The sequence below is a fragment of the Pseudaeromonas paramecii genome (assembly GCF_039540575.1).
In the GTDB taxonomy this organism is placed as follows: domain Bacteria; phylum Pseudomonadota; class Gammaproteobacteria; order Enterobacterales; family Aeromonadaceae; genus Pseudaeromonas; species Pseudaeromonas paramecii.
This window is the reverse complement of the sequence record NZ_BAABFC010000022.1, coordinates 1-87,139: the sequence shown is the minus strand read 5'-3', so window position 1 is coordinate 87,139 and position 87,139 is coordinate 1. Positions and strand designations below refer to the sequence as shown.

Genomic DNA, 87,139 nt, shown 5'->3' with positions numbered 1-87,139 from the left:
TTGAGTCCAGTAGAGTTTGAATCCCGCTATCGGGAACGGCTGGGAAGTGTCTAAATCACTGGTGGCGATTCAGATCGCAGAAGGCCGACAGGCCATCATGATCCTCGATAACTGTCCTTCAGCGTTGCACTCTTCGCTGGCCAGCAAGATGTCAGCCGCAGGTGGTAAGGTGAGCCTTATTACGGTTGAGTATGACATCCGAGACGACAAGCCTCAGACGACAGAGGTCATCCATATAGAAGCGGTTGGACCGGAAGTGGCGGAACAGCTTCTGCTCCGTCGTTTTCCCAATATTGGGCAGAATAACGCCCGCCGCATAGCGGCGTTTGCTGATGGAAATGCGAGGGTATCTCTGGCCATCGCCGAGCGGGTAGAGGAAGGTGAGAGCTTGGCTCAACTTTCTGATGCGCAGTTATTTGATCGTTTGTTTGAACAGCGCAACCATCCGGATGATGACCTGCGGGCGCAGGCTGAAATACTGTCCTTGGTCTATTCGTTCTCGGTAGCAGCCGTCGAGGATGGTCAAACTGAACTGGAAGTGTTGGGGTCGATCTCTGGGCATTCCGCCATCCAGTTGTCTCGGTCAGTCAACAGGTTGTTGGGGCGCCATGTTGTGCAGAAAAGGGCCCATTGGAGAGCGATCCTTCCTCATGCCATTGCCAACAAGTTGGCGTCAGCGGCACTTGATAGCATTCCGGCTGCTCAACTCAGGGCGACCTTTGAAGTGGCTGGGCGTCAGCGTTTACTCATGTCGTTTGCACACAGGCTTGGCCTATTGCATGACCACCCAGTAGCAAAAGAGATCGCTGAGAGCTGGCTTCAGCCTGATGGGCTGTTGGGGCGGATAACCGCGTTGGACGATATGTCGGCGCGAATGCTGGACTACATTGCCCCTGTCGCACAGGACGCTCTGCTCGACAGGATCGAGGCGGTGCTGACCGTAGATGACTTTAAAGGTATGAAGCAGGGTTACAACCCGCGGCGGACAACAATACTCAATCTGTTGCAATTGTTGGCGTATGAACCGAGCGCTTTCGAGCGGTGCATCCGCCTCCTCATCCATGTGGCTGACCATGAAGAGGAGAACAACAGCAACAATTCGGTGCGAAATCAGATCACGCCATTTTATCAAGCGTATCTATCGGGTACGCATGCCACGTTAGTGCAGCGAATTGCCGTCATGAATGAATGCCTTTCATCAATCGTTGCTGGTCGGAGGTCGCTGGGTTTTCAGATGCTCTCTACAGCCTTGGAGGATCGATGGACCAGGTTTGGCTGGAATGAGTTTGGTGCTCGTCCAAGAGACTATGGATTGCACCCCAATCATGATGAACTTGTTGAGTGGCGCAGCGCCTTTATCGACGTGACTGTGCAATTGGGAACTTCCGGCACTCCTGAGCTTGCAGAACCAGCAAGGCTGATCATGGCAAACACCTTTCGAGGGTTGTGGCGTCAGCCTGCAATAAGGGACAAGCTCGTTGAGGCTGCTTACACGTTGCATGCACACCACCCTTGGGGCGAAGGTTGGAAAGCCGTCCGCTCCACGATCTATTTTGACCATACCAAACGCAACGATGAGGATGATGTTGAGCCGCTGCCGGACACCCTTGCCGCACTGGAGAGGAAGCTGGAGCCGCATGACCTGATTCCTTCAATCATGACGTATGTGCTGAGCAAGGGGGCGTACTATTGGGATCTTGACGTTAATTTTGACCATAGCAACCCTAACAGTTATCACGAATCTGAGAGGCGTCTTGAATCCAAGGCATTTCGACTGGGTGAGGAGTTTGCGACATCAGACCATAAGCTCGAAGAACTCGGCACCAGCCTGTTTTCCAACGATTGGCTGCCCTATCGTGCTGCATTCGGGAGGGGGATGGCGAGAGGGGCGCATGATTTGCGGACTGTCTGGCTGCTACTCATTGAGCAGCTAGAACGGCAGCCTGAAGGGCATAATAATTTTTTAATTTTTAAAGGTTTTCTCGAAGAAACTGGCTCTATTGATCCAGCTCTAGCCCAGGAACTGCTCAATCAGTGTGCAAAAAATCCTCTACTTCGAAAGGATTTGGTCTATTTGCACCCCTGGGGAAAATTTACAGAAACAGATCTGAACCGTTGCTTGGCTCTTCTGGATGATCCAGATATTCATCCGGGAATGTATGAGCCAATTCTATGGCGGGATGAGTATGGGCATCTCCCCAGAGACCGTGTCCTCGATCTTGCTCGGCGACTACTGAGTAAACCGAATGGCGATAGTGTGGTTTTGGCTGCTCTCAGTATGAGGTTGCATGGCAAAGAGGGTGTAGTGGATACGCTGGGTCCAGAATTTCGAAGGGTCGGCCTAAGAGCGGCAATCCAGAGCCTTCCAAGAAAGCACAATGGCCCTGGCGGCTCCATGGATCATCAGATGGAGTGCGTTATCAACGCTGCGTTGCGTTTCGATGGCAATGAGGCCGAGAAGCAGGAGTGGTTGAACACTATCTTTTCCGTTGTTGATAAGCACAATGGCTATGTTCATTCATTTCCAAACGCCATTGGGACGACTGTCGCCTTGATGCCTGTGGCATTTCTCAATCGTGTTTTCGAAGGTAGTGAAGAGCAACAAAAACGACGAAAGTTCTTTATTGGCTATAGTGGTTATCGGCAGTCTACTCTCGCCAAAATCGATGCGGATGTGTTGATTGCATGGTGCAAGGCAAAAAATGATATCGGTGTGTGGGCGCCTATTGCGTCGGGCATTAACTTGTGGGAAGAGGGTGAAGAAGGGCTTACGATGTCAGAGCCTGCGCTTAGGCTGCTTGAGGCTGCTCCTGAGCCGGAAGCTATTCTGGAGGAGTACGCCGGGCGAGTGGCTCCTTTATCCTGGTCTGGTAGTCGAGCGAATGTGATGCAACCTAGAGCTGATGCGATCAAAAAATTGATTGGGCATGATAGAGCAGAAATCGCAGAGGCAGCTCGAACAGTGTCTGCAAAACTGGTTGATTGGATCGAACGCGAGAAAGCAAGTGAAAAGCGGGAGGATATGGAGCACGAGCAGCGGTTTGAGTGAAGACAACTGTACTCGAATTTCAACAATTCCAATCCAGAAATGGATTAATGTCAGCGATGAAACAAACACCGATACCATGGAAGGCATAAGAAATGCCGACATGGTATCGGTTTTTTTGTCTGTGGCGTCTGGCAAAGTTCGTCGGGGTGATGCCCCTTCGACTTACTCTCCAGCTAACGCAGCAACGCTAGGTTCTGGTCGATCCGGCTTTGGAGCAGGCGTAGTGTCGCGGGGCTAATCGCTTGCGGCAGCAGCCTCTCGGCGATGGTTGAAAACTGACTGGCCACCTCGCTGATGGCATCAATGGTGCGGTTAGCATTCTGTGCCGGGACTTCCGCCTCCTCGGCGAGCCGCAGCAGAGCGGCTCGATCGATGGCCAGTGCCTCACCCATCACATCCATCTGGTGATAGCCGCCAGGCCCTTCGCAGAAGGTCACGTCATAGGCCGGGGCTAGCTTCCACTGACCGGTAGATGACATCAGGTAGGCAAAATTCTTGGGATGGTCGTCCCGGTTATTGAATACCACATTGAAGACGGCACGCTCGAAGGCGAAGGCCATCTCCCGCACGTCATTGGTACAGAGTCGGGTCGCTCGCAGGAAATTAACGTAGTCCAAGGCCCCCGGTGCACGATAGTCGGCGCCGGTAAAGGTGGTCAGACATCGCACTGAGTGAGACAAAAAGCCCAAGGAAACATGGGCTTTTTTCGTTTGGCTGGTGGCTGAATCAAGTCGGGTTGGCGCCGCTGGCGCCAGCCCGGTTTGGGGAGACCGCGGGACTTACAAGAAGGGCGCCAGATCGATGCCGTAGTGTCGTGGGTCGGCGGCGGATTCGATGCGATCGGTCTCGCCGGGGCGGGACAGATCCAGCAGGCGCACCTCCAGGTAGGCACTGGACTTGGTGCTGTAGAGTATCTTCACCAGGGGTTGCAGCGGGGTCTTGTCGTTGCGCTCCATCACCAGGGCCAGGCGGCCGCTGTCGAGCTTCACCAGGCTGCCCACCGGGTAGATCCCCAGGCACTTGATAAACTGAGCCACCAGCTGGCTGTCAAACTGGCTGCCGGCGCCTTGCAGCAGGATGCGCAGGGCCTGGGAGGCGGGCATGCCGGGCTTGTAGCAACGATCGGCGGTGAGGGCGTCGTACACGTCCACCACACTGGCCATGCGAGCGTACTGATCCAGTGCCTCGGCGGTGAGTCCGGCCGGATACCCCTGGCCATCGAGCCGCTCATGGTGGCCGCTGAGCACGGAACGCATGATGGGGCTGAAGCCGGGGGAGGCGTCCAGGATCTGCTGCCCCAGGCGGACATGAGTCTGCATGATGGCAAACTCATCCTCGGTGAGCCGGCCGGGTTTGTGCAGCACGGCATCGGGGATCAAGATCTTGCCCGTGTCGTGCAGCATGCCGCCGATGGCCAGCTCCTTGAGCACCTGGCGCGGCAAGCCCAGGTGCCGGCCGAAGTTGGCCAGGTGGATGCCGACGTTCAGCGAGTGCTCCATCAGGTAGCTGTCTTTTTCCCGGATACGGCTCAAGCACATGAGGGCATCGTTGTGCTCGAAGATGCTGTCAACCAGCTCGTCGGCCATGGCCTCCAGCGGCGCCATGGCGATGGGCTCGCCGGCCTTGAGCTGGTCGAACAGCTTGCCTTGCAGCCCCTTGGCCTCCTGATAGAGGCGGCGCACCCGCTCCCTGTGTTGGGCCTTGGTGAGATTGGGCTTGTTGCGTGCCGGCGGCGTTGAGGGGGCGGGCTGGGCTTGTGCCTGGCTGACTTGCTTGCTGCGAGCCAGATCCACTTCCACCACCAGGACCCCCAGCTGCGCCATCTGGCGTATCTGCCCCTGATTGCCAACCAGGCCGCTTTGGCTCAAGCGGGTGTCACCCTGTTGCTGCAGTATGCGGGTGACAAACATGCCCGGCTGCAGTTGAGCCAGGGTCAGTCGTCGTAGGGTACTTTGTGTTGTTTCCATATGAGGCTCATGTTGATTCCGGACTCATTTTGCCTGTTGGTGGGGAGGCTGTCACCTGACCGAGCGCAAAGATGTGGCGGGTCTGTTGCTTTTTTGCACGCGATTGCAGGCGCAGCCATCCCGGCGCATAACAGGTGCCTTGCACCGGCACTGGCAGTACAATGCTGGCCTTTTGACGGCCCCTAGGAGTCACCATAGATGCGTTTGGATAAATTTCTTTCCCAGAGTCTGGGGATCACCCGCTCTCAGGCCAGCCGGCTGCTGCGTGGTGGCGAGGTGCTGCTCAATGGCGAGCCGGTCAAGCAAGGGGCTATCGCGCTGGGGGAGTCCGACGAGGTGGAGTTTGCCGGTCAGAGCCTGCGGCTGACCGGGCCGCGCTACTTCATGCTGCACAAGCCCGAGGGCTATGTCTGCTCCAATGAGGATCCCGATCATCCCAATGTCTTCTTCCTGTTGGAGGAGCCGGCGCTGGGCAAGTTGCACTGTGCCGGACGGCTGGATCTGGATACCACGGGCCTGGTGCTCATCACGGATGACGGTCAGTGGTCCCACCGTATCACCTCACCCCGCCACGAGTGCGCCAAGCGCTATCGGGTCTGGCTGGCGGATCCGGTGCCCGAGTCCGCCATCGCCCAATTTGCCGAAGGCATTCAGCTGCGCAGCGAGCGGGATCTGACCCGGCCTGCCCAGCTGGAACTCATCTCCGACACCGAGGCGCTGCTCACCATTCACGAGGGCAAGTACCATCAGGTCAAGCGCATGTTCGCCGCCATCGGCAACAAGGTGGTGAAGCTGCACCGGGAGCAGGTAGGCCCCCTGGCGCTGGATGCCGCGCTGGCGCCCGGTGAATACCGGCCGCTGACCGAAGAAGAGGTAGCGGCGTTTCGCTAAGCCGCGGCTTGCCGAATTCTACCGGCAAGCCAGCTGGGGCCTAGGCCTTCATCCCCAGGATCAGGGCGGTGCCGGCCACCACCAGGGCCGCCCCGGCCCAGGCCGAGGGGAGGGGCCTCTGGCGGGTGTAGCCCCACAGCAAGGGCAGCAGCATCACAGGGGTGGTGGCGGAGAGAATGGCCACCAGGCTCACCTCGCCGTGTTTTAACGCCAGCAGTATCAGGGTCATGCCCAGGGTCATGGCCAGGAAGCCGTTCAGCGCCACCACCCCCAGCACCCTAAGGTTGATGGCCTGCCTGGCCCGGGCGAAGGGGGCGCCGCTGGCCCGCAACAGCAGGTGGGCCAGCAGGGCGGCCGCCATCCGGGTGCAGGAGGCGGCCACTGGATCCACCCCGGCGCTCATCACCGGCTTGGCGATGAGACTGCCCAGGGATTGGCACAGGGCGGCCAGCAAGCCCAGCGCCACCCCCAGCCACAGCGGATGGCGGATCTGCTCCAGCGTCGCGCTGTGTTTGCGGCCAAAGGCGATGGCCAGCAGCACGCCGACAAAGATGAGCCCGCCGCCCAGCAGACGCCAACCCCCCAGCCGTTCATCAAACAGCCAGAGTCCCAACAGGGCGGTGAACAGGGCGTTGCAGGCAAACAGCAGGCCGGCGCGCCTCGGCCCCAGGCGATTGAGGCAGGCGTAGAGCGCCGTGTCCCCCACGAAGATGCCGATGAGGCCCGATAGGGCCATCCAGCCCAGCTGCGCCAGGCTCAGCCCGGCAAAGCCGCCGGTGACCAGACTGGCGGCGCCCAGCATGGCGGTGACGCAGGCCATGCGGTAACGACTAAAGGCGAAGGCACCCAGGTGGGCGGCAGGCAGGACGGAGAGCAGGCTGGCGATGGCCCACAGCAGGGCGGCGGCCAGGGCGAAGAGTTCGTAATGCATGGGGGCTCCACGACAACGGGCCCCGCAGGGCCCGAATGGGTAGCACGATACTGAGCGCCTGGGGCAAAGGCAAGCCTCAGGCGAACGGGTCCTCTTCATCGCTGGCGATGGGATCCAGACTCCAACTGGCGGAGTCGCCGGTGTTCTTCAACTGGCCCTCTTCCCGGTGCAGCTTGATCTTGAGCTTGAGGTTGTTGGGGGAGTCGGCGTTCTTCAGGGCCTCCTCTTCGCTGATCACCTCTTCTTCCACCACCAGCTTGAACAGGGAGCTGTCGAAGGTCTGCATCCCCAGGGCGGTGGACTTCTCCATGATCTCCTTCAAGGGGCCAAACTCGCCGCGCTTGATGAGGTCGCGGATGGTGTGGGTGCCCAGCATGATCTCGATGGCGGCGCGGCGCTTGCCGTCCAGGGTCTTCACCAGCCGTTGCGAGACGAAGGCCCGCAGGTTGTTGCCCAGGTCGTTGAGCAGCTGGGGCCGGCGCTCTTCGGGGAAGAAGTTGATGATGCGGTCCAGCGCCTGGTTGGCGTTGTTGGCGTGCAGGGTGGATATGGCCAGGTGACCGGTTTCGGAGAAGGCCAGGGCGTGCTCCATGGTCTCCCGGTCGCGGATTTCGCCGATCAGGATGACGTCCGGCGCCTGCCGCAGGGTGTTCTTCAGGGCGGCGTGGAAGCTGCGGGTATCCACCCCCACCTCACGCTGGTTGATGATGCTCTTCTTGTGGCGGTGCACATATTCCACCGGATCCTCGATGGTGATGATGTGGCCGCTGGTGTTGCGGTTGCGGTGATCGATGAGGGCCGCCAGCGAGGTGGACTTGCCCGAGCCGGTACCGCCGACAAACAGCACCAGGCCGCGCTTCTCCATCACCACGTCCAGCAGTATGGGGGGCAGCTTGAGATCCTCGAAGCGGGGAATGTCCAGCTTGATGTTCCGCGCCACGAGAGAGACCTCGTTGCGCTGCTTGAAGATGTTGACCCGAAAACGGCCCACCTGGGGCAGGGAGAGGGCCAGGTTCATCTCCAGCTCTTTTTCGAAGGCGATGCGCTGCTCGCTGTCCATGATGGCATCGGCGATGGCGGCCACTTCCCCCGGGGCCATGGGCTGATCCGTCAGGGTCTTGAGCACCCCCTGGAACTTGGCGCAAGGAGGCGCGCCGGTGGAGAGATAGAGATCGGAACCGTCCTGGGTGGCCAGGATTTTCAACATCTGGGGCAGATCCATGGCATTGCTCTCATCATTCATGTGGTTAGCCTCTATGGCCCGTGGCAAACCGGGCGGTAGGATTGTCCATGCAACGGGATCCCAGCTCAAGTGTGAGTCCCACGTTGCGGGGCAAATATTGGCGCTGCGTCGGGCTTTGCTCGCTCCCTGAGCATAATCCTAGCCCTTGGGCCAAAGAGTGGGATCCGGCGGACCGTTCTGGGTATACTGCGCGGCAATTGTGATCACGGGCCTGATGCCATCGTAAAAGAGGATACGACCTATGTTGCTTGCCGCCGCTGCCATGCTGGCTGGTTTGATTTTGCTTGTCTGGAGCGCCGACAAGTTTGTGGACGGGGCGGCCCTGACCGCCCGCTATGCCGGCATGCCGCCGCTGCTCATCGGCATGGTGATCATCGGCTTTGGCACCTCGGCCCCCGAGCTGACGGTGTCGGCCCTGGCCGCTTGGCAGGGCAATCCGGGACTGGCCCTGGGCAATGCCTTCGGCTCCAACATCGCCAACATAGGCCTGATCCTGGGGCTGACGGCCTTGCTCGGCACCCTGACCATCGCCTCCAACGTGGTGCGGCGGGAGTTTCCCATCCTGCTGGCCATCACCCTGCTGGCGGGCTGGCCGCTGCTGGATGGGGTAGTGAGCCGTTCCGAGTCCTGTCTGCTGCTGGGGGTGTTCGGCCTCATCATGGCCTGGAGCATCCGTGCCGGGCTCAAGGAGCGGGATGTGCTGGGGGATGAGGTGGAGGCGGAGTTGGGTGCCGACGCCCAGCAGACTTCCCTGGGTAAGGCCCTGTTCTGGCTGGTGCTGGGCCTGCTGCTGCTCATCGCCAGCTCCCGCCTGCTGGTGTGGGGCGCCGTCGCCATCGCCAGCAGCCTGGGGGTGAGCGATCTCATCATAGGCCTGACCATAGTGGCGGTGGGCACCTCCTTGCCGGAGCTGGCGTCGTCCATCATGGCCCTGCGCAAGGGCGAGCATGACATGGCCCTGGGCAACGTGCTGGGCTCCAACCTGTTCAACACCCTGGCGGTGGTGGGCATCGCCGGGGTCATCAACCCCATTGCGGTGCCGGCCGAGGTGCTGAGCCGGGATTGGGCCATCATGCTGGCGGTGACTGTGCTGCTCATCGTGCTGGGGCTCTTGCCCCGTCGCAAGCTGGGTCGGATGGCGGGGGGACTGCTGATGCTGAGCTTTATCGCCTACACGGCCCTGCTGGTCATCCAGCAGCTGGCTTAACTGCCGGCCATCAGCTTCTCGCGGAACACGAAGAAGACGGCCCCCAGGATGCACAGGCCGGCCCAGAGGTAATCGAGCTTGATCTGCTCCTTGAGGTAGAACACCGAGAAGGGCACGAAGACGGTCAGCGCTATGACCTCCTGCAGGATTTTAAGCTGGCCGACGCTCAGGCTCTGGTGGCCGATGCGATTGGCCGGCACCTGCAACAGGTACTCGAACAGGGCGATGCCCCAGGAGAGCAGGGCGGCCAGCACCCAGGGCTTGTGGCTCATCTCCTTGAGATGGGCATACCAAGCAAAGGTCATGAACACATTGCTGCACACCAGCAGCGAGGCACTGATAAACACCGGGGACATGATGACTCCAACAAGGACGGGGCGGCGCCGTTATAGCAGAAATTACCGACGCGGGGCAGAGACCCGGGCGGGAAAATTTCGCCCATGACGCCAGCTCCTCGCCCGGCCAGCCTGGCCCCCCTGATGCAGGCCCAGCAACGTCGCCAACGCTGGCTGTTGGGCCTGCTTACCCTGGCGGTGCTGGCGGCCCTGCTGCTGAACCTCTGCCTGGGCAGCCTGCCCATCAGCCTGGCCGATTGGTGGCAGGGGCTCAGCCCCTTGCAATCCCAGGTGATCTGGTCGTTGCGTCTGCCCCGGGCCCTGCTGGCCCTGCAGGTGGGGGCGGGGCTGGCGGTCTGCGGCGTGGTGCTGCAGATCCTGTTTCATAACCCGGTGGCCGAGCCGGGCCTGGTCGGCATCTCGGGCGGGGCCAGCCTGCTGGCGGTGACCTCCATCTTCGTCGCCTTGCAGTGGGGGGTGCCCTTGCCGCCCTGGGGCACCTCCCTGGCGGCGTTTCTCGGCGCCCTGCTGGTGACGGCGGGCCTGCTGTGGCTCAGCCGCCGGGCCGGCCTCATCGGTGCCCGCCTGCTGCTGCTGGGGGTGGCGGTGGGGATCCTCTCCGGCGCCCTGACCACCTGGCTGCTCTATTTTTCCGACGATCAATCCCTTCGGGCCATCATGTTCTGGATGATGGGCTCCCTGGCCTATGGTCAGGCTCAGCCCGGCTACTGGTGGCTGCCTTATCTGCTGTGCCTGGGCTGGCTCCTGAGCCAGCATCGTCAGCTGGCCCTGCTGCAGCTGGGGGAGTTGCAGGCCCAGTTGTTGGGCCTGGAGCTGGCGCCGGTGCGCCGGCGTTTCATCCTGGCGGTGGCGCTCTTGTCCGGCATGACGGTGGCCCTGGCGGGCCTCATCGGCTTCATCGGCCTGGTGGTGCCCCACCTGCTGCGCCTGCTGGGGCGCGGCGAGCCGGCCTTCTTGCTGCCGGCGGCGGCGTTGGGCGGCGGCAGCCTGCTGCTGCTGGCGGATCTGCTCAGCCGCAGCCTGCTGCCCAGCGGCGAGCTGCCGGTGGGGGTGGTGACCGCCACCCTGGGGGCGCCGCTGTTCATCTACCTGCTGGTGCGTCGTCATGCTGAGCCTGTCTGAGTTCGCCATCCCCGGTCGGTTGCAGCCCATGAGCCTGACGCTGCCCGCGGAGGGCATCACGGCCCTGCTGGGTCCCAATGGTAGCGGCAAGTCCAGCCTGCTGCTGGGGTTGGCCAACCTTCTGCCCTTCAGCGGCGAGGCGCGCTTCGCCGGCCAGGATCTGCGCCGCTGGTCCATGGCAGCGGCGGCGTGCCAGCGCACCCTGCTGCCCCAGCGGGGTGAGGCGCCCCTGGCCCTGGCCTGTCATCAGGTGATCGCCCTGGGGGCGGCCCCCCTGGGGGGCATGAGTCCGGCGCTGATCCGCGCCGCCGGGGAGCTCAGCGAGCGCCTGGAGGTGACGGGCCTGTTAGCCCGCAGCTTCGGCCAGCTCTCCGGCGGCGAGCAGCAGCGGGTGCTGCTGGTGAAAACCCTGCTGCAGATCTGGCCTGCCACCAATCCGGCGGCCCGCTGGCTGCTGCTGGACGAACCCCTCACCGGGCTGGATTGGCATCATCAGCTGCAACTGCTGACCTTGCTGGAGGAGCTGGCCGCCGGGGGCCTGGCTGTCTGGCTGTCCCTGCACGATGTGAACCTGGCGGTGCGCCACGCCCAGCAGATCCTGTGCCTGAAAAACGGCCGTCTGCTGGGCCGAGGTGGGGTGGAGTCGGTGGACGAGGGCCTGATCCAGGCCCTGTATGGCGTGAAGACGGAGCGGCTCCTGCATCAGGGCCGCCCCCTGTTTGTCAGCCGTTAGGCCAACTGTTCCCGGCGGGCGTGGGCGGCCTGTTGCAGCATGGCCAGGGCGGTCTGGGTCTGCTCCCAGCCCAGGCAGGCATCCGTGATGCTCTGGCCGTAGGTGAGCGGACAACCGGCCACCACATCCTGGCGACCCTCTTCAATAAAGCTCTCGATCATCACACCGGCGATGCCGGTACGACCGCGCTTCAACTGATCACAGATGTCCTTGGTCACGTCCAGCTGACGGCGGTGGTCCTTCTGGCTGTTGCCGTGGCTGAAGTCCACCACCAGGCGCTGGGGCAGCTCGGCCTTGGCCAGGGCCTGACAGGCTTCGTCTATGCTGACGCTGTCGTAGTTGGGGCGTCGGCCGCCACGCAAGATCACATGGCCATAGGGGTTGCCGGATGTGCGATAGATGGTCATGCGACCCTCCTTGTCCGGCGAGGTGAAGATGTGGCTGTGGCGGGCGGCCCGCACCGCATCGATGGCGATGCGGGTGTTGCCGTCGGTGCCGTTCTTGAAGCCCACCGGGCAGGAGAGGGCGGAGGCCATCTCGCGGTGCACCTGGGATTCGGTGGTGCGGGCACCGATGGCACCCCAGCTGATGAGATCGGCGATGTACTGGCCGGTCACCATGTCAAGGAATTCGGTGGCGGTGGGCAGCCCCAGGTGGTTGATCTCGATGAGCAGCTTGCGGGCCAGCTGCAGGCCTTCGTTGACGTTAAAGCTGCCATCCAGATGGGGGTCGTTGATGAGCCCCTTCCAGCCAACTATGGTTCTGGGCTTCTCGAAGTAGGCCCGCATGACGATGCACAGGTCGTCCCGGTATTGGATCCGCAGCGCGGCGAGGCGGCGGGCATAATCCACGGCGGCCTGAGGATCGTGCAGCGAGCAGGGGCCGACGATCACCAGCAACCGCTGATCCCGACCGGCCAGGATGGCTTCTATTTCCTCACGGGCGGTGAGGATCTCCTGGGCCAAGTCCGGCGTCAGCGGGGTGACTTCGGCCAGCTCCTTGGGGGTGATCAGGGCACACAGGCGCTGGGTGCGTAATTCGTCGGTGAAAATGGACATGACAACCTCTATCCGTAAGGGGGGCGGCGTGTGCCGCGATGGGCCAACACCTTAATGCAAATTGCCCCCCAAGGAAATGTTTGGCATCCCGGCTGCCTTTGCTAGGATCTGGGCTCTTTTTCCCCTCTGGAGGATCTTCTCTTGGCTAAGCCCGGCAATACCGGCCTTGTACGTATCATCAAGGCGACCTTTTACAGTATTCAGGGGCTGCGTTCGGCCTGGCGGCATGAGGCGGCGTTTCGGCAGGAGTTGATCCTGATGCTGGTGCTGACCCCCTTGGCCTTCGTGGTGGGGCAGGGGCTGACCCAGCAGTTGCTGCTCATCATGGTGGGCTGGCTGGTGGTGATCGTCGAGGTGCTCAATTCTGCGATCGAGGCGGTGGTGGATCGCATCGGCGCGGAGCATCATGAACTCTCCGGTCGTGCCAAGGATCTGGGATCCGCGGCTGTGTTTCTTGCCCTGGCCCTCAATCTGGTGCTCTGGGTCGGCATGGCCGGGCGCAACCTGCTACATCTTTGGTAACGCTATACCCTGAAGGAGATGACCTATGAACCAGATGGCGCAAGATTATCGGGTTTATGCCGTCGACGGTGAGGGACAACGTCAGCCCCTGTCTGTTCACGGTCTGGTGATTGAACTGGAGCCCGGCAAGGAGTTGGAGTTGGTGCTGCAGGCCCATCCCAACCACCCGGGTCAGCTGTTGGTGCGCACCGGCAGCGAGCTGGAGGCCGGCAGCGCCGGCGGCAGCCTGGCGGTGCTGGTGGTGCGGCCCGGAGGCTGCAACCAGCTGCACCTGGCGGTGGAGCACCATCCCTGGCGGGATCTGAGCTGATGACAAGGGGCGCAAGCCCCTTGCTTCTATCGGCAACGCAACGCAGCGGCTTCCAGGTTGCCCCTTTGTTAACATGCTGTTAGCTTGAGGGCAGACGCTTCCGGGTGTCTCTCAACCAAGGAGTCCTGTCGTGAGTCTCGTTTCAGCCGCCCAAACCACCCCTCTGACCGCCACCCTGTCCCTGACCGGCCAGGATGTCAGCGCCAAACGCCAGCAGATCCGGGATTACTTCCTGGAGACCTTCGACCGCTATGAATCGCTGTTTACCTGCCTGGCCTGTCCCGAGGCCTGGTACCAGAAGGCCATCCCCCTGCGCCACCCGCTGATCTTCTATTACGGCCACACGGCGGCCTTCTTCATCAACAAGCTGCTGGCCGGGCGCTTCATTGAGGCGCGGCTGGATCCCCAGATCGAGGCCATGGTGGCCATCGGCGTGGATGAGATGAGCTGGGACGATCTGGACGAGAGCCACTATGCCTGGCCCGAGGTGGCAGCATTGCAGGCCTATCGGCAAGGGGTGAAGGCCAGGGTGCTGGCCTTTATCGAGCAGATGCCCCTGACCCTGCCCATCGACTGGGAGAGCCCGGCCTGGGCCATCCTGATGGGCATAGAGCACGAGCGCATCCACCTGGAGACCTCCTCCGTCTTGATCCGCCAGCTCCCCCTGGCCTGGGTGCGGCCCAGCGCCGCTTGGCCCGTCTGCCCCCAGGCCCGGCACGAGCGCGGCGCCGTGCCGGACAATAGCCTCATTCAGGTGCCAGGGGGCACGGTGAGTCTGGGCAAGCCGGCCAAGGACGCCACCTACGGCTGGGACAACGAATACGGGCACAGGGAGCAGGCCCTGGCGCCTTTTGCCGCCAGTCGCCTGCTGGTGAGCAACGCCGAGTTCTTCGCGTTTGTCGCCGCTGGCGGTTATCAGGAGCCAACCTGGTGGAGCCAGGAGGGTTGGCGCTGGCGGGAGTATGCCCAGGCGCAGATGCCCACCTTCTGGGTCGGCTCGCCGGCGCAGGAGGCGGATCTCAAGCTGCGTTTGATGTGTGAGGAAGTGAGCATGCCCTGGGACTGGCCGGTGGAGGTCAACCAGCTCGAAGCCGAGGCCTTCTGCCGCTGGAAGGCGGCCCAGACCGGGTTGCCCATCCAGCTGCCCAGCGAGGCGGAGTGGGCGCTGCTGAGCGCCCAGCTCGAGGACGGCGCCGGTCACTGGCCGGCCGCACAGGCCAACCTCAACCTGGCCCATTGGGCCTCCTCCTGCCCGGTGGATCGCATGGCTCAGGGGGACTTTTATGATCTGGCGGGCAACGTCTGGCAGTGGACCAGCACCCCCATCGACGGCTACGACGGCTTCCGGGTGCATCCGTTGTACGACGACTTCTCCACCCCCACCTTCGATGGCCGGCATAACCTGATCAAGGGGGGCAGCTGGGTTTCTTCTGGCAACCTGGCCATCCGCCACAGCCGCTATGCCTTTCGCCGCCACTTCTTCCAGCATGCCGGGTTTCGCTATCTGGCCTCCCATCACCAGGAGCGGAGCCAGATAAACCCCTATGAGACGGATGCCGGGGTGGCGCAATACCTGCACTGCCACTACGGTGACAACCCCTTCGGGGTACCCAACTTCAGCGCCGCCCTGGCGGCCCTGGCAGCACACTATCAGCCCAAGGGCGGCAAGGCGCTGGACATGGGCTGCGCCGTGGGCCGGGCCAGCTTCGAGCTGGCGCGCCATTTTGCCCAGGTGGACGGGGTGGACTATTCGGCCCGCTTCATCGATGTGGCCCTCACTCTGGCAGCCCACGACCGATTCCGCTACGCCCTGGTGCAGGAGGGGGATCTCCCCGACTATGCCGAGGCGCGGCTCTCGTCACTGGGGATCACTCAGGCGCAGATCCAGCGGGTGCACTTTACCCAGGGGGATGCCTGCAACCTCAAGCCCGGCTACCAGGGCTACGATCTGGTGCTGGCGGCCAACCTGCTGGATCGCCTGCGGGAGCCCAAGCGCTTCCTGCTGGAGATAGTGCAGCGCATGAATCCTGGCGGCGTGCTGATCCTGGCCTCGCCCTACAGCTGGAGCCAGGAGTACACCCCCAAGGCCCAGTGGTTGGGCGGGGTGCGGGAGAACGGCGAGGCCCTGGGTACCTATCAGGCGCTGCAGCGGCTGCTGGCCGCCAGCTGTGACGAGCTGGCACCGCCCCGGGATCTGCCGTTTGTCATCCGCGAGACGGCCCGCAAGTACCAGCACACCCTGTCCCAGGTCACTGTGTGGCGGCGGCGCTGACGGCCGGGTAGAGCCGCTGGCGCAGCTGTTCCAGTTGCTGCTGGATGAGGGGAATGTCCGGATGCCGGGGAAAGGCGGCCAGCAGCGGGCTGGCGGCCTGGTCAAAGGCCGGCGGCACGTCACGGTCAAAGAACTGGGCATAACCGGCGGCCCCTCGCAGTATGGCTTGTGCCTCGGGGAAGACGTGGCTGCTGGCCCCCTTGAGGGGACTGAAGATGCTGAGTCCCTCTAACAACTGTTGCTGCACCTTGGCTTGTCCCAGAAAGCGTAACAACTGCTTGGCCTGCTCCTGCTGCGCGGTGGCACGTGCCGGGATGGCGAACAGATCCAGGGGCGCATCCTCGTAGCGCGGCATGTCAGCCTTGATGGTGGGGAAGGGCAACAGCCCTATGTCGGCGAACCGGCTGCGGGGCACGATAAAGCTGGCCATCAGCACCATGGCCGCCTTGCCATGGTAGAGATAGGGCAGGGTGTTCTTCCAGTCCAGCTCGTTCTGGTTGTCGTTGAAACAGTCCGCCGCCACCAACGCCTGCCAATGCTCAAACACGGCGGTGACCCTGGGATCCGTGTAGGGGATCTCGCCACGGGTCAGCTGCTGATGAAACGCCAGGCCATTGATCCGCAAGTCCAGATAGTCAAACCAGGCCAGAGCCGGCCAGCTCTCCTTGGTACCCAGCATGATGGGGATGATGCCCCGCTGCCGCAGCACAGGGCAGCTGGCCAGCAGTTGCTGCCAGTTGTCTGGCTGCGGCAGATCCGCCTCGGCCAGCCGGGGGCGGGAATAAAACAGTCCCCAAGGGTAATGGCTGAAGGGCAGGGCATAGGGATGGCCGTTCAGGCTCACCGAGGTGGCCATGGCAGAGCCAAAGGCGCCGTACCAGTCTTCGCTTCGCCACAGATCGTCCAAGGGGAGCAGGAGCCCTTGCCGGGCATAGCTCAGCAGGCGTTCGCCGCCTTGCCACAGGAGGAGATCCGGGGTGCGCTCGCCCTGCAGCCAGTGGGGCAGACGCTGCTTGAACAGCTTGTCCGGCAGCACCATCAGATTGATCGTCTGGCCAGTCTGGGCCTCGTACTGCTGGATGATGGTGGTGACATTTTGTCTGTGCTGGGGATTTGCATAGATGAGGGCCAGCTCTAGCGGTCTGGCCTGCAGTGTCAGCACAGGTATCAGCAGGGCAAGCCCGCATCCTAACCGGCGGGCGAGTCGGTTGGCGGGACGAAATGTCGAGTGTTGCCTCATCGGGGGAGCGCAGCCTTATTGCGATGCCTTGGGCTTGGGGGACCGATCATAACCCAAAGCCCGGCCAGGCGGCAGCCGGCTGGCTCCCACTCTGAGGCCTGGGTACGACTTCTATACTTGAGGTGCAGCCCCTGCCTTTTTGGAGGTAACCATGGACAGTCAAACATCCATCCGCCTGATCCAGGCCCATGGCGTCTTGCACGGTGACCACTACAGCTTCAACAGCGCCGAGTTCCTGCGTTGGTGCGAGCAGGAGCAGTTGCCGATGCCCAGCCTGGAGGAGGCCAATCATGAGCTGGCGCCCTTCTGCATTCGGGTGGGCTATTCGGAGCCGGTGCGGGCCTGGCGCTACTATCTCACCTGATGCCAAGCCCCCCGTCGCATCGTCCAAGGCGGCCCTGGCCGCCTGTTGTTTTTGCCGGCTCAGCCCTCAGAGGCGATCCAGACTGTCGCCCTGGCGCAGGCGATGGCGCAGCCCCTGCAGGCAGGCGTCCATCTGCTCCAGGGTCTGCAGGTTGGCCCGCTCTGCCGCCGAGGTCTGACGGATCTGCTGTATGCCGCCGTGACGTATGATGAGGCGCTGCTGGCCCATCAGCGCCAGCAGGGGATCGTGGGTGGCCATCAGCACGATCTTCTCCTGCCGCACCAGCAGCTGCAGCGCCTGCTTGCGGTCGATACCGGCGTTCTCCACCTCGTCGATTAGCACCACGGGGGAGGCGCTCAAAAACGCCGTGTCGGCGATCATCAGGGCGCGGGACTGACCGCCGGAAAGGGCGGTCACCGGCGTGCTGACGGCGAAGGGCTCGCCGGCCAGCTGGTTGGCCTGCTCTATGATCTGGCTGGTCACTTGGCTGGGATCCAGGCCGCGGCTCTCGGCATGCATGGCGATGAAGTCCCCGGCGCTGGCGTCCATCACGAAGTTCATGTTCTGGGAGAGCTGGGCCACCAACTTGTGCTCCAGGCTAAAGCGCAGCTCGGACGGCGGTACGGCGCCGTTGATCAGGATGCGCCGCCGGGTGGGGGTGTCCCCCTGGGCCATCCATTCGATGTCCGCCAGCAGCCGGCTCTTGCCCGAGCCCGTGGGGCCGACGATGCTGGTGATGGAGCCGGGCACCAGGGTCAGCTGCAGATCTTCGGCCCGGCCCTGCTTGTCCTGGCCGCCGATGAGGGTCAGGGAGTCGATGACAAAGCCGGTGGCCGGGCTGGCCTGCTGGGCCTGGGCCAGCAGGGCATCGAGCTGCTGGCGCAAGCCGGCGCGGTCGCAGCCAATATCCGCCAGCTGATCCTCGCTCAAGGCCGCCAGCCGTTGGGCGAGGCTGCCTTCGCCTGTGAGCTGATGGCGACGGACAAACTCCGCCAGGGCCGGCGCACCGGCCAGCAGGGGGGCGGGGTCCTGGTGCCACAGTGTGTCTGTACTCATGCCGATACCTTGATCTTCTTGAGGTTGCCGGTCTGAAAGTCCTCGCCGATGCGGGTCTCGCCCAGGCAGTAGGAGCACAGGGCCGCCGGCATGGAGAAGCGCAGGCGGCCGCCGTCCAGGGCTGCTATGTCCGGCGCCCCCTGGATCAGGCTGGCCAGCTCGAAGGCCCCCTGGCCGGTGATGCCGTTGACGTGCAGGATGCGGGCCTTGGGATTGGCCTGACGCACCTTGAAGGCGAACACCTCCCGCTCCGCCTGGGAGACTATGTCCCCCTTGGTGATCACCACTATGTCGGCGAGCTTCAACATGGGGCCCACCTTCTTGGGGGTGTTGAGGCCCATCAGGTTGTCGATGACACACACCGCCAGCACCCCCTTGATGTGGGGTGAGCAGCGATTGCACAGGCCGGCGCTCTCGGAGAGCAGCCAATGCAGCCCCTGCTGCTGGCCCCAGCGCAGGCAGGCCTCTATGTTGCTGACGAAGTAATGGTCCGGGCAGAGGTTGCCCGACAGACCCACCTGCACCGGCACCCCCATGGCGCGGTAGCGCTGGTCGTCATCGGTACTCAGGCAGTCGAACTTCACCACCCCCAGGGGGCGCTCGGCGCTCTGCAGCACCGGGATCAGGTGGCTGAGCAGGGCGGTCTTGCCCGACGAGGGCGGGCCGGAAACGGTCACCAGTTGCATGGGTGCTCCTTGTGGTGGTTCATGGCCTTAGACCGTCATGGTGCCGGGATCCAGGGCGTCCATGAAGGCCTGGTTCAGGGCCTCGGACTGGGTCTGATAGTCGGCGCTGGCCAGCTGATCCCAGTCCGGGAAGCTGTAGGGCTGGGACCAGTCCATGGTATCGGGCATGTGATAGTCGCCGGCTTGCAGCACGGCGCGGAAGGTCTCGCCCCAGAAGAAGTCCAGCAGCTCGGCCACCGCCGGGCTCTGCTGCCCCTCGGCCTTGACGAACAGAAACAGTGGCGACATCAAGGGGCCGTCCGCCAGCTGCACCTCCGCCACCCGCTTCTGGCTGGGGATCTGGTTGGCCGCGGCGCCGGGCATCAGGTTGAAGGGCACCCGGTTAGGGTCGGCGCTGTCCAGTCCCTTGATGAGCTGGGAGAAGTGGCGCACCGCGCTGACATTCTTGGCCAGGGCGGTCACCGCATCGGCCCCCTGGGTGTCTTTGATCATCTGCAGCAGGGTCAGGCCGCCCACGTGGCCGTCACAGCCGTGAATCGCCAGCTGCTTGTGGTAGGCGGGGCTGGCCAGGTCAGCCCAACGGGCCGGATAGGGCCCCTCGGGCAACAGGCTGAGATCGCACACCAGCTGCCAGAAGCCGAAGGCCAGCAGCCCCAGGTTATGCTTGGTGGCCATGGCCGCCAACGCTGGTGGCAGCAGCGGCAGCCACTCCGGCTTGGTCACCCCACGATAGACGCCCGAGTCGATGAAGTGCTGTTTGAAGGGGTGGGCGAAGGCGGTGTGCAGGCCTATGCTGACCCAGACATCCGGCAGCTCGGCGGGATCCGTGGTCTGCTGCATCAGCTCCTCCAGGCCGTGGGGAATGCCGTCCAGGATGGAGGGGCAATAGATAGGCTTGGGGTGGCGGCGGTTGAAGTCGGCAATCCAGGGTTCCAGGGCCTGCTTGAGGCGCACCTTGAGGGGGCAGGGCACGGAGACATGCAGGTTAAGCGCACCGGGTTGCCAGACATCGGTACCCAGGGCGGTCTTGCGGATGGCGTGAATGGTTGGGCTCATGGCGGCCTCGCTAACAGGGGTCTGCTGCCATGAAAGCAATATCGACGCCAGCCTGTCCGCCGGGACTGCCCATTTTATCTGACTGATTTACTGCTTGTTTTTAAACACAACCGCTGGCTGACTTGGTTGGGCTGTGTCGGGAAGGGCACACAAATGTACCCAATGCCACCGGGGGCGCCTATCGGGCAGACGCTGGGTATGGCTACTGCTCGACGATGGCCCGGGCCGGACAGTCGTTCTGGCAGGCGCCGCACTCGGCGCACAGTGACGTGATGAGATGGGGCAGGCCGGGGGCCTCGCCGGGGACGATGGCGCCCTCCACCGGGCAGACATCGAGGCACTGGCCGCAGCCATCGCACTCCTGGGTGATCACAAACATGCTGGGGACTCCTTTGGTCAAACGAGTAGGGTCAGTGCCATTGCAACTCCTGTTGCCAAGGCTGCTGCAAAAGCAGGGCCAACTGTCCGTCAGTCGGTTTGCCCCTTGTTGCGCTCCTGGTCACTTGTTAGACTTTTCGCCGTGAGCCATGCGGCCCACCCGTTCACTTTATCAATCTGACCCTGCCTGAGGAGGCACCATGCAAACGGTCCGTTTGCTTTACCTGACGCTGTACGAGAAGTACCTGCGTCTGTTACTGGCACCCCTAACACCCCCCTTCTTCTTCCCGGCTGCCCGTGTGTCGGCTGCCTTCGATGCCCATTTCATCATTCCCGTCCCGGTCGGCTGGCTCCCTCCCTCTTTGCATGTCCAAGGTCCCATTAACCGTCGCGGTTAAGGGGGCAGCATGTTTTCACTCTCTCGAGAGGCAGGCTTGTTGCGCTGTCTCGTGCTGGTTGACGGCAGCTTCGCCCTGCTGGGGATCCTGATTGCCTTGCAGGCAGACTCCCAGGCGGTATGGCTCGACGCGCTGTTTTCCCTCTTGTGTGCCTTGATGATCGCCACCGAGTCCGTGCTGGTGGACAGACTGCGTGAACCCGCCAGCGCCCGGTTGCCCAATGGGTGGGCCGCCTGTGAACCCCTGCTGGTGACCCTGAAGGGCCTGGTGCTGACCCTGATCTGCCTGCTGACCCTGGGCAAATCGGTGCTGAGTCTGCTCAATGGCGGCTATGAGACCCAGGACGGCCCGCTCATCGGCTACGGTCTAACCGGTGTCATCGTCTGTGGCGGCATCGCCCTCTGGCTGGGACGCAAGGCCAGGCAGCTGGGCTCGCCCATTTTGGCCACCGAGCAGCACTACTATCGCTTCGATGCCCTGCTGAGCATCGGCGTCATGCTGGCGTTCGGCCTCTCCTGGCTGATGCAGGGCACGGTGCTGCAGCCCTGGTCCCGCTACGTGGATCCCCTGCTGAGCCTGCTGATGGTGGCGGTGACCCTGCCCTCGGCGCTGCAGGTGACCTACCGCGGTGGTTGTGAGCTCCTGTGCCTGCCCACCGACCGGCACTGGCAGCAGCAACTGCAAGGCAAGATTGGGGCGGCCCTGACGGCGGACGAGCGACTGTGGCTGGAGTCCCGGTGCATCAAGCAGGGGCGGCGGGTGCGCATCCAGCTGCATCTGCGGGGGGCGGCTGGGCTCACGGATCTCAGTCCGGCCCAGGCCCAGGCCTTGTGTCAACGGGTCCATGCCGCCGCCGCCGACTGTGCGCCACAGCTTAGCGTCGAGCTGGTGCTGGGCAGCAGCTAGTCCTGTCGGTTATGCCTCAAGGGGCGGGCGCTTGTGTGACAAGCGGCCCGCCTTTTTTTCTATCTGATTGAAAGATAAGGCGACTAATCCTGGCATGGCCCTTGATATTCCCTGCCTGAACGATTCAATCAATCAGGAGGACACCATGGCGCCAGAGGAGCTGGAACAACTGAACAAAGAGGTGAAGCGGGCCAAGCGCATCGCCGCCGAGAAGGCCGGCGAGTTGCACGATCTGGTGGAGGACGGCCTGCCGGAGGCCTATGGCGATCTGCTGGCCTGTGCCCAGCGCTGCTACGACGCCTGTGCCCAGTGGGCCGAGCTGCAGGCCCGCTGGCGCGCCAGCCAGGGCTGATCCCGCCGCCTGACGAGCCGGGGGGCTGTTCTACGCAAGCCGGCTCATTTTCTCGCCAGGGATTGTCACAGATTGCCAAGGATTAACACGCCCATGACATAGGTCTGCCCCTGTCTGGATGCTAGGATAAGCCACGGCAACCGCTTGCTCCCGTTCCTCGTGGACAGACGGTAACATCCTATTTGACCTCCATTTTTGCCAGACAGACTCATGACCATGACGGCTAAGCGCATTCTTTCGTTCACCCTGCTGCTTGTTTTGCTCCTCACCGCGGGGGGGCTGATTGTCCACTACTGGCCCGAGGAAGGGGCCACCGCACCGGGGGCGCAAGGGGGCGGCATGCGCAGCGCCATGCGGCGGGGCGGGGGCTTCGGTGGCGGCGTGGTGCCGGTGCAGGCGGATACCGTCACCCTGGCCGATGTGGCCGAATATGTCAGCGCCCTGGGCACGGTCGTGCCCAACGCCGCGGTCACCGTCACCAGCCGGGTGGACGGTCAGCTGCTGGCGGTGCACTTCACCGAGGGACAGATGGTCAAGCCCGGCCAGCTGTTGGCAACCCTGGACTCGCGCGGCTTCGAAGCCACCCTGGCCCAGTATCAGGGGGCCCTGGCCCAGGATGCGGCCCAGTTGAAAAACGCCCAGCTGACCCTGGCCCGCTACCGCACCCTGTATGCCCAGGACTCCCTGGCCAAGCAGGATCTGGAGAGCCAGATCGCCACCGTGGCCCAGTATCAGGGGGCGGTGGCCTCCGACAAGGCGCAGATCGCCGCCGCCAAGCTCGATCTGGAATACAGCCGCATCACGGCGCCCATCGGCGGGAGGGTGGGGCTGAGACTAGTGGATCCGGGCAACATGGTGCACGCCTCCGACACCACTGGGCTGGTCACCATCACCCAGGTGACCCCCATCGCCGTGACCTTCAGCGTACCCCAGTCCTATGTGCCGAGCCTGCGTCAGGCGCTGCAGGCGGGCAAGCGGCTCACCGTCATCGCCCTGGATCAGGACAACCAGACCCAGCTGGCCCAGGGCGAGCTCAACTTCATGAGCAACAGCATCGACGCCAGCACGGGCACCCTGGCCCTGAAGGCCCTATTCGCCAATCAGGACGAGGCCCTGTATCCCAACCAGTTCGTCAATGTCCGGCTGCAGATCCGTGACTATCCCCAGGTGCCGGTGGTGAGCCGCGCCGCCATCCAGCTGGCCAGCAACGGCCACTATGTCTATGTGATCGGTGAGGATGACAAGGTCCGCCGCCAGACCATCACGGTCGGCCCCCTGTATGGCAGCGAGCAGCAGGCGGTGCTCGACGGCCTCAGGGGCGGTGAGCGGCTGGTGACCGCCGGCATCGATAGCTTGAAGGACGGCGTGCAGGTGCAGCTGGCCCAGGCCGCCAGCGGAAGCGAGTCGAGCCGATGAATCCCTCCGAGCTGTTTATCCGGCGGCCGGTGGCGACCCTGCTGCTGATGCTGGCCGTGCTGCTCTCAGGGGTGTTCGCCTATCGGCTGCTGGGCACCTCGGCGCTGCCCCAGGTGGACTATCCCACCATACAGGTGACCACCCTCTACCCGGGGGCCAGCCCCGACATCATGGCCGCCTCGGTCACGGCGCCGTTGGAACGGCAATTAGGCCAGATGTCGGGCTTGAGCCAGATGGTCTCCACCAGCTCAGGCGGGGCCTCCGTCATCACGCTAACCTTCAGTCTCGCGCTCTCCTTGGACGTGGCGGAGCAGGAGGTGCAGGCCGCCATCAACGCCGCCAACAGCCTGTTGCCCGACGATCTGCCCAATCCGCCCACCTACAAGAAGGTCAATCCGGCAGACAGCGCCGTCATCATACTGGCGGCCACCTCCGATAGCCTGCCCCTGACCCGGGTGCAGGATCTGGTGAACACCCGCATCGCCTTGAAGCTCGCCCAGATCAACGGCGTGGGCATGGTCACCCTGGCCGGTGGGCACCAGCCCGCCATCCGCATCCGCGCCAATCCCCAGGCGCTGGCGGCCCATGGCCTGACCCTGCAGGACATCTACACCCTGGTGAACAACAGCAACGTCAATGGCTCCAAGGGAGGCCTTGATGGCCAGTTCCACTCCTTCACCATCGATGCCAACGATCAGCTGCGCAACGCCAGTGAGTACGGCGAGCTGATCCTGGCCTACCAGAATGGCGCGGCCCTGCGCCTGAAGCAGGTAGCCAGCATCGAAGAAGCGCCGGAGAACAGCTTCCAGTCCGCCTGGGCTAATCACAGCCCGGCCATCGTCATCCATGTGCAGCGTCAGCCCGGCGCCAACGTCATCGAGGTGGTGGATAGCATCAAGGCCCAGCTGCCGGCGCTGCAGCAGTCCCTGCCCGAGGGGGTGAGCCTGGCGGTGCTGGCGGATCGCACCCAGACCATCCGCGCTGCCATCGCCGACGTGCAGTTCGAGCTGTGCCTGGCCATCGCCCTGGTCATCATGGTGACGTTTTTGTTTCTGCGTAACCTGCCCGCCACCTTCATCCCCAGCGTGGCAGTGCCCTTGTCGCTCTTGGGCACCTTCGGCGTCATGTACCTGGCGGGGTTTAGCCTCAACAACCTGACCCTGATGGCTCTGACCATCGCCACCGGCTTTGTCATCGACGACGCCATCGTCATGGTGGAGAACATCAACCGTCACATGGAGGAGGGGGAGACCCCCTTCAATGCGGCCCTGAAGGGCTCGCGGCAGATAGGTTTCACCATCATCTCCCTGACCTTCTCCCTCATCGCCGTGCTCATCCCATTGCTGTTCATGGGGGACCTGGTGGGCCGGCTGTTTCGCGAGTTCGCCATCACGCTGGCGGTCTCCATCTTCGTCTCCATGCTGGTCTCCTTGAGCCTGACGCCCATGCTGTGCGCCTATCTGCTGCGCCACATCCCCGAGGAGCGGCAGAGCCGCTTCTACCGCAAGGGCGGGGAGCTGTTCGATCGCCTGGTGGCGGCCTATGACAAGGCCCTGGGCTGGGTGCTCAACCACCAGCGGCTGACCCTGCTCATCTCCTGCGGCCTGGTGGGGGTGACTGGGCTGCTGTATGTGCTGAGCCCCAAGGGCTTCTTCCCCAGTGAGGACACCGGCATGATCCAGGGGATCTCGGTGGCCTCGCAGAACGTCTCCTTCGCCCAGATGGCCCAGCGGCAGCAGCAGCTGGTCAAGCTCATCCAAGCCAATCCCAACGTGGATCAGGTGGCCTCCACCATAGGCGTTGACGGCAGCAACGCCAGCCTGAACAACGGTCGGCTGCAGATCGCCTTGAAGCCCATCGAGGCGCGCAGCCAGCGGGCCGACGAGATCATCGCCGAGCTGCAGCAGGCCTGTGCCCAGGTGCCGGGCATCCATCTCTACCTGCAGGCGAGCCAGGATCTGTCGGTCAACGCCCAGGTGACCCCCAGCCAGTACCAGCTGACCCTGGATGACATCGACAGCGAGCACCTGGTGAGCTTCAGCCCCAAGCTGGTGGACGCCATGAACGCCTCGGCCGAGTTCAACCACGTGGTGAGCAACCTGCAGGATCAGGGGCAGGTGGCCTATGTGGAACTCAACCGCGCCGCGGCGGCCCGCTACGGCATCACGGCATCGGATGTGGATACCGCCCTGTATAACGCCTTCGGCCAGCGGCTCATCTCCACCATCTTCACCCAGGCCAACCAGTACCGGGTGGTGCTGGAGGTGGAACCCAGCTACCAGAACTCCCCGGCCTCCCTGGATGACATCTACCTGGCCGGCACCAGCAGCGATGGCAGCACCCCCATGGTCAAGCTGACGTCCATCGCCACCATCCATCAGCGCACCGGTTCCCTGGCCCATGTGCGGCTCAACCAGCTGCCGGCGGTGACCCTGTCGTTCAACCTCAACGACGGCTACTCATTGAGCGATGCCCAGGCCAGGATCCAGGAACTGACCCAGACGCTGGCCATGCCGTCCACCATCACCTTGCGCTATCAGGGGGAGGCGGCGGCCTTCACCGCCGCCACCGGCAACACCCTGTGGCTGATTTTGGCGGCCCTGCTGACCATGTACGTGGTGCTGGGCATCCTCTACGAGAGCTTCATCCACCCGGTCACCATTCTCTCCACCCTGCCGTCGGCGGCGGTGGGGGCCCTGTTGACCCTGATGCTGGCGCGCACCGAGTTCAGCCTGATCGCCCTCATCGGCGTGATCCTGCTCATCGGCATCGTCAAGAAGAACGCCATCATGATGATCGACTTCGCCCTGGAGGCGGAGAACAAGCTCAAGATGAGCCCGCGGGACGCCATTCATCAGGCCTGCCTGCTGCGGTTTCGCCCCATACTGATGACCACAATGGCGGCGTTATTAGGGGCGCTGCCCCTGATGCTGGCCCAGGGCTCCGGCGCCGAGCTGCGCCGCCCCCTGGGCCTCGTCATCGTCGGCGGCCTGGTGTTCAGCCAGGTGCTGACCCTCTTTTCCACCCCGGTCATCTATCTGTGGTTTGATCGGCTGGCCCTGCGCAGTCGCCGCATCTGGCAAGGCGTGGGTGGTAGCAGCCGCTCATGAACATCTCACGCCTCTTTATCCTGCGGCCGGTGGCGACCCTGCTGCTGACTCTGGCCCTGGTGCTGCTGGGGGTGGTGGGCTATCGCCTGCTGCCGGTGGCCTCGCTGCCTCAGGTGGACTTTCCCACCATCATGGTGAGCGCCAGCCTGCCGGGGGCCAGTCCGGAGACCATGGCCGCGACGGTGGCCAGCCCGCTGGAGCGCACCCTGGGGCAGATCGCCGGCATCACAGAGCTGAGTTCCCGCAGCTCCCAGGGCTCCACCCGGCTCATCATCCAGTTTGATCTGAACCGCAACATCGACGGCGCGGCGCGGGATGTGCAGGCGGCCATCAATGCCGCCCAGGGCCTGCTGCCCACCAGCATGCCCTCGTTGCCCACCTACCGTAAGGCCAACCCCTCGGATGCCCCCATCCTGGGGCTGGTGCTGACCTCGGATCTGCGCAGCAGCGGCGAGCTGTACGATTTGGCCTACAGCAAGCTGCAGCAGAAGATCGCCCAGGTGAACGGTGTGGGCAGCGTCAGCGTCAGCGGCAGCGCCCTGCCGGCGGTACGCATCGAGCTCAAACCCCAGCAGCTGACCCACTACGGCCTGGCGCTCGACACGGTGCGGGCCGCCGTGGCCAACAGCAGCACGGCGCTGCCCAAGGGCTACTTGCAGGGGGAGGATCACTCCTGGATGATCACCAGCAATGGCCAGCTGCTCAAGGCGGCGGACTACCGCAACCTGGTGGTCAGCTATCAGGACGGGCAGGCGGTACACCTGGGGGACGTGGCCAACGTCTATGATTCGGTGGAGGATCAGTTCAACCAGGGCTACTACAACCAGCAGCCGGCGGTGATGATGATGATCACCCGCCAGGCCGGCTCCAACATGCTGGAGACCACGGAGGCGGTGAAGGCCCTGTTGCCACAACTGCGGGCCTCCATCCCGGCGGACATCTCGCTGCAACTGGTGATCGACCGCTCCGGCTCCATCCGCTCCTCACTCAATGACACCCAGGAGACCTTGCTCATCGCCGTGGCGCTGGTGATCGGGGTGGTGTTCGTCTTCTTGCGCAACTTCAACGCCATGCTGATCCCGGCCCTGGCGCTGCCGGTCTCCCTGGTGGGCACTTTCGCCTTCATGTACCTGTTCGGTTACAGCCTGGACATCCTCTCCCTGATGGCCCTCATCATCGCCACCGGCTTCGTGGTGGACGACGCCATCGTGGTGCTGGAGAACATAATGCGCTACATAGAGCGGGGCTATTCGCCGTTGCGGGCGGCCTTGAAGGGGGCCAAGGAGGTGGGCTTCACCGTGCTCTCCATGACGCTCTCCCTGGTGGCGGTGTTTATTCCCATCCTGCTGATGGGCGGCATCGTCGGGCGGCTGTTCCGGGAGTTTGCCGTCACCCTGACGGTGGCGCTGGTGATCTCCATGGTGGTGTCGGTGACCCTGACCCCCATGCTCTGCGCCCGCCTGTTGCGGCGGCAGAACCTGACCCGGGTGCCTAACCGCCTGTACCGCGCCATCGAGGCAGGGCTCGAGCATCTGCTGGCTGGCTATGAGCGGGGCCTGCACTGGGTGCTGCGTCATCCTCGCTGGACCCTGCTGAGCTTGCTACTCACCATAGTGCTCAATGTGTTTCTCTATTCGGCCATCCAGAAGGGCTTCTTCCCCAACCAGGATACCGGCTTGCTCATCGGTGCCCTGCGGGCGGATCAGAACGTGTCGTTCCAGTCCATGCGGCCCAAGGTGCTGACCTTCTCCAAGCTGGTGGAGTCCGATCCGGATGTGGCCATGGTGGCGGGCTCTACCGGCAGCGGGGCCTTCGGCTCGCGCAACTCCGCCAACCTGTTTGTCACCCTCAAACCCGCGGACAGCCGCACGGCCAATGCTTCGGAGATTGCCAATCGCCTGATGGCCAAGGCCCGGGGGTTGGAACCCGGGGTGCAACTGTTCCTGATGCCGGCCCAGGATCTGCGGGTCGGCGGGCGCAGCGCCAATGCCTCCTATCAGTACAGCCTGATGGCGGATGATCTGGCACTGCTGCGCACCTGGACACCCCAGGCCAAGGCGGCGCTGGCCAAGTTGCCGGAGTTGACCAGCGTGGATGCCGACGCCGAAGACGGCGGTCAGTCGGTGATGCTGACCATCGACAGAGACAAGGCCTCCCGGCTTGGCCTCTCGGTCAAGCAGCTGGACACCTTCCTCACCAACGCCTTCAGTCAGCGGCAGGTGGTGACCCTGTACCAGACCTGGAACCAGTACCATGTGGTGCTGGGGTTGACGCCGGAATTCACCCAGGAGCCGGAGGTGCTGAACCAGCTGCAGCTGGTGAACGACGACGGGGAGGCGGTGCCGTTGAGCGCCTTCGCCCAGCTGAGTGGTGGTACCTCGCCCTTGTCGGTGAGCCACCAGGGGCAGTCGGCGGCCAGCACCATCGCCTTCGACCTGGCCGATGGCGTCTCCCTGCAGCAGGCCCAGGCCGCCATTCAGACCGCCATGGTGCAGATCGGGCTGCCGGACAGCCTACAGCGGGAGTTCGCCGGTACCGCCAAGCAGTTCTCCGAGCTGACCCAGGCCATGCCCTGGCTGATCTTGGCCGCCCTGCTGGCGGTGTATATCGTGCTGGGGATGCTGTACGAGAGCTTCATTCACCCCTTGACCATACTCTCCACCCTGCCATCGGCCGGGGTGGGGGCCCTGCTGCTGCTGATCCTCACCGGCCAGCAGCTGACGGTGATTGCGCTGATCGGCATCCTGCTGCTCATCGGCATCGTCAAGAAGAACGCCATCATGATGATCGACTTCGCCCTGATGGCGGAGCGCCAGCAGGGACTCTCCCCCGAGGAGGCCATTCTCAAGGCCTGCCTGATGCGTTTTCGCCCCATCATGATGACGACCCTGGCAGCCTTCTTCGGCGCCTTGCCCCTGGCCATCAGCACCAGTGGCGATGCGGACTTGCGCAGCCCCCTGGGGATCGCCATCACTGGCGGCCTGGCCCTGAGCCAGTTGCTGACCCTGTTTACCACCCCTGTGGTGTACCTGTATCTGGATAGACTCAGTCAAGGTGGGCGGGCCTTCTGGCAGCGCTTCGCCACCCGTTAATCGGCAGGACGGTTATGAATAGGACATGCAAGATTTCGACACTGGCGCTGGCACTCATGCTGGGCATGGGCCTGACCGGCTGCAGCGTGGGGCCGGATTATCACAAGCCCGACGTCATCACCACCCCGGCCTTCAAGGAGGCCAAGGGCTGGAGTCAGGCCAGGCCCCAGGACGACCTGAGCAAGGGGCCCTGGTGGGCGCTCTACCAGGACTCGGAGCTGGATAAGCTGCTGCGCCAGGTGGTGATCTCCAACCAGAACGTGGCCCAGTACGAGGCCAATTATCGCCAGGCCCAGGCCCTGGTGCAGCAGGCCCAGGCCAGCCTGTTCCCCAGCCTCAGCGGCAATGCCGGGGTGACGCGCAAGGGCACGGCTCAGAGTACCGATAACACCTATACGGCCGGGCTGGCCACCAGCAGCTGGGAGCTGGATCTGTGGGGCAAGATCCGGCGGGGGCTGGAGCAGTATCAGGCCAGTGCCCAGGCCAGCGAGGCGGAGCTTGCCAACATCACCTTGAGTGCCCAGTCCTCCCTGGCGCAGTATTATTTCCAGCTGAGGGTGCTGGATGCGCGCATCGCCCTGTATGAGCAGAGCATCCAGGCCTATGAACGCTATGTCACCGTGATGGGCAACCGCTACCGGGCGGGCACCGAGTCCCGTGCCGGCCTGGCCCAGGCCCAGACTTTACTTGAGAGCACCCGGGCCTCCCGCCTGGATCTGCAGCTGCAGCGAGCCCAGCTGGAGCACGCCATCGCCGTGCTGACGGGGCAACCGCCCGCCCGCTTCTCGCTGCCGGCCCAGCCGCAGTTGGTGCTGCACATTCCCACTCCGCCGGTCACCTTGCCCTCCCAGCTGCTGGAACGCCGCCCGGACATCGCCTATGCCGAGCGCAACGTGGCGGCGGCCAATGCCGCCATCGGCGTGGCCCAGGCGGCCTATTATCCGGATCTGACCTTGAGCGCCAGCGCCGGGTTTGAGAGCAGCGTACTGCAGGATCTCATCAGCCTGCCCAGCCGCACCTGGTCGCTGGGGCCATCATTAAGTGGCACCCTGCTGGACTTCGGCGCCACCGGTGCCCAGGTCAAGCAGGCCGAGGCGGCCTATGACGCCAGCGTGGCCAGCTACCGGCAGACGGTGCTGGAGGCCTTTGCGGAAGTGGAGGATTACCTGGTGGCGGTCGACACCCTGCAACAGCAGCTGGCGGTGCAGCAGCGGGCCAGCGAGGCGGCCAAGGAGTCGGCCCGGGTGACCTTGAATCAGTACAAGGCCGGCATGATTGATTATCTGGATGTGGCCACCACCCAAAATACCAGCCTGAGCCAGCAGCAGAGCGTCTTGTCCCTGCAGGCCAGCCTGCAGGTGGCCAGCGTCAATCTTATCGTCGCCTTAGGGGGCAACTGGCAGGGGCTGACGACACACTAAGGAGTCCCAACCCTTGCCCCGTCACAGGGGCATCGTGGTAGCATTTAACTTTTCCATAACAGCCGTTTGGAGCTCCCATGTCTGAAGAACGTCCCGAAGGCACCCTCTTGCTGCGCACCCTGGCCATGCCCGCCGATACCAATCCCAGCGGCGATATCTTCGGTGGCTGGCTCATGTCCCAGATGGACATGGGGGGCGCCATCCTGGCCAAGGAGCTGGCCCGTGGCCGGGTGGTGACCATCGCCGTGGACGGCATGACCTTTCACCGGCCGGTGGCGGTGGGGGATGTGGTCTGTTGCTACGGACGCTGCATCCATGTGGGCCGCAGCTCCCTCAAGGTCCACCTGGAAGTGTGGGTCAAGCTGGTGGCGCGGGAGCCTATCGGTGAGCGCTACCGGGTGACCGAGGCGGTGCTGACCTATGTGGCGGTGGACCCCGACGGGCGTCCCAGGGCCATTCCCCGGGAGGACAACCCAGAGCTGCAGGCCGCCCTGGCCCAACAGGCGGATAGCCCGACGGCCTGCCGTTAGGCGCCGGTGCGCTTTGGCTGGTGCGAGGGATGGCTCACCTCGTCCCCGGGATGGGGGTCAAACAGCGGTGGCGCGGCCTCCGGCTGTTGGTCGCGTCGGCGACGACTGATGGCCCACCAGCAGGCCAGCACGGTGCGCGCGTCTATCTCCTCGCTGTGCAGGCGGGCCACTCTGGCCTGCCAGGCCGGGGAGGGATCCAGGGCCAGCAGGCTGTTGAGTTTCTGCCGTTGCCACAGCCGTTGATAGATAAGCTGCCGGCATCGGGGCCAGGCACGGGCCCGACAGGCCCCCAGCAGGGCACAGCCGGGGCGGGCCAGCTGAGCACGCAACCAGCGTTTTAGTGGCGTCCGCAGCCACCAGAGCCCCACCAAAGCTCCCATCAGCGTCAGCAACCAGGGTCCCCAGGCCCTGAGCCAGCTGCGCAGGTTGTGGTGCACCTCGAGCGTCCTTCCCGCCAGGGTCAGCGTCTCCAGCTGACCGGTTTGACTGTTCCACCACTGCAGCCGGATGGGCGGCAGCTGCAGGCGGCCGCCTTGTTGCAACACATAGGTGATCTGATCCTGCCGCCGTGCCTTGAGGGTGCCGCGGTCGTTGCCATCGTCAAACTGGCTGGGGTCGGGGTAGGCACTGTATCGGGCATCCGGGGGGGCGGTGAGCAGTGGCGGCAGCAGCAAGGCCAGGGTGTCGTCGGCCTGCAGGCTGATCTGCCGGCGGATGCTGTCGCCTACCTGGAGACTCTCCTGGCTCAACTGCCATTCCTGGCTCAGCTGGGCGGTCGGTGCCACCAACCAGGGCTGGCTGTCGTCGAGGGGGGGCCGCTGGGCGTCAAATTCCAATGGCTCTGTGTGCAGCGTCACGCGCTGGGGGCCCTGATCCGAGGCCACCTGAATATGCACCGCCAGGGCCGGCAGGCGATAGTGACCGGCCTTGGTGGCAAACAGCGGCAGATCCCAGCGCTGGTGGGACCAGCTCTGACCCTGCTGGGCTTTGGCGTAGTTGTAGGCCGACAGGTTTTGCCGGGGACTCAGCAGGTTGGCTACCGCCAGCTCGTCCACCTGGGTGGCGGCGGCAAACCAGCGGTCGGTGGCCACGTCTATGTGCAGCACCAAGGGCTCGTTGACCGTCACCATGGCGGGCTTCTCCTCGTTGGCGCGGCTCAGCCAGCTGTTGAGGCTCACGGCAGGGGCGGCCGCCTGTGCGACCAACACCAGCCCCCACCACAGCCCCAGCAGGGCACAGGTGTGGCGGGTCAGACTCAGGATGCGGCTAGGGTGTGACATGACCGTCCTCCCGTTGGCGCAGCTGGATGGCGAACTTGGCCCGCAGGAAGCTCTCAGGGCGCTGCTGTACTCGCTTGAGCCACTTATCCACCAGGGTGGGATCCGTCAGCAGGCTGTCTGCATCCAGGGTTTCCTGGATCAGGCTGTCTCGGGCCACCTGCTCTTGCACGCCATCGCTGGTCTGAGGTGCCTCGCCCAGCTCGCGGGAGCGTTCCATGGCATTCTCCCCGCCGGCCTGGCTTTCGGTTTGCCGGTTGATCTCCTCGATGAGTGCCTGGATCTGCTGGAGGTTGTGCTGCGCCGGGGCAAAGTCCGGCTGCGCCTTAAGCAGGGCCTGCAGGCTGGCCCGAGCCGCCACATATTGGCGCTGACGGGCCAGGGCGTTGGCGTGATACAGGCGCATCTGGGGATCGTTGAAGCGCGCAAACAGCCGCTCGGCGCTGGCGTACTGGCCGGCATAGTAATAGGCGATGGCCTTGCGTCTGAGATCCTGGTAATGCTCGGCTGCCGTCAGATAGTCGCCCTGCCGCCAGTACCACTGGCCCTGCTGATCGGCGGTGAGCCACAGATCCAGCCAGCCGTTTTTCAGCCGGGTGGGCCAGTCGATGGCTGCGGGCGCGTCGGTGGCGGTGCCGGCGGCCAGGTGCCGTGCCGGCTCGGCCTGGGCGGGGGAGCTCAGCAGCAGGCCGGGCAGCAGCAGACCCAGCAAGGCCCACTGCACCAGCCAGCCGCGGCGGAACCACAACAGCATCAGCAACATGATGGGCAGCAGCAGGCCATAGCCCATCTCTTGCCAGGGTTGCCGGTTGTTGGGATCCAGCTCCGCCATGGCCTCCACCTGGGCCTTGACCCAACGCATGTCGCCATCATCCAGGGTGAGATCATGCAGGCGGCCCCGGCAACGGTCGGCCAGGGCCTGCAGATGGGCCCGCTGCAGCGGCAGATCGCTGGGCCGCCGGGGATCCCCCATGGGCAGGATCAGCAGGGCGACACTGTGGGCCTCGCAGAACGATTGCCAGGCATCCAGTTGGGACGGATCCACGTCATTGGTCAGCAGCAGCAGGCTCAGCGGCGGGCCGGACTGGGGAAGCAAGGGCGGCAGTAACGGCAGCACCTGGCTGCTGTCCTGGCCGGGCCTGGGCATGACACTCGGCCCCAGGGCATTGAGCAGGGGGGCGAACACGTCTGTGTCCCGGGTCAGCGGCATGGTGAGGTGGGCGCTGCCGGCGTAGGCGATGAGGCCCGTCTGGCCCCCTGCTCGCAGGGTCAACAGATCCTGGATCTTCTGTTTGGCCCGTTGCAGGCGATCCGGCGGCACGTCCTTCTCCTGCATGGCATCGCTGGTATCCAGCAGTACCATGAGGGCCGCCTGATCGGCGCTGAAGGGCGAGGGGGCCCGCCGCCAGGTGGGGCCGGCAGCCACCAGGGTGGTGAGCAGACCGATCAGGGTCAGGGCCAGCAGGGGGGCATAGCGTTGCCAGCTGTGCTGCCCCACCGTCAGGGCGTCGCGCAGATGGGGCGGCAGGCGGCGCTGCCACTGCTCCTGTTGCTGCAGCTCCCGCCATTGGCCGTAGAGCAGGGCCGCCAAGGGCAGCAGGGCCAGCAGCCACCCGGGGCGCAGGAAGTGAAAACGGGCCAGCAGGGCCAGGGACTCATCCAGCATGTGACCTCCTGCGGTGACGTTGCCAGCTAGCCAGGCTGAAGGCCAGCAGGTGCATGACGAGCACCGCCATCATCAGGTAGGGAAACAAGGGATACTTGGGCTGGTAGCGCTCGCTCTGATAGACCCTGGGTTCCAGGGCGTTGATGCTGTCATAGGCCTGGGCCAGGGCCTGCTGATCCATGGCGACAAACAGCTGACCGCCGGTGGTCTCGGCCACCGCCTGCAATGTGTTCAGATCCAGGGCCTGCTCACCCTGGGTCTGCGGATCCCCCATGGCCACCAGGTGCAGCCGCACCCCACGGCTCTTGGCCAGGCGGGCCGCCTCCTTGGGGGGCACCAGGCTGTCGGTGTCATTGCCATCGGTCAGTATGATGGCCAGCTTGTCCCGGCTGTCGGCGGCCTCCTGTTCGCTCAGCAGCTTGACCGCCAGTCCCATGGCATCCCCCAGATGGGTATTCTGACCCGCCATGGGCACCTGGGCCTCGTCCAGCAGGGCGAGCCAGGCGGCGTGGTCGGCGGTGAAGGGCGACTGGACGAAGGCGGCGTCGGCAAACAGGATGAGCCCCAGTCGATCGCCGGCCCGCTTGGCCGCGAAGTCGTGCAGTACCGCCTTGACGGCGGCCAGCCGGCTCAGGTGTTGCCCCGTCGCCGTGGTGAAGTCGGGGGTTTCCATGGAGCCGGACAGATCCACCACCACCATCAGATCCCGCCCCGCCTGCTCTCTTTGCTGGGGCGCGGCCAGGTAGAGCGGGTCGCTCAAGGCCAGGCAGGTGAGCAGCCAGGCCAGCAGCAGGTTGAACCGTTGCCAGCGGGCCGGCTGCAAGACGGTGGCGCCCTGGGTCGGCTGTATGTCCAGGGCTGACAGCAGGCTGTCGAAGAAGGGCACCTTGATGGCGCTTTGCCGGGTGCTGAAGGCCGGTACCAGGCGGTAGATGAGCCAGGGCAGGGGCAGCAGCAACAGCCAGTAGGGGGCTTGCAGGGTCAGGTTCATCGCCGGCCTCCTGGCAGGAGCCGGGGGGCTTGGGGATGCCGATGTTGCTGCAACCAGAGCTGGGTGAGGCCTTGCAGCAGCAGGCACTGGGCGTGGCTCAAGGTGCAACCGGGATCGATGAGGCTGCGCAGCCACTGACGCCCCAGTGGTGAGTCAAACTGGCCCTGTTGTCCGGCCAGAGTATCCAGGTCAGTCAACAGCCCCTCATCCAAGCGGGGCGCCAGCGATGGCTGCACCAGGCTGGCGGTGTGCTTGAGCAGCAAAAACAGCTGTGAGGCGAAGTTGGCTTGCTTGGGTTCCAGTCTTGCCAGTTGCGCCAGGGCCTGGCGCCGGTAGCGGTAGAAGCGGTGACGGCGCAGGGCCTGGATGGCCAGCGCCAGCAGTCCCAGCAGTCCCAGGGTGCCCAGTAGCTGCCAGCCCAGGGTGTGAGGCCACCAGCTGACGGCCGGCAGAGGCGCCACGTCGACCATCTCTTTGAGCAGGGGCCAATCGGGGGGCATGGGGGTCATAGGCCGGCTCCCAGGGCGCGCCGCAGCTGGGCCAGGTGCTGGCCGCCGGTATCCAGCTCCAGCAGCGGCAGCTGGCTCATCTGCATCAATCGTTGCAGCTGCTGGCGGCGGGCCAGGGTCTGTTCTGCCAGCCGGGCATTGGCTGCCGCCAAGGTGCGTCCCTCGGCCAACTGCAGCTGGCGGGTGCCATCGGAGATGACCCAATCGGCCTGTTGCACCTCGCCTTCCAGCGGATCGGCGACCCAGAGGCAGAGCAGGCGACAGTGGCGTTGCAGCTGTTGCAACTTGGCGATTTCGGCCTCGTCGCACTGGTGAAAATCACTGACGAGGACGATGAGGGCATCTCGCTCCCGTCGCCGCAGCAGGCGATCCAGCAGCAGACCGAGGCTGGAGTGGCTGCCTGGCTGGGAATGTACGCTCAGGGCCTGGTTGATCTCTGCCAACTGCTGCAGCTGGCGCAGATAACGGCTGGCGCTGCGCACCGGCGTGTTGATGAACACCTCGTCATCGTTGAAGGGGCACAGGGCCAAGCGGTCGCTGTGCCGGATCGCGGCCCAGCCCAGTAGGGTGGCCACCTGGGCGGCCACCACCGACTTCATGGTGTCCACGGAGGCAAAAAACATGGTGGCCCGCTGATCGACACAGATCAGCACATGGTGATCCTTCTCCTCGGTATAGACGCGGACATGGGGCTTGCCGGTGCGCAGGGTGACCCGCCAGTCCAGCTGGCGTATGTCATCGCCGGGGCGATAGTGGCGCAGCTCCTCGAAGTTGAGGCCCCGCCCGCGCAGGTGGGAGATGTGCCGCCCGCTGATCAGCTCCCGCAGCCGGGCCACCGGCGGCAGCTGGTACAGGGGCTCCTGGGCCCGCAGGGCCACCAGTTGTCGGTAGCTGCAGTAGAGGCGTGAGTCCTGTGTCTGCTCCATGGCATCACCCAATCAACACCTGATCCAGCAGGGTCTGGATCACCTGGGCGCGGCTGATGCCGTCGGCGGCGGCGCCGTAGCCAAGACTCAGCCGATGCTCGAGCACGGGGCGGGCCACGGCTCGTACGTCGTCCGGGGTGACATGATCCCGCCCGGCCAGCCAGGCCGCCGCCCGGGCGCAGCGATCCAGGGCTATGGTGGCTCGTGGGCTGACCCCTACCTCCAGCCATTGGGCCAGCGGGGTTTGGGGGTAACGGGACGGATCCCGGGTGGCCATCACCAGGTTCACCAGGTAGCGATCCACCAGCTCGGAGACCTGCACCTGGGCGATCTGGGCGCGGGCCTCCAGCACCAGGGCCGGATCCAGCTGTGGCAAGGGGGTCGCGCCCTCTTGCTTGGCCTGGGCGCCGGTCTCCTCTCCTCGCACCAGCCGCACCACCGCCAGCTCATCGGTCTCCTGGGGATAGTCGATGGTGATCTTCAGCATGAATCGGTCGATCTGGGCCTCGGGCAATGGATAGGTGCCCTCCTGCTCGATGGGGTTCTGGGTGGCCAGCACGATGAAGGGCTGGGGCAGGGGGCGGCTGGTGCCCCCCACGGTGACGGCGCCTTCGGCCATGGCCTCCAGCAAGGCGGCCTGTACCTTGGCCGGCGCCCGGTTGATCTCGTCCGCCAGCAGTATCTGATTGAACACGGGCCCGGGCTGGAAGGTCAGCAGTGGCTTGCCGTCGGGACTCTCCTGATAGAGATCGGTACCTGTGACGTCCGACGGCAGCAGATCCGGGGTGAACTGTACCCGGCCGAAGCTGGCGCCCAGCCCCTGGGCCAGGGCCTTGACTGCCCGGGTCTTGGCGGTGCCGGGCAGCCCCTCCAGCAGCACATGGCCGCCGGCCAGCAGGCCGATGATGATGCCCTGTGCCACCTGGGTTTGACCTATGACGCTTCCCTGCAGGTGGGAAAGCAACTGTTGCATGGCCTGATGGGATGGATTCATGTTGGCGTGCCTTAGGTGTGATTAACGGGGTTCGCTTTGGCGCAGCAGGACGGCGATGCCCGTCAGCATGGGCGCCACCTCGTCGAAAAAGTGCCGCAGTCCACTGCACAGGTAGTTGAGCCCGGGCTCACCGTCCGGGGTGGTGAGCAGCCGATTCTTCGGACACTCGCCCCAGCACAGCTTGAGGTGTGGACAGGCGCGGCAGTAGGCCGGCAGACTGTCGCGTTTGGCCAGGCCAAACGCCAGCTGCCGGGTGGAGAACACCATCTCGTTGAGGGGGTGGTCCTGGATCCGGCCGACCCGATACTCGGGGTAGACATAGTGGTCACAGGAATAAACGGCGCCGTCGTGCTCGATGGCCAGTCCCTTGCCGCAGAATTCGGCGGTGACGCACAGCTGGGAGGGCTGCCCCAGGGTCTGGGCCACCGCAGTTTCAAACAGGTTGACCAGCACCCGGCCCAGGTCGTTGTTAACCCACTCCTCGAACACGACGGTGAGGAAGTGTCCCCAGTCATCGGGATCCACCGACCAGTCGGTGACCACCGACATGGGGTGGCCCGGCTTGCTTTGCGGCGAGCCCAGTGCCGGCATCTGCTGGGGCGTCCAGAACTGCGGCGCCGTGCTTTGATAGACCTTGGGTTCCACACAGGGGGTGAATTGTATGTAGGTGGCCCCCAGCTCCCGGGTCAAAAAGCGGTAGACGGCCAGTGGCTGCTGGGCGTTGAGCCGGTTGACCACCGTCAGGGCGTTGAAGGGCACGCCGTGCCGCTTGAGACAGTCGGCGGCAGCAATGACCCGATCGAAGGTCGGTTTGCCGCTGCGGGTGACCCGGTAGTGATCGTGCAGCTCCCGGGGGCCGTCGATGGACAGGCCTACCAGGAAGTTTTCTTCTTTCAAGAAGCGGCACCAGTCGTCGTTCAGCAGCAGGCCGTTGGTCTGCAGATCATTTTGGATGGTGACGCCCGGAGGACAGTATTGTCGCTGCAGGGCCACCACCTGGCGGTAATAGTCCAGCCCCAGCAGGGTGGGCTCGCCTCCCTGCCAGGAGAAGACCACCTCGGGACCATCCTGACTCTCGATATAGCTCTTGATGAACTGCGCCAGGGTGGCCTCGTCCATGCGAGGCTGCTTGGGCTGGTGCAGCAGCTGTTCCTTGTGCAGATAAAAGCAATATTGACAGTCGATGTTGCACTGGGAGCCACCGGGTTTGGCCATCACGTGGAAGCGGCGCTGGTAGCTCGGTTGGGCTCGGGTATCCTTCTGGGCGGTAGCCAGGGGGATGAGTGGCATCTGGGTGGTGTCGTTCGCGAAGGTTTTTTTCATCGGCCCTCCTGTTGGCAACACGGGAGCCGGCTTACGCCGGCTCCCAAACTACGATGTTGGCTTATTGACCCAGGGTGCTGGCGTCCACCGTGAAGCTGGCCGGCTTGAAGCGCGGCGGAAACTCCTTGAAGGTGGCCAGCATCTTGGCGGTCTCGGGCTGAGCTATGCCTGAGACCAGGAAGATGCGATCGTACATCCAGTCGTTGTAACTCATGGAGTTAACACCACGTTCAAAGGGGTCGTTGTACAGGTCCACCAGCAATGGAACCCGCAGCGGGGTGAAGGGTTTTTGCCAGATGTCGAAACCTGTTTCATGTTCCTGGATCATGAAATGGAACTTCCAGCGGCCATGGCGCATGGCCAGCAGATCGCCATCGTCGCTCCAGTAGAAGAAGTTCTCACGCTTGCCCGGGCCCTTGCCGGTCAGCAGATCGCTCTGATCATAGCCATCCAGATGCACCTTGTAGGACTTGCCCTGCACCGTGGTGCCTTTGAGCAGCTCATCCTTGGCCTTGGGATTGCCGGCCCAGCCCACCAGGGTGGGGAACCAGTCCTCGCCGGCGAACATGTCGTTGATGACGGTCCCTGGCTTGATGTGGCCAGGCCACTTGATCATGGCCGGTACCCGGAAGCCGCCTTCCCAGCCGGTGTTCTTCTCACTGCGGAAGGGGGTTATGCCGGCATCAGGCCATGTCGTCGTCATGGGGCCATTGTCGGTGGTGTAGATAACGATGGTGTTCTCTTCGATCCCCAACTCCTTGATTTTCTTAAGAACCTGGGCCACCTGGTTGTCGTGTTCCAGCATGCCGTCGGCGTACTCACCCTGGCCGCTCTTGCCGCGATAGTCGGGGCCCACATGGGTGTGGTTATGCATGCGGGTGGTGTTGACCCAGGCGAAGAAGGGCTTCTTGGCCTTGACCTGGCGCGTCATGAAATCATCGGCGGCGGCCAGGAACTCGTTATCGACGGTTTCCATGCGCTTGCGGGTGAGGGCGCCAGTATTCTCCACCTTGCCATCGGCATAGGACTTGATTACGCCACGGGGGCCGAATTGCTTGAGGAACTCAGGATCCTTCGGATAGTCCTCGTTTTCCGGCTCTTCTTCGGCGTTGAGGTGATACAGGTTGCCGAAGAATTCGTCAAAGCCGTGGGCGGTGGGCAGGTATTCATCCCGATCGCCCAGGTGGTTCTTACCGAACTGGCCGGTGGCGTAGCCCAGGGCCTTCAGCATGGTGGCGATGGTGGGATCCTTGTCGCTAATCCCCACAGGTGCGCCGGGCAGTCCCACCTTGGAGAGGCCGGTACGCACCGGCATCTGCCCCGTGATGAAGGCGGAGCGCCCGGCGGTGGAACTTTGCTGGGCGTAGTAGTCGGTAAACTTAGCCCCTTCGGCGGCGATGCTGTCGATGTTCGGAGTCTGATATTGCATCATCCCCTGGTTGTAGGTGCTGAGGTTCCAGTAACCCACATCATCGCCAAAAATCACCACAATATTGGGTTTTTGCTCGGCCGCCTGCGCCGTCATGGATGCGGCGGCCAACGCCACGGTGCAGGCGTTGAGTGTGAGTTTGGTGACTGGACCTAAGCCGGTTTTTTTCCCCATGATTCTCTCCTTGTCTGGCATCACTGGTGGCGGTGCCATACCGCCGTCTTTTGCTACTGCTATGACTTGAAAAAACTGGTGCTGAAAAAAACGCATCGACGGACAACAGACAACCCGGCGGTGCTCTTTACTTTGAGCGTATTGCTGTGCAGATTCGTGTTGTTGGGAAGCAAACGGATCTAAGAAGCAAGATACACCCGAGATGCTTGTTTGACCAGTCGGGAGCAGCTTTGTTTGAAAGCCTTTTCCGCTGTGGCTCGCTCGACTGCTATATGGCTACCCCGGTTGCGTGTCCGGCGTATGACAGACGGTGTCGGCAGTTTATCAATGAAGACAATCAAAAAGAGGAGAGTATCGGGATGAGACACATCAAGATGACAACTTGGCTGGCGGGCCTGCTGTTGTTGGGGCAGAGTCTGGCTTGGGGCGCCGAACCCTTGCCCTCCTGGCAGAATACGGCACCTAAGCAGGCGATTCTGGCGTATGTTGCCAAGGTCACTCAGGCGGATTCCCCGGATTTTGTCCCGGCGGCCGAGCGGGTTGCGGTGTTCGACAACGACGGCACCCTGTGGCCTGAGGCCCCCATGCCTTTCCAGTTGGCTTTCGCGCTGGATGAGCTGAAGCTTCAGGTACAGCAAAAACCGGAGTTAAGGCAGGATCCCATGGTGAAGGCGGCGCTCTCCGGCGATCTGGCCAGCCTGATGGCGGGTCCGCATCATGAGGGCCTAATGCATCTGCTGGCCTTGACCCATGCAGGCATGACCACGGACGCGTTTGCCGCCCGGGTGCGAGCCTGGCTGGCTACGGCTCAGCACCCTCGTTTCCACCGACCCTATGTGCAACTGGCCTACCAGCCCATGCTGGAGCTGCTGCAGTACCTGCGAGAGCAGGGTTTCAAGACCTATATCGTTTCTGGCGGCGGTGCCGATTTCATGCGGGTCTTCGCCGAGTCTGTCTATGGCATAGTGCCTGAGCAGGTGATCGGCTCCAACAGCCTGACCCGTTTTGAGCGGCGTCCTGGCGGCCCTGTACTGGTAAAGACCATGGATCAGCTCTACGTGGATGATAAGGAGGGCAAACCCGTTGCGATTCATCAGTTTATCGGGAGACGCCCCATCGCCTGTTTCGGTAACAGCGATGGTGACCAGGCCATGCTGGAGTTCGTCACCCAGGGCAATCCGCATCCGGCATTCGGGCTCATCATCCACCATACGGATGCGGCAAGAGAATATGCTTACGATGCTAAGCCGCCCGCCAGCGGCACACTGGTGACCGCCCTGGCCGCCGCACCTGAGCAAGGTTGGATCCTGGTGGATATGCAAAAAGACTGGAAACAGGTATTCACACCCTAGGTGCAGGGAGCGTAAAAAAAGGCCCTGATTGCTCTGGGCCTTATTGATTTGGTGGAGCTGGGGGGAGTTGAACCCCCGTCCGAAAAACCTACATCCTCAGTACTACATGCTTAGTCACTCTTTACATTCGCCGGCCGACTGCGGAGCGACACGCCATCGACAGACTAGCCTGATTGGTTTTAACGCTTCCACCCCAGGCAAGGCTTCCACGCGATCCTATGAAGGGTGACCTTCCGTTTCCCTAGCACATAGGCAAGCTAGGGGAGAAGGGCTCTGCGCAGGTTATTAAGCTGCCAGTGCGTAGTTTTCGTCGTTTGCGACTATTTTTTTGCGGTTTGTTAACGAGGCCTACCGCACCTCGGCATGCACCTTGGGTTTCGAGTGTCCCGTCGAATCCTGAATCAGCCCCAAAAGTGTTACCTGTATATTACTACAGTTTGGTTCTTTGTCCAGCCTAGCGAGCCTTGTTCTTCATCATGCGATCCTTATCCCGCTGCCATTCCCGCTCCTTGAGGTCCTGGCGCTTGTCGTGTTCCTTCTTGCCCTTGGCCAGGCCAATCTCGACCTTGACCCAGGGGCCTTTCCAGTACAGTGCCAGGGGGATCAGGGTGTAGCCCTGGCGTTCCACCAGGCCGATCAGCCGCTCTATCTCGCTCTTGTGCATCAGCAGCTTGCGAATGCGGGTGGGGTCGCACACCACGTGGCTGGAGGCCAGGTGCAGGGGCGTGATATTGGTGCCGAACAGGTAGACTTGGCTGTTTTGCAGCAGCACATAGCTGTCGCCGAGATTGGCCTTGCCGGCACGCAGGGATTTGACCTCCCAGCCCTGCAGCTCCAGGCCGCATTCGTATTTGTCTTCGATAAAGTATTCGTGACGGGCTTTCTTGTTCAGGGCTATGGTGCTGGATGTGCTGCCGCCCTTGCCGTTCTTCTTCACCATGCGGTTCTTGTCTCCCGTTTCGTCAAGCGGGCCATTATACGGGCTGCGCCGGTTTGGCGAAAGGGTGGGCTGGCGGGGGTGATTTTACCGGGCCAGATGCTAGAATCGGCCCCCTGTCACTGCAGGAGGAGCCATGGCTCAGTTACACCGTAGCGCCCTCGTCATGTATAGCGCCGAGGAGATGTATGCCTTGGTCAACGATGTGGCGGCTTATCCCGATTTTTTGCCCGGCTGTGTGGGGAGCCGGGTCATCAGCCATTCTGACCATGGCATGGTGGCTGAGGTATCTGTGGCCAAGGCCGGTATCCACAAGCAGTTCACGACCCAAAACACCCTGGTGCCGGGGCGGGAAATCCTGATGGAGCTGGTGGAGGGCCCGTTTCGGCAGCTGCAGGGGGTTTGGCGCTTCACGCCGCTGGATGATACCGCCTGCAAGGTGGAGTTGAGTCTGGCCTTTGAATTTAGCTCCAAGTTGATTGAGACGGCCTTCGGGGCCATTTTCCGCGAGTTGGCCGGCGCCATGGTCAAGGCGTTCAGCCAGCGCGCCAAGGAGGTGTATGGTGTCCGATAAGACGAGGGTGGAGGTGGTGTATGCCCTGCCACAAAAACAGACGCTGCTAAGCGTGGCGTTTACTGAGGGGCTGACGGCTCGCCAGGCAATCGAGCGCTCCGGCATCCTGACCCGTTACCCCGAGATCGATCTAGCGCAGTGCAAGATTGGCTCCTATAGCCGACTCATCCCCCTGGAGGAGCCCCTGCTCGGCGGCGAGCGGATCGAGATTTACCGACCGCTGCTGGCGGATCCCAAGGAGCTGCGTCGCCTGCGGGCCGAACAGGCCGCCAAATCGGGTCAGTAACCAGCGCGATGTACGCAAGACACAGAAGCCCTCAAACGAGGGCTTCTTGCATGGTGAGGGTGGGGCTTAGAGGGGCTGGTTGAACTGCGGCGCCTTGAAGTCGCCGGAGAGCTTGTCCAACTTGCCCTGGGAAAAGTGCAGGCTCAGCAGCTTGCGATCCACCTCGCCGTTGCCCTGGCGCAGGTAGTAGAGGTAGTTCCACACCTGAGGGTCGAAGCTGTCGACGAGCAAGGGGGCGCCCAGCACGTACTCCACCTGCTCCTGGCTCATGCCGGCGCGCAGCTGATCCACCTGCTTTTGCTCGACATAATTGCCCTGAGGGATATCAATCTTGTACACACAGCCGCTGGTGAGCAGCAGGCTGGAGAGAAGGGCCGCACAGGCCAGGGTGGATTTGCCCATAGAATGCTTCTGTATGCGTGGCTAAAAAAGTGGGCTTGATGATAGCGGGAACCGCGCGGATGTAAAAGGGCCAGAGGCGGCTCCCATGGGCTGGCTAACAGACTTAACCGAGCGCGCCGGGTAATAGGAGTGAGGATGGGAGCTACGACACTGGGGCTGGGATTGCTGCTGACGAGCCTGGGGGTGCCACCCTGGGCGGGCCTGTATGTGGCGGATGCCGGGGTGAACAGCTTTCAGCCTTGCGGCCGCAGCGAGGTCTATTGGGTGAGCGGGACGGCCCCCGTGGTGATGGCGCTGCGCGAATACGCCCTCAAGCACAAGCAAACCCCCTATCAGGCCTTCTACCTGCAGCTGGAGGGGGAGTTGCAACCTGCCCCGGTCAAGGGGGACGGAGCAGGCTATGCCGGGCTCTTACTGCCTCGGCATGTCATGCAGCTCTCCGCCCAGTTGCCGGCGCGCTGCGTTCGCCTGCCGGGGGATTAACCTGCGCGGCGCAGGCGGGCCATGTAGAAGCCGTCAAAACCGCTGGCCGCCGGGCTCACCGTCTGCTCGGCCAGCAGGCTAAAGCCGCTGTCCGCTGCCAGGAAGCGCGCCACCTGCTCCTGATTTTCACAGGGCAGCAGGCTGCAGGTGGCGTAGACCAGCTCGCCACCGGGTTTGACCATGCGGCTGTAGCGGCTGAGGATGTCCGCCTGCAGATCCATCAGGATCGGCAGCCGCTCGGCGGTGTCCCGCCATTTGGCATCCGGATTGCGCTTCAGCACCCCAAGGCCCGAGCAGGGCACATCCAGCAGCAGGCGATCGGCACTCTCCTTGAGGCGCTTGATGGTCTTGCTGGAGCTGATGAGCCGCGCCTCCACGTTGTGGGCGCAGGCGCGGCGGGCTCGTTGCCGCAGGTTCTCCAGCTTCCACTCTTCCACATCCATGGCCAGCAGCCGGCCCTTGCCGGCCATCAGGGCGGCCAGATGCAGCGTCTTGCCACCGGCGCCGGCGCAGGCGTCGATCACCCGCATGCCGGGCTCCACACCCAGGAAGGGAGCTATTTGCTGGGAGCCGGCATCCTGCTGCTCGAACCAGCCCTGCTTGAAGCACTCGGTGCGGAACAGGGCGCCATCGGAGAGCACCTCCAGGGTGTCGGGCTGACCGGCCAGCAGGCGGGTCTGGATATGTTCCCGAGCCAGCTTGTCCATCAGTTGCTGCGGTTCGCATTTGAGACGGTTGACCCGCAGGTAGCGTTTGGGCGCCAGCGTCAGGGCATGGCGTTCTGCGGGCCATTGCTTGCCCAGCTGGGCCTGACCCAGAGCCTCGAGCCACTCCGGGCAGCCATCCCAGAGCACGGGATCCCCCTTGGCCTGGGCGCGACGGGTCTCGAACGCCTTGAGGTTGAAGCGATCGGCGGTGGGGTGGCTGGGCAGTGGCAGATCGTGGAATTGGTGCCAGACACAGATCAGGCCCCAACCGGCGGTGGCCGCCTCCGCCAGCGGCACATCCGCCAGATGGCAATAGAGGCTCAACCGACGCAGCAGATCCCCCACCAGGGTGGCGATGCGGGCCTGCTCGCCGGGGCCCATCTTGAAGTTGGCAAACTCACGGGCGTAGGCCCGATCCAGGGTGGCACCCTGGGTCAGGACGTCGTCGAGAATGGTGACGGCCCGCTCGGCCTGCCAGGAGGTAAGGGAGATCTTGATCATGCTGGTTACCCGGTCAGAAAAACCGCGTGATGATAGGCGCTGGCAAGGGCACTGGCAACCATGTCGCCGGCTTTCTTGCCCATGACCTTGTCAGGGGCGCGGCCTTGGCGCACACTGCCCAGCTGAAATTGGCTAGGGAGGACGAAAAGATGTTGGATATTGCCGACTTGCGCCGTGAATATATCAAGGGCGGTTTGCACCGGGAGGAGTTGCCGGTGGAGCCCATCGCCCTGTTTGAGCGCTGGCTCAAGCAGGCCTGCGAGGCGCAGCTCTCCGATCCCACCGCCATGAGCGTGGCCACCGTGGATGCCAGCGGCCAACCCTTCCAGCGTCTGGTGCTGCTCAAGCACTTCGACCAGCAAGGCTTCGTGTTTTACACCAACCTGGGTAGCCGCAAGGCCCAGCAGATCGCCGGCAACGCCAAGGTCAGTCTGCTGTTCCCCTGGCATACCCTGGAGCGGCAGGTGCATGTCACCGGGGTCGCCGAACCGCTTTCCACCCTGGAGGTGGTCAAGTACTTCCACTCGCGCCCCAAGGATAGCCAGATCGCCGCCTGGGTCAGTCGCCAGTCCAGTCGGATCTCGGCCCGAGGCCTGCTGGAAGCCAAGTTCATGGAGATGAAGCAGAAGTTCGCCAACGGCGAGGTGCCGCTGCCCAGCTTCTGGGGCGGCTACCGGGTACGTTTCGATTCGGTGGAGTTCTGGCAGGGCGGCGCACACCGTCTGCACGACCGTTTCCTCTATACCCGGCTGGGGGAAGGCAAAGACGCCTGGCATATCGATCGCTTGGCGCCCTAGTTGCCCGAGAGCCGGCAGCCCGGACAAGTCGCCGCAAGGCAGGCGCGCCGGCGCGCCAGGCTCTACACTCAGGGGGCGATACCCTGGGTGGAGGCAGCAAGATGGAATGGCAACGCTATGACTATCGGATCAGCACGGAGCCGGCCCGCCTGCAGCGGGGGCTGATCCATGAGCTGCTGAGGCAGCACTATTGGAGCAAGGATGTGTCGGAGGCCCTGGTGGAAAAGGCCATCGCCGGCAGTCTGTGCTTCGGTCTGTATCGGGACGACGCCCAGTTGGGCTTTGCCCGGGTGGTGACGGATAAGGCAACCTTTGCCTATGTCGCGGAGGTGTGGCTGGATCCGGCGCTCGATGAGCCGGCCTTAGGGGAGTGGCTCATCGCCACCGTGCTCTCTCACCCGGATTTGCAGGGGCTGCAGCGGGTGCTGCTCTCCGATCCCCAGGTCAATGAGCTGTACCGGCGCCATGGCTTCAATGCCCCGGCGCACCCTGAGCATTGGCTGGAGATCTTCAATCCCGAGTTGTGCCGGGAGGCCCCCCATATCCTGCATTGACGCGCGCCGCTGGTGGCATAAAAAAGCGAGGCCCTTGGGCCTCGCTTTTTGCATCTTGTTGACTGGGTGACCTTATTTGAGGTCGTCCACCAGGCCAACGGCGCGGCCGATATAGTTGGCTGGCGTCAGCCGCTTGAGCTCGGCCTTCACCTCGTCCGGCAGGGCCAGGGTGTCGATGAACTGACGCATGCCCTCGGCATCCACCCGGCGACCGCGGGTCAGTTCCTTCAACTTCTCATAAGGCTTCTCGATGCCGTAGCGGCGCATCACCGTCTGGATGGGCTCGGCCAGCACCTCCCAGTTGCTGTTCAGATCGGCGGCCATGTTGGCCTCGTTGGCCTCCAGCTTGGAGATACCCTTCAAGGTGGCTTGGTAGGCGATCAGGGAGTAGCCGACGGCGACGCCCAGGTTACGCAGCACTGTGCTGTCGGTGAGATCCCGTTGCCAGCGGCTGATGGGCAGCTTGGCGGCCAGATGGTCGAACAGGGCGTTGGCCAGGCCCAGGTTGCCTTCGGAATTTTCGAAGTCGATGGGGTTGACCTTGTGGGGCATGGTGGAGGAGCCGATTTCCCCTGCCACGGTACGCTGCTTGAAGTGACCCAGGCAGATGTAACCCCAGATGTCCCGATCGAAGTCGATGAGGATGGTGTTGAAACGGGCGATGGCGTCAAACAGCTCGGCGATGTAGTCGTGGGGTTCGATCTGGGTGGTGTAGGGGTTCCAGGTCAGCCCCAGGCTGGTGACAAACTGCTCGGAGAAGGCATGCCAGTCCACGTCCGGGTAGGCGCTGAGGTGGGCGTTGTAGTTGCCCACGGCACCATTGATCTTGCCGAGGATCTCCACGGCGGCGATCTGCTTGACCTGGCGCTCCAGCCGGTAGGCCACGTTGGCCATCTCCTTGCCCAGGGTGGTAGGGGAGGCGGGTTGGCCGTGGGTACGGGAGAGCATGGGGATGTCACGGTATGCGTGAGCCAAACGTTTTACTTCATCCACCAGTTTTTGGCACACCGGCAGGATCACCTCTTCCCGGGCGGTCTTGAGCATCAGGCCGTGGGAATTGTTGTTGATGTCCTCGGAGGTACAGGCGAAGTGGATGAATTCACTGACTGCATTGAGCTCGGCATTGTCGGCCACCTTCTCTTTGAGGAAGTATTCCACCGCCTTGACGTCATGATTGGTGGTGCGCTCAATGGCCTTTATCCGGGCGGCATCGGCCTCGCTGAAGTTGGCGACGATGGCATCCAGCTGGGCATCGGCCGCCGCCGAGAAGGCCGGCACTTCGGGGATGCCGGCATGGCGTGCCAGGTGTTGCAGCCAGCGAACTTCTACCTCGACGCGAAAGCGCAGCAGGCCGAATTCGGAGAAAATGGGCCGCAGGGCGGTGCATTTGTCGCCGTAACGACCATCGATGGGCGAAACCGCAGTCAGGGCTGACAATTCCATGGATAGACTCCTGAAAGTAAGGGGTTAGTGTCGATTGAGCGCGTTGCGGGCGGTTTCCACCAGACCACGACGGGCAAAGAGGATATGGCGACGACGGCCGCCCAGTTGGCGCCACAGCACGCAGGCACGGATGCCGGCCAGCAGCAGGGCGCGGACCTTGTGTTGTACCGCCGGCTGTTGCAGGAACATCGGGGTACCGGCCACCTGGATCCGCGGTCCCAGGGGGCTGATGATTTCGCTGTAGATGCTGGCCAGGTTGGCCAGCACCGGCTCGTCCAGCAGGTCAAAGTGATGGCACTGGCGTTTGACCTGGGTGATCCGCTCTCCCAGCATGGAGAGCATCTCCTTGCGGGCGGCCAGCTTGCGCTCAAGGGCCACCAGGCTCACCACGTAGCGGGTCAGCTCGGGATCCTTGCGCTCGCCATTGCCCAGCTGGGTAATGAGGGCCTGATAGCCATCCCGCAGATCCGGGTGGTCGCCAAAGACCTCCTCGGGGTGTTTCGGATCGGTCACCAGTATGCTGGACAAGGCTTGACGCAGGGCTGCATCGTCACACTGGCCTTGGCGGGCCACCTGCTGAACGAGAAAGGCCGCCTGGCAGATGCCGGCGAAGGCCATGGTGCGTTGGGTTTGGGCGTTGCTCATCATGACTCCTGCAACTTGAATCTGTGCTCGATAACACCACCACCCAGGCAAACCTCGCCCAGGTAGAAGACGGCAGACTGGCCAGGGGTGACGGAGGCCTGCGGGGTGGCAAAGGTGACGCGGATGCGATCCTCATCCAGGGGCTCCACCCGGCAGGGGATGTCCTGCTGGCGGTAGCGGGTCTTCACTGTGCACTCGAAGGGGGCCGTGATGGGCTGGCGGTCGACCCAGTGCAGCTGGCTGGCCACCAGGCCATCGGAGTACAGCCGCGGGTGATCATGGCCCTGGGCGACGATCAGGGTGTTGCGCGCCATGTCCTTGTCCACCACGTACCAGGGATTGTCATCAGAGTCTTTTCGACCGCCGATCCCCAGCCCCTTGCGCTGCCCCAGGGTATGGTACATGAGTCCCTGATGTTCGCCGATGATCTGGCCGTCCACTGTCTCGATGGGGCCGGGTTGTGCCGGCAGGTAGCGGGCGAGGAATTCGCGGAACTTGCGCTCACCGATGAAGCAGATGCCCGTGCTGTCCTTCTTCTTGGCGGTCACTAAGTCCAGCTGCTCGGCAATCTGGCGCACGGCGGGCTTTTCCAGCTCACCCACCGGAAACAGGCTCTGCCCCACCTGCTGATGGCTGAGGGTATAGAGGAAGTAGCTCTGATCCTTGTTGCCATCGAGGCCACGCAGCAGGCGCGGCGTGCCGGTGCTGTCGTCCCGTCTTACATAATGCCCGGTGGCGATGTAGTGGGCACCCAGCTCTTCGGCGGCAAATTCCAGGAAGGCTTTGAACTTGATCTCCTTGTTGCACAGGATATCCGGGTTCGGGGTCCGACCGGCCTGATACTCGGCCAGAAAGTGCTCGAACACCTGATCCCAGTATTCAGCCGCAAAATTGATGGTGTGCAGGGGGATGCCCAGCTTGTCACAGACCGCCTGGGCATCGGCCAGATCGGCGGCCGCCGTGCAGTAATCCTCGCCGTCATCCTCTTCCCAGTTTTTCATGAACAGGCCTTCGACCTGATAGCCCTGCTGTTGCAGCAGATAGGCGGAAACGGAGGAATCAACCCCGCCGGACATGCCGACGATGACCTTGATGTGGCTGTTGTCTGTCATAGGAAGCGTGTTGTGAAAAAAACTGTGCGCATTCTAGCAGAAATTGACGGCAAGACCCAGAACCCCCTCAGACGCAAAAACGGCGATCCTTCAGGCTGGCCAGTGGCAGGCGCACACCGCTTAAGTAATCTTCGAAACACTCCATGACCAGGGGACTGCGCAGCCGGCGACCCAGCTTGCGGATCTCGGGCATGGTCAGCCAGTGGCAGGCGAGGATGTCGTTGTCAGGATCCTGGGGCGCATGGTCACCCGGCGCCTGGGTCAGCTCGCAATAGAAGCAAAAGCGCAGGTAGGTGAGCTTGCGGTAGGGGGTGGAGAACAGGTAGGTGCCCACCCAGCCATCCGGGGTCAGGGTCAGGCCGGTTTCTTCTTGCACCTCGCGCATCACCGCTTCTATCAGGTTTTCACCATGCTCCAGATGGCCGGCCGGTTGATTGAACACATGACGTCCATTGCGCTCCTGCTCCTCCACCAGCAGATAGCGGTCTTGCCAGCGGATGATGGCGGCGACGGTGACGTTGGGCCTAAATCTCATGTTCATGGTGTCCAGTGGCCTGGTGCCAAAGTGTCCAGGCAATAAGGGCCGATGCAAAGCTGCAAAATAGGGTTCTTAGCTTGAAAATCCGAGCCAGGCGCGGAGCTTATCACTCCAGTCAAGTCATCACAGCCCATTCTGGTCACGATCTTGCTATCTGGCGGCGCAGATAGGCTTGCCATCCAGGGCGAGGCTGCTGCCGAAGGGGAGCAAGGGGGTTGGAGCAAAAAAAGACCCATATCTTGGGGGCGATGTTAACAAACTGTCGCCAACTGAGATATGGTGAAGCACGGCCTCGGGTTTGTGATTTTGCATCCGTCTGCCAATGGGCTAAGATGGCCCGCGTTTTTAAGGGCTTGCCCGCCTCACGTCTGCAATCAGGCCGATCCGCTCTGGCTAGATGCCCAATCGACGGCCTGGTGACACTCTGATAACAACCGGAAGTTAGGAGACACCGATGGAAACTAAAGTAGTCGTGCCCGCCACCGGCGAAAAGATTACGCTCGATGCTAACGGCAAGTTGGCCGTACCCGATCATCCCATCATTCCCTTTATCGAAGGGGATGGCATCGGTGTGGATGTGACCCCCGCCATGCTCAAGGTGGTGGATGCCGCCGTGGCCAAGGCCTATGCCGGCAAGCGTCAGATCGCCTGGATGGAAATCTACACGGGTGAAAAATCCACCAAGGTCTATGGTGACGACGTCTGGCTGCCTGCCGAAACCCTGGACTTCATCCGCGAATACCATGTGGCCATCAAGGGCCCCTTGACCACGCCGGTAGGGGGCGGCATCCGCTCACTGAACGTGGCACTGCGGCAGGAGCTGGATCTGTATGTGTGCCTGCGCCCTGTGCGCTATTACGAGGGCACCCCCAGCCCGGTGAAGCGTCCTGAACTGACCGATATGGTGATCTTCCGTGAAAACGCCGAAGACATCTATGCCGGCATCGAGTGGAAGGCCGATTCGGCCGAAGCCAAGAAGGTCATCGATTTCCTGCAAAACGAGATGGGGGTGAAGAAGATCCGCTTCCCCGACCATTGCGGCATCGGCATCAAGCCCATGTCCCAGGCCGGTACCAAGCGGTTGGTGCGTGCGGCCATGGAATACGCCATCGACAACGACCGTGACTCCGTGACCCTGGTACACAAGGGCAACATCATGAAGTTCACCGAAGGCGCCTTCAAGGATTGGGGCTATGAGCTGGCCCGCGAGGAGTTCGGTGCCGAACTGATCGACGGTGGTCCCTGGTGCCAATTCAAGAACCCCAAGACCGGCAAGCAGATCATCGTCAAGGACGTGATTGCCGATGCCTTCTTGCAACAGATCCTGCTGCGTCCGGCCGAGTATGACGTGATCGCCTGTATGAACCTCAACGGCGATTACATCTCCGATGCCCTGGCCGCTCAGGTAGGCGGTATCGGCATCGCGCCCGGCGCCAACATCGGCGATGGCGTGGCGTTGTTCGAGGCGACTCACGGCACCGCACCCAAGTACGCCGGCCAGGATAAGGTCAACCCCGGCTCGCTCATCCTCTCTGCCGAGATGATGCTGCGCCACCTGGGCTGGGTGGAAGCGGCAGACCTTATCGTCAAGGGCATGGAAGCGGCCATCCGCAACAAGACGGTGACCTATGACTTCGAGCGTCTGATGGACGGTGCCACCCTGCGCAAGTGCTCAGAATTTGCTGACGACATGATCGCCAACATGTAAGAAGAAGCCGGTTTTCCGGCTTCTTGATATGAGAAAAGCGGGCCAAGGCCCGCTTTTCTTCATGCTGTCTTATTATCCCGTGCGCTCTCTTAGTGGTGGCTAAGACTCCTGCGCACCCGTAGGCACTATGCTTACCGCATGGTTGCCCTTGGGACCAGACTGCATTTCAAACATGACGGGCTGACCTGCTTTAAGGGTCTTGTAACCCTGCATGTCGATGGTGGAGTAGTGAGCGAAGATGTCATCCCCCCCTCCGTCCGGACAGATAAACCCAAATCCCTTTGCGTTGTTGAACCACTTCACCGTTCCGGTAGCCATACTTCTACGTCCTTAGTCAAATTCCACTTAAAGCCGTTGAGTCGGTATCCATTGCCATTTATAACTGTCTCAATGGGTTAGACAGAGGGTGCCAATGGTTACCAGTTAACCAATCTAGTATAAATAATCACCGAGTCAAGGGGTTGATCTCCGCCTTGTGGAGCCAGCTCTCAGTGATGTTGACAAGTTAAACCATGCAGGTAGTAATTAAAGACAAGGGGTAGGGAGCCATGAGCAAGACGCAGGCGTCATCGACCTATCAGCCGGCCCAGGCGCAGACTGATTTGGCGTTGCAGCCGCCACCCATGTACAAGGTAGTGCTCAACAATGATGACTACACCCCCATGGATTTTGTAATTGAGGTGTTGCAGAAGTTTTTTCGAATGGAGTTGGACAAGGCAACCCAGATCATGTTGTCGGTTCACTATCATGGTAAGGGGATTTGCGGGGTCTATACGGCCGAGATAGCGGAAACCAAGGTGGCGCAGGTCAATCAGTACGCCCGAGATAATGAGCATCCACTGCTCTGTACCATGGAAAAGGCCTAGTGCCCGGTCAGAGCCATATCTGTTTTTGGGGAGGTGCCCATGCTGAGCAAGGAACTGGAACAAACCCTCAACTACGCCTTCAAAGAAGCGCGTGATGCCCACCACGAGTTCATGACGGTCGAGCACCTGCTGCTGGCCTTGCTGGACAATCAATCTGCCAAGGAGGCCTTGCTGGCCTGCGGCGCGGATGTGGAGCAGCTGCGTCAGGAGATCGTCAGCTTCATCAATCAAACAACCCCGCTGATCCCCCATGATGACCATGAGCGAGAGACCCAGCCGACCCTTGGTTTCCAGCGGGTCCTGCAGCGTGCCGTGTTCCATGTCCAGTCTTCGGGGCAGGCGGAGGTGTCTGGCGCCAACGTCTTGGTGGCCATCTTTGGTGAACAGGAGTCTCAGGCGGTTTACTTCCTGAAGAAAACCGATATCAGCCGACTGGATGTGGTCAATTACCTCTCCCACGGTGTCCGCAAGGATGCCGGTAGCGGTGAGGGGCATGCAGGCATGAGCAACAACAGTGAGTCCGAGAGCATGCCGGATGAGGCGGCAGGCTCTATCGAGAATTTTGTGGTGAATCTGAATCAGAAGGTTATCGAGGGGCGTATCGATCCCCTGATTGGCCGGGATGATGAGCTAAACCGCACCATTCAGATTTTGTGTCGCCGCCGCAAGAACAATCCGCTGCTGGTGGGCGAGGCCGGGGTGGGTAAGACCGCCATCGCCGAAGGCTTGGCCTATCGCATCGTGCGGCAGGAAGTGCCCGAGGTAATGATGAACAATGTCATCTATTCCCTCGATATGGGTGCCCTGCTGGCGGGCACCAAGTATCGCGGTGACTTTGAAAAACGCTTCAAGGTGCTGCTCAAGCAGCTGGAGAAGCAAGACGGGGCCGTGCTGTTTATCGATGAGATCCACACCATCATAGGGGCCGGCGCCGCCTCAGGCGGTCAACTGGATGCCGCCAACCTGATCAAGCCTATCCTGTCGTCCGGTCAGCTGCGCTGCATCGGCTCCACCACCTATCAGGAGTACGCCCAGATCTTCGAGAAGGACCATGCCTTGGCACGGCGCTTCCAGAAGGTAGACATCACAGAGCCCTCGGTGGATGACACGGCGCGTATCCTGATGGGACTGAAGAGCCGCTACGAGGAGCATCACAGCGTACGCTACACCAGCAAGGCACTGCGTGCTGCGGCTGAGCTGGCGGCCAAATACATCAACGAGCGCCATCTGCCGGACAAGGCCATCGATGTCATCGACGAGGCGGGGGCCAGCCAGCGCATGTTGCCGGTCAGCAAGCGCAAAAAGGTCATCAATGTCGGCGAGATAGAGGCGATCGTCGCCAAGATTGCCCGCATCCCGGAGAAGTCTGTCTCTTCCTCCGACAAAGAGGTGCTCAAGAATCTGGAGCGTAATCTCAAGATGGTGGTGTTTGGTCAGGACAAGGCCATTGGCGTGCTGACCGATGCCATCCGCTTGAGCCGTTCCGGCCTGGGCAATGAGCGTAAGCCGGTGGGTTCCTTCCTGTTTGCAGGCCCCACCGGGGTGGGCAAGACGGAAGTCACCCAGCAGCTGGCTCGCCTGCTGGGGGTCGAGTTGCTGCGCTTTGACATGTCCGAGTACATGGAACGCCATACGGTCTCTCGCTTGATCGGGGCGCCTCCTGGTTATGTGGGCTACGAGCAGGGGGGACTGCTCACCGATGCGGTGCTCAAGCATCCGCACTCTGTGGTGCTGCTGGATGAGATCGAGAAGGCGCACTCCGATGTGTTCAACCTGCTGCTGCAGGTGATGGATAATGGCACCCTGACGGACAACAATGGCCGCAAGGCCGATTTTCGCAACGTCATCTTGGTGATGACCACCAACGCCGGTGTGACGGAAACCCAGCGGCAGTCCATTGGCTTCAAGCAGCAGGATCACAGCTTTGATGCCATGTCGGTGATCAACCGGACCTTCAGTCCTGAGTTCCGGAACCGGCTGGATCAGATCATCTGGTTCAACCAACTGGACATGCCGGTCATTCACCAGGTGGTGGACAAGTTCATCGTCGAACTGCAAGCTCAGCTGGATGCCAAGGGCGTGTCACTGGAGGTCACCGAAGGTGCTCGTGTCTGGCTGGCGGAGAAGGGCTACGACCGCAGCATGGGCGCCCGGCCCATGGCCCGGGTCATTCAAGAGAAGCTCAAGAAACCCCTGGCCAACGAGCTGCTGTTTGGTGAGTTGGTCTCTGGTGGTACCGTGAAGGTGGAGTTACGGGGCGATGAACTGCACCTGGAGTGCACACCCCATCAGGCCGCGGTCTGCCACTGATGCCTAAATAGACAAAGCCCGGCAGATGCCGGGCTTTGTATTTGGCGGAATCAGCGAGAGCGGAAAACGATGCGGCCCTTGGAGAGATCGTACGGGGTCAGCTGAACGGTAACTTTGTCGCCGGTCAGGATACGAATGTAGTTTTTGCGCATCTTGCCTGAGATGTGAGCGGTCACCACATGGCCGTTTTCCAGTTCAACACGGAACATGGTGTTTGGCAGGGTTTCCAAAATGGTACCTTGCATCTCAATACTGTCTTCTTTCGCCATTTAATCCTCGAGATAGCCTCTATAAAAAACGTGCGGATCATGCCGGATTTAGTGGTGAGTGTAAAGTTCACTCAGCGGGACAGGGTGTTTTTTTCCACTCTTGCTCAATGAGTTGTTCATGGGGCAGGTATTGGGTTTTGTAATTCATCTTGCGACATGCCTCTATCTGGTAACCCAGATAGAGCCACTGTTTGCGCATGCGGCGCGCCAGGGCTATCTGGCTGAGAATGGCGTAGGCGCCCAATGAACGGGACTCTTCTTCCGGTTCAAACAAGGTGTACATGGCACTGAGGCTGTTAGGCATGGCGTCCGTGATGGCGACGGCGATGAGTCGGTGGCCGGAGTGAAATTCCATGAACAGCGGGGGCATCCAGCTGCACAGCAAAAACCCGTCGTACTGTTTGCGGCTGGGGGGATACATGGTGCCGTCTTTGTGTCGCAGACTGATGTAGCGACAAAAGAGGTCATAATATTCGGGCTTATCCTGGTGACTCAGGGTGAAGGAGAGATCCTGATTGCGTCGCAGAATACGGCGTTGGCGGCGATCCGGGGTAAACTCATCCACCGGAATGCGTAACGAACAGCAAGCCTGACATCCTTGGCAATGGGGGCGATAGAGATCATCGCCACTGCGACGGAATCCTGCCTTGAGCAGTTCTTCATAGCTGGTCGGAGAGAGGCGATTGGGATCCAGCAACACCATGAGGCGCTCCCGTTGTTCCGCTAGATAGCTGCACTTTTGCTCCGGGGTTAACCCTACCTTCAGGGCCATCTCAGTCACACTATTACCTCTTGATACCGCCAACAGGCGGGGTCTATGGTTTCATCCCGGCATCTGGCCAGCTGTGCCATGAAGCGCGCCCTAGGCCACTCTACCACGCCAAGTGTCTCCAAATGACTATTTTGCATCTGGCAGTCGATCAAGCGACCGCCCCACCTGTGCCAGTGGCGACATAAATAATAGAGCGCCAGCTTGGAGGCGTTGGTATCTCGGGAAAACATGGATTCACCGCAGAACAGACTGCCGACGGCCAGGCCATACAGGCCGCCTACCAGCTGTTCATCCCGCCATATTTCTATCGAATGTGCCAGTCCCAGGCTGTGCAGCTGCAAATAGGCCTGCTGCATCTCCTGGCTGATCCAGGTGTCTTCACAATCCCGTCGAGGAGCCGCACAGGCGGCAATGACCTGGGCAAAGTCCCGGTTAATCCAGCAGCTCACCGTCTGGCGTCTGAGTTGCTTTTGCAGCGAGCGGGAACAATGCATGGCGTCAGGCTGCAGCACACCACGCGGATCGGGGGACCACCAGAGAATGGGTTGATGGGCACCAAACCAGGGAAAAATGCCCTGACGGTAGGCCAGCAAGATCCGTTGTGGGCTCAGATCACCGCCGATGGCCAACAAGCCGTTGGGCTGGCTTAGGGCCAGCTCCACTGGCGGAAACGCCAGTTCAGACTCGTCCAGCTGCACCAGCTCCATGCTGTACTCCGTAATAAGACGACCGCGTTAGGCACACTAACCGAGCCGTCAGCCAAGGTAAACCACAAACAAAAAGGGTGTGAAGCCGGTTCACACCCTTGGGTTGGACGGGAGACTATCTAGCCTTGCCCGTCCAAGTAACGCTCTGCATCCAGGGCCGCCATACAGCCGGTGCCGGCAGAGGTGATGGCTTGGCGATAGATGTGATCCGCCACATCCCCGGCGGCAAAGACCCCGGGAATACTGGTCTGGGTGGCAAAGCCCTCGCTGCCGCTCTTGACCTTGAGATAGCCGTGATTCATCTCCAGCTGACCTTCAAACAAGGCGGTATTGGGGCTGTGACCGATAGCGATAAACACCCCCATGACCTCCAGCTGCTCCAGGCTGCCATCCTGGGTGCTCTTGAGCTGCAGGGCGGTGACCCCCATCTCGTCACCCTGCACTTCTTCCAGGGTTCGGTGAACGTGCAGCTTGATGATGCCTTGCTCTACCTTGTCCTGCAGGCGTTTGAGCAGGATTTTCTCGGCGCGAAAGCCGTCACGGCGGTGGATCAGATGCACCTCGGAAGCGATGTTGGCCAGGTACAGGGCCTCTTCCACGGCGGTGTTACCTCCTCCCACCACGGCCACCTTCTGATTGCGATAGAAGAAGCCGTCGCAGGTGGCACAGGCCGAAACACCACGCCCCATGAAGGCGCTCTCTGAGGGCAGCCCCAGATAACGGGCCGAGGCTCCGGTGGCAATGATCAGGGCATCACAGCTGTACTCGCCACTATCGCCTTTGAGGTAGAAGGGCTTCTGGTCCAGCCGCGCTTCGGTAATGTGGTCGAAGATGATCTCGGTGTCGAAATGCTCGGCGTGAGCCTTCATCTTATCCATCAGGCCTGGACCTGTCAGGCCTTCGGCATCGCCAGGCCAGTTCTCGATCTCAGTGGTAGTGGTCAGCTGTCCGCCTTGCTGCATCCCGGTGATCAGGACCGGATTGAGGTTGGCGCGGGCGGCATAGACGGCGGCTGTGTATCCCGCAGGACCAGACCCCAGGATCAGCAGCTTGGCGTGCTTGATTTGGCTCATGACGTATTCCTTTTCAACGAAGAGTCCCGATTGTAGGGAAATGGCTTTGAGGGGTAAAGAATGGAGAGGAGATAAAGGTAATCGAAATGTTATATGGCTGTGGCATAGCGCTGGTGATGCGATTTTTATGCATTCATATGCATATGCCTCCTTGGTGTGGGCCCTGTATCAACCTTGGCTTAACCACAGGGTATGTGGCAATCGCCAATATAAACGTGATAACGCTGGCCAAAAGCATCGCATGGCGGCTAGCTTGCCATATATTTGTCGAGAAAACGGCCATTCCCCTATGGTCTCGGGCTGCGGGATCACGTAGACTGCTTCACGCAATAGCTATGCGAACATTGTGTATTTTTATTTAGATTGCATCTGGCGGCTCCCATGGCATTGGGTGGTTTTTTAATCTGGTCGGAGCACGATAATTTGATCTCTGTCGCTGGTTGACAGTTTGGGTGACTGAACTTATAACAATGCGGAGATAATCTCTAAAAGTAAGTCAAAGGATGGAATAATATGCTGGAAGAGAACAGTAGACTGAGGGAGCTTGACAGGATAGATCGCAACATTCTTAACGAGCTGCAAAAGGATGGCCGCATTTCGAATGTTGAACTGTCAAAACGGGTAGGACTCAGCCCTACACCCTGTCTGGAGCGGGTGCGTCGCCTGGAACGGCAGGGGTTTATCGAAGGCTACACCGCCATTCTTAATCCCCATTATCTGGATGCCTCCCTGCTGGTATTCGTCGAGATCACCTTAAACCGTGGTGCCCCTGACGTGTTCGAGCAATTCAACAAGGCGGTTCAGACCCTGGAGGAGATCCAGGAGTGTCATCTGGTCTCGGGTGACTTCGATTACCTGCTCAAGACCCGGGTATCGGACATGTCTGCCTATCGTCGCCTGCTGGGGGAAACCCTGCTGCGTCTCCCCGGCGTGAATGACACCCGTACCTATGTGGTGATGGAAGAAGTCAAACAGACCAATCGGCTGGTGATTAACAACCGTTGAGTCATGACGGTTGGCGGATGGTCACAGATGGGCGTTAACTGAGCGGCTTGGCCGCTCATTTCCTATTTGTATACTGGCAACTCCCTCCGGGTATAATAGCGCCCAATTTTGCAGGCCCTGCCTGCCGTTTTTGTTAGTCGTGCATCAAGGAGTCGGGTTTGACCGCGAGGAAGTTCACTCCCATTTCAGGTTTACAGCGCATTTTTGAAACGGGACTCATCGTTCTGAGCCTGGGAGCATTGTTCCTGCTGCTGGCCCTGCTGACCTATCATCCCTCCGATCCGGGCTGGTCCCAGACCGCCTGGGGCGGCAAGATCCATAACTCCGCCGGCGCAGCCGGTGCCTGGACCGCCGATCTCTGTTTCTTCATCTTTGGGATCTTTGCTTACTTGCTGCCGGCCTTGCTGGTGTTTATTGGCTGGAGCATCTTCTGGCGGCCCTATCGGCTGACCAGTGTTAACTACTTCACCCTGGGGCTGCGCTTGGTCGGCTTCCTAGTGTTGTATCTAGGCATGGCGGGACTGGGCAGCATGCACTTCCCGGACATTCACAGCTTTAGTTGTGGTGGTCTGGTGGGCGACATGCTTGGTACCCAGCTGCATCCGCTGTTTGGCGATCTGGGCACGACCCTGGTGCTCTTGTGTGCCACTGCTACCGGTATCACGCTGTTTACCGGCTGGTCCTGGTTGATGATCGCCGAATACCTGGGTCTGGCGGTGACCGGCAGCCTGCAGCTCTTCACTCAGCCCGGCGAGGTGTTCCGTCGTCTAGTCCGTCGCCCGGCTCCGGCCGTTGGGCCTGAAGAATTCTTCGATGATGAAGATGATGACGAGGAAATGCCGTCAGCGTCCCGCTTTGTTACCCCGCGTGCCGAGGTGCCCGTCAAGCCGGCACCCCGCTTTGCGCCGGCCAAGCGTACTGTGGCGGCCGAGCCGTCCCTGGCACTGAGCGACGAGGATGAGGATGACTGGGAGCCGGCCATCGATCTGGGTGCCCTGCATGAGACGCCGGCCCCGACGCCCCCGCGTCAACCGGCCAAGGTCGAGGCCGACTTTACCCCCGTCATGGGGCTGTCGGTGGCGGACGATGACGATGATGTGAGCCTGCCCTGGGGCACAGACAGTGCCGAGCCGGCACCCAGTCGGCCCGCGACTGGACCCAGCAGTCAACCTCAGCCGCTGGTAGTGCCCAAACCCAGACCCAAACCCCTGGGGGAGTTGCCGTCGCTGAACCTGCTGGATACGCCGCCGGTGCGTCAGAGCATGATGAGCCCGGATGAACTGGAGCGGATTGCCCGTCTGGTGGAAGCCAAGCTGGCCGATTACAACGTGCAGGCCAAGGTGGTGGGTGTCTATCCGGGTCCTGTGATCACCCGGTTTGAGCTGGAGCTGGCCCCTGGCATGAAGGCCAGCAAGATCACCGGCCTGTCTCGGGACCTGGCCCGCTCCCTGTCGGCGGTGAGTGTGCGGGTGGTGGAGGTGATCCCCGGCAAGCCCTACGTGGGACTCGAGTTGCCCAACCGTCATCGGCAGACCGTCTATCTCAAGGAGGTGCTGGACTCAGAGCGCTTCCGGCAGTCGGACAACCCCCTGACCATGGTGCTGGGCCAAGACATCGCCGGCGAGTCCGTGGTGGTGAACCTGGCCAAGATGCCCCACGTGCTGGTGGCGGGTACCACGGGCTCCGGTAAGTCCGTCGGGGTCAATGTCATGATCCTCTCCATGCTCTACAAGGCCACGCCGGAACAGGTGCGCTTCATCATGATCGACCCCAAGATGCTGGAGCTGTCGGTCTATGAAGGCATTCCGCATCTGTTGACCGAGGTGGTCACCGACATGAAGGACGCCGCCAACGCCCTGCGCTGGTGTGTCGGGGAGATGGAGCGACGCTACAAGCTGATGTCGGCCATGGGGGTGCGTAACCTCAAGGGCTTCAACGCCAAGGTGGCGGCGGCCCAGGCCAGCGGTAATCCCATCAAGGATCCCTTCTGGCGACCCGGCGACTCCTTCGATGAAGAGGCACCGGACCTGGAAACCCTGCCCAGTATCGTGGTGATCATCGACGAATTCGCCGACATGATGATGATCGTCGGCAAGAAGGTGGAGGAGCTCATCGCCCGGATCGCCCAGAAGGCACGGGCGGCCGGCATCCACCTGGTGCTGGCTACCCAGAGGCCGTCGGTGGACGTGATCACCGGCCTCATCAAGGCCAACATCCCCACCCGGGTGTCATTCCAGGTCTCATCGAAGATTGACTCCCGTACCATACTCGATCAGCCGGGGGCCGAATCCCTGCTGGGCATGGGGGACATGCTCTATCTGCCAGCCGGCGACAGTACGCCGACCCGGGTGCACGGCGCTTTCGTGGATGACCACGAGGTGCATAAGGTGGTGGCGGACTGGAAGCTCAGAGGCGAACCCAACTATATCGACGAGATCTTGAACGGCGAGGTGACGGCGGAGAGCCTGTTGCCGGGTGAGCAGCCGGATCTCAACGGTGAGGATCTGGATCCCTTGTTTGACGAGGCGGTGGCCTTCGTGGTGGAGTCCCGCCGGGGCTCTACTTCCAGCGTACAACGGCGTTTCAAGATAGGTTACAACCGTGCGGCCCGTCTGGTGGACCAGATGGAGGCCCAGGGAATCGTGAGTCCACCCGGCTCCAATGGCCAGCGGGAAGTGCTGGCACCGGCGCCCATGAGAGATTAAGCATGAAGAAGACAGTTCGCTTGTTGACCGCGGCCCTGCTGGCCGGTTATCTGCTGCCTTCCTGGGCCGACGATGCCCAGGAGCTTAAGACCTTGTTGGGTCAGGTGAAGCAGTTCTCGGCGCATTTTCAGCAGCAGGTGTTTGATGTGGAGGGGCAGCCGCTGCAGCAAGCCAGCGGTGAGCTGCTGGTGTCCCGTCCGGATCGCTTCCGTTGGGAGACCCAACAACCGGATGAAAGCCTGATCCTCTCCGATGGCAAGTCGGTATGGCTCTATGATCCCTTCGTCGAGCAGGTTTCCATCACCACACTGGCCGATGCGGTGGTCAACACCCCCTTCCTGCTCATCTCCAGCACGGATCCCTCCCTCTGGGCCCGCTACGATGTGCTCAAGGAGGAGAACGCCTTCACCGTGACCAGCAAGCAAAAGGGGCAGCGCATCGAGTCGTTGCGTCTCATCTTTGGCCAGAACGGTCAACTGAGTCGCTTCGAGGTCAATGAGACCCAGGGCCAGCGCAGCGAATTCGAGCTGAGCCAGTACAATGCCCAGCCAGTGGTAAAGGCCGGCACGTTCCGCTTTGAGGTGCCCAAGGGCGTCACGGTGGACGATCAACGCTGATGGGTAATCTCAGCCTGGACTTCGCCCCGGACTTTCGCCCCTTGGCGGCCCGGATGCGGCCCCAGCGGCTGGAGCAATACATAGGTCAGTCTCACCTGCTGGGGCCGGATAAGCCACTGCGCCGTGCCCTGGAGGCCGGCCAGTGTCACTCCATGATCCTCTGGGGGCCGCCCGGTACCGGCAAGACCACACTGGCCGAGCTGATGGCCCTGTGCTGTCAGGCGGAGGTGGAGCGGCTCTCGGCGGTGACCTCCGGGGTCAAGGAGATCCGTGCCGCCATCGACCGGGCCAAGGACAACCAATACCGAGGCCGGCGCACCCTGCTGTTTGTCGATGAGGTGCACCGCTTCAACAAGAGCCAGCAGGATGCCTTCCTGCCGCACATCGAGGATGGCACCATCATCTTCGTGGGCGCCACCACCGAAAATCCCTCCTTCGAACTCAATAACGCCCTGCTCTCCCGGGCCCGGGTCTATCTGCTCAAGCGCCTGAGCGACGAGGAGATTGCCGCCGTGATCCAGCAGGCGCTCACCGATGAGCGTGGCTTGGCGGGGCAGGGGCTTGAGTTTGCTCCCGGTGCCCTGGACGGGCTGGTGCGACTGGTGGAGGGGGATGCCCGCCGGGCGCTCAACTACCTGGAGCTGCTGGCGGATCTGGCGGTGGAGCAGGGGGGCCAGCGGCGCATCGATCCGGATCTGCTGGCGGCGGTGAGTGGCGAACGGGTGGCGCGTTTTGATAAGGGCGGCGATCTCTATTACGACCTGATCTCCGCCCTGCACAAGTCCATCCGCGGCTCGGATCCCCAGGCGGGGCTTTACTGGTATGCCCGCATCGTGGCGGCGGGCGGCGATCCCCTCTACGTGGCGCGCCGTCTGCTGGCCATCGCCTCCGAGGATGTGGGCAATGCCGATCCCAAGGCCATGCAGGTGGCCCTGGCCGCCTGGGATTGCTTCGAGCGGGTGGGACCGGCCGAAGGGGAACGGGCCATCGCCCAGGCGGTGGTCTATCTGGCCTGTGCTCCCAAGAGCAATGCGGTGTATGTAGCTTGGAAGGCGGCGCTCCAAGATGCCCGAGAGTTGCCCGATTTCGAGGTCCCGCCGCACCTGCGCAATGCCCCCACCAAGCTGCTGGCCGAGCTGGGTTACGGTGCCGAGTACCGTTATGCCCACGATGAGCCCGGTGCCTATGCTGCCGGTGAGTGCTATCTGCCGCCTGAGCTGGCCGCACGGCGCTATTACGAGCCCTCAGAGCGAGGGCTGGAGAAGCAGATCCGCCAGAAACTCGACTACCTGGCCGAGTTGGACGCCCAGAGCAACCTCCAGCGCTATCCCGGCGGAAAATAGCGGTTTTTCCCATTACAAGCCGGGGTGGCTTTGTTAGACTGAGCGCCATTTATGGGCGGTGATACCGTCCGAGCCCGCCGGCTCACCCCATTGAAGTCATTTGTCTAAGACGAGCAGGTTACCATGCTAGATCCCAAATATTTGCGTGCCGACATCGACGAGGCCGCCCAACGACTGGCCCAACGTGGCTACACCCTGGATGTGGCCAAGATCAATGCCCTGGAGGAGCAGCGCAAGGTGCTGCAGACCCGCACCCAGGAGCTGCAGGCCGAGCGCAACGCCCGTTCCAAGGCCATCGGTGACGCCAAGCGCCGTGGTGAAGATACCGCCCCCCTGATGGCCCAGGTGGGCTCCCTGGGTGCCGAGCTCGACAGCTGCAAGCAACAGCAGGATGCGGTGCTGGCGGAAGTCGAGGCGCTGGCCTTGACCCTGCCCAACCTGCCCCATGAGAGCGTGCCTGTGGGGCGGGACGAAAGTCAAAACCAGGAGGTGCGCCGCTGGGGTACCCCCCGCAGCTTTGACTTTGACGTCAAGGATCATGTGGCCTTGGGCGAGGGGCTCAAGGGGCTGGATTTTGAGGCGGCCACCAAGCTCTCCGGCGCCCGATTCGTGGTGATGCAGGGGCAGATCGCCCGGCTGCACCGTGCCTTGGCGCAGTTCATGCTCGATCTGCACACCCAGCAGCACGGCTATACCGAATGCTACGTGCCCTACCTGGTGAATGCCGACAGCCTGCAAGGCACCGGCCAGTTGCCCAAGTTTGCCGACGATCTGTTCCATACCGCCATCAATGGGGAAGGGGACGACGAGGGCAAGGTGCGCCGTTTCTCCCTGATCCCCACCGCCGAGGTGCCGCTCACCAACCTGGGCCGCGACGTGATCTTCGATGAGAAGGCCTTGCCGGTGAAGCTCACCGCCCACAGCCCCTGCTTCCGCTCCGAAGCTGGCTCCTACGGTCGCGATACCCGCGGTCTCATCCGTATGCACCAGTTCGACAAGGTGGAGATGGTACAGTTGGCGCATCCGGAGCAGAGCTGGGAGGCCCTGGAGGAGATGGTGGGACACGCCGAGAAGGTGTTGCAGCTGCTGGAGCTGCCCTACCGGGTGATGGCGCTGTGTACCGGGGACATGGGCTTTAGCGCCGCCAAGACCTACGATCTGGAAGTCTGGCTGCCGGCGCAGAATACCTACCGGGAGATTTCTTCTTGCTCCAACTGCACCGACTTCCAGGCCCGCCGCATGCAGGCCAGGGTGCGCGGTGCCGATGGCAAGCCCATGCTGCTGCACACCCTGAACGGCTCCGGCCTGGCGGTGGGCCGCACCCTGGTGGCCGTGCTGGAGAACCATCAGCAGGCGGATGGCCGTATCGCCGTGCCGGCCGTACTGCAGCCCTATCTGGGTGGCCTGACCCACATCGGCTGAGGTCGTCACGGTCTGAAAAGGGGTCGGACACGAGCGTGTCCGACCCCTTTTTGCTGGCCGCTGACCGGGCAACTTTTGCAAGCAATCGGAAATCGTTTTTGCTAGAATGCGCCGCACTTTTCCTACTCCAGCGGAGCGCTTGTGGTCTGGGTTGATTACGCCATCTTGGCAGTGATAGCTCTGTCTTCTCTCATCAGTCTGATCCGCGGGTTCGTCAAGGAAGCCCTGTCCCTGGCAACCTGGTTCGTGGCCTTCTTCATCGCCAGTCATTTCTATGCCGATCTGGCGGTGTATTTCACCTCCCTGCAAGAAGAGTTGCTGCGCAACGGTGTGGCCATCATAGCCCTGTTTGTGGCGACCCTGATCCTGGGGGGTATCGTCAACTACCTCATCTCCACCCTGGTGGACAAGACGGGGCTGTCCGGCACGGATCGAATCCTGGGCATCTGCTTTGGCGCCATCCGCGGTGTGCTGATCGTCAGCGCCCTGCTATTTTTCATGGACACCTTTACCTCTGCCAGTCAGAGCTTCTGGTGGCAACAGTCTAAATTAATCCCGGAATTTGGCGTCGTGGTGAGCTGGTTTTTCGAGTTCATGAAGTCGTCGTCGAGTTTCATCAAGTAACGTTAGAGCCTAAAGGAACATCAAGACATGTGTGGTATCGTCGGTATTGTTGGCACCACTCCGGTCAACCAGGCGTTGTATGACGCCCTGACCGTGTTGCAGCACCGTGGCCAAGATGCGGCTGGCATCGTGACCATCGAAGATGGTACGTTCAAGCAGCGTAAGGCCAATGGGCTGGTCAAGGACGTGTTTGAAACCCGCCACATGCAGCGGCTCAAGGGCAACATCGGCATCGGCCATGTGCGTTATCCCACCGCCGGCAGCTCCAGTGCCGCCGAGGCCCAGCCTTTCTACGTCAATTCTCCGTTTGGCATTGCCTTGGCCCACAATGGCAACCTGACCAACGCCAAAGATCTGCGGGATCAGCAGTTCAAGGTGGCCCGCCGCCACATCAACACCACCTCTGATTCTGAAGTTTTGTTAAACGTTTTCGCTCACGAGCTGGATCTGCTGCTGCATGACCAGCCTCGTTTGCAGCCTTCTGACATCTTTACTGCCATCCAGCAGGTGCATAAGCAGATCCGTGGCGCCTATGCGGTGGTGTCGGTGATCATAGGTCACGGCCTGGTCGCCTTCCGCGATCCCAACGGTATCCGTCCCCTGGTGATCGGTCGTCGTCTGAGCGAGGAGGGGGGCATAGAGTACATGGTGGCCTCCGAGAGCGTGGCCCTGGATGTGTTGGGCTTCGATCTGATGCGGGACGTGGAACCCGGTGAGGCCGTGTACATCACAGAGTCGGGCCAGCTGTTCACCCAGCAGTGTGCCCAGGATGCCAAGCTGTGCCCCTGCATCTTCGAATACGTCTACTTTGCTCGTCCTGACTCCTTCATCAACCAGGTTTCCGTGTATGCCGCCCGGGTGCACATGGGCCAGAAGCTGGGTGAGAAGATCAAGCGCCAGTGGGAAGACCTGGACATTGATGTGGTGATCCCCATCCCCGAGACCTCCTGCGATATCGCCCTGGAGATCGCCCAGCGTCTGGGGCTGCCTTATCGCCAGGGCTTCGTGAAGAACCGCTACATCGGCCGTACCTTCATCATGCCGGGACAAAAGCAGCGCAAGAAGTCGGTGCGCAACAAGCTCAATGCCATCAGCTCCGAGTTCAAGGGTAAGAAGGTGCTGCTGGTGGATGACAGCATAGTGCGGGGGACCACCTCAGGCCAGATCATCGACATGGCCCGGGAGGCCGGGGCGGCCAAGGTGTACTTTGCCTCAGCGGCGCCCGAGATACGCTTCCCCAACGTCTATGGCATCGACATGCCCACCGCCAATGAGCTGATCGCCCATGGCCGGGATGTGGAGGAGATCTGCAAGCTCATCGGGGCCGACGGCCTGATCTTTCAGGATCTCAAGGATCTGGAAGAGGCGGTGCGTGAGGGCAATCCGGCCATCAGCCAATTTGAGACCTCGGTATTCAATGGTCAGTACGTGACCCAGGACGTGGATCAGAACTACCTGGACTTCCTCAACAACCTCCGCAGCGATGATGCCAAGGCGGTACGGGAGTGGAACGAAGGGGTGGCGGATCTGGAGCTGTATAACGGCGAGAACTGAGTTCTCCTGGCTTGTCGCCTCTAACAGGCTTGCCCGATGGCAAGCCTGTTTTATTTTGTGGCCGGAAGGGATAAAAAAAACCGAAGCCAAGGCTTCGGTTTTTTATCGCCTTGTTAAGGCGTTTACTTGGGTTCGCCGATGGGCAGCACGCTGCGGCCGAACTTTTCGTTCAGTACTTCGGCCATGGCCAGGTAGATGGCGGAGGCACCACAGACGATGCCTTCAAAGCCGGCCAGGGTCCCCAGGGCCGCGTTGCCGGTGAAGTCCTTGATGGCCAGCAGGAAGAACAACACCACCAGGGAGCCGAACACGAACTGCAGCGCCTTGGGACCTTTCAAGGTGCCGAGGAACATGAACAGGGTGAAGATACCCCACACCAGCAGGTAGAAACCCATGGCGGTGGCGTCAGCCGCGTCGGCCCAGCCCAGCTTGGGCAGCACCAGCAGGGCCACCAGGCTCAGCCAGAAAAAGCCGTAGGAGGTGAAGGCGGTCAGGCCGAAGGTGTTGCCCTTCTTAAACTCCAGAATACCGGCGATGACTTGAGCGGCACCACCATAGGCCAGACCCATGGCCAGGATCATGGCGCTCAGGCTGATGAAGCCGGCGTTGTGGATGTTGAGCAGCACTGTGGTCATGCCGAAGCCCATCAGGCCCAGGGGGGCCGGGTTGGCCAGGTTTCCGTTCACGATATGTTCTCCATATACAAAGAAGACAGGCCTTGGCCTGTCATGACTGGGGTTAATTTCGCGGCGATTCTAGAGAGGGCCGGCAAGGCACGCAAGAGGTGGCGCGAAAAAGAGTCTGGCTCTGGACCAAGGCAGGCGGTGCCTGCCTTGGTTTGGCGTTATTTGACTTCGTTGCCGCTGGTCTGTCCCTGGGCAAACAGTGCCAGGTTGTTGAGGGTGGTACCGGCAATGGCCAGCAGGGCCTCCCGGGTCAGAAACGCCTGGTGACCGGTAAACAGCACGTTGTGACAGGCGGAGAGGCGGCGGAAAGTATCGTCGGTGATCACCTCGTTGGACTTGTCTTCAAAGAACAGCTCTTCTTCTTCTTCATAAACATCCAGGCCAAGGGCACCGATCTTGCCCTGCTTAAGGGCATCGATGGCGGCGACGGAGTCCAGCAGGCCACCGCGACTGGTGTTGATGATCATCACCCCCGGCTTCATCTTGGCGAACGCCTCGGCGTTGAGCAGGTGATAGTTCTCCTTGAACAGGGGGCAGTGCAGGCTGATGACATCGGATTGGCGCAGCAGGGTATCTACGTCCACATACTCAGCCCCCAGCTCGACGGCGGCGGGATTGACATAAGGGTCGCTCACCAGCAGCTTCATGCCAAAGCCTTTGAGGATCCGCAGGGTGGCGATGCCTATCTTGCCGGTGCCTATGATGCCGGCGGTCTTGCCGTGCATGTTAAAACCCACCAGACCGTCCAGCGCAAAATTGGCATCCCGGGTGCGCTGATAGGCCTTATGGATACGGCGGTTCAGGGTCATCATCAGGCCGATGGCATGCTCGGCGACGGCTTCGGGAGAATAGGCTGGAACCCGCACCACCTCTAGGCCGAGCCGTTGTGCCGTGTCCAGATCCACATTGTTGTAGCCGGCGCAGCGCATGGCGATGATGCGGGTGCCATTGGCCGCCAGTTCCTCGAGGACCTGGGCATCCAGCTCATCGTTCACAAAGGCGCAGACGGCATCATAGCCATGGGCCAGGCGGGCGGTCTTGTGCTCCAACCGGACATCGAAGTAGTCAATGTGGAACTGGAAGTCCTGGTTGGCCTGCTGGAAATAGTCACGATCATAGGCCTTGCAACTGAACAGAGCGATTTTCATAGGGCTGACCTCGTAGATAACCTGTAATTAAATTACAACTTCACGTTAAAAAGTCCAGTGGCTTGTGAAAAAAGGGGGCTATAAAGTTCCCTTTCCGATAAACCTCGCCGATTTTCCTGTCAGTTTGTAACAAAATTTCATGTTTTGCCAGGCACGCCAGTCTCGGCCCCGATTGTACAAAAAATAGTTGAAACCTGTTTATGAATACAGTACTGTTTGCCTATACAGTATCGCAGTAACCAATTCAGGATGAAACGGAGGTGGCTATGGGTGTCTTTGTCAACGGCATGTATGTGGGGCATGAGATTTATCCGGGTGTCTACGCTGAAGAGCGCACCGGCCCCAGCTGGATGATACGTAAGGAAAATGAAAGCGGCTGGCCCTGCCGAGTGGGTGAAATCAAGGGCGCCGAACTGGGGGAGTTCCTGGCCTGCAACTGCCTGGGCAAGGAGCGAGGGCGAGCCAGCAATCTAATGACGGCTGTGCGTTATTTGCTGAATTAAGCAAACGGGGCGCCAAGACGCCCCGCTTCATTCTGCAGCTTGATGTATCTGCTAGACCCAGGAGACCTTGATAGGGTTCTTGCCTCCCTCCCAGGTCACCCGCTTGGGTAACAGCAGGGTGAGGTATTGCGGCACTTCTTCTGGCGTTGCGTGGGATTTGTAGTCGCGGCTCATCCAGGACACCTTGATCTGTGGTGCCGTGTTGCGCCACTCCACATGACGGTGAGCCACGGTTTCCACCTTGGCTTGCTGGAGGGCGGCAAATTTTTGCCGAATGGCATCGGTTGCCGCCTTGGCTACCACCCAGGGAAAGTGCTGGATCGGTCGCAGCAGACGCCAGCTCACCTGGCGCCCCTTCTTGAGGGCGGCCTCGTCCACCATGGCAGCTTCCATGGTGATCTGGCGCTTGGCGATACCGCTTAGCACCCACACCAGCTTGAATTGACCCTCGGTGTGTTCTGTATTTTGTTCTTGCATGACAACCCCCTATGACGACAACCCAGAGTAAAGCCTTCAGCTGCAGGTGCTTGCGTTGTAATAGTGTGATCCCGTGCCGGTAAGCGGCGGAGCAAGATCCTGACATCCAGCCTGGTCGGGCAAGGCCCGTACCTGTTAACAGTATATGCATGCCCAGGTGGATGCGAAGCACCAGGCAATTGGATTTGCATTCATGTCGCAAAAAAGTCGATGATGTGCCTCCATTTTCATCAACTGGATCACATACATGGCGCTTAAGGCCACCATCTTCAAAGTCAATCTCAACGTGGCCGACACGGATCGCGGTGTTTACCTGCAGTGTCCCCTGACCCTGGCCCGCCACCCCTCGGAAACCGATGAACGTATGATGGTGCGGCTGTTGGCCTGGGCGCTCAATGCCGATGAGCGGCTGGAGTTTACCAAGGGGCTGTGCGCCGATGATGAACCCGAGTTGTGGTTGAAATCCTATGCCGGCGAAATAGAGCACTGGATCGAGGTGGGACTACCGGATGAGCGTCGGCTGAAGAAGGCCTGTCATCGCGCCAAACAGGTGACCCTGTATGCCTATGGCGGCCGGGCCGTCTCGGTCTGGTGGCAGCAAAACAGTCAGGCGCTGCAGCGCTATGACAATCTCACCATCATAGAGCTGGCCAGCGATTCTACTCAGCAACTGGCGGCTGCAGCGGAGCGGGCCATGGAGTGTCAGGTGACCATCACGGATGGGGACGTCTGGCTCAGTTGTGGCGACATAAACCTGCAACTAGATTGGACAAGGCGCTATCCCGTCTGATGTTCTCTGCATGAAAAAGGCGTCGTAAGACGCCTTTTTTCGTTTTGAATTACTCTTCGTCGTCTTGCGTGGGGAAGTACCACCAGCCCCGGTTGACGAGGTCGGTCAGCCATTGGCACAGGGCCGCGTCCTGACAGGCCGCCAGCAAGGCTGCCTGGCTAGGCGCCGGATCATCGGCCAGCATACGGGCCAGCTCTGCGCCCGCCGCTGGTACTTCGATGGTTTCGCCGAGGATAAACAGCCGCTGCGGCGCCTCGTCCAGATAGAGGCAGCGCACCCCGCCTTGCCGGTACAATCCCAGCTCCGCCAGGTTTTCCTTCACCTCTTGTGGGCTGAAGGGGGGTTCCACCGGCTGTTCGTCCAGCTCATGCCGTGCCTGGCTCAAGAAGCCCGCCAACCAATGAGAAAACTCAGCCTCGTCTTGCAGCTGGGCCAGCATCAACTGCCGCAGCCCGGCCAGTTCACTGGACTGGATCTGACCTGGATGGGCGCGGGGCTGCAACTCAGGATCGGCGTAGCGCTGGCCGCCCAGCTCCTTATCCAGCAGGTGGTCGGCGAAGCTACACAAGAGTTCTCGGCCAGTGGGTGCGCGAAAGCCCACCGAATAGTTCAACGCCGGTTCCAGCGCATAACCATCGTGGGGAAAGCCTGGCGGTATGTAGAGCATGTCGCCCGGATTGAGTTCCACATCGATGATGGGCTCGAAGGGATCGACCTGCAGCAGATCCGGGTGGGGTGTGTGTTGGCGGTGCTGACCTCTTTCACCCACTCGCCAGCGACGGCGACCCATGCCCTGAATGATGAACACATCATATTGATCCAGATGGGGTCCCACGCCACCGCCGGGCAGCGAATACGAGATCATGAGATCATCCAACCGCCAGTTGGGCAGTCCGCGAAAGGGGGCGACCAGGGCATTGACCGGTTCGAACCAGTGATCCACCGCCTGCACCAGCAGCGACCAGTCCTTGTCACCCCAGGCGTCAAACGATTCGAAGGGACCCTGGGCAACCTGCCACGTATCTGCCAGCCGGGCGACGATGCGGCTATCGAGCTCCGCCTCCATGGCTAGCCCGGCCAACTCTTCCGGACTGATGGGGTCGATAAAGTTGGTAAAGGCACCCCGGATCACCAGAGGACGCTTTTGCCAGTGCTGCGGCAGAAATTCCTGCCAGTTGAGGTTGAGCTGGTACATGCAAGCCTCACTTAGGCCAAGAGCCTGAGCGTGTTTGAAAATTTGAGGAGGGAAGGGCAGACGGCCGGCGCCGTCTGCGCAGAGATTATAGCGGTTTGGCGTTTTGGATCACGGCCTGCAGATCGTCCGGTGAGCGAGGCGCACCACGCAGGGCCTGGTCACCCACGAAGAAGGCCGGAGTGCCGGTGACACCCAGCTGTTGGGCCAGCTGGTGGTTGGCCTGAATGGTTTTCTCCACGGCCGGATCGGCCATGGCGGTCTTGATCGCGCTCCAGTCCAGCTTCAGGGATTTGGCCACCTCGGCCAGCTGATCCTCGCTCTTGATGCTGCCCTGATAAGACATCAGGGCATTGTGAAAGGCCAGGTACTGCTTGGGGGCCACCTTATGCACGGCCAGCGCTGCCTTGGCCGCCAGCACAGAGCCTTCGCTCAGGATGGGGAATTCCTTGTAGACGTGGCGCAGCTTGGGGTTTTCGTCAATCACGGCGTTCAGGCTGGGCCAGGCGCGCTTGCAGTAGCCACAGTTGTAGTCGATGAATTCTACCAGGGTCAGGGTGGCATCCGCCGGCCCGCCGCTGGGGTCGGCCGGATTGTGATACAGCGCCTTGGCATACTGTTTGAGCAGGCGAGTGTCCTCGGCCTCCTGGGCGGCCTGCTGCTTGGCGCGCAGGGCATCGGACATCTCGATGAGGATCTCCGGGTGATTTACCAGGTATTGATGAACGATCTGCTCAATCTCGGCCTGATTGGCTGGGGCGGCGGTCAGGCTCAGGGGTAACAGGCCGGCCAGGGCGGTGGCGAGCAGGCGGGTCTTGATGGTCATAACAATGGGTTCCATGAAAAATGCACCGTTATATAGTGGGAGGCTAAGGGGACAAGTCAAGCAAATCTGCGCCGGGGCCCAGCGGTTGCGCGTGGCGGCACAAAAATATGATTTACTCGTACATTCAGCGACATAGTGATTTACTTTCGTCGTTGGCTTGGTAACATGCCGCACGCTGTGGAGGGGTGGCAGAGCGGCTTAATGCAACGGTCTTGAAAACCGTCGATGGGCGACCATCCGTGGGTTCAAATCCCACCCCCTCCGCCAATTATTGAGCCTGGGCTGATGCCCGGGCTTTTTTGTATCCGTCTTCCAGCCGATGAGGCACCGGGTCTATGGGCTCCGCAGTGCGTGTTGCGCCGGGGCGGGTAGAGGCGGCAGCCAGCCTTGCTCGACAAAAAAACGGCGGGCCCCGGGGTGCAACGGCAGGCCACCGGCTTCGCCTATCATCTGCTGGCGATCCAGCTGGCTTAAGGCCGGGTGCAGGCGCCTGAGTTGGGGCAGGCGATTGAACACCTGCTGGGTGATGCGGTAGGCCAGGGCCTCGTCGATCTGCGGGCCGGCGATGAGGCCTGCCGGCATGCCGATGGTCTTGATGGCCTCATCCACGCCAGGGTAGAGGTCCGCCGGGATCCGGGTGCGCTGGTAATAGGGGTGGGTTTGCAGCAGCCGGTCCACGGCCTCTCCCTCCACAGGGATAAGCCGGATGGGACAGAGGCTGGCGGCCTCACTGATGGCGCTGCTGGGGTGGCCCACCACATAGGCGTAGGCGTCTATCTGTCCTTCACACAGGGCTTGCGCACGCTCACTGCCCGGCAGATGCGACAGTGCCGCCACGGTTTCGTCCGGCCAGGCCATGGCCTGCAGCAGCAGGCGCATGGTGCTGTTGTCACCGGAGCCCGGATTGCCGATGTCCAGCCGCTTGCCGGCCAGATCTGCCAATGAGCCGATGCCGCTGTCCTGACGGGTCACCAGGGTCAGGGCTTCTTGATGCACGTTGAACAGCCGATAGAGGGCCGGCGGCGGGCTGGTGGTGAGCTGGACATCCGATTGCACCAGCGCCAGGCTCAGATAACCCCGGCTCAAGGCCGCAAGGTTGTCTGCCGAGCCCCCGGTGGCCACCACCTGGCAGGGCAGCTTGGCCGGGGCCCGGGCCAGCAGGCGGCACAGGGCACCGCCTGCAGGATAGTAGACACCGGTCAGGCTACCTGAGCCGATCAGCAGATCCGGGGCGGCCCTGGCCGGGGAAACGGCGCCCAGCAGCAACAGGCTGAACAAGTAAAGCAATGGGCGCATGGCCGCCTCCCACCATCAGGCCTGACGATGTCGGTCAATCACCTTGAGCATGCGATCTAGCGCCTCATCCAGCAAGGCCCGTGGACAACCAAAATTCAGCCGCACGAAGCGCCCGTCACCAAACTGGGCGCCGGGGGAGAGTCCTACGCCGCCGGCCTCAAACGCCTGAATGGGGTTGTCCAGTTCCAGACCGGAGACATCGATCCAGGCCAGGTAGGTGGCCTCGATGCGGGCGATCTTGACGCCGGGCACCCGGCCCAGCTTGGCCATGATGAGATCCCGGTTTTCCCGCAGGTAGCTGAGCTGAGCATCCAGCCAGGGCTGCCCGTCGGCATAGGCGGCTTCGGCGGCCACAAAGCCCAGCAGGTTGTTGTCCGCCATCAGGCCCCGCATGCTCTGTTGCAATGACAGGCGCAGCTTGGGGTTGGGGATGATGGCAAAGGAGCAGCACAGGCCGGCGATGTTGAAGGTCTTGCTGGGGGCCATCAGCACGGCGCTGCGGCTGGCGGCGTCCTCGTTCAGGCTGGCATAGGGGATATGGGCGACGTCATCCAGCAGCAGATCGCAGTGGATCTCATCGGAGCAGACCACCAGATCATGGCGCCGGGCGATGTCGTTGATGCGCAGCAGCTCCTCCCGGGTAAACACGGTACCGCCGGGGTTGTGGGGATTACACAGCAGCAGCAGATCCGCCTGGGGTGCCAGGGCTTCCAGGGCGGTAAAGTCCGGCAGCCAGCGATCATCCACCAGCTGCATTGGCAGGTGGCTCACCCCGCGCTGGTTGTGCTCGGGGGCGTGGAGGAAGGGGTAATACACAGGGCTGGGGGTGATGATCTGCTGCTGGGGGCGACACCAGGCCCGACAGGCAAAGTTAAGGCCGGGCACCACGCCGGGCATGAAGACGAGCCACTCGGGGGCGATGGTCCAGCCGTAGCGTTCGGCCATGCGATCCACGATCAGTTGGATCAGGCGCGGCGAGGGGCGGCTGTAGCCGAAGATGCCGTGGGCCACCCGCGCCTGCAGGGCCTCGATGACGGCCTGGGGGGCGGCAAAGTCGGTATCGGCAACCCACAGGGGCAGCACGTCGCGTTCCTTGTACTTGTCCCACTTCAGGCTCTGGGTACCACGACGATCGATGGGGGTGTCAAAATCAAACATGCATCCGTCTCATGTTGGGCAGTGAAGTGGCCACTTTATGAATAAACAGGGCCCCGGGCAAGGCTGGGCTTGAGTTGTGCCATACGGGGGCGGAAAATGCGCGGGCGTCCCTTTGGAGAAGTGGTATGGCCTGGCAGACGATCTGGCGCAACCGGGATCCCGTGTTGCTTTCCTTCATGTTGGTGACCTTCATCACAGGCGCCGCCGTGGCCCTGATGGTGCCGGTGCTCAGCCTGTTTCTGGCGGACGAGATCGGCGTGCGGCCCCTGCTGGTGGGGCTTTTTTACACCGTCAACGCCGTGGCCGGCATTCTCATCAGCCAGTGGTTGGCCAAGCGCTCGGATCGCAAGGGTAGTCGCAAGCGCCTCATCGTCTACTGCTGTCTGGCCGGTCTGGCCGGCGGCCTGCTGTTTGCGGGTGTTCGCCAGTATTGGCTCTTGATCACCCTGGGAGTATTGCTGCTGAACCTGGCCTCCACCGCCTCGCCGCAGATGTTTGCCCTGGCCCGGGTCTATTGCGACCACCAGGGCAATCGCTCCGTGATGTTCAGCACCCTGATGCGGGCCCAGTTTTCCCTCGCCTGGGTGGTGGGGCCGCCCCTGGCCTTTGCCGTGGTGGCGCAATGGGGCTTCGTCTGGTTATTTGCCGGTGCCGGGCTGACCTATCTGCTGTGTGCCTGGACCGTGCAGCGGCGGTTGCCGGATCTGGGGCCGGCCAGCGGTGCCGCAACGTGTGCCGGGGAGCTGGCCTCCGCCAAGGGGGATGTGCGCTGGTTGTTTGTGGGCTGTCTGCTGGTATGGACCTGCAACAGCATGTACCTCATCAGCATGCCCCTGTATCTCACTCGTCAGCTGGGTTACGACCAGTCCCTGGTGGGCTGGTTGATGGGCATGGCAGCCGGCCTGGAAATCCCCCTGATGCTGATGGCCGGCCATTGGTCGAGTCGCTGGGGCAAGCGGCCCATGATGATGGTGGCGGGGGCGGCCGGGGTGGTGTTTTATGGCCTGCTACCCTGGCTGACTCATCCAGCGGCGCTCATCGGTGTGCAGCTGTTCAATGCCATCCTGATCGGCATAGTGGCAGGGCTCGGCATGTCCTATTTTCAGGATCTGATGCCGGGGCGTCCCGGGGTGGCCACCACCTTGTTTACCAATGCCGTGCGTACCGGCTCCATCGTCGCCGGTGCACTGGCGGGGGTGATTGCCGAAGCCTGGGGGTATCAGGGGGTGTTCTGGCTAGCCATACTGTTAGCCGGCATCTCCTGTCTCTGCTTTCACCGGGTGGCTAACTGCTGAACCCTCGGCCCTGTGGCTCTCCCGCAGGGCCTCCAGCAGCTTCTGGCCGCTGGGGCCCAGCTGGCCCGGGTTGGGCTGCACCAGGTAGGTGTAAAACTTGCGGGTGGCGTGTTCCAGCAGGTTCAGCCGGTGCAGCCGTCCTTGTGCGATCAGCTGTTCGACCAGGTGCAGCGGCACCCAGGCAAAGCCGAGACCCGAGAGCATGATGCCGATGGCCTCATGGAAGTTGTTCACCGTCCAGCGTTGGTCCGACTTGAGCCAGCCGCCCAGCTCCTTGGGCTGCTTGCCGGTGTCGCGGATGACGATCTGCAGGTGGTGGCTCAGCAGATCCAGGTTGAGCTCGGGTTCGCTGGCCAGGGGATGCTGGGGATGACAGACCGGCAGCAGGGTGATCTCGGTCAGCGGCTCACCGATATGCCCTCGCGGCACTGTGCCTGTGATCACCAGATCCGCCGTGCCTTCGCTGATGGCTTCCATGGAACCCGTCAGCACCGTATCCAGCAGTTGCAGCTGGGTGGCGCGGGACTGGGGGTAGTACAGCTGCAGGGCACGATTGAGCAGGGGACGGGGGTGCACCAGCTCCACCGCCAGGGTGAGCTGAGCCTCCCAGCCCTGATGGATGTTATGGGCCAGCAGCTCCAGCTCTTCCATCTGTTGGGTGAGCAGCTTGGCGCGCCGTAAAAAGACCTGCCCCTCCTCGGTGAGAAACGCCTTGCGGCCCCGCACCTCCAGCAGTGCCACCCCCAAGGTCTGCTGCAGCTTGGCCACCGCATGGTTCAGGGCGGACTGGCTCTTGTTGAGCTGCTCCGCCGCCTGGGCATAGCCACCGTATTCCACCACGGCCTGAAAGATACGCCATTGCTCCAGTGTGCTCTTGGGTCTGAACATGGGGGTCGAGGATCCTTCTTCTTCCTATCGCAGTGCCAATGCCTGCCTATGGCCTAAGCCTACACGATATGCACCGTCAGGCTAGGGCTTGTCGTGGTGCCATTGGCTATTTTGACTGAGCGTCCCAACTCTGACCAGTGAGCCCCAGGCTGTGTTGGCCCATCAGATACAGATACAGGGGCATCAGCTCGGCGGGCGTGCGCAGGGTGAGTGGGTCTTCATCGGGCTTGGCCGCGGCGCGCATGGCGGTACGGGTGGCGCCAGGGTTGATGGCATTGACCCGCACGCCCGTGCCGGCCAGTTCATCCGCCAGCACCTGCATCATGCCCTCGGTGGCAAATTTGGAGATGGCATAGCTGCCCCAGCCGGCCCGGCCCCGCTTGCCGACCCCGGAGGAGGTGAGCAGCAGGCTGGCCTGTGGGGCTTGTTGCAGCAGGGGCAGGCAGGTCTGGATCAGCCACAGGTTGGCACTGACATTCACCTGCAGCACCCGCTGCCATTCCTGTTCGTCAAGCTCGGCCAAGGGGCCCAGGGTGCCAAGCACGCCGGCGTTGAGCAGCAGACCATCCAGCCGGGTCAGCGCCAAGGCGGCGATACAGGCCCGGGTCGTGGCTTGACTCGCCGTCGCCAAGTCCAGCACTCCATACCGAGGCAGAAGCGCCCCGCTGGCGCCAATCTCCTCACACAGCTGGCGCAACTTGAGCGGATCGCGGCCCAGCAACACCAGCTGAGCGCCATGGGCGGCAAAGGTGAGGGCGGCGGTGCGGCCGATGCCGGCGGTGGCGCCGGTGATCAGAATGCATTTGCCGGCCAGCAGCGTCGGCGGCGCCTGATAATCCAGCATGGTCTGTCTCCTGATGGCACAAGGGGGCCAGTGTACTCACAAGCCCCAGGGGCTGAACAGACCCAGGGGCAGAGAAAGGTATATAAGTGTTTGTGTTGCAGAGGTTTTGCCAGCTTGAGCAAGTGGCCGTAGAATGGCGCTTTTGTTTTGCCATGGAGTCAGACGTGAGCTTCCTGTTCGAGTACGGGCTGTTTCTAGCCAAGTTATTGACCCTGCTGTTGATCTTCGTGTTGCCCTGCTTGCTGATTGCCGTGGCGGTGGCTAAGCACAAGGGGCAGAAGGGGGCGCTGGAGGTGACGGATCTGAGCCAGAGCCTGACCGAGCACCGCGAGGCCCTGCAAGCCAGCCTGCTGGAAGGGGCGGCCCTCAAACGCTACCGCAAGGAGCTCAAGCTGACCCACAAGCGTCGCGCCAAGGAGCGGGCCGAAGGCACGCGGCCCCGGCTGTTCGTGGTGGATTTCAAGGGCAGCATGGATGCACACGAGGCCGCCAGCCTGCGTGAAGAAGTCACCGCCATCCTGGGGATCGCCAAGCCCGAAGATGAGGTACTGGTGCGTCTTGAGTCTGGCGGCGGCGTGGTGCATGGCTATGGCCTGTGTGCCTCCCAGCTGCAGCGGCTGCGGGAGCGCGGCCTGCGCCTGACGGTGGCCATCGACAAGGTGGCGGCCAGCGGCGGTTACATGATGGCGGTGGTGGCGCAGAAGATACTGGCGGCGCCCTTTGCCATCGTCGGTTCCATCGGCGTGGTGGCGCAACTGCCCAACTTCCACCGGCTGCTGCAAAAACACGACATCGATGTGGAGCTGCACACTGCTGGTCAGTTCAAGCGCACCCTGACCCTGTTTGGCGAGAACAACGATGAGGGCCGGGAGAAGTTCCGGGCCGAGCTGGAGTCCATTCACCAGCAATTCAAGCAGCACATCGCCCGTTATCGTCCCATGCTGGATCTGGCCAAGACCGCCACCGGCGAGCATTGGCTGGCCAATGAGGCCCTGAGCCTGGGCCTGGTGGACGAGCTGCGCACCAGCGACGATTACCTGCTGGAGCAGGCCGAGCAACGCCAGGTGGTGGCGGTGCGTTTTCGGCAGAAAAAGGGCCTGGGGGAGCGGTTTGGCCAGGGGGCCAGCCTGGCGGTCGAGCGCACCTTGCTGCGCTGGTGGCAGGGGTCGCCCTGGAAGGGCTGGTAGGGGGCCGTGAAAAAAATCGGTTGATTCTGGCCAAGGTGCCTTACATCTTAATAATAAGCAGGTGCCTCCGTTGGAGGCATTCAGATTCTTTGGCCCCGTCTCGGGGCCTGTGTGTGTTCTAAAAGGATTCCAGCATTCGTATGGGCAAATCTCTGGTGATTGTTGAGTCGCCGGCCAAGGCCAAGACCATTAACAAGTATCTGGGCAAGGACTTCGTGGTGAAGTCCAGCGTCGGGCATGTGCGTGATTTGCCCACCAGTGGCAGTGCGGCCGCCGACAAGGAAGGCAGCAAACCTGCGGCCCGCCGTGGCAAGACGACCGAGACCGACAAGCAGCGCAAGGAGTACCTGGCGCTGGTCAACCGCATGGGCATAGACCCGGAGCATGGCTGGCAGGCCCGCTATCAGGTGCTGCCGGGCAAGGAGAAGGTGGTCAACGAGCTCAAGAGCCTGGCAGACAAGGCCGACACCATCTATCTGGCAACCGACTTGGACCGCGAGGGGGAAGCCATCGCCTGGCACCTGCGGGAATTGATCGGCGGCGATGAGTCTCGCTTCAAGCGGGTGGTGTTCAACGAAATCACCAAGAGTGCCATTCAGGAGGCCTTCTCCCACCCGGGGGAGCTGAACCTGGATCGGGTTAACGCCCAGCAGTCCCGTCGTTTCCTCGACCGGGTGGTGGGCTACATGGTGTCGCCACTGTTGTGGAAGAAGATTGCCCGGGGTCTGTCCGCCGGCCGGGTGCAGTCGGTGGCGGTGCGGCTCATCGTGGAGAAGGAGCGGGAGATCAAGGCGTTCGTCCCCGAAGAATACTGGGACATCAACGCCGACCTGCTGACGCCGCGCCAGGATCCCTTGCGCATGGAGGTGACCGGCTTCAACGGCAGCGCCTTCGAGCCCAAGACCCAGCAGCAGGCCCAAATTGCCTGCGATGCCCTGCAAGGGGCCCGCTATCGGGTGCTGAGCCGGGAAGACAAGCCCACCGGCAGCAAGCCCTCGGCCCCCTTTATCACCTCCACCCTGCAGCAGGCAGCCAGCACCCGCCTGGGCTTTGGCGTCAAGAAGACCATGATGATGGCCCAACGCCTGTACGAGGCCGGCTACATCACCTACATGCGTACCGACTCCACCAACCTGAGCCAGGAAGCCCTGGACGCGGTGCGCGAGTATATCGGCAAGCAGTTCGGCGCCGAGTATCTGCCGGACGAGGCCCTCCGCTATGGTGCCAAGGCCAATGCCCAGGAGGCGCACGAAGCCATCCGGCCCTCGTCCGTGCGCCTGCTGGCCGACCAGCTGGAAGGCATGGAGTCCGATGCCGTACGCCTGTATGACCTCATCTGGCGGCAGTTTGTCGCCTGTCAGATGACCCCGGCCCAGTACGACGCCACCGTCCTGACGGTGGAGGCTGCCGGATACCAGCTCAAGGCCAAGGGCCGCATCCTGCGCTTTGCCGGCTGGACCAAGGTGTTGCCGCCCATGGGACGCAAGGGGGAGGACATCCAGCTGCCTCAGGTGGCCCAGGGCGATGAGCTGAGCCTGCAGCAGCTTGACCCGCGGCAGCACTTCACCAAGCCGCCGGCACGGTTCACCGAAGCCGCTCTGGTCAAGGAGCTGGAGAAGCGGGGCATCGGCCGGCCCTCCACCTACGCCGCCATCATCTCCACCATCCAGGAGCGCGGTTACGTCAAGGTGGAGAACCGCCGCTTTTACGCCGAGAAGATGGGGGAGATCGTCACCGAGCGGCTGGTGGAGAGCTTCGAGGAGCTGATGAGCTACGACTTCACCGCCCAGATGGAAACCAACCTGGACGCCATTGCCCAGGGGCAGCGTGACTGGAAGGCCCAGCTGGACAGCTTCTACGCCGAGTTCCGCGATACGTTGCACCAGGCCGAACAGGAAGCCCAGTCCGGCGGCATGCGTGGCAACCAGATGATCCTCACCGACATCGATTGCCCCGACTGCGGTCGCAAGATGGGCATTCGTACCGCCACCACAGGGGTGTTCCTGGGCTGCTCCGGCTATGCCTTGCCCCCCAAGGAGCGCTGCAAGAAGACCATCAACCTGGTGCCGGGTGACGAGTTTATCGCCGCCGACAGCGAAGAGGGGGAAGTGGATGCCCTGCGGGCCATGCGTCGTTGCCCCAAGTGTGGCACCGCCATGGACTCCTATGTGGTGGACGAGACCCGCAAGCTGCACGTCTGTGGCAATAACCCCGACTGCGATGGCTACGAGCTGGAGCTGGGGCAGTTCCGTCTCAAGGGCTATGAGGGCCCGGTGATCGACTGCGATCGCTGTGGTGCCCAGATGCAGCTGCGTAACGGCCGCTTCGGCAAGTACATGGCCTGTACCAACGAGACCTGCAAGAACACCCGCAAGATCTTGAAAAACGGTGAGGTGGCGCCGCCCAAGGAAGATCCTGTGCCCTTGCCCGAGCTCAAGTGCAGCCAATCCGATGCCCACTTCGTGCTGCGTGACGGGGCGGCCGGCCTGTTCCTGGCCGCCAGCACCTTCCCCAAATCCCGCGAGACCCGGGCTCCTCTGGTGGCCGAGCTGCAGCGTTTTGCCGACCGGCTGGCGCCCAAGCATCGCTACCTGGCCGATGCGCCGGCCCAGGATCCGGAGGGTAACCCGGCCATAGTGCGTTTTAGCCGCAAGACCAAGGAGCAGTACGTGATGACCGAGGTGAACGGCAAGGCCACCGGCTGGAGTGCGCACTACCATGACGGGGATTGGGTGGTGACCCTGGGCAAGGGCAAATAGTCCCAACCCGGTTACTTTCGCCCATAGGCGGCCATGATGGCCGCCTTTTTCTTGCCCCTTGCGGTTGGAGCCTGGCGGGTGATGGGGGCTAGTTTGTTGATTTGCTGAGCAAACAGATGTGGTTAGCCAAAAAAGGGTTTGTGCTGCGCCGGCAACTACGTATAATGCGCCCGTCCTCGAGCAGAGGAACGGTGCGGGAATAGCTCAGTTGGTAGAGCACGACCTTGCCAAGGTCGGGGTCGCGAGTTCGAGTCTCGTTTCCCGCTCCAAATTCTCATAGGCGCGTTAACAAAGCGGTTATGTAGCGGATTGCAAATCCGCCTAGTCCGGTTCGACTCCGGAACGCGCCTCCATCTCCTTGTCTGTTTTTCTCCCTATCCTGTTTGTCGCTCTCACTGCTACAGTAGCCGCTGGCTTGCTGCAGGAGACCCCTATGCCTTATGTCGTCGCCCAGTTTGTTGGCCTGTTGCTGGTGGCCTGGCCCTGGTCAGGACAGTGGCCGACGCCCCTGGCGCTATTGGGCTGGTTGCCGAGCCTGGGCTTGGCGCTGTGGAGCCTGTGGTGTAATCCACCGGGAAACTTTCGTATACGCCCCGTGCCGCACCCCAAGGGTCGCCTGGTCTGCACCGGGCCCTATCGTTATATCCGGCATCCCATGTATGCCTCCTTGTTGTTGTTTGCCCTGGGCTGTGTGCTGGGTTACCTGAGCCTGGCCAGTATCCTGGCGGCGGTTTTACTGTGGGTTGTGCTCTGGGCCAAGGCCCGACGGGAGGAGCAGCAGTTGCTGCGGCAGTTTTCGGCCTACCGGGATTATCGCGTCAGGACCGGCTTTTTCTTGCCGTCAGGCTGCGGGCGCTCGGCCAGGGACCGTTGAATCTGACAGGGGGATGGTATACAAAGTGGACAGGGTCAGGTCGCAGGAGGAAGCCATGAGTCGATACACGCCCATCCGGTTATTCCGCCGGCGGGTCAGTGCCCTGCTGTTGGGGATACTGCTGTTTCCGCTGGTGGTCTGGGTGCCTCGCTGGCACAGACGCTGCTACAGCTACCTGCATCGCCTGTGGCTCAAGACCAGTGACGAGCCCGTGTGGCTGACCCGCAATCGGCATCTGGAAGATCGTGGATTATAACAAGGCGCCTGTGAGCGCCTTGTTGCATCTGGGTGGTTACAGGCACTTGGCCGGTTTGGGCAGGCCGGCCAGCAGGGTAGCCTGTTTGGCCGGCCCCTTGGGGAATAACCGGAACAGATAGCGGCTGTTGCCCTTCTCGGGGCCGAACTTCAGCTCCATGGCCTTCACCAGGGCCCGCACGGCGGGGGAGGTCTTGTACTCCTGGTAGAAGTCCCGCACGAAACGGATCACCTCCCAGTGGGCCTCGGTGAGCACTATGCCCTCCTGCTCGGCCAGGGCGCAGGCCACCGCCTCGCTCCAATCATCCAGATGGCTCAGGTAGCCATGGTTGTCGGTGGCGATCTCGCGCCCGTCAATGATCAGCATAGGGTACCTCGTCTTGCAAAGGCGGCGAGTTTAGCACTCGCCTGCCACCGGCTCCACCGGCTAGGGAGTCTCCTTCTGGTGCCCCATCAGCCAGCTTAGGCGCAGCAACTCGTTGGCCACCTCGGCGATGAGCCCCATCTCCTGGGCCAACAGACGCTCCGCCGGGGTCAGTGCGCTGTCATCCTGCGGGGCGGGCAGATGGATGAGCTCTCCTTGTTGCCCCTGAGCTGCGCAGCGCAACACCCGCTCGATCTCGTCCCCCAGCTGCAGCCAGGGATTGTCCGGTGGCAGTTGCAACCGTTGCCGATGGGCACCCAGGGTGGAGACATAGGAGATGAGGGCATGGCTGCGCTGGGTGAGGGCCACACTCAGGCGCAGCAGGCGGCGGCCTGGTTTAGGCTCCACCAGTATCTGTTGCCAGGCCTGGGCCAGGGCGCAGTCGGCCTGGTGCGCCCGCCGGCGGGCGATGCGGTAGGCCAGGGCATCGTGTTCTCCGGCCAGGGTATGGCGCACCTGGGTGAAGTAATGGGCGGTACTGCCCAGGGACGCCGCCAGTAGTGCCGGCAGACGGCGAAAACTCCAGTCCGGCCAGATGAAGGTCACGGCCAGGTAGGAGAGCAGGCCTCCCAGCAGGGTGTCGATGAGACGCGGCAGGAGTATGGTGCTGCCTTCTACTCCCAGCAGGCCGAAGGCGGTGACGGCATACAGGGTGATGAAGGTGACGGCGGCGCTGTAGTTGCTGCGCAGCTGGGCAAAGAACAGCACGGCGGCGATCCCCATGATGAGCAGTTGGCCATGGGGGCCCGGCGCCAACCAGAGCAGCCCTAGACCCAGCACCAGTCCCAGCAGGGTGCCGAGAATACGCTCCACCAGCCGGGTACGGGTGGCGGTGTAGCTGGACTGACAGACAAACAGGCAGGTCAGCAGCACCCAGAAGCCCTGATGGATGGGAAAGAGCAGCAACAGACCGTAGGCGCTCACCAGACAGACCCCCATGCGGATGGCATGGCGGAACAGGGGGGAGTCGGGGGTGAAGTGACCTGGCAGGCCCCGCAGATCCGGCTGGCTTTCCCGTGGCAACTGGGGAGGGGTCGGTTCGGTGAAGGGCGCATCCATCTGGCCGCTGATCCGCCCCGCCTCCATCAGCAACTCCCCAATGCTGGTGAGATTCTGATGCAAGAAACTCAGGGAGTTGTGCAGCGGATCCTGTTGCTGATGCTGCTGGCGGTGCAGTTGCAGCTGATCCGCCAGCGCCTGCAGTGCCCAGCGCGGCGAGCGGGTCAGCGTAAAGGACCTGTGCATCAGGATGGCAAAGCCCAACTGACGACAGGCCTGGCCCAGTTGCTCCAGGGTTTCGGCAAAGCCATCCAGGATGGCGGCATTGGCCATCTCCTGCTCCAGGCGTTCGTAGAGGTAGTGGCTGGAGGTGATCTTCTCGTGGATCTCCTGCGCCAGCAGGTAGAGCTGCAACAGGCGGCTCAGATGTGGAGGCACCCTGTTACCCAGGCGGCGCTGCAACATGATCTTCACCTGATTGAGACTGGTGACCGAGCCTATGTTCACCACAGAGAGCTGATGGCGCAGCTGGGGAAAATTGGCGACCGGTTGGCTGAACAAACCCGATTTAGTCTCGAAATAGCGGCCCAGGGCGAAGTAGACCTGGGAGAGCTGCTCGTGCAAGGACTTGTACGGATGAAAGTGCAGCCAGATCACCGACACCAGGCCATACCACATGGCACCCAGGCACAACCAGAGGGGCAGATACCAGGGGGTTGGCGCCTGGGAGGCACCCAGCATGGCGTAGATGGCCACCAGCAGGGAGCCAAAGCTGATGGCGGCATAGCGTGGCCCGAGGGCCCCCAGCATGATGAAACCCACGGTGGAGGTAAACAGCCCCAAGGCAAAGGCGGGCGGGTAGGGGTAGAGGTACTGCACCGAGAAGGTCGCAATCAGAAAACAGCCCAGGGTCATCAGCAGGTTCTTGATGCGACCGCTCAAGGAGTCATCGGGTTCGGCGATGGCCCCGGCCACCACCCCCAGGGAGAGAATGACCGACTCGTGGGTCATGCCCAGCAGCCAGCCAGGCAACAGCACGCCCACCATGGTGACGGCAATCTTGAGGGCAAAGAACAGGTGCGAATCGGTCAGCAGACGACGCGGTTGAAGCATGGACATGGGCGACACTCGCTAGTGCGGTCTTAGGGGATAAAACCATACTGAACAACAGGATATAGCATGCTATCGCGCGATACAGCCCTTGGCTAGCTGTGATCTCTCTGTAGGTTGTTCACTCGGGGCATTCCCGGAGAATTGGAGGCGCCAACCAAACCAAT

Annotated in this window: 82 protein-coding genes, 3 tRNA genes and 1 other RNA gene; 43 read left to right on the top strand and 43 right to left on the bottom strand. The window is 62.1% G+C overall.

Going from position 1 to position 87,139, the window contains the following annotated elements; all coding sequences use genetic code 11:
• Window positions 1-46: 46 nt before the first annotated feature.
• The gene (locus ABD847_RS14685) at window positions 47-3,049 is read left to right on the top strand and encodes a hypothetical protein (RefSeq protein ID WP_345014368.1); all 3,003 of its coding nucleotides are present in this window, start codon (window positions 47-49) and stop codon (window positions 3,047-3,049) included.
• A 173-nt stretch (window positions 3,050-3,222) separates the two neighbouring features.
• On the opposite strand, the gene ABD847_RS14680 is transcribed toward ABD847_RS14685, so the two are convergent.
• Both ABD847_RS14680 and ABD847_RS14675 read right to left on the bottom strand, forming a co-directional pair.
• Window positions 3,223-3,717: a HipA domain-containing protein gene (locus ABD847_RS14680; protein WP_345014366.1), complete on the bottom strand. Its 495-nt coding sequence runs from the start codon at window positions 3,715-3,717 to the stop codon at window positions 3,223-3,225.
• 111 nt (window positions 3,718-3,828) lie between these two features.
• Window positions 3,829-5,016, bottom strand: a complete 1,188-nt coding sequence (locus tag ABD847_RS14675; RefSeq protein WP_345014364.1) for a cyclic di-GMP phosphodiesterase — start codon at window positions 5,014-5,016, stop codon at window positions 3,829-3,831.
• 198 nt (window positions 5,017-5,214) lie between these two features.
• On the opposite strand from ABD847_RS14675, the gene rsuA reads away from it, so the two are divergent.
• On the top strand, window positions 5,215-5,907 hold the full coding sequence (gene rsuA, locus ABD847_RS14670) for a 16S rRNA pseudouridine(516) synthase RsuA (RefSeq protein WP_345014362.1): 693 nt from the start codon (window positions 5,215-5,217) through the stop codon (window positions 5,905-5,907).
• Between the two features lie 40 nt (window positions 5,908-5,947).
• Here the strand turns inward: rsuA and ABD847_RS14665 are convergent, their stop codons facing one another.
• Window positions 5,948-6,838 carry a DMT family transporter gene (locus ABD847_RS14665; protein WP_345014360.1) on the bottom strand — a complete coding sequence of 297 codons (891 nt, stop codon included), beginning with the start codon at window positions 6,836-6,838 and terminating at the stop codon, window positions 5,948-5,950.
• A gap of 76 nt (window positions 6,839-6,914) precedes the next feature.
• Window positions 6,915-8,060 (bottom strand): PilT/PilU family type 4a pilus ATPase, encoded by a 1,146-nt coding sequence (locus tag ABD847_RS14660; RefSeq protein ID WP_345014372.1) that lies wholly within the window; start codon window positions 8,058-8,060, stop codon window positions 6,915-6,917.
• 262 nt (window positions 8,061-8,322) lie between these two features.
• Here ABD847_RS14660 and ABD847_RS14655 point away from each other — a divergent pair, with 262 nt between their 5' ends.
• Window positions 8,323-9,288, top strand: coding sequence for a calcium/sodium antiporter (locus ABD847_RS14655; protein WP_345014358.1), 966 nt, complete (start codon window positions 8,323-8,325; stop codon window positions 9,286-9,288).
• Here the strand turns inward: ABD847_RS14655 and ABD847_RS14650 are convergent.
• Window positions 9,285-9,644, bottom strand: coding sequence for a DMT family protein (locus ABD847_RS14650; protein ID WP_345014356.1), 360 nt, complete (start codon window positions 9,642-9,644; stop codon window positions 9,285-9,287). The genes ABD847_RS14655 and ABD847_RS14650 overlap by 4 nt on opposite strands.
• 84 nt (window positions 9,645-9,728) lie before the next feature.
• Here ABD847_RS14650 and btuC point away from each other — a divergent pair, with 84 nt between their 5' ends.
• Together btuC and ABD847_RS14640 are read left to right on the top strand one after the other, a co-directional pair.
• A complete protein-coding gene (gene btuC, locus ABD847_RS14645; RefSeq protein ID WP_345014354.1) occupies window positions 9,729-10,766 on the top strand; it encodes a vitamin B12 ABC transporter permease BtuC in 1,038 nt (345 codons plus the stop codon).
• Window positions 10,750-11,499, top strand: a complete 750-nt coding sequence (locus tag ABD847_RS14640; RefSeq protein WP_345014352.1) for an ATP-binding cassette domain-containing protein — start codon at window positions 10,750-10,752, stop codon at window positions 11,497-11,499. Before btuC ends, ABD847_RS14640 begins: the two co-directional genes overlap by 17 nt.
• Here ABD847_RS14640 and ABD847_RS14635 read toward each other — a convergent pair.
• Complete coding sequence (locus tag ABD847_RS14635) at window positions 11,496-12,557, bottom strand: 3-deoxy-7-phosphoheptulonate synthase (RefSeq protein ID WP_345014350.1); 1,062 nt, start codon at window positions 12,555-12,557, stop codon at window positions 11,496-11,498. The genes ABD847_RS14640 and ABD847_RS14635 overlap by 4 nt on opposite strands.
• A gap of 141 nt (window positions 12,558-12,698) precedes the next feature.
• On the opposite strand from ABD847_RS14635, the gene ABD847_RS14630 reads away from it, so the two are divergent.
• The 3 genes from ABD847_RS14630 (at window position 12,699) to ovoA (ending at window position 15,661) form a co-directional block, all read left to right on the top strand.
• Window positions 12,699-13,079 carry a diacylglycerol kinase gene (locus ABD847_RS14630; protein ID WP_345014348.1) on the top strand — a complete coding sequence of 127 codons (381 nt, stop codon included), beginning with the start codon at window positions 12,699-12,701 and terminating at the stop codon, window positions 13,077-13,079.
• A gap of 25 nt (window positions 13,080-13,104) precedes the next feature.
• Window positions 13,105-13,389 (top strand): hypothetical protein, encoded by a 285-nt coding sequence (locus ABD847_RS14625; protein WP_345014346.1) that lies wholly within the window; start codon window positions 13,105-13,107, stop codon window positions 13,387-13,389.
• Between the two features lie 130 nt (window positions 13,390-13,519).
• The gene (gene ovoA / locus ABD847_RS14620) at window positions 13,520-15,661 is read left to right on the top strand and encodes a 5-histidylcysteine sulfoxide synthase (protein ID WP_345014344.1); all 2,142 of its coding nucleotides are present in this window, start codon (window positions 13,520-13,522) and stop codon (window positions 15,659-15,661) included.
• Here the strand turns inward: ovoA and ABD847_RS14615 are convergent.
• Window positions 15,639-16,823, bottom strand: coding sequence for an ABC transporter substrate-binding protein (locus ABD847_RS14615; protein WP_345014342.1), 1,185 nt, complete (start codon window positions 16,821-16,823; stop codon window positions 15,639-15,641). The two genes, ovoA and ABD847_RS14615, sit on opposite strands and share 23 nt — an antisense overlap.
• Window positions 16,824-17,052: 229 nt before the next feature.
• Here ABD847_RS14615 and ABD847_RS14610 point away from each other — a divergent pair, with 229 nt between their 5' ends.
• Window positions 17,053-17,265 (top strand): hypothetical protein, encoded by a 213-nt coding sequence (locus ABD847_RS14610; protein WP_345014339.1) that lies wholly within the window; start codon window positions 17,053-17,055, stop codon window positions 17,263-17,265.
• A 66-nt stretch (window positions 17,266-17,331) separates the two neighbouring features.
• Here the strand turns inward: ABD847_RS14610 and ABD847_RS14605 are convergent, their stop codons facing one another.
• The 4 genes from ABD847_RS14605 to ABD847_RS14590 all read right to left on the bottom strand — a co-directional run bounded on the left by ABD847_RS14605 (window position 17,332) and on the right by ABD847_RS14590 (window position 20,442).
• Window positions 17,332-18,321 (bottom strand): ATP-binding cassette domain-containing protein, encoded by a 990-nt coding sequence (locus ABD847_RS14605; protein WP_345014337.1) that lies wholly within the window; start codon window positions 18,319-18,321, stop codon window positions 17,332-17,334.
• Window positions 18,318-19,007, bottom strand: coding sequence for a GTP-binding protein (locus tag ABD847_RS14600; RefSeq protein ID WP_345014335.1), 690 nt, complete (start codon window positions 19,005-19,007; stop codon window positions 18,318-18,320). The genes ABD847_RS14605 and ABD847_RS14600 overlap by 4 nt, the downstream gene beginning before the upstream one ends.
• Before the next feature lie 27 nt (window positions 19,008-19,034).
• On the bottom strand, window positions 19,035-20,063 hold the full coding sequence (locus tag ABD847_RS14595; protein ID WP_345014333.1) for an ABC transporter substrate-binding protein: 1,029 nt from the start codon (window positions 20,061-20,063) through the stop codon (window positions 19,035-19,037).
• 202 nt (window positions 20,064-20,265) lie between these two features.
• Window positions 20,266-20,442 (bottom strand): 4Fe-4S binding protein, encoded by a 177-nt coding sequence (locus ABD847_RS14590; protein WP_345014331.1) that lies wholly within the window; start codon window positions 20,440-20,442, stop codon window positions 20,266-20,268.
• Window positions 20,443-20,641: 199 nt separating this feature from the next.
• Between ABD847_RS14590 and ABD847_RS14585 the strand changes: the two genes are divergently transcribed.
• From ABD847_RS14585 to yciA, 8 genes are all read left to right on the top strand, one after another.
• Window positions 20,642-20,839 carry a hypothetical protein gene (locus ABD847_RS14585; RefSeq protein WP_345014329.1) on the top strand — a complete coding sequence of 66 codons (198 nt, stop codon included), beginning with the start codon at window positions 20,642-20,644 and terminating at the stop codon, window positions 20,837-20,839.
• Window positions 20,840-20,848: 9 nt separating this feature from the next.
• Complete coding sequence (locus tag ABD847_RS14580; RefSeq protein ID WP_345014327.1) at window positions 20,849-21,745, top strand: cation efflux transmembrane domain-containing protein; 897 nt, start codon at window positions 20,849-20,851, stop codon at window positions 21,743-21,745.
• A 145-nt stretch (window positions 21,746-21,890) separates the two neighbouring features.
• Window positions 21,891-22,097, top strand: a complete 207-nt coding sequence (locus tag ABD847_RS14575) for a CCE_0567 family metalloprotein (protein WP_345014325.1) — start codon at window positions 21,891-21,893, stop codon at window positions 22,095-22,097.
• A 210-nt stretch (window positions 22,098-22,307) separates the two neighbouring features.
• On the top strand, window positions 22,308-23,513 hold the full coding sequence (locus ABD847_RS14570; RefSeq protein WP_345014323.1) for an efflux RND transporter periplasmic adaptor subunit: 1,206 nt from the start codon (window positions 22,308-22,310) through the stop codon (window positions 23,511-23,513).
• Window positions 23,510-26,623, top strand: coding sequence for a multidrug efflux RND transporter permease subunit (locus tag ABD847_RS14565; RefSeq protein WP_345014321.1), 3,114 nt, complete (start codon window positions 23,510-23,512; stop codon window positions 26,621-26,623). Before ABD847_RS14570 ends, ABD847_RS14565 begins: the two co-directional genes overlap by 4 nt.
• Complete coding sequence (locus tag ABD847_RS14560; RefSeq protein WP_345014319.1) at window positions 26,620-29,715, top strand: efflux RND transporter permease subunit; 3,096 nt, start codon at window positions 26,620-26,622, stop codon at window positions 29,713-29,715. The genes ABD847_RS14565 and ABD847_RS14560 overlap by 4 nt, the downstream gene beginning before the upstream one ends.
• Window positions 29,716-29,729: 14 nt before the next feature.
• A complete protein-coding gene (locus ABD847_RS14555; protein WP_345014317.1) occupies window positions 29,730-31,136 on the top strand; it encodes an efflux transporter outer membrane subunit in 1,407 nt (468 codons plus the stop codon).
• A gap of 77 nt (window positions 31,137-31,213) precedes the next feature.
• Window positions 31,214-31,666 carry an acyl-CoA thioester hydrolase YciA gene (gene yciA / locus ABD847_RS14550; RefSeq protein WP_345014315.1) on the top strand — a complete coding sequence of 151 codons (453 nt, stop codon included), beginning with the start codon at window positions 31,214-31,216 and terminating at the stop codon, window positions 31,664-31,666.
• Here the strand turns inward: yciA and ABD847_RS14545 are convergent.
• The 8 genes from ABD847_RS14545 to ABD847_RS14510 form a co-directional block, all read right to left on the bottom strand.
• Window positions 31,663-32,946: a hypothetical protein gene (locus ABD847_RS14545; protein WP_345014313.1), complete on the bottom strand. Its 1,284-nt coding sequence runs from the start codon at window positions 32,944-32,946 to the stop codon at window positions 31,663-31,665. The genes yciA and ABD847_RS14545 overlap by 4 nt on opposite strands.
• Window positions 32,933-34,609 (bottom strand): VWA domain-containing protein, encoded by a 1,677-nt coding sequence (locus tag ABD847_RS14540; RefSeq protein ID WP_345014311.1) that lies wholly within the window; start codon window positions 34,607-34,609, stop codon window positions 32,933-32,935. Before ABD847_RS14540 ends, ABD847_RS14545 begins: the two co-directional genes overlap by 14 nt.
• On the bottom strand, window positions 34,599-35,600 hold the full coding sequence (locus tag ABD847_RS14535) for a vWA domain-containing protein (protein WP_345014309.1): 1,002 nt from the start codon (window positions 35,598-35,600) through the stop codon (window positions 34,599-34,601). The genes ABD847_RS14540 and ABD847_RS14535 overlap by 11 nt, the downstream gene beginning before the upstream one ends.
• Window positions 35,597-36,109, bottom strand: a complete 513-nt coding sequence (locus ABD847_RS14530) for a DUF4381 family protein (RefSeq protein ID WP_345014307.1) — start codon at window positions 36,107-36,109, stop codon at window positions 35,597-35,599. Before ABD847_RS14530 ends, ABD847_RS14535 begins: the two co-directional genes overlap by 4 nt.
• Window positions 36,106-37,035: a DUF58 domain-containing protein gene (locus ABD847_RS14525; protein WP_345014305.1), complete on the bottom strand. Its 930-nt coding sequence runs from the start codon at window positions 37,033-37,035 to the stop codon at window positions 36,106-36,108. Before ABD847_RS14525 ends, ABD847_RS14530 begins: the two co-directional genes overlap by 4 nt.
• A gap of 4 nt (window positions 37,036-37,039) precedes the next feature.
• The gene (locus ABD847_RS14520; protein WP_345014303.1) at window positions 37,040-38,029 is read right to left on the bottom strand and encodes an AAA family ATPase; all 990 of its coding nucleotides are present in this window, start codon (window positions 38,027-38,029) and stop codon (window positions 37,040-37,042) included.
• Between the two features lie 21 nt (window positions 38,030-38,050).
• Window positions 38,051-39,352, bottom strand: coding sequence for an anaerobic sulfatase maturase (locus tag ABD847_RS14515; RefSeq protein WP_345014301.1), 1,302 nt, complete (start codon window positions 39,350-39,352; stop codon window positions 38,051-38,053).
• A 61-nt stretch (window positions 39,353-39,413) separates the two neighbouring features.
• Window positions 39,414-40,955, bottom strand: coding sequence for an arylsulfatase (locus ABD847_RS14510; RefSeq protein ID WP_345014299.1), 1,542 nt, complete (start codon window positions 40,953-40,955; stop codon window positions 39,414-39,416).
• A 359-nt stretch (window positions 40,956-41,314) separates the two neighbouring features.
• On the opposite strand from ABD847_RS14510, the gene ABD847_RS14505 reads away from it, so the two are divergent.
• The gene (locus ABD847_RS14505) at window positions 41,315-42,307 is read left to right on the top strand and encodes an HAD family hydrolase (protein WP_345014297.1); all 993 of its coding nucleotides are present in this window, start codon (window positions 41,315-41,317) and stop codon (window positions 42,305-42,307) included.
• Between the two features lie 49 nt (window positions 42,308-42,356).
• On the opposite strand, the gene ssrA is transcribed toward ABD847_RS14505, so the two are convergent.
• Both ssrA and smpB read right to left on the bottom strand, forming a co-directional pair.
• Window positions 42,357-42,716, bottom strand: a transfer-messenger RNA (tmRNA) gene (gene ssrA, locus ABD847_RS14500).
• 45 nt (window positions 42,717-42,761) lie between these two features.
• The gene (smpB, locus tag ABD847_RS14495; protein ID WP_345014295.1) at window positions 42,762-43,247 is read right to left on the bottom strand and encodes an SsrA-binding protein SmpB; all 486 of its coding nucleotides are present in this window, start codon (window positions 43,245-43,247) and stop codon (window positions 42,762-42,764) included.
• 133 nt (window positions 43,248-43,380) lie between these two features.
• Here smpB and ABD847_RS14490 point away from each other — a divergent pair, with 133 nt between their 5' ends.
• Entirely contained in the window at window positions 43,381-43,818 is a 438-nt protein-coding gene (locus ABD847_RS14490; RefSeq protein ID WP_345014293.1) for an SRPBCC family protein, read from the top strand.
• Window positions 43,805-44,104: an RnfH family protein gene (locus tag ABD847_RS14485; protein ID WP_345014291.1), complete on the top strand. Its 300-nt coding sequence runs from the start codon at window positions 43,805-43,807 to the stop codon at window positions 44,102-44,104. Before ABD847_RS14490 ends, ABD847_RS14485 begins: the two co-directional genes overlap by 14 nt.
• 66 nt (window positions 44,105-44,170) lie before the next feature.
• Here ABD847_RS14485 and ABD847_RS14480 read toward each other — a convergent pair whose 3' ends face one another.
• Entirely contained in the window at window positions 44,171-44,506 is a 336-nt protein-coding gene (locus tag ABD847_RS14480; RefSeq protein WP_345014289.1) for an outer membrane protein assembly factor BamE, read from the bottom strand.
• Window positions 44,507-44,641: 135 nt separating this feature from the next.
• Here ABD847_RS14480 and ABD847_RS14475 point away from each other — a divergent pair, with 135 nt between their 5' ends.
• Window positions 44,642-44,989 (top strand): hypothetical protein, encoded by a 348-nt coding sequence (locus ABD847_RS14475; RefSeq protein WP_345014287.1) that lies wholly within the window; start codon window positions 44,642-44,644, stop codon window positions 44,987-44,989.
• On the opposite strand, the gene ABD847_RS14470 is transcribed toward ABD847_RS14475, so the two are convergent.
• Window positions 44,986-46,197, bottom strand: a complete 1,212-nt coding sequence (locus ABD847_RS14470) for an RsmB/NOP family class I SAM-dependent RNA methyltransferase (protein WP_345014285.1) — start codon at window positions 46,195-46,197, stop codon at window positions 44,986-44,988. The two genes, ABD847_RS14475 and ABD847_RS14470, sit on opposite strands and share 4 nt — an antisense overlap.
• A 149-nt stretch (window positions 46,198-46,346) precedes the next feature.
• On the opposite strand from ABD847_RS14470, the gene pdxH reads away from it, so the two are divergent.
• Both pdxH and ABD847_RS14460 read left to right on the top strand, forming a co-directional pair.
• The gene (gene pdxH, locus ABD847_RS14465; protein ID WP_345014283.1) at window positions 46,347-46,994 is read left to right on the top strand and encodes a pyridoxamine 5'-phosphate oxidase; all 648 of its coding nucleotides are present in this window, start codon (window positions 46,347-46,349) and stop codon (window positions 46,992-46,994) included.
• Window positions 46,995-47,095: 101 nt separating this feature from the next.
• A complete protein-coding gene (locus ABD847_RS14460) occupies window positions 47,096-47,548 on the top strand; it encodes a GNAT family N-acetyltransferase (protein WP_345014281.1) in 453 nt (150 codons plus the stop codon).
• Between the two features lie 72 nt (window positions 47,549-47,620).
• Here the strand turns inward: ABD847_RS14460 and purB are convergent, their stop codons facing one another.
• The 4 genes from purB to ABD847_RS14440 form a co-directional block, all read right to left on the bottom strand.
• A complete protein-coding gene (gene purB / locus ABD847_RS14455; protein ID WP_345014279.1) occupies window positions 47,621-48,991 on the bottom strand; it encodes an adenylosuccinate lyase in 1,371 nt (456 codons plus the stop codon).
• A gap of 24 nt (window positions 48,992-49,015) precedes the next feature.
• Complete coding sequence (hflD, locus tag ABD847_RS14450; protein WP_345014277.1) at window positions 49,016-49,636, bottom strand: high frequency lysogenization protein HflD; 621 nt, start codon at window positions 49,634-49,636, stop codon at window positions 49,016-49,018.
• On the bottom strand, window positions 49,636-50,748 hold the full coding sequence (gene mnmA, locus ABD847_RS14445) for a tRNA 2-thiouridine(34) synthase MnmA (RefSeq protein WP_345014275.1): 1,113 nt from the start codon (window positions 50,746-50,748) through the stop codon (window positions 49,636-49,638). Before mnmA ends, hflD begins: the two co-directional genes overlap by 1 nt.
• A gap of 67 nt (window positions 50,749-50,815) precedes the next feature.
• Window positions 50,816-51,283: an NUDIX hydrolase gene (locus ABD847_RS14440; RefSeq protein ID WP_345014273.1), complete on the bottom strand. Its 468-nt coding sequence runs from the start codon at window positions 51,281-51,283 to the stop codon at window positions 50,816-50,818.
• A gap of 457 nt (window positions 51,284-51,740) precedes the next feature.
• On the opposite strand from ABD847_RS14440, the gene icd reads away from it, so the two are divergent.
• A complete protein-coding gene (icd, locus tag ABD847_RS14435) occupies window positions 51,741-52,994 on the top strand; it encodes an NADP-dependent isocitrate dehydrogenase (protein WP_345014271.1) in 1,254 nt (417 codons plus the stop codon).
• 99 nt (window positions 52,995-53,093) lie between these two features.
• On the opposite strand, the gene cspD is transcribed toward icd, so the two are convergent.
• Entirely contained in the window at window positions 53,094-53,312 is a 219-nt protein-coding gene (cspD, locus tag ABD847_RS14430; protein ID WP_345014269.1) for a cold shock domain-containing protein CspD, read from the bottom strand.
• Window positions 53,313-53,542: 230 nt separating this feature from the next.
• Here cspD and clpS point away from each other — a divergent pair, with 230 nt between their 5' ends.
• Together clpS and clpA are read left to right on the top strand one after the other, a co-directional pair.
• Entirely contained in the window at window positions 53,543-53,860 is a 318-nt protein-coding gene (gene clpS / locus ABD847_RS14425; RefSeq protein WP_345014267.1) for an ATP-dependent Clp protease adapter ClpS, read from the top strand.
• Window positions 53,861-53,899: 39 nt separating this feature from the next.
• The gene (gene clpA, locus ABD847_RS14420; protein ID WP_345014265.1) at window positions 53,900-56,170 is read left to right on the top strand and encodes an ATP-dependent Clp protease ATP-binding subunit ClpA; all 2,271 of its coding nucleotides are present in this window, start codon (window positions 53,900-53,902) and stop codon (window positions 56,168-56,170) included.
• A gap of 50 nt (window positions 56,171-56,220) precedes the next feature.
• Here clpA and infA read toward each other — a convergent pair whose 3' ends face one another.
• From infA to trxB, 4 genes are all read right to left on the bottom strand, one after another.
• Window positions 56,221-56,439, bottom strand: coding sequence for a translation initiation factor IF-1 (infA, locus tag ABD847_RS14415; RefSeq protein WP_014291892.1), 219 nt, complete (start codon window positions 56,437-56,439; stop codon window positions 56,221-56,223).
• A 67-nt stretch (window positions 56,440-56,506) separates the two neighbouring features.
• Complete coding sequence (locus tag ABD847_RS14410) at window positions 56,507-57,211, bottom strand: arginyltransferase (protein ID WP_345014370.1); 705 nt, start codon at window positions 57,209-57,211, stop codon at window positions 56,507-56,509.
• 5 nt (window positions 57,212-57,216) lie between these two features.
• Entirely contained in the window at window positions 57,217-57,918 is a 702-nt protein-coding gene (gene aat, locus ABD847_RS14405) for a leucyl/phenylalanyl-tRNA--protein transferase (RefSeq protein ID WP_345014254.1), read from the bottom strand.
• 119 nt (window positions 57,919-58,037) lie between these two features.
• Window positions 58,038-58,991 (bottom strand): thioredoxin-disulfide reductase, encoded by a 954-nt coding sequence (trxB, locus tag ABD847_RS14400; RefSeq protein ID WP_345014251.1) that lies wholly within the window; start codon window positions 58,989-58,991, stop codon window positions 58,038-58,040.
• Between the two features lie 513 nt (window positions 58,992-59,504).
• On the opposite strand from trxB, the gene lrp reads away from it, so the two are divergent.
• From lrp to purF, 7 genes are all read left to right on the top strand, one after another.
• A complete protein-coding gene (lrp, locus tag ABD847_RS14395) occupies window positions 59,505-59,996 on the top strand; it encodes a leucine-responsive transcriptional regulator Lrp (RefSeq protein WP_345014248.1) in 492 nt (163 codons plus the stop codon).
• A gap of 158 nt (window positions 59,997-60,154) precedes the next feature.
• The gene (locus ABD847_RS14390; RefSeq protein WP_345014246.1) at window positions 60,155-62,701 is read left to right on the top strand and encodes a DNA translocase FtsK; all 2,547 of its coding nucleotides are present in this window, start codon (window positions 60,155-60,157) and stop codon (window positions 62,699-62,701) included.
• 2 nt (window positions 62,702-62,703) lie between these two features.
• The gene (lolA, locus tag ABD847_RS14385) at window positions 62,704-63,318 is read left to right on the top strand and encodes an outer membrane lipoprotein periplasmic chaperone LolA (RefSeq protein WP_345014244.1); all 615 of its coding nucleotides are present in this window, start codon (window positions 62,704-62,706) and stop codon (window positions 63,316-63,318) included.
• Window positions 63,318-64,661 carry a replication-associated recombination protein A gene (locus ABD847_RS14380; RefSeq protein WP_345014241.1) on the top strand — a complete coding sequence of 448 codons (1,344 nt, stop codon included), beginning with the start codon at window positions 63,318-63,320 and terminating at the stop codon, window positions 64,659-64,661. The genes lolA and ABD847_RS14380 overlap by 1 nt, the downstream gene beginning before the upstream one ends.
• A 123-nt stretch (window positions 64,662-64,784) precedes the next feature.
• Window positions 64,785-66,083, top strand: a complete 1,299-nt coding sequence (serS, locus tag ABD847_RS14375; RefSeq protein WP_345014239.1) for a serine--tRNA ligase — start codon at window positions 64,785-64,787, stop codon at window positions 66,081-66,083.
• Between the two features lie 141 nt (window positions 66,084-66,224).
• On the top strand, window positions 66,225-66,707 hold the full coding sequence (locus ABD847_RS14370; RefSeq protein ID WP_345014237.1) for a CvpA family protein: 483 nt from the start codon (window positions 66,225-66,227) through the stop codon (window positions 66,705-66,707).
• 27 nt (window positions 66,708-66,734) lie between these two features.
• Complete coding sequence (gene purF, locus ABD847_RS14365) at window positions 66,735-68,261, top strand: amidophosphoribosyltransferase (protein ID WP_345014235.1); 1,527 nt, start codon at window positions 66,735-66,737, stop codon at window positions 68,259-68,261.
• 122 nt (window positions 68,262-68,383) lie between these two features.
• On the opposite strand, the gene satP is transcribed toward purF, so the two are convergent.
• On the bottom strand, window positions 68,384-68,947 hold the full coding sequence (satP, locus tag ABD847_RS14360; RefSeq protein ID WP_345014233.1) for an acetate uptake transporter: 564 nt from the start codon (window positions 68,945-68,947) through the stop codon (window positions 68,384-68,386).
• A 158-nt stretch (window positions 68,948-69,105) separates the two neighbouring features.
• The gene (locus ABD847_RS14355) at window positions 69,106-70,095 is read right to left on the bottom strand and encodes a 2-hydroxyacid dehydrogenase (protein ID WP_345014231.1); all 990 of its coding nucleotides are present in this window, start codon (window positions 70,093-70,095) and stop codon (window positions 69,106-69,108) included.
• Between the two features lie 266 nt (window positions 70,096-70,361).
• Between ABD847_RS14355 and ABD847_RS14350 the strand changes: the two genes are divergently transcribed.
• A complete protein-coding gene (locus tag ABD847_RS14350) occupies window positions 70,362-70,598 on the top strand; it encodes a hypothetical protein (RefSeq protein WP_345014229.1) in 237 nt (78 codons plus the stop codon).
• 51 nt (window positions 70,599-70,649) lie between these two features.
• On the opposite strand, the gene ABD847_RS14345 is transcribed toward ABD847_RS14350, so the two are convergent.
• Window positions 70,650-71,075: a hypothetical protein gene (locus ABD847_RS14345; RefSeq protein WP_345014227.1), complete on the bottom strand. Its 426-nt coding sequence runs from the start codon at window positions 71,073-71,075 to the stop codon at window positions 70,650-70,652.
• A gap of 247 nt (window positions 71,076-71,322) precedes the next feature.
• Between ABD847_RS14345 and ABD847_RS14340 the strand changes: the two genes are divergently transcribed.
• Window positions 71,323-71,865, top strand: coding sequence for a YaeQ family protein (locus ABD847_RS14340; protein WP_345014225.1), 543 nt, complete (start codon window positions 71,323-71,325; stop codon window positions 71,863-71,865).
• 49 nt (window positions 71,866-71,914) lie between these two features.
• On the opposite strand, the gene ABD847_RS14335 is transcribed toward ABD847_RS14340, so the two are convergent.
• A complete protein-coding gene (locus ABD847_RS14335; protein WP_345014223.1) occupies window positions 71,915-73,060 on the bottom strand; it encodes a ribosomal protein uL16 3-hydroxylase in 1,146 nt (381 codons plus the stop codon).
• An 85-nt stretch (window positions 73,061-73,145) separates the two neighbouring features.
• The gene (locus tag ABD847_RS14330; protein WP_345014221.1) at window positions 73,146-73,898 is read right to left on the bottom strand and encodes a DsbA family protein; all 753 of its coding nucleotides are present in this window, start codon (window positions 73,896-73,898) and stop codon (window positions 73,146-73,148) included.
• 164 nt (window positions 73,899-74,062) lie between these two features.
• Between ABD847_RS14330 and ABD847_RS14325 the strand changes: the two genes are divergently transcribed.
• Window positions 74,063-74,150: transfer RNA gene (locus ABD847_RS14325), tRNA-Ser, on the top strand.
• Window positions 74,151-74,216: 66 nt separating this feature from the next.
• Here ABD847_RS14325 and ABD847_RS14320 read toward each other — a convergent pair.
• Window positions 74,217-75,179: a TAXI family TRAP transporter solute-binding subunit gene (locus tag ABD847_RS14320; RefSeq protein WP_345014219.1), complete on the bottom strand. Its 963-nt coding sequence runs from the start codon at window positions 75,177-75,179 to the stop codon at window positions 74,217-74,219.
• A gap of 15 nt (window positions 75,180-75,194) precedes the next feature.
• Window positions 75,195-76,337, bottom strand: a complete 1,143-nt coding sequence (locus tag ABD847_RS14315) for a MalY/PatB family protein (RefSeq protein ID WP_345014217.1) — start codon at window positions 76,335-76,337, stop codon at window positions 75,195-75,197.
• Between the two features lie 125 nt (window positions 76,338-76,462).
• On the opposite strand from ABD847_RS14315, the gene ABD847_RS14310 reads away from it, so the two are divergent.
• On the top strand, window positions 76,463-77,632 hold the full coding sequence (locus ABD847_RS14310) for a sugar efflux transporter (RefSeq protein WP_345014215.1): 1,170 nt from the start codon (window positions 76,463-76,465) through the stop codon (window positions 77,630-77,632).
• On the opposite strand, the gene ABD847_RS14305 is transcribed toward ABD847_RS14310, so the two are convergent.
• Both ABD847_RS14305 and ABD847_RS14300 read right to left on the bottom strand, forming a co-directional pair.
• Window positions 77,585-78,520 (bottom strand): LysR family transcriptional regulator, encoded by a 936-nt coding sequence (locus ABD847_RS14305; RefSeq protein ID WP_345014213.1) that lies wholly within the window; start codon window positions 78,518-78,520, stop codon window positions 77,585-77,587. The two genes, ABD847_RS14310 and ABD847_RS14305, sit on opposite strands and share 48 nt — an antisense overlap.
• A 106-nt stretch (window positions 78,521-78,626) precedes the next feature.
• The gene (locus ABD847_RS14300) at window positions 78,627-79,364 is read right to left on the bottom strand and encodes a YciK family oxidoreductase (protein ID WP_345014211.1); all 738 of its coding nucleotides are present in this window, start codon (window positions 79,362-79,364) and stop codon (window positions 78,627-78,629) included.
• 164 nt (window positions 79,365-79,528) lie between these two features.
• Here ABD847_RS14300 and sohB point away from each other — a divergent pair, with 164 nt between their 5' ends.
• The 6 genes from sohB to ABD847_RS14270 all read left to right on the top strand — a co-directional run bounded on the left by sohB (window position 79,529) and on the right by ABD847_RS14270 (window position 84,440).
• Window positions 79,529-80,551: a protease SohB gene (sohB, locus tag ABD847_RS14295; RefSeq protein WP_345014209.1), complete on the top strand. Its 1,023-nt coding sequence runs from the start codon at window positions 79,529-79,531 to the stop codon at window positions 80,549-80,551.
• Between the two features lie 140 nt (window positions 80,552-80,691).
• The gene (gene topA / locus ABD847_RS14290) at window positions 80,692-83,310 is read left to right on the top strand and encodes a type I DNA topoisomerase (protein WP_345014207.1); all 2,619 of its coding nucleotides are present in this window, start codon (window positions 80,692-80,694) and stop codon (window positions 83,308-83,310) included.
• Between the two features lie 193 nt (window positions 83,311-83,503).
• Window positions 83,504-83,579: transfer RNA gene (locus tag ABD847_RS14285), tRNA-Gly, on the top strand.
• A 10-nt stretch (window positions 83,580-83,589) separates the two neighbouring features.
• Window positions 83,590-83,663 (top strand) — tRNA-Cys (locus ABD847_RS14280).
• Between the two features lie 80 nt (window positions 83,664-83,743).
• Window positions 83,744-84,184: a methyltransferase family protein gene (locus ABD847_RS14275; protein WP_345014205.1), complete on the top strand. Its 441-nt coding sequence runs from the start codon at window positions 83,744-83,746 to the stop codon at window positions 84,182-84,184.
• A gap of 55 nt (window positions 84,185-84,239) precedes the next feature.
• Window positions 84,240-84,440: a DUF2517 family protein gene (locus ABD847_RS14270; protein WP_345014203.1), complete on the top strand. Its 201-nt coding sequence runs from the start codon at window positions 84,240-84,242 to the stop codon at window positions 84,438-84,440.
• 36 nt (window positions 84,441-84,476) lie between these two features.
• On the opposite strand, the gene ABD847_RS14265 is transcribed toward ABD847_RS14270, so the two are convergent.
• Together ABD847_RS14265 and yccS are read right to left on the bottom strand one after the other, a co-directional pair.
• Entirely contained in the window at window positions 84,477-84,806 is a 330-nt protein-coding gene (locus ABD847_RS14265) for a TusE/DsrC/DsvC family sulfur relay protein (RefSeq protein ID WP_345014202.1), read from the bottom strand.
• Between the two features lie 60 nt (window positions 84,807-84,866).
• Entirely contained in the window at window positions 84,867-86,981 is a 2,115-nt protein-coding gene (gene yccS, locus ABD847_RS14260; RefSeq protein ID WP_345014201.1) for a YccS family putative transporter, read from the bottom strand.
• Between the last annotated feature and the right edge of the window lie 158 nt (window positions 86,982-87,139).

What these genes read in the sequence shown, in the direction of transcription:
- ABD847_RS14315 (WP_345014217.1), bottom strand. Translation starts at nt 76,337, where the DNA reads ATGTTTGATTTTGACACCCCCATCGATCGTCGTGGTACCCAGAGCCTG.
- purB (WP_345014279.1), bottom strand. Translation starts at nt 48,991, where the DNA reads ATGGAATTGTCAGCCCTGACTGCGGTTTCGCCCATCGATGGTCGTTAC.
- ABD847_RS14270 (WP_345014203.1), top strand. Translation starts at nt 84,240, where the DNA reads ATGAGTCGATACACGCCCATCCGGTTATTCCGCCGGCGGGTCAGTGCC.
- lolA (WP_345014244.1), top strand. Translation starts at nt 62,704, where the DNA reads ATGAAGAAGACAGTTCGCTTGTTGACCGCGGCCCTGCTGGCCGGTTAT.
- ABD847_RS14640 (WP_345014352.1), top strand. Translation starts at nt 10,750, where the DNA reads ATGCTGAGCCTGTCTGAGTTCGCCATCCCCGGTCGGTTGCAGCCCATG.
- yciA (WP_345014315.1), top strand. Translation starts at nt 31,214, where the DNA reads ATGTCTGAAGAACGTCCCGAAGGCACCCTCTTGCTGCGCACCCTGGCC.
- trxB (WP_345014251.1), bottom strand. Translation starts at nt 58,991, where the DNA reads ATGAGCCAAATCAAGCACGCCAAGCTGCTGATCCTGGGGTCTGGTCCT.
- ABD847_RS14605 (WP_345014337.1), bottom strand. Translation starts at nt 18,321, where the DNA reads ATGAGTACAGACACACTGTGGCACCAGGACCCCGCCCCCCTGCTGGCC.
- ABD847_RS14485 (WP_345014291.1), top strand. Translation starts at nt 43,805, where the DNA reads ATGGTGTCCGATAAGACGAGGGTGGAGGTGGTGTATGCCCTGCCACAA.
- ABD847_RS14555 (WP_345014317.1), top strand. Translation starts at nt 29,730, where the DNA reads ATGAATAGGACATGCAAGATTTCGACACTGGCGCTGGCACTCATGCTG.
- yccS (WP_345014201.1), bottom strand. Translation starts at nt 86,981, where the DNA reads ATGTCCATGCTTCAACCGCGTCGTCTGCTGACCGATTCGCACCTGTTC.
- ABD847_RS14590 (WP_345014331.1), bottom strand. Translation starts at nt 20,442, where the DNA reads ATGTTTGTGATCACCCAGGAGTGCGATGGCTGCGGCCAGTGCCTCGAT.
- ABD847_RS14480 (WP_345014289.1), bottom strand. Translation starts at nt 44,506, where the DNA reads ATGGGCAAATCCACCCTGGCCTGTGCGGCCCTTCTCTCCAGCCTGCTG.
- ABD847_RS14655 (WP_345014358.1), top strand. Translation starts at nt 8,323, where the DNA reads ATGTTGCTTGCCGCCGCTGCCATGCTGGCTGGTTTGATTTTGCTTGTC.
- ABD847_RS14490 (WP_345014293.1), top strand. Translation starts at nt 43,381, where the DNA reads ATGGCTCAGTTACACCGTAGCGCCCTCGTCATGTATAGCGCCGAGGAG.
- ABD847_RS14475 (WP_345014287.1), top strand. Translation starts at nt 44,642, where the DNA reads ATGGGAGCTACGACACTGGGGCTGGGATTGCTGCTGACGAGCCTGGGG.
- btuC (WP_345014354.1), top strand. Translation starts at nt 9,729, where the DNA reads ATGACGCCAGCTCCTCGCCCGGCCAGCCTGGCCCCCCTGATGCAGGCC.
- ABD847_RS14625 (WP_345014346.1), top strand. Translation starts at nt 13,105, where the DNA reads ATGAACCAGATGGCGCAAGATTATCGGGTTTATGCCGTCGACGGTGAG.
- ABD847_RS14310 (WP_345014215.1), top strand. Translation starts at nt 76,463, where the DNA reads ATGGCCTGGCAGACGATCTGGCGCAACCGGGATCCCGTGTTGCTTTCC.
- ABD847_RS14560 (WP_345014319.1), top strand. Translation starts at nt 26,620, where the DNA reads ATGAACATCTCACGCCTCTTTATCCTGCGGCCGGTGGCGACCCTGCTG.
- ABD847_RS14520 (WP_345014303.1), bottom strand. Translation starts at nt 38,029, where the DNA reads ATGAATCCATCCCATCAGGCCATGCAACAGTTGCTTTCCCACCTGCAG.
- ABD847_RS14265 (WP_345014202.1), bottom strand. Translation starts at nt 84,806, where the DNA reads ATGCTGATCATTGACGGGCGCGAGATCGCCACCGACAACCATGGCTAC.
- lrp (WP_345014248.1), top strand. Translation starts at nt 59,505, where the DNA reads ATGCTGGAAGAGAACAGTAGACTGAGGGAGCTTGACAGGATAGATCGC.
- ABD847_RS14300 (WP_345014211.1), bottom strand. Translation starts at nt 79,364, where the DNA reads ATGCTGGATTATCAGGCGCCGCCGACGCTGCTGGCCGGCAAATGCATT.
- ABD847_RS14635 (WP_345014350.1), bottom strand. Translation starts at nt 12,557, where the DNA reads ATGTCCATTTTCACCGACGAATTACGCACCCAGCGCCTGTGTGCCCTG.
- pdxH (WP_345014283.1), top strand. Translation starts at nt 46,347, where the DNA reads ATGTTGGATATTGCCGACTTGCGCCGTGAATATATCAAGGGCGGTTTG.
- icd (WP_345014271.1), top strand. Translation starts at nt 51,741, where the DNA reads ATGGAAACTAAAGTAGTCGTGCCCGCCACCGGCGAAAAGATTACGCTC.
- serS (WP_345014239.1), top strand. Translation starts at nt 64,785, where the DNA reads ATGCTAGATCCCAAATATTTGCGTGCCGACATCGACGAGGCCGCCCAA.
- ABD847_RS14505 (WP_345014297.1), top strand. Translation starts at nt 41,315, where the DNA reads ATGAGACACATCAAGATGACAACTTGGCTGGCGGGCCTGCTGTTGTTG.
- ABD847_RS14570 (WP_345014323.1), top strand. Translation starts at nt 22,308, where the DNA reads ATGACCATGACGGCTAAGCGCATTCTTTCGTTCACCCTGCTGCTTGTT.
- ABD847_RS14665 (WP_345014360.1), bottom strand. Translation starts at nt 6,838, where the DNA reads ATGCATTACGAACTCTTCGCCCTGGCCGCCGCCCTGCTGTGGGCCATC.
- ABD847_RS14510 (WP_345014299.1), bottom strand. Translation starts at nt 40,955, where the DNA reads ATGGGGAAAAAAACCGGCTTAGGTCCAGTCACCAAACTCACACTCAAC.
- ABD847_RS14660 (WP_345014372.1), bottom strand. Translation starts at nt 8,060, where the DNA reads ATGGATCTGCCCCAGATGTTGAAAATCCTGGCCACCCAGGACGGTTCC.
- ABD847_RS14470 (WP_345014285.1), bottom strand. Translation starts at nt 46,197, where the DNA reads ATGATCAAGATCTCCCTTACCTCCTGGCAGGCCGAGCGGGCCGTCACC.
- ABD847_RS14535 (WP_345014309.1), bottom strand. Translation starts at nt 35,600, where the DNA reads ATGAACCTGACCCTGCAAGCCCCCTACTGGCTGTTGCTGCTGCCCCTG.
- ABD847_RS14595 (WP_345014333.1), bottom strand. Translation starts at nt 20,063, where the DNA reads ATGAGCCCAACCATTCACGCCATCCGCAAGACCGCCCTGGGTACCGAT.
- ABD847_RS14350 (WP_345014229.1), top strand. Translation starts at nt 70,362, where the DNA reads ATGGGTGTCTTTGTCAACGGCATGTATGTGGGGCATGAGATTTATCCG.
- ABD847_RS14410 (WP_345014370.1), bottom strand. Translation starts at nt 57,211, where the DNA reads ATGGCCCTGAAGGTAGGGTTAACCCCGGAGCAAAAGTGCAGCTATCTA.
- mnmA (WP_345014275.1), bottom strand. Translation starts at nt 50,748, where the DNA reads ATGACAGACAACAGCCACATCAAGGTCATCGTCGGCATGTCCGGCGGG.
- clpS (WP_345014267.1), top strand. Translation starts at nt 53,543, where the DNA reads ATGAGCAAGACGCAGGCGTCATCGACCTATCAGCCGGCCCAGGCGCAG.
- infA (WP_014291892.1), bottom strand. Translation starts at nt 56,439, where the DNA reads ATGGCGAAAGAAGACAGTATTGAGATGCAAGGTACCATTTTGGAAACC.
- ABD847_RS14345 (WP_345014227.1), bottom strand. Translation starts at nt 71,075, where the DNA reads ATGCAAGAACAAAATACAGAACACACCGAGGGTCAATTCAAGCTGGTG.
- ABD847_RS14580 (WP_345014327.1), top strand. Translation starts at nt 20,849, where the DNA reads ATGTTTTCACTCTCTCGAGAGGCAGGCTTGTTGCGCTGTCTCGTGCTG.
- ABD847_RS14525 (WP_345014305.1), bottom strand. Translation starts at nt 37,035, where the DNA reads ATGGAGCAGACACAGGACTCACGCCTCTACTGCAGCTACCGACAACTG.
- purF (WP_345014235.1), top strand. Translation starts at nt 66,735, where the DNA reads ATGTGTGGTATCGTCGGTATTGTTGGCACCACTCCGGTCAACCAGGCG.
- ABD847_RS14335 (WP_345014223.1), bottom strand. Translation starts at nt 73,060, where the DNA reads ATGTACCAGCTCAACCTCAACTGGCAGGAATTTCTGCCGCAGCACTGG.
- ABD847_RS14540 (WP_345014311.1), bottom strand. Translation starts at nt 34,609, where the DNA reads ATGCTGGATGAGTCCCTGGCCCTGCTGGCCCGTTTTCACTTCCTGCGC.
- ABD847_RS14650 (WP_345014356.1), bottom strand. Translation starts at nt 9,644, where the DNA reads ATGTCCCCGGTGTTTATCAGTGCCTCGCTGCTGGTGTGCAGCAATGTG.
- ABD847_RS14565 (WP_345014321.1), top strand. Translation starts at nt 23,510, where the DNA reads ATGAATCCCTCCGAGCTGTTTATCCGGCGGCCGGTGGCGACCCTGCTG.
- ABD847_RS14305 (WP_345014213.1), bottom strand. Translation starts at nt 78,520, where the DNA reads ATGTTCAGACCCAAGAGCACACTGGAGCAATGGCGTATCTTTCAGGCC.
- ABD847_RS14600 (WP_345014335.1), bottom strand. Translation starts at nt 19,007, where the DNA reads ATGCAACTGGTGACCGTTTCCGGCCCGCCCTCGTCGGGCAAGACCGCC.
- ABD847_RS14440 (WP_345014273.1), bottom strand. Translation starts at nt 51,283, where the DNA reads ATGAGATTTAGGCCCAACGTCACCGTCGCCGCCATCATCCGCTGGCAA.
- ABD847_RS14460 (WP_345014281.1), top strand. Translation starts at nt 47,096, where the DNA reads ATGGAATGGCAACGCTATGACTATCGGATCAGCACGGAGCCGGCCCGC.
- ABD847_RS14675 (WP_345014364.1), bottom strand. Translation starts at nt 5,016, where the DNA reads ATGGAAACAACACAAAGTACCCTACGACGACTGACCCTGGCTCAACTG.
- hflD (WP_345014277.1), bottom strand. Translation starts at nt 49,636, where the DNA reads ATGAGCAACGCCCAAACCCAACGCACCATGGCCTTCGCCGGCATCTGC.
- topA (WP_345014207.1), top strand. Translation starts at nt 80,692, where the DNA reads ATGGGCAAATCTCTGGTGATTGTTGAGTCGCCGGCCAAGGCCAAGACC.
- ABD847_RS14275 (WP_345014205.1), top strand. Translation starts at nt 83,744, where the DNA reads ATGCCTTATGTCGTCGCCCAGTTTGTTGGCCTGTTGCTGGTGGCCTGG.
- ABD847_RS14530 (WP_345014307.1), bottom strand. Translation starts at nt 36,109, where the DNA reads ATGACCCCCATGCCCCCCGATTGGCCCCTGCTCAAAGAGATGGTCGAC.
- ABD847_RS14575 (WP_345014325.1), top strand. Translation starts at nt 21,891, where the DNA reads ATGGCGCCAGAGGAGCTGGAACAACTGAACAAAGAGGTGAAGCGGGCC.
- ABD847_RS14330 (WP_345014221.1), bottom strand. Translation starts at nt 73,898, where the DNA reads ATGGAACCCATTGTTATGACCATCAAGACCCGCCTGCTCGCCACCGCC.
- ABD847_RS14355 (WP_345014231.1), bottom strand. Translation starts at nt 70,095, where the DNA reads ATGAAAATCGCTCTGTTCAGTTGCAAGGCCTATGATCGTGACTATTTC.
- aat (WP_345014254.1), bottom strand. Translation starts at nt 57,918, where the DNA reads ATGGAGCTGGTGCAGCTGGACGAGTCTGAACTGGCGTTTCCGCCAGTG.
- smpB (WP_345014295.1), bottom strand. Translation starts at nt 43,247, where the DNA reads ATGGTGAAGAAGAACGGCAAGGGCGGCAGCACATCCAGCACCATAGCC.
- ABD847_RS14610 (WP_345014339.1), top strand. Translation starts at nt 17,053, where the DNA reads ATGGACAGTCAAACATCCATCCGCCTGATCCAGGCCCATGGCGTCTTG.
- ABD847_RS14515 (WP_345014301.1), bottom strand. Translation starts at nt 39,352, where the DNA reads ATGAAAAAAACCTTCGCGAACGACACCACCCAGATGCCACTCATCCCC.
- rsuA (WP_345014362.1), top strand. Translation starts at nt 5,215, where the DNA reads ATGCGTTTGGATAAATTTCTTTCCCAGAGTCTGGGGATCACCCGCTCT.
- ABD847_RS14585 (WP_345014329.1), top strand. Translation starts at nt 20,642, where the DNA reads ATGCAAACGGTCCGTTTGCTTTACCTGACGCTGTACGAGAAGTACCTG.
- ABD847_RS14340 (WP_345014225.1), top strand. Translation starts at nt 71,323, where the DNA reads ATGGCGCTTAAGGCCACCATCTTCAAAGTCAATCTCAACGTGGCCGAC.
- ABD847_RS14380 (WP_345014241.1), top strand. Translation starts at nt 63,318, where the DNA reads ATGGGTAATCTCAGCCTGGACTTCGCCCCGGACTTTCGCCCCTTGGCG.
- ABD847_RS14545 (WP_345014313.1), bottom strand. Translation starts at nt 32,946, where the DNA reads ATGTCACACCCTAGCCGCATCCTGAGTCTGACCCGCCACACCTGTGCC.
- ABD847_RS14320 (WP_345014219.1), bottom strand. Translation starts at nt 75,179, where the DNA reads ATGCGCCCATTGCTTTACTTGTTCAGCCTGTTGCTGCTGGGCGCCGTT.
- cspD (WP_345014269.1), bottom strand. Translation starts at nt 53,312, where the DNA reads ATGGCTACCGGAACGGTGAAGTGGTTCAACAACGCAAAGGGATTTGGG.
- clpA (WP_345014265.1), top strand. Translation starts at nt 53,900, where the DNA reads ATGCTGAGCAAGGAACTGGAACAAACCCTCAACTACGCCTTCAAAGAA.